The organism is Arthrobacter sp. MYb221 (assembly GCF_002979835.1).
In the GTDB taxonomy this organism is placed as follows: domain Bacteria; phylum Actinomycetota; class Actinomycetes; order Actinomycetales; family Micrococcaceae; genus Glutamicibacter.
This window is the reverse complement of record NZ_PCPW01000002.1, coordinates 336,343-451,685: the sequence shown is the minus strand read 5'-3', so window position 1 is coordinate 451,685 and position 115,343 is coordinate 336,343. Positions and strand designations below refer to the sequence as shown.

At 61.5% G+C, this 115,343-nt stretch carries 96 protein-coding genes and 1 pseudogene (2 of these 97 only partly in view); 66 read left to right on the top strand and 31 right to left on the bottom strand.

Going from position 1 to position 115,343, the window contains the following annotated elements:
* Both glmU and CQ015_RS04485 read left to right on the top strand, forming a co-directional pair.
* On the top strand, positions 1-713 hold the 3' end of the coding sequence (glmU, locus tag CQ015_RS04490; RefSeq protein WP_105649487.1) for a bifunctional UDP-N-acetylglucosamine diphosphorylase/glucosamine-1-phosphate N-acetyltransferase GlmU. Its footprint begins 739 nt before the window's first position; the window shows 713 of its 1,452 coding nt (coding positions 740-1,452); the start codon falls outside the window, past its left edge; its stop codon occupies positions 711-713.
* A gap of 70 nt (positions 714-783) precedes the next feature.
* Entirely contained in the window at positions 784-1,764 is a 981-nt protein-coding gene (locus CQ015_RS04485) for a ribose-phosphate diphosphokinase (RefSeq protein WP_096287589.1), read from the top strand.
* A gap of 83 nt (positions 1,765-1,847) precedes the next feature.
* Here CQ015_RS04485 and CQ015_RS04480 read toward each other — a convergent pair whose 3' ends face one another.
* Positions 1,848-2,291, bottom strand: a complete 444-nt coding sequence (locus tag CQ015_RS04480) for a DUF1801 domain-containing protein (protein ID WP_105649486.1) — start codon at positions 2,289-2,291, stop codon at positions 1,848-1,850.
* Positions 2,292-2,593: 302 nt separating this feature from the next.
* Here CQ015_RS04480 and CQ015_RS04475 point away from each other — a divergent pair, with 302 nt between their 5' ends.
* The 4 genes from CQ015_RS04475 (at position 2,594) to sufU (ending at position 5,458) form a co-directional block, all read left to right on the top strand.
* Positions 2,594-2,878 (top strand): 50S ribosomal protein L25, encoded by a 285-nt coding sequence (locus CQ015_RS04475; protein WP_105553843.1) that lies wholly within the window; start codon positions 2,594-2,596, stop codon positions 2,876-2,878.
* Positions 2,879-2,923: 45 nt separating this feature from the next.
* Positions 2,924-3,505 carry an aminoacyl-tRNA hydrolase gene (pth, locus tag CQ015_RS04470; RefSeq protein ID WP_105649485.1) on the top strand — a complete coding sequence of 194 codons (582 nt, stop codon included), beginning with the start codon at positions 2,924-2,926 and terminating at the stop codon, positions 3,503-3,505.
* Positions 3,506-3,703: 198 nt separating this feature from the next.
* Complete coding sequence (locus tag CQ015_RS04465; protein WP_105649484.1) at positions 3,704-5,005, top strand: SufS family cysteine desulfurase; 1,302 nt, start codon at positions 3,704-3,706, stop codon at positions 5,003-5,005.
* Complete coding sequence (gene sufU, locus CQ015_RS04460) at positions 5,006-5,458, top strand: Fe-S cluster assembly sulfur transfer protein SufU (protein WP_096287579.1); 453 nt, start codon at positions 5,006-5,008, stop codon at positions 5,456-5,458.
* Between the two features lie 97 nt (positions 5,459-5,555).
* On the opposite strand, the gene nhaA is transcribed toward sufU, so the two are convergent.
* On the bottom strand, positions 5,556-6,839 hold the full coding sequence (gene nhaA, locus CQ015_RS04455; RefSeq protein ID WP_308727270.1) for a Na+/H+ antiporter NhaA: 1,284 nt from the start codon (positions 6,837-6,839) through the stop codon (positions 5,556-5,558).
* 228 nt (positions 6,840-7,067) lie between these two features.
* On the bottom strand, positions 7,068-7,562 hold the full coding sequence (locus tag CQ015_RS04450) for a DUF2505 domain-containing protein (RefSeq protein WP_096287575.1): 495 nt from the start codon (positions 7,560-7,562) through the stop codon (positions 7,068-7,070).
* A gap of 226 nt (positions 7,563-7,788) precedes the next feature.
* Here CQ015_RS04450 and mfd point away from each other — a divergent pair, with 226 nt between their 5' ends.
* Positions 7,789-11,415: a transcription-repair coupling factor gene (gene mfd / locus CQ015_RS04445; RefSeq protein ID WP_105649483.1), complete on the top strand. Its 3,627-nt coding sequence runs from the start codon at positions 7,789-7,791 to the stop codon at positions 11,413-11,415.
* Positions 11,416-11,474: 59 nt separating this feature from the next.
* Here the strand turns inward: mfd and CQ015_RS04440 are convergent, their stop codons facing one another.
* The 5 genes from CQ015_RS04440 to CQ015_RS04420 form a co-directional block, all read right to left on the bottom strand.
* Positions 11,475-11,954 carry a tetratricopeptide repeat protein gene (locus CQ015_RS04440; protein ID WP_258137765.1) on the bottom strand — a complete coding sequence of 160 codons (480 nt, stop codon included), beginning with the start codon at positions 11,952-11,954 and terminating at the stop codon, positions 11,475-11,477.
* Between the two features lie 104 nt (positions 11,955-12,058).
* A complete protein-coding gene (locus CQ015_RS04435) occupies positions 12,059-12,310 on the bottom strand; it encodes a hypothetical protein (protein ID WP_105569860.1) in 252 nt (83 codons plus the stop codon).
* A gap of 35 nt (positions 12,311-12,345) precedes the next feature.
* Positions 12,346-13,032: a deoxyribose-phosphate aldolase gene (gene deoC / locus CQ015_RS04430; protein WP_181148502.1), complete on the bottom strand. Its 687-nt coding sequence runs from the start codon at positions 13,030-13,032 to the stop codon at positions 12,346-12,348.
* A gap of 56 nt (positions 13,033-13,088) precedes the next feature.
* Positions 13,089-14,819: a phospho-sugar mutase gene (locus CQ015_RS04425; RefSeq protein ID WP_105649482.1), complete on the bottom strand. Its 1,731-nt coding sequence runs from the start codon at positions 14,817-14,819 to the stop codon at positions 13,089-13,091.
* Positions 14,820-14,856: 37 nt separating this feature from the next.
* Positions 14,857-15,657 carry a purine-nucleoside phosphorylase gene (locus CQ015_RS04420; protein ID WP_105569863.1) on the bottom strand — a complete coding sequence of 267 codons (801 nt, stop codon included), beginning with the start codon at positions 15,655-15,657 and terminating at the stop codon, positions 14,857-14,859.
* 114 nt (positions 15,658-15,771) lie between these two features.
* On the opposite strand from CQ015_RS04420, the gene CQ015_RS04415 reads away from it, so the two are divergent.
* From CQ015_RS04415 to CQ015_RS04405, 3 genes are all read left to right on the top strand, one after another.
* Positions 15,772-17,184, top strand: a complete 1,413-nt coding sequence (locus CQ015_RS04415; protein ID WP_105649481.1) for an NAD(P)H-quinone dehydrogenase — start codon at positions 15,772-15,774, stop codon at positions 17,182-17,184.
* A 377-nt stretch (positions 17,185-17,561) separates the two neighbouring features.
* Positions 17,562-18,950, top strand: coding sequence for an MFS transporter (locus tag CQ015_RS04410; RefSeq protein WP_105569865.1), 1,389 nt, complete (start codon positions 17,562-17,564; stop codon positions 18,948-18,950).
* A 183-nt stretch (positions 18,951-19,133) separates the two neighbouring features.
* Complete coding sequence (locus CQ015_RS04405; RefSeq protein ID WP_105649480.1) at positions 19,134-19,886, top strand: SDR family oxidoreductase; 753 nt, start codon at positions 19,134-19,136, stop codon at positions 19,884-19,886.
* A 78-nt stretch (positions 19,887-19,964) separates the two neighbouring features.
* Here the strand turns inward: CQ015_RS04405 and CQ015_RS04400 are convergent, their stop codons facing one another.
* The 6 genes from CQ015_RS04400 to CQ015_RS04375 are packed head-to-tail and all read right to left on the bottom strand — an operon-like array spanning position 19,965 to position 29,925.
* On the bottom strand, positions 19,965-23,159 hold the full coding sequence (locus tag CQ015_RS04400; RefSeq protein WP_219844261.1) for a type I restriction endonuclease subunit R: 3,195 nt from the start codon (positions 23,157-23,159) through the stop codon (positions 19,965-19,967).
* Positions 23,160-23,181: 22 nt separating this feature from the next.
* Positions 23,182-24,288: a YhcG family protein gene (locus CQ015_RS04395; protein ID WP_105569868.1), complete on the bottom strand. Its 1,107-nt coding sequence runs from the start codon at positions 24,286-24,288 to the stop codon at positions 23,182-23,184.
* Between the two features lie 47 nt (positions 24,289-24,335).
* Positions 24,336-25,049 carry a hypothetical protein gene (locus tag CQ015_RS18700; RefSeq protein WP_146113372.1) on the bottom strand — a complete coding sequence of 238 codons (714 nt, stop codon included), beginning with the start codon at positions 25,047-25,049 and terminating at the stop codon, positions 24,336-24,338.
* 29 nt (positions 25,050-25,078) lie between these two features.
* Entirely contained in the window at positions 25,079-26,338 is a 1,260-nt protein-coding gene (locus CQ015_RS04385) for a restriction endonuclease subunit S (RefSeq protein WP_105569870.1), read from the bottom strand.
* Positions 26,271-27,899, bottom strand: a complete 1,629-nt coding sequence (locus tag CQ015_RS04380) for a class I SAM-dependent DNA methyltransferase (protein ID WP_105569871.1) — start codon at positions 27,897-27,899, stop codon at positions 26,271-26,273. Before CQ015_RS04380 ends, CQ015_RS04385 begins: the two co-directional genes overlap by 68 nt.
* Positions 27,886-29,925: a hypothetical protein gene (locus CQ015_RS04375; protein WP_105649479.1), complete on the bottom strand. Its 2,040-nt coding sequence runs from the start codon at positions 29,923-29,925 to the stop codon at positions 27,886-27,888. The genes CQ015_RS04380 and CQ015_RS04375 overlap by 14 nt, the downstream gene beginning before the upstream one ends.
* Positions 29,926-30,157: 232 nt before the next feature.
* On the opposite strand from CQ015_RS04375, the gene CQ015_RS04370 reads away from it, so the two are divergent.
* From CQ015_RS04370 to CQ015_RS04355, 4 genes are read left to right on the top strand one after another with little or no spacing between them, the layout of a single operon-like run.
* Positions 30,158-30,628 carry a hypothetical protein gene (locus CQ015_RS04370; protein WP_105649478.1) on the top strand — a complete coding sequence of 157 codons (471 nt, stop codon included), beginning with the start codon at positions 30,158-30,160 and terminating at the stop codon, positions 30,626-30,628.
* 2 nt (positions 30,629-30,630) lie between these two features.
* On the top strand, positions 30,631-31,278 hold the full coding sequence (locus tag CQ015_RS04365) for an Rnase Y domain-containing protein (RefSeq protein WP_105649477.1): 648 nt from the start codon (positions 30,631-30,633) through the stop codon (positions 31,276-31,278).
* A 52-nt stretch (positions 31,279-31,330) separates the two neighbouring features.
* The gene (locus tag CQ015_RS04360) at positions 31,331-32,110 is read left to right on the top strand and encodes a TM2 domain-containing protein (RefSeq protein WP_258137757.1); all 780 of its coding nucleotides are present in this window, start codon (positions 31,331-31,333) and stop codon (positions 32,108-32,110) included.
* A gap of 12 nt (positions 32,111-32,122) precedes the next feature.
* Positions 32,123-32,401 (top strand): hypothetical protein, encoded by a 279-nt coding sequence (locus tag CQ015_RS04355; RefSeq protein ID WP_105649475.1) that lies wholly within the window; start codon positions 32,123-32,125, stop codon positions 32,399-32,401.
* Positions 32,402-32,509: 108 nt separating this feature from the next.
* On the opposite strand, the gene CQ015_RS04350 is transcribed toward CQ015_RS04355, so the two are convergent.
* From CQ015_RS04350 to CQ015_RS04330, 5 genes are all read right to left on the bottom strand, one after another.
* Positions 32,510-34,285: a biotin carboxylase N-terminal domain-containing protein gene (locus CQ015_RS04350; protein WP_105649474.1), complete on the bottom strand. Its 1,776-nt coding sequence runs from the start codon at positions 34,283-34,285 to the stop codon at positions 32,510-32,512.
* A 319-nt stretch (positions 34,286-34,604) separates the two neighbouring features.
* On the bottom strand, positions 34,605-35,243 hold the full coding sequence (locus tag CQ015_RS04345; RefSeq protein WP_105649473.1) for a nucleoside triphosphate pyrophosphatase: 639 nt from the start codon (positions 35,241-35,243) through the stop codon (positions 34,605-34,607).
* Positions 35,240-38,680 (bottom strand): MMPL family transporter, encoded by a 3,441-nt coding sequence (locus tag CQ015_RS04340; protein WP_105649472.1) that lies wholly within the window; start codon positions 38,678-38,680, stop codon positions 35,240-35,242. The genes CQ015_RS04345 and CQ015_RS04340 overlap by 4 nt, the downstream gene beginning before the upstream one ends.
* Before the next feature lie 3 nt (positions 38,681-38,683).
* Positions 38,684-39,355, bottom strand: coding sequence for a TetR family transcriptional regulator (locus CQ015_RS04335; RefSeq protein ID WP_105649471.1), 672 nt, complete (start codon positions 39,353-39,355; stop codon positions 38,684-38,686).
* Positions 39,356-39,494: 139 nt separating this feature from the next.
* Positions 39,495-40,877: a dicarboxylate/amino acid:cation symporter gene (locus tag CQ015_RS04330; protein ID WP_105649496.1), complete on the bottom strand. Its 1,383-nt coding sequence runs from the start codon at positions 40,875-40,877 to the stop codon at positions 39,495-39,497.
* Between the two features lie 508 nt (positions 40,878-41,385).
* On the opposite strand from CQ015_RS04330, the gene CQ015_RS04325 reads away from it, so the two are divergent.
* The gene (locus CQ015_RS04325) at positions 41,386-41,775 is read left to right on the top strand and encodes a VOC family protein (protein ID WP_105649470.1); all 390 of its coding nucleotides are present in this window, start codon (positions 41,386-41,388) and stop codon (positions 41,773-41,775) included.
* A 61-nt stretch (positions 41,776-41,836) separates the two neighbouring features.
* Here the strand turns inward: CQ015_RS04325 and CQ015_RS04320 are convergent, their stop codons facing one another.
* On the bottom strand, positions 41,837-43,504 hold the full coding sequence (locus tag CQ015_RS04320; RefSeq protein WP_105649469.1) for a DUF885 domain-containing protein: 1,668 nt from the start codon (positions 43,502-43,504) through the stop codon (positions 41,837-41,839).
* A gap of 373 nt (positions 43,505-43,877) precedes the next feature.
* On the opposite strand from CQ015_RS04320, the gene CQ015_RS04315 reads away from it, so the two are divergent.
* Genes CQ015_RS04315 through CQ015_RS04275 form a run of 9 tightly spaced genes read left to right on the top strand, consistent with a single transcriptional unit; the run spans position 43,878 to position 60,698 of the window.
* Positions 43,878-50,060 (top strand): Ig-like domain-containing protein, encoded by a 6,183-nt coding sequence (locus CQ015_RS04315; protein ID WP_105649468.1) that lies wholly within the window; start codon positions 43,878-43,880, stop codon positions 50,058-50,060.
* 51 nt (positions 50,061-50,111) lie between these two features.
* Entirely contained in the window at positions 50,112-51,110 is a 999-nt protein-coding gene (locus tag CQ015_RS04310) for a MoxR family ATPase (RefSeq protein WP_105649467.1), read from the top strand.
* Positions 51,107-52,435, top strand: coding sequence for a DUF58 domain-containing protein (locus CQ015_RS04305; RefSeq protein WP_105649466.1), 1,329 nt, complete (start codon positions 51,107-51,109; stop codon positions 52,433-52,435). Before CQ015_RS04310 ends, CQ015_RS04305 begins: the two co-directional genes overlap by 4 nt.
* Positions 52,432-54,807, top strand: a complete 2,376-nt coding sequence (locus CQ015_RS04300) for a transglutaminase family protein (RefSeq protein WP_105649465.1) — start codon at positions 52,432-52,434, stop codon at positions 54,805-54,807. Before CQ015_RS04305 ends, CQ015_RS04300 begins: the two co-directional genes overlap by 4 nt.
* Positions 54,808-54,810: 3 nt before the next feature.
* Complete coding sequence (locus CQ015_RS04295) at positions 54,811-56,067, top strand: RDD family protein (RefSeq protein WP_105649464.1); 1,257 nt, start codon at positions 54,811-54,813, stop codon at positions 56,065-56,067.
* Complete coding sequence (locus CQ015_RS04290) at positions 56,064-56,870, top strand: PP2C family serine/threonine-protein phosphatase (RefSeq protein ID WP_105649463.1); 807 nt, start codon at positions 56,064-56,066, stop codon at positions 56,868-56,870. Before CQ015_RS04295 ends, CQ015_RS04290 begins: the two co-directional genes overlap by 4 nt.
* Entirely contained in the window at positions 56,867-58,429 is a 1,563-nt protein-coding gene (locus CQ015_RS04285; protein ID WP_105649462.1) for an FHA domain-containing protein, read from the top strand. The genes CQ015_RS04290 and CQ015_RS04285 overlap by 4 nt, the downstream gene beginning before the upstream one ends.
* On the top strand, positions 58,426-59,997 hold the full coding sequence (locus tag CQ015_RS04280) for a serine/threonine-protein kinase (protein WP_105649461.1): 1,572 nt from the start codon (positions 58,426-58,428) through the stop codon (positions 59,995-59,997). The genes CQ015_RS04285 and CQ015_RS04280 overlap by 4 nt, the downstream gene beginning before the upstream one ends.
* A complete protein-coding gene (locus CQ015_RS04275; RefSeq protein ID WP_105649460.1) occupies positions 59,994-60,698 on the top strand; it encodes a hypothetical protein in 705 nt (234 codons plus the stop codon). The genes CQ015_RS04280 and CQ015_RS04275 overlap by 4 nt, the downstream gene beginning before the upstream one ends.
* Before the next feature lie 80 nt (positions 60,699-60,778).
* On the opposite strand, the gene CQ015_RS04270 is transcribed toward CQ015_RS04275, so the two are convergent.
* Positions 60,779-60,997, bottom strand: a complete 219-nt coding sequence (locus CQ015_RS04270; RefSeq protein ID WP_105553821.1) for an acyl-CoA carboxylase subunit epsilon — start codon at positions 60,995-60,997, stop codon at positions 60,779-60,781.
* 46 nt (positions 60,998-61,043) lie between these two features.
* Positions 61,044-62,654 carry an acyl-CoA carboxylase subunit beta gene (locus tag CQ015_RS04265; RefSeq protein WP_105649459.1) on the bottom strand — a complete coding sequence of 537 codons (1,611 nt, stop codon included), beginning with the start codon at positions 62,652-62,654 and terminating at the stop codon, positions 61,044-61,046.
* A gap of 195 nt (positions 62,655-62,849) precedes the next feature.
* Between CQ015_RS04265 and CQ015_RS04260 the strand changes: the two genes are divergently transcribed.
* The 7 genes from CQ015_RS04260 to CQ015_RS04230 all read left to right on the top strand — a co-directional run bounded on the left by CQ015_RS04260 (position 62,850) and on the right by CQ015_RS04230 (position 70,518).
* Complete coding sequence (locus tag CQ015_RS04260) at positions 62,850-63,707, top strand: NAD(P)-dependent oxidoreductase (RefSeq protein ID WP_105649458.1); 858 nt, start codon at positions 62,850-62,852, stop codon at positions 63,705-63,707.
* 39 nt (positions 63,708-63,746) lie between these two features.
* Complete coding sequence (locus CQ015_RS04255) at positions 63,747-64,613, top strand: biotin--[acetyl-CoA-carboxylase] ligase (protein ID WP_105649457.1); 867 nt, start codon at positions 63,747-63,749, stop codon at positions 64,611-64,613.
* Positions 64,614-64,699: 86 nt separating this feature from the next.
* Positions 64,700-65,251: a hypothetical protein gene (locus tag CQ015_RS04250; RefSeq protein WP_105553817.1), complete on the top strand. Its 552-nt coding sequence runs from the start codon at positions 64,700-64,702 to the stop codon at positions 65,249-65,251.
* Positions 65,248-66,459, top strand: a complete 1,212-nt coding sequence (locus tag CQ015_RS04245; RefSeq protein ID WP_105553816.1) for an adenylate/guanylate cyclase domain-containing protein — start codon at positions 65,248-65,250, stop codon at positions 66,457-66,459. Before CQ015_RS04250 ends, CQ015_RS04245 begins: the two co-directional genes overlap by 4 nt.
* Entirely contained in the window at positions 66,460-67,389 is a 930-nt protein-coding gene (locus tag CQ015_RS04240) for a PP2C family serine/threonine-protein phosphatase (protein ID WP_105553815.1), read from the top strand. It abuts the gene before it with no gap.
* An 87-nt stretch (positions 67,390-67,476) separates the two neighbouring features.
* Positions 67,477-69,720, top strand: a complete 2,244-nt coding sequence (gene ligA, locus CQ015_RS04235) for an NAD-dependent DNA ligase LigA (protein WP_105649456.1) — start codon at positions 67,477-67,479, stop codon at positions 69,718-69,720.
* Positions 69,721-70,518 (top strand): inositol monophosphatase family protein, encoded by a 798-nt coding sequence (locus CQ015_RS04230; protein WP_105649455.1) that lies wholly within the window; start codon positions 69,721-69,723, stop codon positions 70,516-70,518. It begins immediately after the preceding gene.
* A 106-nt stretch (positions 70,519-70,624) separates the two neighbouring features.
* Here the strand turns inward: CQ015_RS04230 and CQ015_RS04225 are convergent, their stop codons facing one another.
* Positions 70,625-71,131: a hypothetical protein gene (locus tag CQ015_RS04225; protein ID WP_146114018.1), complete on the bottom strand. Its 507-nt coding sequence runs from the start codon at positions 71,129-71,131 to the stop codon at positions 70,625-70,627.
* A 289-nt stretch (positions 71,132-71,420) separates the two neighbouring features.
* Between CQ015_RS04225 and CQ015_RS19515 the strand changes: the two genes are divergently transcribed.
* On the top strand, positions 71,421-71,879 hold the full coding sequence (locus CQ015_RS19515) for a hypothetical protein (RefSeq protein ID WP_181150350.1): 459 nt from the start codon (positions 71,421-71,423) through the stop codon (positions 71,877-71,879).
* Positions 71,880-71,905: 26 nt separating this feature from the next.
* On the opposite strand, the gene CQ015_RS04215 is transcribed toward CQ015_RS19515, so the two are convergent.
* Positions 71,906-72,712, bottom strand: a complete 807-nt coding sequence (locus CQ015_RS04215; RefSeq protein WP_105553931.1) for a glucosamine-6-phosphate deaminase — start codon at positions 72,710-72,712, stop codon at positions 71,906-71,908.
* Positions 72,713-73,278: 566 nt separating this feature from the next.
* Between CQ015_RS04215 and CQ015_RS04210 the strand changes: the two genes are divergently transcribed.
* Both CQ015_RS04210 and CQ015_RS04205 read left to right on the top strand, forming a co-directional pair.
* Positions 73,279-73,815: a GNAT family N-acetyltransferase gene (locus tag CQ015_RS04210; protein ID WP_105569885.1), complete on the top strand. Its 537-nt coding sequence runs from the start codon at positions 73,279-73,281 to the stop codon at positions 73,813-73,815.
* A 72-nt stretch (positions 73,816-73,887) separates the two neighbouring features.
* Positions 73,888-75,807: a penicillin-binding transpeptidase domain-containing protein gene (locus CQ015_RS04205; protein ID WP_105649453.1), complete on the top strand. Its 1,920-nt coding sequence runs from the start codon at positions 73,888-73,890 to the stop codon at positions 75,805-75,807.
* A gap of 13 nt (positions 75,808-75,820) precedes the next feature.
* Here the strand turns inward: CQ015_RS04205 and CQ015_RS04200 are convergent, their stop codons facing one another.
* Positions 75,821-76,423, bottom strand: coding sequence for a GNAT family N-acetyltransferase (locus CQ015_RS04200; protein WP_181148482.1), 603 nt, complete (start codon positions 76,421-76,423; stop codon positions 75,821-75,823).
* A gap of 54 nt (positions 76,424-76,477) precedes the next feature.
* Between CQ015_RS04200 and CQ015_RS04195 the strand changes: the two genes are divergently transcribed.
* The 5 genes from CQ015_RS04195 to CQ015_RS18695 all read left to right on the top strand — a co-directional run bounded on the left by CQ015_RS04195 (position 76,478) and on the right by CQ015_RS18695 (position 81,245).
* Positions 76,478-77,104, top strand: a complete 627-nt coding sequence (locus CQ015_RS04195; protein ID WP_105649452.1) for a 1,4-alpha-glucan branching protein — start codon at positions 76,478-76,480, stop codon at positions 77,102-77,104.
* 86 nt (positions 77,105-77,190) lie between these two features.
* Positions 77,191-77,487, top strand: a complete 297-nt coding sequence (gatC, locus tag CQ015_RS04190; RefSeq protein ID WP_096287501.1) for an Asp-tRNA(Asn)/Glu-tRNA(Gln) amidotransferase subunit GatC — start codon at positions 77,191-77,193, stop codon at positions 77,485-77,487.
* Between the two features lie 4 nt (positions 77,488-77,491).
* The gene (gene gatA, locus CQ015_RS04185) at positions 77,492-79,030 is read left to right on the top strand and encodes an Asp-tRNA(Asn)/Glu-tRNA(Gln) amidotransferase subunit GatA (protein WP_374955676.1); all 1,539 of its coding nucleotides are present in this window, start codon (positions 77,492-77,494) and stop codon (positions 79,028-79,030) included.
* 9 nt (positions 79,031-79,039) lie between these two features.
* On the top strand, positions 79,040-80,548 hold the full coding sequence (gatB, locus tag CQ015_RS04180) for an Asp-tRNA(Asn)/Glu-tRNA(Gln) amidotransferase subunit GatB (RefSeq protein WP_105649451.1): 1,509 nt from the start codon (positions 79,040-79,042) through the stop codon (positions 80,546-80,548).
* A 427-nt stretch (positions 80,549-80,975) separates the two neighbouring features.
* On the top strand, positions 80,976-81,245 hold the full coding sequence (locus CQ015_RS18695; RefSeq protein WP_146114017.1) for a hypothetical protein: 270 nt from the start codon (positions 80,976-80,978) through the stop codon (positions 81,243-81,245).
* Between the two features lie 121 nt (positions 81,246-81,366).
* On the opposite strand, the gene CQ015_RS04165 is transcribed toward CQ015_RS18695, so the two are convergent.
* Positions 81,367-81,834, bottom strand: coding sequence for a DUF664 domain-containing protein (locus CQ015_RS04165; protein ID WP_105649448.1), 468 nt, complete (start codon positions 81,832-81,834; stop codon positions 81,367-81,369).
* A 137-nt stretch (positions 81,835-81,971) separates the two neighbouring features.
* Between CQ015_RS04165 and CQ015_RS18690 the strand changes: the two genes are divergently transcribed.
* Together CQ015_RS18690 and CQ015_RS04160 are read left to right on the top strand one after the other, a co-directional pair.
* The gene (locus CQ015_RS18690) at positions 81,972-82,151 is read left to right on the top strand and encodes a hypothetical protein (RefSeq protein WP_146112475.1); all 180 of its coding nucleotides are present in this window, start codon (positions 81,972-81,974) and stop codon (positions 82,149-82,151) included.
* 387 nt (positions 82,152-82,538) lie between these two features.
* On the top strand, positions 82,539-82,754 hold the full coding sequence (locus tag CQ015_RS04160; protein WP_105649447.1) for a hypothetical protein: 216 nt from the start codon (positions 82,539-82,541) through the stop codon (positions 82,752-82,754).
* Here the strand turns inward: CQ015_RS04160 and CQ015_RS04155 are convergent.
* Complete coding sequence (locus CQ015_RS04155) at positions 82,751-82,990, bottom strand: hypothetical protein (protein ID WP_181150348.1); 240 nt, start codon at positions 82,988-82,990, stop codon at positions 82,751-82,753. The genes CQ015_RS04160 and CQ015_RS04155 overlap by 4 nt on opposite strands.
* A gap of 115 nt (positions 82,991-83,105) precedes the next feature.
* On the opposite strand from CQ015_RS04155, the gene CQ015_RS04150 reads away from it, so the two are divergent.
* The 11 genes and pseudogenes from CQ015_RS04150 (at position 83,106) to CQ015_RS04095 (ending at position 94,554) form a co-directional block, all read left to right on the top strand.
* On the top strand, positions 83,106-84,014 hold the full coding sequence (locus tag CQ015_RS04150) for an aminoglycoside phosphotransferase family protein (RefSeq protein WP_105649446.1): 909 nt from the start codon (positions 83,106-83,108) through the stop codon (positions 84,012-84,014).
* A gap of 101 nt (positions 84,015-84,115) precedes the next feature.
* A complete protein-coding gene (locus tag CQ015_RS04145; RefSeq protein ID WP_105553800.1) occupies positions 84,116-85,303 on the top strand; it encodes an ROK family protein in 1,188 nt (395 codons plus the stop codon).
* A gap of 126 nt (positions 85,304-85,429) precedes the next feature.
* Positions 85,430-87,025, top strand: coding sequence for an ABC transporter substrate-binding protein (locus CQ015_RS04140; RefSeq protein WP_105649445.1), 1,596 nt, complete (start codon positions 85,430-85,432; stop codon positions 87,023-87,025).
* Positions 87,026-87,104: 79 nt separating this feature from the next.
* Complete coding sequence (locus CQ015_RS04135) at positions 87,105-88,028, top strand: ABC transporter permease (RefSeq protein WP_105553798.1); 924 nt, start codon at positions 87,105-87,107, stop codon at positions 88,026-88,028.
* Positions 88,025-88,933, top strand: a complete 909-nt coding sequence (locus CQ015_RS04130; RefSeq protein WP_105553797.1) for an ABC transporter permease — start codon at positions 88,025-88,027, stop codon at positions 88,931-88,933. Before CQ015_RS04135 ends, CQ015_RS04130 begins: the two co-directional genes overlap by 4 nt.
* Positions 88,933-89,949 carry an ABC transporter ATP-binding protein gene (locus CQ015_RS04125; RefSeq protein WP_105553796.1) on the top strand — a complete coding sequence of 339 codons (1,017 nt, stop codon included), beginning with the start codon at positions 88,933-88,935 and terminating at the stop codon, positions 89,947-89,949. The genes CQ015_RS04130 and CQ015_RS04125 overlap by 1 nt, the downstream gene beginning before the upstream one ends.
* Positions 89,930-90,967, top strand: coding sequence for an ABC transporter ATP-binding protein (locus CQ015_RS04120; RefSeq protein ID WP_105553795.1), 1,038 nt, complete (start codon positions 89,930-89,932; stop codon positions 90,965-90,967). Before CQ015_RS04125 ends, CQ015_RS04120 begins: the two co-directional genes overlap by 20 nt.
* A gap of 71 nt (positions 90,968-91,038) precedes the next feature.
* The gene (locus CQ015_RS04115) at positions 91,039-92,220 is read left to right on the top strand and encodes a Gfo/Idh/MocA family protein (protein WP_105649444.1); all 1,182 of its coding nucleotides are present in this window, start codon (positions 91,039-91,041) and stop codon (positions 92,218-92,220) included.
* Between the two features lie 67 nt (positions 92,221-92,287).
* Positions 92,288-92,482 carry a hypothetical protein gene (locus tag CQ015_RS18890; protein WP_181150347.1) on the top strand — a complete coding sequence of 65 codons (195 nt, stop codon included), beginning with the start codon at positions 92,288-92,290 and terminating at the stop codon, positions 92,480-92,482.
* 54 nt (positions 92,483-92,536) lie between these two features.
* Positions 92,537-93,181, top strand: coding sequence for an isochorismatase family protein (locus CQ015_RS04105; RefSeq protein WP_105649442.1), 645 nt, complete (start codon positions 92,537-92,539; stop codon positions 93,179-93,181).
* Positions 93,182-93,198: 17 nt separating this feature from the next.
* Positions 93,199-94,554: pseudogene (locus CQ015_RS04095) on the top strand (low temperature requirement protein A).
* Between the two features lie 77 nt (positions 94,555-94,631).
* Here the strand turns inward: CQ015_RS04095 and CQ015_RS04090 are convergent.
* Together CQ015_RS04090 and CQ015_RS04085 are read right to left on the bottom strand one after the other, a co-directional pair.
* Positions 94,632-95,306, bottom strand: a complete 675-nt coding sequence (locus CQ015_RS04090) for an HAD family phosphatase (RefSeq protein WP_258137736.1) — start codon at positions 95,304-95,306, stop codon at positions 94,632-94,634.
* A 34-nt stretch (positions 95,307-95,340) separates the two neighbouring features.
* Positions 95,341-95,787, bottom strand: a complete 447-nt coding sequence (locus tag CQ015_RS04085) for a MarR family winged helix-turn-helix transcriptional regulator (RefSeq protein ID WP_105649439.1) — start codon at positions 95,785-95,787, stop codon at positions 95,341-95,343.
* 113 nt (positions 95,788-95,900) lie between these two features.
* Between CQ015_RS04085 and CQ015_RS04080 the strand changes: the two genes are divergently transcribed.
* Both CQ015_RS04080 and CQ015_RS04075 read left to right on the top strand, forming a co-directional pair.
* On the top strand, positions 95,901-97,085 hold the full coding sequence (locus CQ015_RS04080; RefSeq protein ID WP_105553789.1) for an MFS transporter: 1,185 nt from the start codon (positions 95,901-95,903) through the stop codon (positions 97,083-97,085).
* Positions 97,086-97,164: 79 nt separating this feature from the next.
* A complete protein-coding gene (locus CQ015_RS04075) occupies positions 97,165-97,995 on the top strand; it encodes an aldo/keto reductase (RefSeq protein ID WP_105553788.1) in 831 nt (276 codons plus the stop codon).
* Between the two features lie 196 nt (positions 97,996-98,191).
* Here the strand turns inward: CQ015_RS04075 and CQ015_RS04070 are convergent, their stop codons facing one another.
* A complete protein-coding gene (locus CQ015_RS04070) occupies positions 98,192-99,097 on the bottom strand; it encodes a LysR family transcriptional regulator (protein WP_105649438.1) in 906 nt (301 codons plus the stop codon).
* Between the two features lie 136 nt (positions 99,098-99,233).
* On the opposite strand from CQ015_RS04070, the gene tdh reads away from it, so the two are divergent.
* The 5 genes from tdh to hutI all read left to right on the top strand — a co-directional run bounded on the left by tdh (position 99,234) and on the right by hutI (position 107,490).
* On the top strand, positions 99,234-100,280 hold the full coding sequence (tdh, locus tag CQ015_RS04065) for an L-threonine 3-dehydrogenase (RefSeq protein WP_105553786.1): 1,047 nt from the start codon (positions 99,234-99,236) through the stop codon (positions 100,278-100,280).
* Between the two features lie 10 nt (positions 100,281-100,290).
* The gene (locus CQ015_RS04060; protein WP_105649437.1) at positions 100,291-101,490 is read left to right on the top strand and encodes a glycine C-acetyltransferase; all 1,200 of its coding nucleotides are present in this window, start codon (positions 100,291-100,293) and stop codon (positions 101,488-101,490) included.
* A 134-nt stretch (positions 101,491-101,624) separates the two neighbouring features.
* Positions 101,625-104,588 (top strand): AAA family ATPase, encoded by a 2,964-nt coding sequence (locus tag CQ015_RS04055; protein ID WP_181150345.1) that lies wholly within the window; start codon positions 101,625-101,627, stop codon positions 104,586-104,588.
* 90 nt (positions 104,589-104,678) lie between these two features.
* Complete coding sequence (locus CQ015_RS04050; RefSeq protein WP_105649435.1) at positions 104,679-106,094, top strand: FAD-binding oxidoreductase; 1,416 nt, start codon at positions 104,679-104,681, stop codon at positions 106,092-106,094.
* A 196-nt stretch (positions 106,095-106,290) separates the two neighbouring features.
* A complete protein-coding gene (hutI, locus tag CQ015_RS04045; RefSeq protein ID WP_105649434.1) occupies positions 106,291-107,490 on the top strand; it encodes an imidazolonepropionase in 1,200 nt (399 codons plus the stop codon).
* Here the strand turns inward: hutI and CQ015_RS04040 are convergent.
* Positions 107,474-108,106 (bottom strand): bifunctional 2-polyprenyl-6-hydroxyphenol methylase/3-demethylubiquinol 3-O-methyltransferase UbiG, encoded by a 633-nt coding sequence (locus CQ015_RS04040; protein WP_105553781.1) that lies wholly within the window; start codon positions 108,104-108,106, stop codon positions 107,474-107,476. The genes hutI and CQ015_RS04040 overlap by 17 nt on opposite strands.
* 132 nt (positions 108,107-108,238) lie before the next feature.
* On the opposite strand from CQ015_RS04040, the gene tpx reads away from it, so the two are divergent.
* From tpx to CQ015_RS04005, 7 genes are all read left to right on the top strand, one after another.
* A complete protein-coding gene (gene tpx / locus CQ015_RS04035; protein ID WP_105649433.1) occupies positions 108,239-108,739 on the top strand; it encodes a thiol peroxidase in 501 nt (166 codons plus the stop codon).
* A 275-nt stretch (positions 108,740-109,014) separates the two neighbouring features.
* Complete coding sequence (locus CQ015_RS04030; protein ID WP_374955680.1) at positions 109,015-109,887, top strand: SIS domain-containing protein; 873 nt, start codon at positions 109,015-109,017, stop codon at positions 109,885-109,887.
* 9 nt (positions 109,888-109,896) lie between these two features.
* Positions 109,897-110,835 carry an ROK family protein gene (locus CQ015_RS04025; RefSeq protein ID WP_105649431.1) on the top strand — a complete coding sequence of 313 codons (939 nt, stop codon included), beginning with the start codon at positions 109,897-109,899 and terminating at the stop codon, positions 110,833-110,835.
* On the top strand, positions 110,832-111,764 hold the full coding sequence (locus tag CQ015_RS04020; RefSeq protein WP_105649430.1) for a 1-phosphofructokinase family hexose kinase: 933 nt from the start codon (positions 110,832-110,834) through the stop codon (positions 111,762-111,764). Before CQ015_RS04025 ends, CQ015_RS04020 begins: the two co-directional genes overlap by 4 nt.
* A gap of 12 nt (positions 111,765-111,776) precedes the next feature.
* The gene (locus CQ015_RS04015; protein ID WP_105649429.1) at positions 111,777-112,613 is read left to right on the top strand and encodes a class II fructose-bisphosphate aldolase; all 837 of its coding nucleotides are present in this window, start codon (positions 111,777-111,779) and stop codon (positions 112,611-112,613) included.
* Positions 112,614-113,123: 510 nt separating this feature from the next.
* Complete coding sequence (locus tag CQ015_RS04010; protein WP_105553775.1) at positions 113,124-114,383, top strand: extracellular solute-binding protein; 1,260 nt, start codon at positions 113,124-113,126, stop codon at positions 114,381-114,383.
* 136 nt (positions 114,384-114,519) lie between these two features.
* On the top strand, positions 114,520-115,343 hold the 5' portion of the coding sequence (locus CQ015_RS04005) for a carbohydrate ABC transporter permease (RefSeq protein ID WP_105569895.1). The gene runs 106 nt beyond the window's last position; 824 of the gene's 930 nt are visible here — the first part of the coding sequence; its start codon is at positions 114,520-114,522; the stop codon falls past the right edge of the window.

Here is a 115,343-nt window from a genome sequence, read left to right as displayed (position 1 = left end):
GCATCTACAACGAGCGCAAGGCCGAATTCTGGATGCGCCAGGGCGTGACCATCGTTGACCCGGCCACCACCTGGATCGACGCGACGGTCTTCATCGGCCAGGACGTCACCCTGAAGCCGGGCACCCAGCTGCACGGCGAGACCCTCATCGGCACCAACGCGGTAGTTGGCCCAGACACCACCTTGACCAACGTGGTGGTCGGCCAGAACGCCACGGTGAAGCGCACCGACGCTACCGACTCGCGCATCTCCGAGGGAGCCAGCGTGGGCCCATTCGCTTACCTGCGCCCGGGGACCGAGCTCGGCCCGGACGGCAAGATCGGCGCGTTCTACGAAACCAAGAACGTCACCATCGGCCGCGGCTCCAAGCTCTCGCACCTCGGCTACGCCGGGGATGCCGAAATCGGCGAATTCACCAATATCGGCTGCGGCAACATCACCGCCAACTACGATGGCGAGAAGAAGCACCGCACCAAGATCGGTTCGCATGTGCGCACCAGCTCGAACACCGTGTTCATCGCCCCGGTAGAACTCGGGGACGGCGCCTACACCGGCGCCGGCGCGATCGTACGCAAAAACGTCCCGGCCGGTGCGCTTGCGCTGTCCGTGGCCCCGCAGCGCAACACCGAGGGCTGGACGCTGGAGAAGCGCCCCGGCACCCCTTCGGCCGACGCCGCATTCAAGTCCTCATTGAATGGCTCGGATTCCGAGTAATTCATGCGAGGAAGTCATTTCCTCAGACCACCTCATACGTGATAGCGAAGCGAGCGAGAAAGCAAACCCCATGAGTGAAATCAGCCATAATGTCGATAAAAAGCTGGTCCTGGCCACCGGCCGGGCACACCCGGAACTGGCAGCGGAAGTCGCCAAGGAACTGGACACCGAACTGCTCCCGTTGAACGCCTACGACTTCGCTAACGGCGAGATCTACGTTCGGTCGGATGAGTCGGTCCGCGGCAAGGAAGTCTTCCTGCTGCAGTCCTACCCGGCCCCACTGAACAACTGGCTGATGGAACAGCTGATCATGATCGATTCGATGAAGCGTGCCTCGGCGCGGCGCATCACCGTGGTCGCACCGTTCTACCCGTACGCCCGCCAGGACAAGAAGGGCCGTGGCCGCGAGCCGATCTCGGCTCGTCTGGTCGCCGACCTGTTCAAGACCGCAGGCGCGGACCGGGTGATCTCTTGCGATCTGCACACCGCGCAGATCCAGGGCTTCTTCGACGGCCCGGTGGACCACCTGTTTGCTTTCCCGCTGCTGGCCGACTACATCCGCACGAAGGTGGATGTGGAGCAGGTTACCGTGGTCTCCCCGGACACCGGCCGCGTGCGCGTTGCCGAGCAGTGGGCCGAACGCCTCGGCGGTGCCCCGCTGGCGTTCGTCCACAAGTCCCGCGATCTGACCATGCCTAACCAGGCCGAGTCAAAAACCGTGGTGGGCCAGGTTGAAGGCCGCACCGCGGTGCTGATCGACGACATGATCGACACCGGTGGAACCATCGCCGGAGCGGTGCGCGTGCTGAAGGAAGCCGGAGCCAAGGACGTTATCATCGCCGCGACCCACGCGGTGTTCTCCGAGCCTGCCGCGCAGCGTCTGGCCGAGTCCGGTGCCACCGAAGTGGTTGTCACCAACACCTTGCCGATCCCTGAAGAGAAGCGCTTCGAGAACCTCACCGTGCTTTCGATCGCACCGATGCTGGCTCGCGCCATCTCCGAGGTCTTCCACGAAGGTTCGGTGACGAACCTCTTCGACGGACGTGCCTAGCAGTCCTCGTTTCGCAAGCTTCTGGCCGGCACCTTCGGGTGCCGGCCAGAAGCCGTTAAAAGCTATTTACCAGCGCATGAAGCTCAGCCGTCGGAAGCCGGGCCCGGCTCGGCCTCGGTGCGCGCCAAGGTGTGAGAGGCTTCGAGCAGCTCACGAAGCACGCCCAGATCGATCTTGGACAGCCGTCCCAGATAGAGGCAGGCCTTGCTGGCCCGGTGCGGGCCGAGCGCCGCGAGCAGTTCGGGCCACTTTTCGGCGAAATCGCTTTGGAGATAGAGGGTGTGCTTTGCGGATCCCGGGGCAAAGGCCATGAGCGGAGCCCGTGCGCTGCGCCCGTTGGCGTGGAAGTATTCGTATTCACCGAACCCGATGATTTTTCCGGCCCAGACCACCGGTGTCTCTGCAGTGATTTCCTGATAGAGGCCCAGCAGCTCCTCGGCCTCGGCCCGCCGTGTCCCGGGGGCACGGTCCAAGACTTCTGAAACCGGCATCTCGGACGGTGACATCGCTGGTTGTTTCGTAGCCACAAGTGCTCCTTGGTTTAGGCGGATTCTCACCGTTGATCTATTGGATTGTTGCCACGCTACCGGGGGAGCGGAACTAAGCCAAAAGGTATCATCTCTTGGTGATGTGGGATGGGCTACATGTTTTTTCTCCGGGGTCAGTAACTGGTAGAATTACTCATTGTGCCCAGGCGAGGGAAACATCTTTTTTGATGTAGCCGTTATCGACAAGGCCGGAAAAGCTCTTTCATCTCCAGATGATGGATGCTTCCCAGGTCCACGCAGGGCGTAAGAAGAAGCATTCATTTACTCTAAGGAGATTCATCATGGCATCTGTCAACCTTGACGCCGTAGTCCGTTCCGATTTCGGCAAGGGCGCAGCCCGTCAGGCCCGCCGCGACGGCATGATCCCAGCAGTCATCTACGGTGCAGGCTCCGAGCCACAGCACATCCTGCTGCCAATCCACGAGACCACCCTGGCCATCCGTGACCGCAGCGTTCAGCTGGTTCTGAACATCGAGGGCAAGGAAGTTACCACCTCGATCAAGGATGTTCAGGTCCACGCCATCAACCGCACCGTTGATCACATGGACCTGCTGATCGCTGCGTAATTGTAGTCTTCGGAACTGCAATACAGCTTTTAGTAGCTAAGACTCATGAGCAATGACACTTGGCTGGTAGCCGGGCTCGGGAATCCCGGGCCCGGCTACGCTGGCAATAGGCACAATATCGGGCACATGGTGCTCGACGAGTTGGCGCAACGATTCGGCTCGAAATTCAAAACCCATACCTCGCGCGCCCAGATTATCCAGGGCCGGCTAGGCATCGGCGGGCCCCGCATCGTCTTGGCCAAACCCCTGACCTACATGAACCTCTCCGGGGGGCCGGTCGCGAACCTCGCTAAGTTCTTTGGCATCGGGATCGAAAAATTGATCGTCGTCCACGACGAGATCGACATTCCCTTCGACACGGTCAAGCTCAAGCGCGGCGGGGGAGAAGGCGGCCACAACGGGCTGCGCGATATCTCCAAGGCCATGGGCTCCAAGGACTATCTTCGCGTGCGTGCCGGCGTGGGGCGTCCCGCCGGGCGCATGGATACCGCGGACTGGGTGCTGCAGGACTTCTCGAAAACCGAAAAGCAAGCGCTGCCGTTTCTCATCGACAATTCGGCGGACGCAGTCGAACTGTTGATGTCCTCCGGGTTGGAAGCGGCGCAGGAGAAGTTTCACACTTCCTGATCGTATTGCGATCAAAGCGGTCAGAATTTTTGCCACTGCGGCAGGGGTTCTGGCCGTTTTGCCTTTGCTGAGGGGTTGCTAACTAAGGACTTACTTAGATGTGTTCTGCGTTCTAGAGTGGAATAATTAGCTAATGTACCCTTTGCCTAATCAGCTTAAGCGATCTGGCAAACCACATCCATTACCTCGGAGGACCACGTGCAGACGGTTACCGGTCACCCAGAAACCACCGAAGCGCTCTCTCAAGCAGAGGTCGCACGGATCAAAGCAGACTTTGAAATCCTGGAGCACCAGGTCAACGGCACCGAGCTCATCTATTTGGACTCCGGAGCGACCAGCCAGAAGCCACGCTGCGTCTACGAAGCCGAGCAGCATTACTACGAGAACGCCAACTCGGCAGTGCACCGCGGTGCACATACCCTCGCCGTTGAAGCCACCGATATTTTCGAGCAGGCACGCGAGACCGTGACCAAGTTCATCGGCGCGCGCAGCAACGAACTGGTGTGGACCTCGAATGCCACCGAAGCGTTGAACCTCATCTCCTACTCGCTTTCCAACGCCTCGCTCGGCCGCGGCGGCGAGTCTTCCGCACGCTTCCGGATCGGTGCCGGCGATGAGATCCTGGTGACCGAGATCGAGCACCACGCAAACCTGATCCCTTGGCAGGAATTGGCGTTCCGCACCGGCGCGACCTTGCGTTACGTGCCGGTCGACGAGCACGGGGCACTGCGCTATGAGTTGCTCGACGAGCTGATCAACGAGAAGACCAAATTGGTGGCCTTCACCCATGTGTCCAACGTCCTGGGCACCATCACGGACGTCGCGCGTTTTGTCACCGCCGCGCGGAAGGTCGGAGCACTGACGGTGCTGGACGGATGCCAGTCGGTCCCGCATATGCCCGTTGACGTGAAGGCCCTGGACGTGGACTTCATGGCCTTCTCCGGACATAAGATGCTCGGCCCAACAGGCATCGGCGGCCTCTACGGCCGTGCCGAGCTGCTGGACGCCATGCCGCCGTTCCTGACCGGCGGATCGATGATCACCGTGGTCGATATGGAACATGCCGAATTTCTTCCGTCGCCGCAGCGCTTCGAAGCCGGGACACAGCGCATCGCGCAGGTCCACGGGCTGGCTACCGCCGCCAGCTACTTGGACGAGATCGGCATGGATCGCATTGCCGCTTGGGAGGAACACCTCGGGGCCATGCTCTTTGAGGGACTGTCCAAGCTGGAAGGCGTGCGCGTTTTCGGTCCCTCCGGCATCAAGCGCATCGGCACCGTGCCTTTCGAGGTCATCGGGGTCCACCCGCATGATGTGGGCCAGTACCTGGACTCGCGAGGCATCGCCGTGCGTGTCGGGCACCATTGCGCCCAGCCGTTGCACCGTGCCCTCGGGGTATCTGCCACGACCCGTGCAAGCACCTACCTTTACAACACCGAGCAGGACGTTACCGCGCTGATCGAGGCCGTTGCCTCCGTGCGTGAATACTTTGGAGTTTAAATGAACGAGCTAGATCAGCTGTACCAACAGGTCATCCTCGACCATGCCAAGCGTCGCTTCGGCTCGCCCTTGGTCGACCCGGCAGACGGCGAACTGCATGGGGAATCGCACCAGCACAATCCCATCTGCGGGGATCAGATCCGTGTCCGCGTGGCCCTGGATGGCGATGCCCACTTCACCGCGATGAGCTGGGAGGGAGATGGCTGTTCCATCTCCATGGCCTCCGCCTCGGTGCTCAGCGAGATGCTCCCGGAGATGACCAAGGATGAATTCCTGGACAAGCTGGAAGTCTTCCGTGAAATGATGCGCTCGCGGGGCACCATGGTTCCGGACGAGGACGTGCTGGAAGACGCTGCGGCATTCGTTGGTGTCTCCAAGTTCCCGGCACGCGTTAAGTGCGCCATGCTCGCCTGGGTGGCAGCCGAAGCCGCCATGCTGGGTGCCAGCGCCTGAGCGGATCTCAGGGCAGCGCCAGAACAGCTAGATATAAAGAAACCCTTGCTCCGCACATTGAAAATGTGCCGAGCAAGGGTTTCTTCGTCAAGCAGAGCTAGTCTTTGTCGCCGGGCTGGTAAACATCCGGGATGCCGTCTTTGTTGTCATCGCGTGTTTCGCGGGCGGCAATGATCTTGTACCCACGGTTGCGCGGGATCAGCCACAAGGCGCCGAGGATCGCGGCAATGAAGGAGCCGGCCAGGATTGCGACCTTTGCATGCTCGTAGTGCACCGATTCCAGACCGAAGGACAGCTCGGAGACCAGCAAGGAGACGGTGAAGCCGATACCCGCCAGCAGCGTCACGCCGAACAGGTCAGCCCATTTGGCGTCCTTATCCAAGGACGCCTTGGTGAACTTGGTGAGCAACCAGGTGAAGCCCATGATGCCGATCGGCTTGCCGAGCACCAAGCCAAGCACGATGCCCCAGAGCACCGGGTCGGTGAACAGCCCGCCGCCGCCGGATTCGGAGGAAACCACCGTGACACCCGCGGCGAAGAAGGCAAAGATCGGGATGCAGAAACCGGAAGAGAGCGGACGGAAGCGGTGCTCGAAGAGTTCGGACAAACCATATCCTTCGCGGCCGTCGGTGCGTTTGACCGGTATGCAGAAGCCCAGAACCACGCCCGCGATGGTTGCGTGAATTCCCGAACCGAAGATGAAGATCCAGGTGATGACGCCCAGCGGCAACAGGATCGCCCACGCCGCCCAGGCGCGCTTGGCGAAGAATTTGCCCAGGGAACGGGCCAGCACGGTGAACAGGATGATCGGAATCAGGGCCAGCCCGAGGTAGGCCAGCTTGAGCTCGTCGGTGAAGACGAAGGCGATGATGACGATGGCGATCAGGTCATCAACCACCGCGAGGGTCAGCAGGAAGATGCGCAGCGCGGCCGGCAGAGCCGAACCGATGACGGCAAGCACCGCGACGGCGAAAGCGATATCGGTCGCCGTGGGGATCGCCCAGCCGCGGAGCAGCTCGGTGCCGCCCCCGGAACCGGCGGCGATAGCCACGAAGACCAATGCCGGAACCAGCACGCCACCGAAGGCAGCGGCAACCGGGACCGCCGCGGTTTTGACGTTGCGCAGATCGCCAATGACGAATTCTTTCTTCAATTCCAGACCGGTCAGGAAGAAGAACACCGCCAGCAAGGCGTCGGCTGCCCAGTGGCCGATGGAAAGATTCAGGTCGACACCGAAGAGGGTGGGCCCGAAATGAAAATCACGCAGCGCAAAATAGGAATCGCGCATCGGCGTGTTGGCCCAAATGAGCGCGAGGATCGCGCCAGCGATGAGGACCATGCCGCCGACGGTTTCCTTGCGCAGGATATCTCCAATGCGCACCGACTCTTTGTAGCTTGGGCGCGAAAACAGGTTCCTTGGCGAACCTGAAGAGGGCGTTGGAGTCATTGTTGAACTCGCTTACTTCGATAAATGAAAATTTGTTCGCCGACCAGACTTCCCGGCACACCTGACTTTAACACTAGCGCGAAACGTGGCTCGAACCACAAAATCCCGGGTGAGCGCATCTTCACACCGACCCGGGATCTTGCCGCTGGTTCTTGACGGCGGTTAGCGCGAAAGCCACTCATTGACCTGAGCGGCCTGCATGTTCAGCGCCTTGCCCAGGTACGGCTCCGCAGCGGAAGCAAGCTTGCCGCCGATGAACGGAATCGACGAGGAAACCTTCGCATCGATAGCGAATTCGCTCTGCTCACCGGCTGGGCTCAACGATTCGGTGCCGGAGACCGACACCGGAACGCCTGCCACGTTGATCTTCACCGAAGCCGAACGATTGCCTGCTGCATCCGGTGCGCTCCACTGCTCCACCTGCGTGACATCAATGGAAGCGCCCACGAATTTACGGGCGAAGTCCGGCACGCGGTCGGTGGGCAGCGCGCGGACGGTGGTCAGGGTGAAGGCGCTATTGGTGTCGCCCTCAACGGTGAAACTCGTCAACGTGCCCTTGGCGAGCGAGGTCAGATGCTCGGCGAAACCGCGATCGGCTAAGGTCGCGATGACCTTGTCTGCAGGGTGCGCGATCTGCGTGCTTGCGTTCAATGCCATGAATACGAATCCCATTCTTGAAAGGTTCGGCGGTGCTGCAGAACAAACTTGTGTTCCGTGCCGGTTCTGGTCGTTATTAACCCTATCGGTTCCCTCAGGTTAGGTAGGCTAGGAAGGCAGCATAAAACAACATATTGGCATTGCGCCGACCGCGGAAACATTTTGCGGTCGTTGTTTGTGGTGCGCTACCGGATATTTTGCCTTCAGGAGAGGAACTTTAAGCAACATGAGCCTGAGCGGACTTCATGATTTCCTGCGCGAGGAACCGTCATTTAGGCGAATCCAGCAAGGCGCCTCGTTGGCGTTCAACGCCCGCAGCGAAGAGCTAGAGATCGCCGCCCCACCAGGGATGCGCGCAATTCTCGGCGCCCACGTCGCCGAGGGGCTTTTCTCCGGGCAAGACCAGTCGGTCATGCTGATCGTGACCGCCACCGGTCGCGAGGCCGAGGACGTCTCGGCGTCCCTGACCGCATACATGCCCGCAGAGCAGATCGCGGAGTTCCCTTCCTGGGAGACCCTGCCCCATGAGCGGCTCTCCCCGCGCAGCGATACCGTGGGCCGTCGCTTGGAAGTCCTGCGGCGGCTGCACGATGGAGACCCGAAGCTGAAGGTCATCATCGCGCCGATCCGCGCGGTGCTCCAGCCGCTGGTCTCCGGGTTGGGCAAGCTGCGCCCGGTGGAGCTCGAACTCGACGCGGAGCCGGGCTTCGAAAGAGTCATCAGGGATCTGGCCGCGGCGGCTTATGCCCGGGTGGACATGGTCACTCATCGCGGCGAATTTGCCGTCCGCGGCGGCATCATCGACGTCTTCCCGCCAACTCTCGAGCATCCGGTGCGCATCGACTTCTTTGGCGAGCAAATCGATTCGATGCGCTACTTCTCGATCGCCGATCAGCGTTCCTTGGAGGGCGAGGCCCCAGCCAAGATCGTGGCCACTCCCTGCCGCGAAATGCTCATTACCCCGCAGGTGATGAGCCGGGCCGCCAACCTCAAGGCGAACTTCCCCGCGGCGACGGAAATGCTGACCAAAATTGCCGGCGGCATTGCCGTGGAAGGCATGGAATCCCTGGCGCCGCTGTTGGTCGATGAGATGGTGCCGTTGCTCTCGCTGCTTCCGGCCTCGTCCATCGCGCTGGTGATGGAACCCGAGCGAGTCCGCTCGCGCGCCCACGACCTGAATGCGACCAACGCTGAATTCCTGGCCGCGGCGTGGGCTTCGGCCTCCGACGGCGCGGCGGCGCCATTGGATCTGAGCACCGCGGAGTCCGGACGCAAGCTCGCCTCCGGCGACTTCGCCTCACTGGCCGAAACCGTTGAGCATGCCAAAGACGCCAAGGTCTCTTGGTGGTCGCTGACCTCGCTGGGTGCGGATGAAGATCTTGGCCTAGGCGCGGCGACCATCCGGGTCGAGGCCCGCGAACCACGCGGCTACCAAGGCGACATCGAAGCGATGATGGAATTCCTCTCCGGCCGGGTCAAGGACGGGTGGCGCTTGGTGGTGGCCACCGAAGGCCCGGGCCCGGCGGCGCGGCTGTCTGAACTTTTCCAGGAATACCAGATCCCGGCGCACCGTGTCCCGGAGCTCAGCGAGCTGCCCACGGCGGGACTCATCGAAATCACGCAGGCCACCGCCGGGCGCGGCTTCGTTTTTGACGAGCTGAAATTCGGGTTGCTGACCGAAGCCGACCTGCTGGGGCGTTCGAGCGCCTATGGCAGCCGCAAGACGCGCAAGCTCAGTGCCAAGCGCAAGCGCAATGCGGTGGATCCGCTGTCCCTGCAAACCGGCGACTACATCGTGCACGAGCAGCACGGCATCGGCAAATTCGTGGAATTGGTGGCACGCAAGGTGTCCGGGTCCTCGAAGGATGCCAAACGCGAATACCTCGTGGTGGAATATTCCGCTTCGAAGCGCGGGGCACCGGGGGACCGGCTCTTCGTTCCGATGGAGCAGCTGGACCTGGTCACCCGCTATGTGGGAGGCGAAGCGCCAAGCCTGTCCAAGATGGGCGGCTCGGATTGGGCCAGTACCAAATCGAAGGCCCGCAAGGCGGTCAAGGAGATCGCCGGGGACCTGATCAAGCTGTACTCGGCGCGGATGGCCAGCCGCGGCCACTCCTTCGGCCCGGACACCCCGTGGCAGAACGAGCTCGAAGAGGCCTTCGCCTATATCGAGACCCCGGATCAGCTCACCGCCATCAACGAGGTCAAGCAGGACATGGAGCGCGAGATCCCCATGGACCGGCTGATCTCCGGTGACGTGGGCTTCGGCAAGACCGAGATAGCGGTCCGTGCCGCGTTCAAGGCGGTCCAGGATTCCAAGCAAGTGGCCATCTTGGTGCCAACCACGCTGCTTGCCTCCCAGCACCACCAGACCTTCACCGAACGCTATTCGGGATTCCCGCTGCGGGTGAAGTCGCTTTCCCGTTTCCAGACGGCCAAGGAATCCAAGGAAATCCTTGCCGGGCTCAAGGACGGCTCGATCGATATCGTGATCGGCACCCACCGGCTGCTGTCCAAGACGGTCCAGTTCAAGAACCTCGGGTTGGTGGTCATCGACGAGGAACAGCGCTTCGGTGTGGAACACAAGGAAGAGCTGAAGAAGATGCGCACCAACGTGGATGTGCTGGCGATGAGCGCCACGCCAATCCCGCGCACCTTGGAAATGAGCCTGACCGGCATCCGCGAGACCTCGACGCTGGCCACGCCTCCGGAGGAGCGCCATCCGGTGCTGACCTTCGTCGGACCGCGCAGCGATAAGCAGATCTCCGCCGCGATCCGCCGCGAGCTGATGCGCGACGGCCAGGTGTTCTTCGTGCACAACCGGGTCTCCTCCATCGACCGGGTCGCCGCGGAGCTGCGCGAACTGGTTCCCGAGGCGCGCGTCGAGGTGGCGCACGGCAAGATGAGCGAATCGCGGCTGGAACGAATCATCCAGGACTTCTGGGAGAAGAAGTTCGATGTGCTGGTCTCCACCACCATCATCGAAACCGGCCTGGATATCTCGAACGCCAACACGCTGATCGTGGACCGGGCGAACAACTACGGGCTCTCCCAGCTTCACCAGCTTCGCGGGCGTGTGGGACGTGCCCGCGAGCGCGCCTACGCCTACTTCCTCTGGGATGTGGAGAAGCCGCTCGGCGAGGTGGCGCTGGAGCGGCTGAAGGCTGTGGCAGCGCATAACGAGCTCGGCTCGGGCTACCAGTTGGCGATGAAGGATCTTGAATTGCGCGGAGCGGGCAACCTGCTCGGCGGGGAGCAATCCGGACATATCGCCGGGGTCGGCTTCGACCTCTACCTGCGCCTGGTCGGCGAGGCGGTAGCGGACTTCAAGGGCGAAGGCGAAGAAGAAGCCACCGAAATGAAAATTGATCTTCCGGTCAATGCGCACCTGCCCCACGAATACGTGCCGGGTGAACGGCTGCGCTTGGAGGCCTACCGCAATATCGCCGGAGCCGAAACCGCCGAAGCGCTCGCCGAGGTCCGCGAGGAGCTCGAGGACCGCTATGGCAAGCTGCCGCAGCCGGTGGAGAACCTGATGCGTGTCGCGGCGCTGCGCGTGAGGGCACGCGCGGTGGGGCTGCGTGACATCCAGCAGATCGGGAACCACATCAAGGTGTCTCCGGCGAAGATCGAAGACCTGCCGGCCTCGCGTCAGGTCCGTTTGGAACGCCTCTACCCAGGGGCCGCGAACAAGCCGGCCTTGAACGCGATCTTCATCCCGAAGCCGCGGACTTCGCCGGTGGGCGGCAAGGACCTTGCCGACGAGGCGATCCTTGAATGGGCCGAGCGCATGCTCTATGGAATCTTCGAGCCGACGGCGGCGGCACCAGCGGCGGCCGAAGCGAAAAAGTAGGCCTCGAGCAAACCGATGGCCGGGATCCCAGAACTGGATTCTGGGATCCCGGCCATCGGTCATTCAGCGTGTAATTCGGCCGCGTAGTCGTGCACCGGCCTGGCATAGAGTTCCAGGCTCGGAGCCAATGCCTGCAAGGCGACCTGAAGGGCCGCGGAGCCTTCACCGGCATCATGCAAGGCCAAGGCGAGAAACGCTTGGGCATCACGGTGCAAGGAAGAATCCGGGCCGACCATACGGAGCAATTCGATGGCTTCCCGGACCTCTCCCAAATTGCGCAGGGTGCTGGCCAGCTGGATTCGCGCTTCGCTCAGTTTCTGCTCGCTCAACCTCCCGGCAATCGCCGCGCGGTAGGGGCCGACGGCCAGGGCCTCCTCGCCCAGATAATCGTGCAGCGAGGCTCGTTCAAAAAGGGCCTCAGCATCATCGGCTGGCTTTTGCGCAAGTAGTTGCGCCAGCTCATTGCGCAGGGCATCTGGATTTTTAGTCCCTGCGGTGTTCCAGAATAATTCGATACGTTCTTGCCAGCTGCCGGTCATGGCTTGAGACTAGTCTGGCAATCCAAGCCCAAACAAGCAGCCTTGGCCGGACGGGGCGCGAAAAAGGGGGAGGCCCGAAGACCTCCCCCTAGCTCAAGCTTTACTTACTTGGCGGTGCTAGCTGCGGCAGCCACGGCGATGGAGTCCGAGCGGCCCATCAGGTGCATCGGAATTGCGAAGGCGCCGAACGACAGCACGAAGCATGCGATGGTCGGCCACCAAGCGGTCTCCAAGGTCCAGTAGGACAAGGCGTAGATGCCGGCCGAGAACAGCACCAGGAAGATCACGGTATTAACGATGTTGCCAACGAGGCGACCTTCACCAGAGTGGGCGGTGTTCTTGCCGTTCGAGTACACTTTTTCTCCTTGAGGAAACGAATGGGTGCGGTGCCCTAGTAGCTGGACCCGCTTTGCTCTCCCTCTAGGATAGCAACTCCGGAGCTGGAACCGAGACGTGTTGCGCCGGCGGCAATCATGGCCCGGGCGGTTTCCACGCTGCGCACGCCGCCCGAAGCCTTGACCCCTAGATCGGGGCCCACGGTTTTGCGCATCAAGGCGACATCTTCCACGGTGGCTCCACCGGTGGAGAAACCGGTGGAAGTCTTCACGAAATCGGCTCCCGCGGCCTTGGCGGCCTCGCAAGCCAGAACCTTGGCCTCTTCGGTAAGCAGGCAGGTTTCGATGATGACCTTCAAGATAGCGCCACCTTCGTGGGCTGCCTGGGCAATGGCGAAGATCTCGTTGACCAGCGCGTCGCCATCGCCACGCAGCGCCGCGGACACGTCGATCACCATGTCGATCTCGTTGGCGCCGTCGGCGACCGCGGTGCGGGTTTCAAAGACCTTGGTATCGGTGGTGGAGGTGCCCAGCGGGAAGCCAATCACCGAACAGGTCAAGACGTTGGAGCCGGACAGCTCGCGGGAGACCGTGGAAACCCACAGCGGGTTCACGCAGACGGACTTGAACTCATACTGCTTGGCTTCTTCGCAGATCGTCACGATCTGTTCGCGCGAAGCGTTCGGTGCCAGCAGGGTGTGGTCGATATAGCCGGCAATTTCGCGGGCGCTCAGTTCACTCATCATGATCCTCTGTTCGTTCTCTTACATAGTTTTTGAGCAGGTCCTGTACGAAGAAATTATTCGTTCAGGAACGCTTCGAGTTCGCGCTTTATGGCTAGGCACTGTTCGGTGGCACGCGCCCGGGCGGCTGGCACGCCGGCCAAGTCATCTGCGTGCTCCACGGTTTCGAGGTAGCACTTGAGCTTGGGTTCGGTGCCCGAGGGGCGGACTATGACGCGTGCCCCGGTAAAGGTGTGCAGCACCATTGCATTGGTGGCCGGCAGCTTTTCGGTGCCGCGGGACAGGTCTGTGACCTCGGTGACCGCCGCTCCGGCCAGTTCTGCCGGGGCGTTGGTGCGGATCTTGTCCATCAATACCGGAATCTGCGACAGGTCGGTGAAGCGCAGGGAAAGCTGGTCGGTGACGTGCACGCCGTGCTTGGCCGCCAGCTCGTCCAGGCGGCCCTGGATGCTGTTGCCGCTGGCCTTGAGCTCCGCCGCCAGGTCGGCGAGTACCAACGCCGCGGACATTCCGTCCTTGTCGCGCACGAGCCCTGGGGCCACGCAGTAGCCCAGTGCTTCTTCGTAGCCGAAGCCGAGGTTCTCCACCCGCGAGATCCACTTGAAACCGGTGAGGGTTTCCTCGTGTTCGCGCCCGCTGTCCTTGGCAATCGCCGCGAGCATGCGCGAGGAGACGATGGAATTGGCCAGCTTCTGTTCTGCCGGGAGGCTGCGCGAAAGCTGATCTCCGAGCAGCCAGCCCACTTCGTCGCCGCGCAGCATGCGCCACGCGGTGCCGTCATGGATGGCGCCGGCGCAACGATCCGCGTCGGGGTCATTGGCGATAACCAGATCTGCGCCGACCTTGCGCGCCAGGGCCAGGGATAAATCGATGGCCCCCGGCTCTTCGGGATTGGGGAACTTCACCGTCGGGAAGTCCGGATCCGGGTGCTCCTGCTCGGGGACCATATGCACATCGGTGAACCCCGCGTTGCGCAAGGCTTGGCGCATGGTGTGGCCGCCGACGCCGTGCATGGCGCTGACCACTACCTTCAGCTGCTTGCGGTGCAGCGCGCGGGCTTCATCCGCCGCGTCAATCACCTTGCCGATCGAATCCAGGTAGGCTGCCTCGACATCTCCGTCCTGGCCGGCACCCGGAAGCACCGTCCACCCGGAGGGCAGACGCTCAATCTGCGCCACCGGCTGGTTCGGGTCGATGAGCTCCGCGATCTGCTCATCGATGGGGGAGACGATCTGCGCGCCGCGGCCCACCTCGTCGGCCACCCTGCCGCCGACATAAACCTTGTAGCCGTTATCTCGGGGCGGGTTGTGGCTCGCGGTGACCATGACTCCGGCCTCGGCGGAGAAGGTGCGCACCGCCCAGGCCAGCACCGGGGTGGGCAGTGCCGAAGGCATGAGCAAGACCTCGAAGCCGGCGGCGGTGAAAACTGCCGCCGAATCCACGGCGAACACCTCGGAGTTGTAGCGCGCGTCGAAACCGATCACTACCTTGGGCGCATAGGCGCCCGCGGCCCGTTCGCTGAGGAACCGGGCGATCCCGGCGGCGGTGCGCATGACCACGACGCGGTTCATCCGCATCGGGCCGGCGCCAAGTTCGGCACGCAACCCGGCGGTTCCGAATTCGAGCACGCCAGAAAAGCGCTCGGCAAGATCGTCCATGGCGATCGCATCCCCGGATTCGACCCGGGCGATCAGCTGCTGGAGTTCTTCGGCGGTAGCCGCATCCGGGTCCTGCGCTGCCCAATGGGCCGCCCGCGCCAGGAGCTGGATTTTCTCGGTGTGGTTCATCGTTTTCCTAGCCTCGAAAAGTGAAGTTGATTCTCGCCTAGAGCCGGGCGATGATCTGCGCCAGAAGTTTCGAGATGCGCGGGCCGGCAGCCTGGCCGGCTTCGATGACCTCTTCGTGACTCAATGGAATCGGGCTGATGCCGGCGGCCAGGTTGGTCACCAGCGAGATGCCGAAGATTTCCATTCCCGCATGGCGGGCGGCGATGGCTTCCAGCGCGGTGGACATGCCCACCAGATCGGCGCCGATGGTTTTGGCGTACCTCACCTCGGCCGGGGTCTCATAGTGCGGGCCGGTGAACTGAGCGTACACGCCTTCGTCCAGGGTCGGGTCGACCTCACGGGCCACCTCGCGCAGGCGCGAGGAGTAGAGGTCCGTCAGATCCACGAAGGTGGCCCCTTCCAATGGGGACGTGGCGGTGAGGTTGAGGTGATCCGAGATCAGCACCGGGGTGCCCGGAGTCCATGCTGGATTCAGCCCGCCGCAGCCATTGGTCAGCACCACCTGGGTGCAGCCGGCGGCGGCTGCGGTGCGGATGGGGTGCACTACCGAACGGACTCCGCGTCCCTCGTAATAGTGGGTACGCGCGCCAAGGACCAGCACGCGCTTGCCGGTTTCGGTCAGGATCGAGGAAATGCTGCCACGGTGGCCGGGTACGGCCGGGGCATGGAACCCGGGGATGTTGGCGGCATCCAGGGTGTGGGTGGTCTCGCCGATCAGTTCGGCGGCCTGGCCCCAACCGGAGCCTAGGACAAGAGCAATGTCGTGCTTTTCGACGTTAGTCTGCTCGGCAATTACCTGGGCGGCCTGTGCCGCCAACGCCTGTGGGTCGTTTTGCATATCATTCACTTGAAATACGCTACCGGTAGGTAGCCCCTTTGTCAGGTGGCAACCGTGGCAACAGGGCGAAATTCACTCGATCGTGATGTGCGCAAATCCGGTGCATGGTGAACAATGGGAAAGGTGAGCGCAGATCGTAGGAATAAAGCAACCCGTTTAGTAATCCTTGGTGGCGGACCAGGTGGCTATGAAGCTGCCATGGGAGCCGCCCAGCTAGGTGCCAATGTCACCGTCGTAGAGCGTGCCGGGATGGGTGGTTCGGCGGTCCTCACGGACGTCGTGCCGTCCAAAACCCTCATCGCTACCGCTGACGCGGTACGTCGGGTGCAGCACGCAGAAACCTTCGGTGTCCACATCGAGGGCATCAACGATGCGCAGACCGACTTCTCGGTGGTCAACCACCGTTTGCTGGCCCTGGCGAAGGAGCAGTCCGGGGATATCCGCACCGGTCTGGAGCGCGCCGGGGTGCGTATCGTGATCGGCGAAGGCCGCCTGGTGGACCGCAAGACGGTGGCGGTAAGCCACCCGGACGGTTCCGAGCAGTCGATCGAAGCAGACGCCATATTGCTTGCCGTCGGCGCCCATCCGCGCGAACTTCCTACCGCCAAGCCAGATGGCGAGCGCATCTTCAACTGGACCCAGATTTATAACATGAATGAGGTGCCAGAGCACCTGATCGTTGTCGGCTCCGGTGTCACCGGTGCCGAGTTCGCTTCCGCCTATAATTTGCTTGGCGCCAAGGTGAGCTTGGTCTCCTCGCGTGACCGTGTGCTTCCGGGCGAGGACGCGGACGCCGCGGCCGTGCTTGAGGACGCCTTCAAGGAAAACGGCGTCAATGTCGTTTCCCAGGCTCGCGCCGAAGGGGTGGAGCGCAAGGGGGACAAGGTGTTCGTCACCTTGGCCGATGGCCGAGTGCTCGAAGGCAGCCATTGCCTGGTTGCGGTCGGCGGCATCCCGAATACCGAAGGCCTCGGTCTGGAGGAAGCCGGCGTTCAGCTCAGCGATTCGGGCCACATCAAGGTGGATGGCGTTTCGCGCACCACCGTCACCAACGTCTACGCGGCTGGCGACTGCACCGGTGTCTTCGCGCTGGCTTCGGTGGCCGCGATGCAGGGCCGCATCGCGGTTGCTCACCTGCTTGGCGACTCGGTGAAGCCGATCGATCTGGATTTGGTCTCCTCGAACGTCTTCACCTCCCCGGAAATCGCCACCGTCGGTGTCTCGCAGCGTGCGGTCGCCGAGGGCAAGTACCAAGCGAACATCATCAAGATTGATCTGAACACGAACGCTCGGGCAAAAATGATGAACGTCGAACAGGGCTTCGTGAAGATCGTTGCGCGCAAGGGCTCGGGCACCGTTATCGGTGGCGTCGTCGTCGCACCGCGGGCCAGTGAATTGATCTTCTCCTTGGCGCTTGCGGTGCAGAACAACCTGCACGTGGATGATGTAGCCGAAACCTTCTCGGTCTACCCATCGCTCTCCGGTTCGTTGGCCGAAGCCGCCCGCCGTTTGCACCGTCACATCTAGTTCTATCGCTGCATAAGCCGGGCGTTCCTGAGCAATATTCGGGAATGCCCGGCTTTTTCGCGCTGCCACGGCGAGTCGAAGCCAGCGCCAGTCGGTGCGCACGGCCACTGCCGCGAAGTTGCGCAGAAATATATTCTCGTGCGGCACTTCACAACCGGATTGCCTTTTGGTAAATGGCATGAGCTGCGTCCACCTGCCGCGTCTCACTATTCGGGAGCGCATTTCGCGCAAGTCAGGGGCCAATAATGGTACAGATGGGTGTTGAATAATAAATGTGTCCAAATATTGGACACAAATATCCACATACTGGTCGTTTCGGCTTACCATTATGAAGTCATAAACGAGCCTTTACTCGCACTTCAGAAGGAGCCGCCGCCATGTCGCAGGCTAACCAGACAGTAGCGCCAAAGGAAAACACCCGTGGGCGTGTGCTGTTCGCCAGCATGATTGGCACCACGGTCGAGTTCTTCGACTTCTATGCCTACGCCACCGCGTCGGTATTGGTTTTCCCAACGCTGTTCTTCCCCAACGCCACGGCGATCAACGCCATCCTGTCCTCTTTCGCCATTTTTGGTGTCGCATTCATCGCGCGCCCGCTCGGTTCGATCGTCTTCGGCCACTACGGCGACAAGCTAGGACGCAAGGGAACTCTGGTTGCCTCGTTGCTGCTGATGGGTATTGCGACCTTCCTGATGGGCTTCCTACCCGCCGCGCAAGGCCACTGGACGGTGCTTGCGCCCACTGCGCTGGTGATCCTGCGCTTCGCACAGGGCCTGGCCTTGGGCGGCGAGTGGTCCGGTGCCGCATTGCTTGCCACCGAAAACGCTCCGAAGAACAAGCGCGCCATCTACGGAACCTTCCCGCAGCTCGGCGCACCGGTTGGCTTCATCCTGGCTAACCTGATGTTCGTGGTCCTGCAGACCACGCTGACCGCCGAGCAGTTCTTGGCCTGGGGTTGGCGCGTTCCGTTCTACTTCTCCGCGGTGATGGTCATCATTGGCCTGTGGGTGCGCCTGAAGCTCGTGGAATCGTTGTCCTTCCAGAAGGTGCTCAACGAGAAGAAAGTGGTGAAGTCCCCATTCTCGGTGACCATGAAGAACCACTGGCGACCAACCTTGGCCGGTACCTTCATCATGCTTGCCACCTATGTGCTCTTCTACCTGATGACCTCGTTCACGCTGACCTACGGCACCACCGCGGCAACGATTGAACAGGGACAGGCCGCCGCCGATGCCGCAGGAAAGACCTTTAGCGCCGAAGGGTTCGTCCCGGGTCTGGGTATCGAACGCCCAACCTTCTTGACCATGCTCATCATCGGCGTCGTATTCTTCGGTATCTTCACCGTGGTCTCCGGGCCACTGGCCGAGAAGTTCGGCCGCCGCAAGTTCCTGATCTGGGTTACCAGCGGAATCTTGGTCTTCGGCTTGGCCTGGACCCTGTTCTTCGGTCCGGGGCAGGGCGCGGCGATGGCCGGTCTGGTCATCGGTTTCACGCTCATGGGCCTGACCTTCGGTCCGATGGCTTCTTTCCTGCCTGAGCTGTTCCCTTCAAACGTGCGCTACACCGGTTCGGCAGTTGCCTACAACATGTCTTCGGTGATCGGTGCGGCTCCGGCTTCGTTCGTGGCCATCGCATTGTGGAGCGCCGGCAAGGGCAACACGATGGGCGTCGGAATCTACCTGGCCATCGCCGCGGTGCTGACGCTCTTTGCGCTCTTCCTGACCCGCGAGACCAAGGACGTGGACATGGAGGAATTCGTCGAGTAGCCTCGGTCGCCGAATGTTTTCGAAGGTGCGCAGGGAATTCCGCCAGGAAATTCCCTGCGCACCTTCTTTTGCTTTTGGCGGTTCAAAACGGCTGAGCTTGTCGTAGAGTCGGAATGGAAAGAGACGAGCTAGTGCTCATGGTGAGCCTGCTGACGTGGCAGGCATCCGAGATAGGGAAAGCCCATGAAGATTGCTATTGCAGGTGGAACCGGAACTATCGGCCGTCACGTGGTGGCCGCGGTTGAAATGGCCGGTCACCAGCCGCTGATCCTGACCCGAAAAACGGGCATGGACCTGCTGACCGGCCGCGGCCTGGCCCAAGCCCTGGCAGGGGTGGGCGCGGTTATCGACGTTACGAGCACCACAAGCATGCGCACCAGCACGGCGGTGGAATTCTTCACAAAGGTCACCGAAAACCTGCTGGCCGCCGGTCGGGCGGTGGGCAGCGCCAATCATGTGGCCCTGTCGATCATTGGCGCTTTGGCGGTGGACGCCCAATATTATGCGGGCAAGGCAGCTCAGGAGCGTTTGCTGATGGCGCAGCCCGGCGGATATACCCTGCTGCGCACCTCCCAATTCCACGAGTTCGCCGGTCAAATGCAAGGCCGTTTGGGCCTTGGCCCGGCGCAATTTGCTCCGGCTATGCGTTCGCAGCCGATCGCGGCGGCCGAGGTCGCCGCCGAATTGGTGAAGCTTGCGGTGGCCCAGCCGCAAGGCGTGGTGGCAGATCTCGCCGGTCCGCGCGAAGAGCGGATGGTGGATCTGGTTCGCGCCTATCTCAAACACGCCACCGGAAGGGCCAAGCGCGTGATGGAAATACCCATTCCCGGGCCAATGGGCCGTGCCATGCGCGATGGCACATTGCTGCCCGGAACCGGCGCGCGGCTGGGCTCCCAGACCTTTGCCGATTGGCTGCAGGAACAGCAAAGGCAGTAAGAGCCCGTTTGCGGTTTCGCGGAGCCGGCAAGCAGCCGGGAATGCAGGGAAGCAACGCAGGAAGGCCAGCAAGAGGTATCAGTGCACCCTGGCGCGGACGTTCTCGCGCAGGGCCATGGTTTCCATCTGCTCGATCACGAGCTTGATGGCCTCGGGCTGCTGGTCTGGCGGGTAGCCGTTGATCACCAGCAGCCGTTTGACTTGGGAACGCAATTTGGCGCGTACATCTTCGCGTACGGTCCAATCGGTTTTCGCATCCCTTTTCATCATGGCGACGAGCTGGCGGGCGATCTCGGCAAGGATTCCCGGACCTTGCAGATCGACCGCGGACTCATTCTGGCTGATGGCATCGTAGAACGCCAGTTCCTTGTAGTCCAACGGCGGCTCGAAGCGTTCGCCACGGCTGGCCTCATCGGTGATTTCGTCGGCCATCTCCAGCAGCTCTGCGATGATTTCCGCGCTGGTGAGTTGCTGATTCGTGTATTTGCGCATCAGTTCGGTGATGCGCTGCGAAAAGGCGCGCTGGCGAATCATGTTGTGCGCGGTGACGTTGATGGATTCCTCGGCTACCAATTTACGCAGTGCCTCGATGGCCAGATGCTGGTTCTTGGCCTTCTTCGCCTTCGCAACAAATTCCGGGGTGAGCTGGCCTAAGCTGGGCTTGGGCATCCCGGCGGCTTCGTAGATGTCTAAGACCTCACCGGTGACATCGGTGGACCGGGCAATGAGGTTCCCCAGCAGCGTCTGGATCTCGCTTGGAATCGGGCGTCCGTTGGCGCGGCGCTCCTGCGCATCGAATTTCGCCATCCAGACACGTACTTCCTCGAAGAACTGCACATCTGCGCGCAGCTCATCCACCGCGCCGGAGGCGGAGCACAGCGACCAGGCGCGCGCCAAGGCCGAGGATGCGATGCGATAGGTTGCCCCGAGGCTGGCTTCGCCTTCGGCTGGCTGATTGCCTGGAGTCAGCGGATCGCGCAGGTAGTTCACCGTGCTGTGCACCGCGCCGAGCCAGGAACGGGCCGAAGGCCCGCTGCGCAGCAACCGCCAGTCGATACCGGCGAGCATCTTTTCGATCTGGGCGATCAGCTGCTTGGTGAGGACCGCCAGTTCCTCGACGTTGCGGCCCACGGGTTTGCGTTTCTGGTCAGTGGAGGAGTATTCCTGCAAAGCCGCCGCCAGATTATCGGCCAACGGGGCGAAGGCCACCAGCAACCCGTCTTGTTTGCCGCGGAAGGTGCGGTTCACGCGGGCCAGGGTCTGCATAAGCAGGGCGCCCTTGAGCGGGCGGTCCAGGTACAGGGTATGCAAGGCCGGGGCATCAAAGCCGGTGAGCATCATGTCCTTGACGATGACCAATTCCAGTTCGTCCTCGGGGTTCTTCACCCGGGCCTTGACGATATTGTTCAGCGAGTCGCGGCGGACATGCGTGGACACCGGCGGCACATCCGTGGCATCCCCGGAATAAACCACCTTGATTTTGCCGGCGGTCAACTCATCGCTATGCCAGTCCGGGCGCAGCCTGATGACCGCGGCGTAGAGGTTTGCGCAGATTTCCCGGGTTCCGCCAACGATCATGGCCTTGCCATAGGTGGGTTTTCCCTCCGGCTCGGCGATGAACCCGGACATGGTTGCCCGACGCTCCTCCCAGTGATCCACGATTTCCTTGGCGAGCATCTCGATGCGCTCCGGGGCTCCGTAGACCGCATTGACCACGGCCACCGATTGCTCGATCTTGACTCGTTCGGTGTCGTCCAGACCGACGGTGGCCTCATCCGCCGCATTGTCGATGTCCTCTTCGCTCAATTCCTCCGAGCGCTGCACCTTGATCAGCCGCGGCTCGAAGTACACCGGAACGGTAGCCCCGTCGTCCACGGCCCGGGACAGGTCGTAGATGTCGATGTAGTCGCCGAACACGTCGCGGGTGTTGCGGTCTTCAAAGGAAATCGGGGTGCCGGTGAAGGCAATGAGCGTGGCACCGGGCAGCGCATCGCGCAGGTGGCGGGCATAACCATCCAGATCGTCGTAGTGGCTGCGGTGGGCCTCATCCACCATGACGATGATGTTCTTGCGGTCCGACAGCAATGGATGGCTTTGGCCGGTTTCGCGTTCGCGCTTGGTCTTGCCGAATTTCTGCAAGGTGGTGAAATAGATGCCCCCGGTCACCCGATTGGACAGTTCTGCGCGCAGGTCGCTGCGCCGTTGGATCTGCATGGGAGTGTCCGGGAGCAGCAGCGAGCGCTCGAACCCGGCGAAGAGCTGGCCGTCCAATTCGTTCCGGTCGGTGATCACCACGATGGTCGGATTCTTCAGCTGAGCGTGCCGCATCACCCGGTTGGCGTAGAGCTCCATTTCCATGGACTTGCCCGAGCCCTGGGTATGCCAGACCACCCCGGCCTTGCCGGTGGACTTCACCGCTGTGATGGTCGAGCCTACGGCCTTGGCCACGGCAAAGTACTGGTGCGGCTTGGCGATGCGCTTTTGCAGCTCCTCGCCGCCGTCGAAGGCGGTGTACCAGAAGAGCAGCTGGAGGAAGCGGGACGGATTGTAAAGCCCGGACAGGGCAGTTTCCAGTGGCAGCGGCGCTTCACCGCTAAGGTCATGGCCGGTTTCCACCGGCACCCCGTCATCATCGACCTTCCATGGAGAAAAATGGTTCAGCGGGGTAAATGGGGTGCCGTACCGTGCATCCAGTCCGTCGGAGGCGAGCGTGAACACGCAGAAGCGGAAAGCCAACGGGAACTCGCGCAGATAGGTTTGCAGCTGGGCGTGGGCAGTGGCCACGGTGGCGGAGACCGCACCGGCCTTCTTCAGCTCGACGATGCTCACGGGCATGCCGTTGCAGTAGAGCACTACGTCGAAGCGGCGCTCGTATTCGCCCTGCACGAGGCGGACCTGGTTGACGGCCAACCAATGGTTGTCCGTTTCCTCCATGCCCATCAGGCGCAGGGTCGGGTTTTGTTCGGTCCCGTCCGTATCGTAGTAGGACAGCCGATAGCCTTCGGTGAACATCCGGTGGACCCGGTAGTTCTCCGCAATGGCATCTTGGGATTTGGGAGCGATGATTTCAGCCAAGGCTTGCTGCAGATATTGGTCCGGCACTCCAGGATTCAACCGACGCAAGGCGGCGAGCAGGCGCGGCTTGATCAGCAGTTCATCCCAGGAGTCGCGCTCGCCGGTGCCAGGGGCAATGTACTTGCCGTGTTTGGGTTCCCAGCCTTCTTCGCCGAGCCGTTCGAGAGTGATACCTTCCCAGACATCCTCGTTGTTCATCGAATTCATGAGGGATCCTTTCCTAGGACTGCTGATCTAGCTGATGGGCATCTTCGAGTTCTGATTCGAGCTCTTCGATGGTTGGAAGTCCTGTGGCGAGCTCCGCCGGCAGGGAGTCCTTGATTTCGGTGGCCCACTCGGCGACGCCGATGGGGGATTTGAACCCACGCAACGCGTATTCGGCCACGACTTCGTTTTTCGTCTTGCACAAGAGCAGTCCGATGGTGGGTTCATCGTCTGGCTGGGCGAGAAGGTCGTCTACCGCGCTCATGTACATGCCCAATTGCCCGAGGTGGCCCGGTTCGAATTTGGTGACTTTCAATTCGATGACGACGAAGCGGCGGAGCTTGAAGTTGTAGAAAAGCAGGTCCGGGAAGAACTCGTCTCCGGCGATATTCAGTCTCATTTGCCGGCCGACAAAGGCGAATCCACGGCCAAGTTCGAGCAGGAAATGCTCGACATGCTTGATGAGCTGGTTCTCGAGGTCCCGCTCGTTGCGTTGGTTGCCCAGCGACAGAAAATCAAAGATATATGGGTCTTTGATGGACTCTTGGGCCAGAGTGGCAGCCGATTCGGGAAGCCTGTCGTGGAAATTGGTTACTGCTTTACCGGAACGTTCATGCAGGTGAGTCGCGATCTCGTGGACGAGGGAGTTACGGGACCAGCCCTCTTCGATAGCTCGCGATGCATACCAGAGCCGAGCCTCGGAATTATCAAGCTTCTCTAGCAAAGCGATGTGGTGGTACCAAGGTAATGTTGCAAGCGGCGCTTGCAACATTACTGAGCCCGGCCATGCCTCGGCTAGCGATTTCATGTACCGGAGATTTCGCGGAGAGTACCCTCGCGCGTCAGGAAACCGTTCCTTCAAGTCAGAAGATAAGCGCGTCACTACACGTGCGCCCCAGCCTTCCTCGGTTTCTCGGGCGAGGAGCTCGGCGCCAATTCCCCAGTAGGTGTGGATTAATCCCTGATTTACGGCGGAAATAGTACGAGCTTGACCAGTCTCGATACGCGTGGAGACAGCCGTCAGGAGGTCGATGTACCATTGCGGAACGGAGGATCGTGCTGGGGCATTCGAGAACCCGATTTTACTCAGTCTGCTGGAATCCCTGGGCTGAGATTCATGCATGATAGAACTCCGTTCAACAAGTTGGGGCGGGTTACTGTCTCGTTTTGCTATCCTGCTTCTTCAATGAGGATTGGGCGGGCCAAAATGATGCGCCGTTCATTAACGTCTGCAGTATCCAATACGGCCGCAGTTAGCCGAGCGGAAGGGAGACGGATTTGCCGATCCCAAGTGCGGCGTGAACGTTCAGTCTCCTGCATGGCAAAAACTGCACGATCACCGCTTTCGATCCATACAGCCATCATTGCGGAGACATCGGCAGCAACTTCTGGTGAGTTGAGCTCAAGTTCCGTCCGCACTATTTCGGCAAGGATTGATGGATCAGAAGGGTATCCGCGTGTTGTGCGTAGCTGCTCCTTGGTCCAACCCCGAACCCAGCCACCATGGGCGACATTGTCAGGCGAACCCACAAGAATTAGATCCGTTTCTTGCTCTCGGAACGGTTGTTGTGGAGGTGTATTCGAATGTCCCCACATGACGCTTGCCTCGCCATAAGTACTGTTCCCGAATAATCCAAATGGCATAACGCCGATGCATAGATTGGTAACGTAAGTATCTAGTAATGAGCCTTCGAATACTTCCCAAGGGTCTTTTCGAATTTGGCGATTCTTTCGTCGTGCCACTTTGAGAGCCATATCGACGCGTTCAGCCGACGAGAGTACTTCGCTATGTTCGATGTTTCGTTCGGCGCTGAAAAATCGCGATAAACCAACTTTCCATCCGCGAGTGCGAGACAGTATATGCCCATCGTGCACGTGATCCATGAGCGCTCGCTCCGAGAAATAGTGCATGGCTAAGCGCCTGCCTGCTGAGCGATATGTTCAGCATCTCTGACACTAAGTTTTCCGGACATGAGCTGCGGGAGGAGCGTATCCCGTGTTAGCTGCAGGAGCTCGTTTTCGGCCAAGAATCCAGCGATGGTATTTTCAATTGCGCCGACCTTTGATTCAATTTCTGATGCAATATCTTCACGCACCGTAGGGACTAGAATCCCATGCAACTGAGACTTGTTTATGGAACCAAAAACGGTCCCTTCTGCTTCGTACGGTGCCCAAACCGAACTTTCATGTCGAAGCAGGTGGAACAAGGTAGCCTGACGGCCAAATTTGTGTCTAACCGCTGAAAGTCCGCGACCTATGCAAACCTCATCTTGAGAGAAATTCACTTCCCCAACAGGGGCACGTACGCTCAACAGTATGTCGCCCTTTTGCGCAAGTCGTAATGCGTTAGTTGTGCTAACGCGACGCGATGGGAAACGCATGCCGAAATCGCGGACCCCTTGGAAAAACGCTATGCCCTCGCTATTTTCATTCAGGTCTGATCCTTTAGGAGAGGTACCCATGACAATGTTCGCGGCTTCATCGAGTCGTTGAGTCAATGACGTGACTGTCATTCGAACCATAGTTTTGGCTAAGTCGTCTGCAGTATCAGCGAGTTTTGTATTTGCCGCGATCTTGTCGTCGAGCGCGCCGAGAACTTCAGCGATGGCTTGTTGAGTGCCGATTAAAGGTAGAGGCACTAAATGCGAAGCGGCAAAATCGGTGTATTGGAATCGAGCAACGCCAGTATGCTGAACTTGGTACTGCTCAATTTCACCGGAGAGATACATCGACTGTAGATACCAGTAGAGGTATCTAGGGTCAACGATTTCACTATTCGCACGCATAAATCGGGCGAAGCTGGCGCATGTGACTGGACTGCTGAACCCTGCTTGAACTCGTTCCGAAAAGATCATGGTGCGCCCGGTTGGCCGACCAGGTGAGCCCCCTGCTGTTTCTATTAGAATGTCACCTGGCTCCAAGGTTCTACGCTGTACGTTTTTCTGATTCAAGAAGCGGACAGGGACTTTTCGCGTATCTCCAACGGAGACATCATGGAAATCAGTAGCACGAATTACTTGGTACTTTTCATAGCCATCCTGCTCCTCTGCTTTCCCCCAATCGCCATCCTTTGTTGTTATCAGGAGGTCTTTGAGGAGAATTCTACTAGTCTTGTGCATTCTGAACTCTTCCCAACTGCTGGCGAACAATTTGATCCAGTCGCGACGACTCATCCAACTGATCGAAGAGTCCCTTCTTCAACCGTTCTATCTTCTCTTCGATTGGTTCACCGTCGTCTTCGACTTCAGCGGCCCCGACGTAGCGTCCCGGGGTAAGGGCGTATCCCGCATCCTTAATTTCCTGAACTGTGGCCGAGTAGCAGAATCCCGGAACGTCTTCGTAGGCCCCTTCGGCAGATTCCTTGCCACGCCACGTATGGAAGGTATTGGCAATCGTTGAAATATCTTCATCGCTGAGTGCTCGTTCGGCGCGGTCAACCATGTGCCCCATACTGCGGGCGTCGATGAACAGCGTTTGCCCCGAGCGGTCCGTGGAGCCACCTACGCTGGCAGTTTTGTCTTTCGCGAAGAACCAGATGCAAACGGGGATGCCGGTGGAGCGGAAGAGCTGGGTTGGCAGGGCCACCATGCAGGAGACCACATCGTTCTCCACCAGCTTGGCGCGGATGTCTCCCTCGCCACCGGAGTTCGAGGACATGGAGCCATTGGCCATAACCACGCCGGCGGATCCGCCGGGTGCAAGTTTGGACAGGATGTGCTGGATCCACGCATAGTTGGCGTTGCCGGTGGGCGGAACACCGTAGGCCCAGCGGGGGTCTTCCTCGTTCCTCGCCCAGTCCTTGATATTGAATGGTGGATTGGCCATGATGTAGTCGGCTTTCATCTCCGGGTGGAGATCGCGGCCGAAGGTGTCTCCCCAACGGGGGCCCAAATTCGCATTTAGGCCGTGAATGGCCAGGTTCATCTTGGCCATGCGCCAGGTGCGCTCATTGAGCTCCTGGCCGTAGACGGAGATCGCCGTGCGATCCTCATTGTGGGATTCAAGGAATTTCTCAGTCTGGACGAACATGCCGCCCGAGCCGCACGCTGGGTCGTAGACGCGGCCGCTCTGGGGTTCAAGCACTTCAACCAGGACTCGCACCACGCCTGCTGGCGTGTAGAACTCGCCGCCTCGTTTGCCTTCGGCACGGGCGAACTTCTCCAGGAAGTATTCGTAGACTTCGCCGAGCAGGTCGCGGGCACGCGTTGACCCTTCACCAGTGAACCGCGCACTGTTAAACATGTCGATCAGTTCACCCAAGCGGCGTTGGTCTACGCTGTCGCGGTTGAAAATGCGCGGTAGGGTGCCGGCCAGCGTTGGATTGGCCGTCATCAATTCATCCATGGCGGTGTCCACAAGCTCACCGATGTTCTTCGGAGCATTTCCGTCAACCGCGGACAGGCCCTTGGCATTCACAGCCAGGTGGGACCAGCGAGCGGCATCTGGAACAAAGAATGCGCCATGTCCGGTGTACTCGTCCGGATCATCGATCAGCAGGGCGATCTGGGCCTCGGCCAGGCCGCTGTCCGTCAATTCGGCGCGGATCTGTTGACGCCGCTCTTCGAAGGCATCCGAGACGTATTTCAGGAAGACCAGACCAAGGATGACGTCCTTGTACTGCGAGGCATCCATGGATCCGCGAAGCTTATCCGCAGCTTTCCACAAGGTGTCTTTGAGTTCCTTCATAGTTGAAGGAAGCGCGGCTTGGGCCGCTGACTTTTTACGGGGTGGCATTGCTGCCTTCCTTTCGCTGGGTCCTGCGATCAATCATGTCAATTTTTTGGTCAATAACCATATTGGTTAATGAGTTTTCAAGCGCGTTAATCGTTTCTATTCTTTTTTGCGCGATCTTTTGCTCATTTTTCAGAAACTCCAAAGCTCGAACCAGCAGGTCTTTTTTGTCTTCGGGACAGATCCGGATATGCGTTCTCGGCCATTGCTTCAGCTGCTGGCGGTTAAGCGCTTCGACTATGAGGTCAGGGATCAGCCCACTGGAATTGTCCGCGGTAATTCGCAATGCCTTTGCCGGGAATCGCACCACTCGTGAGCCTTCGCGATCTACGACCGCCCGGACTTCGCCGGTTGTGCTGAAGACAATGTCGCCGGGTTCGGTCAGTTGGCTGTTCCCATAGCCGTTGGCCAATGCGAAGTGGGAAATAGTTGCATCCGTTTTGGCACTGGGTAGCAAGCTTGCCTCCCAGATGCCGATGCCAGAACGTACTGAGTCGTCGACATCACCTGGAGCAAATCTGGTGCCCGGCAGATGCTTCAAAGCACCGGACTCAAGCAGCTCACCGATGGTTGGTTCATGTCCGCGCTTGAAGTCCAGTCGAGTTTCCAATGCAGAAAATTCGAAAGGAAAACCGGGGCGGGCTTCGTTGGTTTCCTGCACTACATCGGCAAGAGCCTCCAACTCGGTGACGGCTCGGGCGGACGTTGCGTAGTCGGTGTAGATCTCCCGCTCCATGCGTGGTGCGGGAATCAGTCCTCCGGATGCAGCGACCAACGTGGGAAGTGGCATCCAGCGTGAGTGGATTACGGCCACTGGTCTCTTGCTGGTCATATTCCGTAGACCAAACGCCACCTGCGCGCCAAAATCCGCATTGAGCAGCTGCGTCAAAGTCCGTAGGCTCAGATCCGAGACGAGCATGCGTGCCGGACTCTCTCCGGTGCTTGGCAGTTCCGGCCCAAGAATCCACAAGGCCATGCGCTGCCGTGGCCTCGCGGCCCTTACGCCAGATGGGAGGGAAGCGATCACGTGAACACGCCGACTGCGCAGGATCGTTGAGCGGATCGAGTCCAGCTCCTTGTCCTCCAGCGGTTCGCTGAGAATCGATGCTGGTCCAACGATCAGTCCTCTGTCCTGACGGTCGAGGCTGAGTGCAAGCTCATCGATTTGGGAAAGCAAGGCACTTGCCTGGGCATCCGGGACCTCGGAGGACGGCAGTTGGGCCAGATAGGTTGCCTGTCCGTCCGTATGGACTGAGTCCAAGATGACATTGTCCTTACCGGCGGCAACGGCTACCACTCGACGCATGGCCATTCGCGCCAGTGCCGACCGCGCGGCCGTGTTCGGTTGCTGCAAGCCAACGGTGAGCGATTCTGTTTCCGGGAGTCGAGCCAGTGTGCTGAGCAGCAGGTCGCTTCCGCCGCGGGTGGCCTCAACTATCGCGCCTTGACCGCGCAGGGCCAAGGCCACGTCCGCGAGGAACAAGAGCGCGTCTTCGCTGAGAGCCGTTTGGTGCAGCTCCTTCAAGCCCTCGGTGAACCGCGCCGAATAGATGGCTTCCAAAGCGTGAGCCGCCGTATATGCGGCGTCAGCGCACATGTCCGCCTTCTTTGCCAGATGCTGCAGGTTCCGTGATTCATGGATTTCCTTGAAAAGGAACTCATCATCCGGATCTTCTTCGTCGGCCAGGTCCACGAGGTCATCGACTGCGTAGGTGCCCAAAGGCTCTCCGACCAGGGTCCTCAAGGCCAACAGCGCGGTCAATGGCTCGATGTCCTGCGGATCAATCTGGATATTTATTCCAGCGTCGGTCCGGACATGTGGGTTGTTCCCTTTGCCAGTCTCTTCCAGCCACGACACCACGTCATGCGAGAAGAAATAGCGCTGTTCGCCGCGAACCACGGCAGGTTCTGGAAATGGTGTGGAGCCGGCGGCATGCCGCTTGATCCACATATTCACGACGGGACGCCTGACCTGAGCCAGGCTCGCAATATCGGACATGCTCATGAGGTCACCGTGTTGATTTTCCATGAACACCTCCTGGAATTGTGGCGCCGATTGTTCCTTTCTCCATCATGTCAGAGTTCCAAGCAATACTCTCATTTTCTTTGATAACCCCCATTATCAGTTTATTTAATGACTCAGAGTGAATGTTCTCCGTAGCGTGGACTCGTCAGCACAAGCTGGCATCCAGTTCGGCCGGGCCAAGTTTGGGGACGCGGTCCGGCCCAGCAGATCTCATCACTTTCCAGGAGGTAGCGACATGTCGGAGACAGCCGACCAACCGCCAACTGAAACCAGCGAATTGGAGCAAGCAACGCGCTTGCCGCGACGGTGGATGCTCCCGGCAGCAATTGGGGGAGTTGCCGGTTGCCTCATCGGTGCGCTGGCGGTTGCCGGCATGTCGAACCCTGGACTGTTTGCCGGCGGGCCCGATTTTGCCCAGGTTGCCGAGGAATGCGAAGTTTCCGCGGAAGGCTTTCTCGTGCTGGATGACGGCGAGGCGCTGCAGCTGGACAGCAAAGGCAGTGACGTCTGGGATTCCGGAACGGAGGATTTCGCGCAGATTGCCTGCGTGCTGGCTGGGCTGGAGGTCCCCGGATCGGTGATCAGCAAGATCGACAGCACCCGGGCGCTGGATGGCCGCCAAGACGACAACTGGGATGGCGTGGCGATTTCCTGGTCCTACCACCCCGACTCCGGGGTGGACATTCTTCTAGAAAAGGAGCGGTAACCATGAATTCCACCGAGCAATCCTCCGCAGTTGGTTCTTCGGACGTCAACGGAAAGCGCCGCGGATGGTTCAAACCGTTGCTGGTGCTCGTGATCCTGCTGGGAACGCTGGCCGTCGGTTTCCTTGTCGGAACCGACAGCGTGGATCCGACCCAGAGCGAGGAATACGCTGCTCTGGAGGCCGAGAAGTCCGCAGTGGAAGGCGAACGGGATGCCTTCGAGGAGGCGCGCGACGAGGTGCGGCAGGAACTCGACGAGTACCAGGGTGAAACCGAAACCCGGGAAGCCGAGCTGGCTGAGCGCAGCGACGAGCTGGATTCCAGATCCAAGGGGCTCGACGAGCGCAAGGAGGAGCTGGATGAAACCGACGTTGCGCTGGCCGAACGCGAGAAAGCCGTCGGCAAGGCCGAGGACGAGAAAGAAGCCAACACCGTCAGCAACGGCGTGTGGACCATTGGCGTGGATCTCAAGGCCGGAACCTACAGGTCTGACGCGCCAGTCTCCAGCGACTGCTATTGGGCAGTGCTCAAAACGGGGACCAATGGGGACATCATCGACAATGACATCCCTGGCGGCGGCCGTCCTTCGGTCACCGTGGGCAAGGGCCAGGACCTCGAGCTGAGCCGTTGCGGTACCTGGACCAAGCAATAACTGATCATCACTACCTATGAGGCAGCTTCTAGCTGCAAGATTGAGGAATATCATGTCCAACCATATTCAGCAGGCTTATGGCGCTCCGGGGTATCCCGGTGACCAGGCGCCAGCAAAATCATTTGTCGCCACCTGGCTTTTGTCCTTGTTCTTCGGGTTCCTCGGGGTGGACCGTTTCTATCTCGGCAAGATCGGTACCGGTGTGCTGAAGCTCTTGACCTTCGGTGGTCTGGGAGTGTGGGTGCTGATCGACTGGATCATCATCCTGACCGGATCGATGCGCGACAAGTCCGGCAGGTTGTTGGACGGTTACGCTAAGCACCGGCTCGTCGCGTGGATTGTCACCGCCGCGTTGCTGGTCGTGGGGATGGTGTCAGGCGGTAGCAGTGCCGCAATGCTTGCCAAGACGGCCGCAGACGTGCCGGCGGTGTCGCAGCAGGCAGATCCCAGCTCTGCGGCAGCAGCCCCGGCTGAAGCCGAAGAGGAAGTTGTCGAGGCCCCGGTCGGCGAAGCCGTCGAAGAGGCTGCAACCTGGCAAGAAGTGGTCACGTTGGAGGGCGGAACCGATAAGTCCAGCTCCACCTTCGACCTAACTGGCGCGGAAGCCCGCATGACGTACTCGTTCGCCGGCGGCGAGGATTTCGCCATCGGTGCCATCTACGTCTTGGAAGAAGGGATCGTGCTACTCGAAGACGGCGGCATTCCCGAGGTCATGCTCGACGGCCCTGCCGAAGATGAAACTGCACTCCATAAGAGCGCGGGCACATACTACCTAGACGTCAACGCGGCGAACTTCAGCGGGTGGACCGTTACCATCGAAGAGCTGCGGTAGGGGCGGGGGACGATGAAATATCTGCTGTCCAAAAAGGCGGAAGTCCTTGTATCTGCCATGTTCCTCACCGGTTGCCTGGCCATAGCCGCCTCCAACATTCTGGACAACGTTGACGAAGCTACACGCGGGGCGGAGCCCAACTACCTGATCACCGGAGTCTGGGTACTGGTCGCATTAGTGCAGATAGTGCTCTTCATCATGCACTTGAGCGCCTTGCGCACCTACAAGCGGTACGTTGCACAAACCGGAAATACGCAGGAAGCCAAAGCGGGACCGGAGAACCCGGAGTAGCCACCTCCAAGATTCTCGCAGGGAAGGCCGGGCCAGAAAGCAAAAACCGGGCTTGTTTGACCTTGGAATCCAAGGTCAAACAAGCCCGGCTTTGTGCTGCCTGTTAGATTAGTCGGCGTCGACGATCGAGGCGATCACGGCGCCGGAGGACAAGGATTCACCGGGGCTGACTTCCAAACCCTCGATCTTGCCAGCGCGGTGCGCGGTGATTGGCTGCTCCATCTTCATCGCTTCGAGCACCACAACCAAGTCTCCTTCGGCTACGGTGTCACCGCTTTCCACGGCTACCTTCACGATGGTTCCCTGCATGGGCGAGCGCAGCTCGGCGCTGTTTCCAGCGGCGGCGGCCCCGGCCTTGCGGCCCGGCTTGCGCTTCTTCTTGGCGGCCTTGTCATTCGCGGCGGCAGAGGCCGCGCCCAGCGAGGAGGGCAAGGTGACTTCCAAGCGCTTGCCGGCAACCTCAACGGTGACCGAGGTGCGTTCGGCAGCCTCTTCCGCCTCGACCTGCGGCATCGGGTGCGGCTCGATGACGGTGGCGAATTCGGTTTCGATCCACCGGGTATGCACCGTAAACGGCCCCGATTCGGGCACGAAGGCCGCATCGCTCATCACCGCGCGGTGGAATGGCAGCACCGTGGCCATGCCTTCGAGCTGGAACTCTTCCAGCGCGCGGCGGGAGCGGGCCGCGGCGATCTCACGGGTAGAACCGGTGACTATCAGCTTCGAGATCATCGAGTCGAAGTTGCCCGAGACGCTCTCGCCGGCTTCGACGCCGGAATCCACGCGCACGCCGGGGCCGGTGGGCAGAGTCATCTTGGTGATGGTGCCAGGGGTGGGGACGAATCCGCGTCCGGCGTCTTCGCCGTTGATGCGGAACTCGAAGGAGTGGCCGCGGACCTCGGGGTCCGTGTAGCCGAGCTCTTCCCCGCGGGCGATGCGGAACTGCTCGCGGACCAGATCCAGCCCGGTGACCTCTTCGGAGACGGTGTGCTCCACCTGAAGTCGGGTGTTGACCTCGAGGAAGGAAATGACGCCATCCTGTCCCACGAGGAACTCGCAGGTGCCGGCACCGGTGTACTTCGCCTCGCGCAGGATCGCCTTGGAGGATTCGTAGAGCCGGGTGATCTGCGCTTCGCTCAGGAACGGCGCCGGGGCCTCCTCGACAAGCTTCTGGTTGCGGCGCTGCAAGGAGCAGTCGCGGGTGGAGACCACCACGACGTTGCCCTGGACATCGGCCAGGCACTGGGTTTCCACGTGGCGCGGCGCATCCAGGAAGCGCTCGACGAAGCATTCGCCACGGCCGAAGGCCGCGATGGCTTCACGGACTGCGGACTCGTAGAGCTCGCCGATGTCTTCGCGGTTGCGCACCACCTTGATGCCGCGTCCGCCGCCGCCGTAGGCGGCCTTGATGGCCAGCGGCAGGCCGAACTCGTCGGCGAATGCGTAGACCTCTTCGGCCGAAGCGACCGGATCCTTGGTACCCGGAACCAGTGGAGCGCCCACCTTCTCGGCGATGTGGCGCGCCTTGACCTTGTCGCCCAGCTGGTCGATGGAATCCGGGCTGGGGCCGATCCAGGTCAGGCCCGCGTCGATGACGGCCTGGGCGAAATCGGCGTTCTCGGCCAGGAAGCCGTAACCGGGGTGGATCGCGTCGGCGCCGGAACGCTGCGCGATATCCAGAATCTTCTCGATACGAAGGTAGGATTCGGCGGCGGTGGTGCCGCCCAGTGCGTAGGCTTCATCTGCCAGGCGCACGTGCAGCGCATCGCGGTCCGAGTCGGAGTAAATCGCAACCGACTCGATTCCTTCATCGCGTGCTGCACGGATAATTCGCACTGCAATCTCGCCGCGGTTGGCGATTAGCACCTTCGTCAATGGATTCATGGGTGAACCTTGTCTATAAAAAATTAGGGTTTCTCACCTAGGAGCCTATCGGCTTTGTGGGAAGTATATGTACTTATCCGGAAAATCTGGGGTGTTAGGCCGATATTTTTAGAGGGTTCCTACAAAATGTGCTGCCATTTGAGCCAAAGGCAAAACTCCTGATGTCCAGCGGCCTAACAGGCGCCGTATTCCGCGCTTCGGTTTACCCTGTTTCGCGCGGCGCGCCGGTGAACCGGCGGCCAACGGATTCGAGGGGGATCGTTAAACACCGCGTCCCTGCCCGAGAATAAATCTTGGACAGGGAGCGGGCGGCGCATGGTTACTTCCAGAGGCTCACAATCGGGATTCCGGCTTCCGCCAGCAGTTCGCGCAGCACGAAGATATCCAGGCCCACCACGTTTTGGAAGTTCCCTTCGATGGACTCGATGAAGGCCGAGGCCAACCCGTCGATGGTGAATGCGCCGGCACAGGGCAGCGGTTCACCGCTGGCCACGTAGGCCTCGATTTCTTCGTCGCTGACCTCGGCGAAGTGCACCGTGGTCGAGGAGACGCGTCCCCTCGCGCCTTGCGGGTCGGCGGTGTCGACCAGCCAGTGCCCGGAATGCAGGATGCCGGTGGCGCCACTGAGCTGCTGCCAGCGTTCGCGGGCCACCTCGGCGGTATAGGGCTTGCCGTAGGCCACGCCATCGAGCTCGAAGACGGAGTCGCACCCCAGCACCACCGTGCCCTCGGGGTGCTCAGCTGCGGCGACGTTCTCGGCCTTGGCGCGGGCCAGGAGCAGCGCGGTTGCTTCCGGGCTTTGCGGACCGCAGGCGCTCACGGCGGCTGCCAGCACGGCATCCTCGTCAACGCGCGACACCTGGGTTCCGAAGGCCAGCCCGGCATCGGCCAATAGCTTTTGCCGCCCCGCGGAGGCGGAGGCCAGCAGCAGCCGGGCGCTTTCATTACTTAAGGTCATACGGTTACCTCTTCCTTGGCCGAGGCTTCGCCGAGCGGCCGCTCGGCCTTGCGGTCCAGCATCTCATTGAGCTTTGCGCCCTCGACATCCACGTCTGGAAGGATCTTATCCAGCCATTTCGGCAGGTACCAAGCCTTGTCGCCCAGCAGGTGCATAATCGCTGGAATCAACGTCATGCGTACCACGAAGGCATCAAAGAGCACCCCGGTGGCCAAGGCGAAGCCCAACGGACGAATCATTGACAGGTGGGAGAAGATGAATCCGGCAAACACCGCGATCATAATCAGCGCGGCCGCGGTCACCACCGGTGCGGCCATGGAGAAGCCCGAGCGCACCGCGTCCCTGGCCGACAATCCGTGGGCGTAGTGCTCACGCATCGCCGAGACCAGGAAAACCTGATAGTCCATGGCCAGGCCGAAGAGGATGCCGGTGAGCAGGATCGGCAGGAAGCTCAGCAGCGGGCCGGGGACATTGACGTCGAAGACCGAACCCATCCAGCCGAACTGGTAGACCATGACGCTGGCCCCGAAGGCCGCAGCCAGCGAAAGCAGGAAGCCGCCGGTTGCCAACAGCGGAACCACTACCGAGCGGAAGACCAGCAAGAGCAGGACCAGCGAGAGCCCCACCACGATGGCCAGATACGGTGGCAAGGCTGAGGTCACCTTCTCCGAGACATCGATCTGCGCTGCGACCTGGCCGGTCACCGCGATCTTGGCGCCCGTGGCGTCGTTGATCGTCTGCGCGTCGTCGCGCAGCTCGTGCACCAGCGCTTCGGTGGCGGCGGAGGCGGGGCCATCTGCCGGGATCACCTGGATCGCGGACAGCGACCTGTCTTCGGTCGTGGTCACCGGGATGGCGGCGACCACGCCGTCGTATTCGCGGAGCATATCTGCGATATCCAATGACTTGGATTCGGCCTGCCGTTCCGACAAGCCTTCGGGAAGGTCCGCGAGGACCAGCAGCGGGCCGTTGTAGCCGGCGCCGAACTTGTCGCTGGTCTGCTGATAAGCCTGGAAGGCCTGCGAGTCGGCGGCTTCGGCGCTGCCGTCGGGCAAGGCGGTACGCATCTGCGATACCGGGATCGAAATGGCGCCGAGCACCACGACCACCAGCAGCGACACGGGAATCGCGATCTTGGTGACCAGGCGGACCCAGCGAGCCGAGACAGGTTCCTTGGCCACCGGCTTGTCCGCCTTCTTCCGGGCACGCTGGGACACCAGCTTGGGCCCGGCCATGGCCAGCAGGGCGGGAAGCAGCGTGATGTTCAGCAGCACCGAGCAGAGCACGGTGAAGGCCGCGGAGAGTCCGAGCACCGTCAGGAACGGCAGGCCCGGGACCGCGAGGGCGGACAGCGCGATGATGACCGTCAGCCCGGCGAAGACCACGGCATTGCCGCTGGTACCCACCGCGCGGGCGATCGATTCACCGACCTCCATGCCGGAGAGCAACTGCGTGCGGTGGCGGTGAATGATGAACAGCGCATAGTCGATACCCACCGCGAGTCCCAGCATCAAAGCCAGCGCGGGGGTAATCGAGGCCATGGTGAACATCGAGGAGAAGGCAAGCGTGGTGCCCACCCCGGCGCCAACACCCAGCAGGGCGAGCAAGAGGGGCAGTCCGGCGGCGATCAGCGTGCCGAGCATAACCAGCAGGACAACGGCGGCGATCACTACGCCGATGATTTCGGCGGTGCCGAAGACCTCCGAGATGTCCTGCAGGATCTCCTTGGAAAAGAGCACCTCGACACCGGTGGACTGCGGCCCGCTGGCGATCGCGGTGATGGCTTCACGATCCGAGGCGGTCAATGCGTCGGTAGCGATGCGGAAGCTGACTTGGGAGACGGCGGTGGAGCCATCTTCGGAAACGAAACGCATGTCCCCGCTGGCGCCTACCTGGCGGGAGGCGAACTCAAGTTCGGCTCGTCCGCTCTCGAGGTCCTTTTCTCCCTGGGCGATTTCCTTTTCGCCGTCTTCGAGCTCTTTGGTCTTTTCCTTGATAGTAGTTTCGGACTCGCGCAGTTGTTTCTCTGCGTCCGCCAGTTGCGCTTTGCCCGCTACGAAGGCGGCCTTTTGCTTGTCGAATTCTGCCTGCCCCGCGTTGAGCTCGGCGCGGCCGGATTCAAGCTCGGCACGCGCCTGCGCCAGCTTTGACTTGTTCGCATCGATTTCTTGCTTGCCCGAGGCAAGTTGCGACTTGGCCTGATCAAGCTGCTTTTTGGCGGAGGCCAGTTCGCCGCGGTTAGCTTCGAGCTCCTGGCGGCCTTCCGTGGCCTGGGTGGCCCCGGCATCCAATTCCTTGCGCGCGGTATCCAGTTGCTTCAGGCCCGCCTCGGCCTGGCCGATCTGCTTCAGCGCGGCGTTGGCCTGGGCCTTGCCCTCGGTGGCCTGCAGCTTGGCGGCATTCAGTTCGGCGAGGCCGCCCTGCAGCGCCGTCAGCTTTTCGGTGTACTCGCGAATCAGGGCTTCGTCGCCCTCGGCTTCGGCCTGTTTGAGTGCCTGCTCGACCGCTGGGATCTGGGCATTCAGTTCCGAGATTTGCGGTTCAACGGCCTGCAGGCCCTCTTCGGCCTTCGCCAGGCCCTCGGTGGCCTGCTTTTTGCCGGCAACTAGTTCCTTGTCAAACTGGCTGCGGGACTTTCCGTCCAAAATCTTGTCCAGGCCAGCTTGATATTCTTTCTCGCCTGCGTTCAGCTGCGCGTCTGCCTGGTCGAGCTTCTGTTCTCCGGCTTCGAACTGGCTCCGCCCGGACTGGTACTTTTCGAGTCCCGCATTGTATTCGGCGAGGCCCGCTTGGTATTTCCTCTCACCGGCGCTCAGCTGCGCCTGCCCGCTGTGCAGCTGGGCTTCGCCGGCGCGTAGCTCGTCCCAACCGGTGGCCAGCTTCTTTTCGGCCGCGGCGATCCGCGGCTCGGCGTCCTCTATTTCCTTGGTGCCATCGAAAAGTTCGGACCAGCCTTCGGTGATCCTCTTTTGGCCGTCCGCGAGCTGAACCTTGCCGTCGGCTACCTGTTCCTTGGCATCGTCGAGTTCCTTTTGCCCATCCACCAGTTCTTGCTGGGCCTGGTCCAGCTCGGGCTTGGCATCGTCAAGCTGCTTCTGCAGTTCGAAGGGGCTCATGGCCTCGACAACCTGCGGATGCAAGGCCAGTTGATCCAGGGAGTCCTGAATGGCCGATTTCTGGTCCGCATTCAACGCGCGGTTTGAACCTTCGCGGAAGACGATGGTGCCCTGGCCGCCGGCAAGATCGGGGAGTTCTTCCTTCATCCGGTCCATGGTGCGCTGGGTTTCGGTGCCCGGCAGGGTGAAGGTGTTCGACAGCTGCCCCATGAAGAGGCTGGCGCAGACACCGATGGCGATAAACGCCGCAATCCACATGGAGAGCATGCGGAAACGGTGCCTATGGGCCCACGAGGCGAGGCGGTAAAGGAACGTAGCCATGGCTTAGTCTTCCTTGAGCGAGTTTGGTGCGGTCAGTGGCAGCGAGTTAAAACCCGCATCGAGTGTTTCCATGGCCCGGGTGATGAGCTGATGGAAGGAAGAGATGAGTTCATCGGAAACGTGCAGTCCGGTCGCATCCGGTTCCGGCAGTTGGTCGATCCACGTATCGAAGGCCGCTTGCCCCGCCCCGAGGATGGCATGCGTGAACACGCGGATGGAATAGGCATCGGCCTGCGGGTACCTGGAGGCAATTTTGGCGATGACGTCACCGGTGGCGCTTTGCCAGGCAATGAAATTCGGCGGGTAGCAAGTGCCGTTTTCTTGCCGGCGCAGATAGGCGCCGAATTGCGCGACCTGTCCCAAAAGCTCGGTGGCCCGCTCGGATTCCAATGCGCGGACCACTGCTTGCATCAGTGGCAGCTGGTCGGTCAGGGGAGTTAATGTCTCGACCATGTGCTCGAGCACCGCGTGCAGGGGATAGGACAAGATTGCATCTACGGAGGGGAAATAGTTGAACAGGGTGCGCCGGGAAATACCGGCTATTTCGGCGATTTGGGTGGCGGTGATCGCCGTGCCGTGCCCCTCGCGCAGCAGTCGAAGGGCGGCGTCGACGATCGCCTGATGCGTCGCCTGCCTATTGAGTTCGCGGCGCGTGCCGGTGCCATGAGAAGTCACGTAATTACACTACGTGCAAACTTGCACGCTGTGCAAAGTGGGGGGTTGTGTTCTGCCCCACGAAAAAGCGGTCGGCATCCTCCTGATGGGAGGATGCCGACCGCTGGGTGCTGCTCAGGCCGCTCGGACCTACGGGAAACTAGGCGTTTGCCGAAGTTGCCGCCGACGGATCCTGGTTGGCCGCGATGCTGTCGTCCGCGAAGGGATTGCCGTTGCGTGGGGCGTTGTACAGCTCCACATCCAGGATGCCTTCGCGCTTGGCGACAATCGTTGGAACCAAGGCCTGGCCGGCCACGTTGACCGCGGTGCGGCCCATGTCAACAATCGGATCAACCGCGAGCAGCAGGCCAACGCCGGCCAGCGGGAGTCCAAGGGTGGATAGGGTCAGCGTCAGCATCACTACCGCCCCGGTCGTTCCGGCGGTAGCAGCCGAGCCCAGAACCGAAACCAGGGCAATCAACAGGTAGTCGGTCAGGCCGAGGTCAATTCCGAAGAACTGGGCCACGAAGGTGGCGGCGATCGCCGGATAGATCGCTGCGCAACCGTCCATCTTGGTGGTTGCGCCCAAGGGGACGGCGAAGGATGCGTAGCCCGAGGGCACGCCGAGGTTGCGTTCGGTCACGCGCTGCGTCAGCGGCAGCGTGCCGATGGAGGAGCGGGAGACGAAACCGAGCTGCACGGCCGGCCACACCCCGGAGAAGTACTGCTTGATGGAGAGGCCGTGGGTGCGAATCAGGACGGGGTAGAGGGCGAAGAGCACCAGCGCCAGGCCGATGTAGATGGCGAGGGTGAACTTGCCCAGCGCTCCAATGGTGTCCCAGCCGTAGCTTGCGACGGCGTTGCCGATCAGGCCAACGGTGCCGAGCGGGGCGATGCGGATAATCCACCACAGCACCTTCTGGATGATCGCGAGGATCGAGGCGGAGAACGCCAGGAATGGTTCGGCCGCCTTGCCGACCTTCAGCGCGGCAATGCCCACGGCGATGGCGATCACCAGGATCTGCAGCACGTTGAAGCTGATCGAGGTGGTGGCCGCATCCTCGGCGAGCTTGGTGCTTGCGCCCAGGCCCAGGAAGTTCGAAGGGATCAGTCCGGTCAGGAATCCGAGCCAGTCGCCGGTCTTGCCGTCGTACTCGGCCGGTGCGCTTTGGCCGGTATTGGCGCCAGGCTGCATCAGCACGCCCAGTCCCATGCCGATGGTCACTGAGATCAGCGCCGTGATGCCGAACCACAGCAGGGTCTGCCAGGCCAGGCGTGCAGCGTTTGTCACCTGTGCCAGGTTGGCAATGGAAGCAACCACTGCGAAGAAAATGAGCGGGATGACGGCCGTGCGCAACAGGGCAACGTAGCTGGAGCCGATGATCTGCAGGGCTTCACCGAGCGCGTTGGGTTCCTCGGAAGTGCTGCCGGTGTACTTGGCGACCAGGCCGAGGATCAGACCGACGATCAACGCAGCGATAATCTGCGGACCGAAACTGGTCATCCAACGAGGCAGTCGGGATGAAGGTGCGGTGTTAGACATGACTAAAACGGTATGCCGGAAAACGCCAACCACCGCAGTTAAAGTTACGCAACGTTACGATTCTGGATTATTCCGTTATTGACGCCTCAATTACTGTGCGACCGGTCACCGACCTGGGTCGAAAACCAGAGGTATTTTGCGGATTGCTCCGCGTGCCCCGGCATTCGGACGGGCGCTGCCTGGTCTACCGGAGGTTGCTGCCGGGGATTTCCGGATGGATTTTCGTTGGCAATTATGCTTCCAAGGATTTGGTTATTGCCGGTGAAATACACGATGGCCGTACGACCGGTCGGCGCCAGGCGAAAACGCGCAACGAACGGTCTCAGCAGTCCTTGAGCTCCGGGCTGCAAGCAATGGATTGGCACCGCGTCCTGGCCAACCGCACCGCCTGCGCAGGGATCGGTCCGCCGCCGGCTGTTGATGATGACCAGTTGGCTTTGAAAGTCTGTAGATTGGATGCCGCTAGGGGATTCGCCTTAGGCGTGCGACGACGAACATCGGAGAAATCATGCGGGTATATATCACTAGCGTCATGGTTGATGACCAGGCCAAAGCCGAAAAGTTCTACACCGAGATTCTCGGATTTGTGAAGAAGCACGATGTGCCGGTGGGTGAATTCAAATGGCTGACACTTGTCTCGCCAGAAGATGAGGCAGGCGTCGAGGTCCTGCTGGAACCTGCCGAGCATCCGGCGGCGCGACCATTCCAGGCGGCTCTTTTCGCCGATGGCATTCCGCTGACCTCATTCGCGGTTGACGATGTCCAGTCCGAGTATGAGCGTTTGCGCGCCCTGGGCGTGCGGTTCACCCAGGAACCCACAGAGATGGGTCCGGTGACCACTGCCGTATTGGATGACACCTGCGGAAACCTGATCCAGCTGTCCAACTACCGCGCTTAGTGATGCGGTAGGAGCCGTTGGCTGCCGGGAAACCCCGGCAGCCAACGGCTTGGCTAGCTGCCTAGCTCAGCAGGGCGCGGTTGAGCGTGTCAAGGCCCACCGAGCCGAGTTTCAGCGCCTTGGTGTGGAAGTCCTTGAGCTCGAATTGCTCGCCATCGCGGGCGGCAACCTCGTCGCGGGCCTGCTCCCAGAGCCGCTGGCCGATTTTGTAGCTGGGGGCCTGGCCCGGCCAACCGAGGTAGCGGTTGTATTCGAAGTCCAATTGGCCCTCGGTGAGATCCAGGTTCTTCTGCAAGAACTCGTACCCGTTTTCGGCGTCCCAGGTTCCGGTGCCCCACTGGGGAGGAACCGCTAGGCCCAGATGCACGCCGATGTCGAAGACCACGCGGGCCGCACGAATGCGCTGGGCATCAAGCATGCCCAGATAGTCACCCGGATCATCGAGGTAACCCAGCTTGTGCATCAGCCGCTCGGAATATAGCGCCCACCCCTCGCCGTGTCCGGAAACCCAGCAGAGCAGCCGGCGCCAGCTGTTGAGCGTGTTCGCCTGCATCTGCGCGGTTCCTATCTGCAGGTGATGGCCCGGTACCCCTTCGTGGTACACGGTGGTCAGCTCCGACCAGGTGGAGAACTGGTCTTCGCCCGGAGGCACCGACCACCACATGCGTCCGGGGCGGGTGAAATCTTCCGAGGGCCCGGTGTAGTAGATTCCCCCGTCTTCTGTCGGGGCGATCAGGCACTCGATTCGATCCATCGGGGCTGGGATATCGAAGTGCCTATCGCGCAGCTCGGCAATCGCCTTGTCGGCTTTGTCCTGCATCCAGTTCTTCAGGGCCTCGGTGCCGTCCAGCTTGCGCGCCGCATCTGCGTTGAGGATCGCTTTGGCTTCCTCGATGGAGGCGCCGGGCTTGATCAGTTCGGCCACGCGCTGCTGCTCCGCGATGATCGCATCTAGCTCGCCGACTCCCCAGGCGTAGGTCTCGTCCAAATCAACCGATGCACCCAGAAAGCGGCGGGACATCAACGCATAGTATTCACGGCCTGCCGCATCCGCCTCGGGGGCCTGCGCCAGCAGTTCTTCCCTAAGCATTTGCGCAAGCTTCAGGTAGGCGTTCTTCGCCAGGGACGCTCCGGCGTTCAGCGACTCGGCGAGCTCGGGGTCTTTCTCGGCACCGGAGGTGGCTAGCCGATCGAAGAACCCACCGTCTTTTGCATAATCCCGGCACTGGCCGGCGACGATATTCACCTGACGCTTAGCCGACACCAACCCCTTGGAGGCCGAATCGCGCAATGAGGCGATGTAGCCGTCGATTGCCTGCGGGACGTTGGCCAGCCGGGCGGCGACAAATGCGAAGTCCGCTGCGCTCTGTTGCGGCATGAGGTCGAAGACCGAACGGATTTCCTGCGCCGGGCAGGCGATATTGTTCAGCTCGGTGCGTCCGGTCAGCTGGATTTCCAGATCCAGGCCGAGCCGCTCCTGCATCGCGTCGAGGGTGACCTCATCGATGTCATCTTGTGGCTTCGCCGCCTCAAGTTCCGCGAGAGTCTCCCGCAGTAGCTCGATCTGCTGATCGGTGCCCTTGGGGGAGTAGTCGGAATAGGCCGACTCGTAACCGGGGAGCCCGAAAGAAACGCCGTACTCCGGAACTAATTCGAGAGTCTTGGCAAAGAAATTTTCCGCGATGGCGTCGATGCCCGTCGGCACGCGCTGCGTAACAGTGGATGTCATGAAGCTAACACTAATAGATATGAAAGATTTGTTGAAGACCTGCGTTGGCCTTAGTTTCCAGATTTCTGCCGCTATCCACCGCAAGCCGTAGATCCGCATTGATCATGAGGTCGGCTCGGCCTTTACGGTGTCATGCCGGTCACCGGCGGAATTCTGCCGAGGCCGAAGTTTCGGCAAGTAACCCACGGAAGCGACTTCCGCGGCGGCGCGTGAAAAGCCGAATCCGCTGTTCGCCAAGGGGCATGGGGAGAACTCACCATGGTGATGTTTTTGCCTTTTCTTTAGAATTGGGCGGGGAACGGATTGGGCTGGCCCTGGAAGGCAAGCCGATGCACGCAGGCACGGGAACAAAAAGAGCAAGGAATTACGGCATATGGCGAAGTCATCAGGTAACGGCTGGCCAGCGTTGCTCAAAAGTACTGGATTCAAAGTCACCGCGATCCCGCTCGTGGCAGCCCTTGCCGTTGCCGGTGCCATAATCTACCCGGGTTTTGAAACCGCGGACGTGGAACTGAACGACGGCGGCGTCTGGGTGGTCAACCAGTCAGAAGGCAAGATCGGGCACGTCAACTACCAGTCCCGCACCCTCGACGGTGGCGTAGTCACTCCACTGGCCAATTACAACCTGGTGCAAAATGAGGACCGCGTATTCGTGCGCAACCTCGAACAAGCCTCGCTGACCACCATCGATCCATCCATGGTTCAATTTGCCGGAGACAATAGCCTGCCGGCCAACACGTCATTCTCCTACGGTGCCAACGTTGTAGCGGTGACCGATGAAGAACATGGCACCGTGCAGGCCACCAGCCTCGAAGCCATCTCGGAATTCTCCAGCACCGAACCGCTGATCGAATCAAAAGGCAAGGTTGCCGCGGTGGTCGGCACCGACGACACCGTATGGACCGTCGACTACGAAGCGGGCAGCTTCTCCAGCTTCACCATCGATGCCGAAGGCACCGCGCTGCCCGGCGAGTCAATTGAAATCCACGAACTAACCGAGTTCACCGAACCCCAGCTCAGCGCCGTGGGCGATACCGCGGTGGTCTTCGACTCCGCCAGCGGACAGGTCATGACCTCGGCCGGGAAACAGGCAAGCGTCGAAAATCCTGCCAATGCGCGCATCCAGGTCCCCGGCCCGCAGGCCGACGCGGTGAAGATTGCCCTGGACAACTCCCTGGCCTCGGTGAGCCTGAACGGCTCCGCGGTCAACTACGAACAGGTCGAAACCGCCGGGACCCCCATCGCGCCGGTCCACGTGGGCCAGTGCACCTATGCCGCCTGGCAGACCAGCGGACAATACCTGCGCCACTGCGCCGACCCGACGCAAAATCAGCACATGCTGATCCCCGAGATGCTCGTAGGCGCCGAACTGATCTTCCGGGTCAACCGAGACGTAGTAGTGCTGAACGACGTGAACTCCGGGCAGGTCTGGCTGACGAACGAAGGCATGGAAATCGTTAGCAACTGGAGCGATCTGGAACCACCTACCGGTGAGGGCGAATCCACCGAAGAGGAAACCAAGGAAATCACCGACGCGATCGAGCTGCCCAATCGCACGGAAGAAAACAAGAAGCCCATCGCCGAGGACGACACATATAGTATCCGTCCGGGGCGCACCACGATGCTGCCGGTGCTCTACAACGACGTAGACCCCGATGGCGACCTGCTCACCGCCAAGATCGAAGGATCCGATCCCACGCTGGGGACCCTGCAACCGGTGCACCAGGGCACTGGTTTCCAAATCTCGGTGCCGCAAGACGCCAGCGGATCCGCGAACTTCAGCTACACCACCAGCGACGGACGCGGCGGTTCGGACACCGCCAGCGTGCGGCTGAACGTGGCGGACGAAGAATCGAATAAGGCGCCGGAACAAGAACGCACCACCGTGCTGCGCGTGCAGCAAGGCGAGTCGGTGAGCAAAAATGTCCTCACCGACTGGTCCGATCCCGAGGGCGATGACCTGCAGCTCTTGGGCGGCACCAGCGAAGACGAGGACGTCATTCGGGTGCGCCCCGACGGCACCCTGACCTTCCAGGACGATGGGAAGCGGATCGGCCAGAAGGAAATCGCGATCCAGGTTTCGGATCGCCGCGAAAGCACCAAGGGACGCATCCTTGTTGAGGTGCTGGCCGACTCGACGGTGGAGCCGGTCACCGCAACCGACCATGTCACCGCGCGGGTGGGTGAAGCCAAGCTCTTCGAGCCACTGGAAAATGACACCGACCCTTCGGGCGATGGCCTGCGTTTGGCGGGAATCGACGACGTGGCCGGATTGCAGCTGGAAGCCAATATGCATACCGGCGCGATCACCGTGACCGGTGAACGTGCCGGAACCTTTTATGCCGAATATATGACCACCAACGGTCCGGGCAGTGCCCCGGGGCTGGTGCGTATCGATGTTCGCCAACCGGACGATGCCGCCAAGGCGCCCGTCGCGGTGCGCGACGTGGCGCTGCTGCCGGCCGGCCAAGACGTGCTGGTGGATGTACTGGGCAACGACACCGACCCGGCCGGCGGAGTATTGGTGGTGACCGGCGCGCAAAATGAGCTGGACGTTCCCTTCTCGACCAGCGTGGAACGCAACTCCCTGGTGCGCATCACCGACGTGCGCGGACTGAGCGAACCGCGCACCATCAGCTACACGGTGGCCAACGGGACCGGGGAATCAACCGGATCCATCCGTGTCATCCCGATCCCGGCCCCGCCGCGGATGGATCCGCCGCACGCAAACCCGGATACCGTCACCGTCCGCGAGGGCGACGTGGCGACGGTGAAGGTGCTGGAAAATGACATTCACCCCAATGGGGGCGAGCTCACCCTGCTTCCACAGCTCAAAGAGACCGAAGATCTTGGCGAGGGGTCGCTGATTTCGGTGGCGGACGAGACCATTCGCTTCCGGGCAGCCGACTTTGACGGCAAGCCACGCCAGGTCTCCGCCGTCTATACCATCGCGGGCCCGGACGGCCAGGAGACCAGCGCCCGGGTGACCTTCAACGTCAGGCCCGCCGCCGGGGAAAATGACCTCGAATCAAACAGCCCGCCAAACCCCGAGCCGATCGTGGGACGCGTTTTCGCCGGCAGCAGCACCAACGTGCTGGTGCCCTTGGATGCCATTGATCCGGACGGGGATTCGGTGTCGCTGGTGCAATTCGGTTCTGCACCCCGGCAAGGCACCGCAAAAATCCGTGGTGCTTCCATTGACTACTCCGCCAATAAAGACGCGTCCGGAACCGACGAATTCAGCTATGTAGTTGAAGACCGGCTCGGCGCCCGGGCGACCGGCACCATCAAGATCGGTATCGCCGCACTAGCGGAGTCGAATAACTCGCCGGTGGCGGTGAATGACTTCATCACCGTGCGTCCGGACCGGCCGGTGGCTATCGACGTGATGAGCAACGACACCGACCCCGATGGCGACCCGCTGGCGCTGATGCCAGAGGTGAGCACCGAATCAAGTGCCGAGGCCGAGGTGCAAGATGGACGCGTGGTGCTGACCTCGCCACCCAAAACGGGCACGGTATCGGTGCGCTACACCATCAGCGACGGCCGTGGTGGCACCGCGGCGGCCACGCTGACGGTTAAATCCGATCCAGAAGCCAAGCTCTTGGCCCCGATCGCTCGTGACGACCGGGTTTCACTGGAAGAGATCATAGAAAACAATGAGATCACCGTCGATATCCTGCGCAACGACGAAGATCCGGACGGCAGCGCGGACGCGCTCACGGTGAGCTTGCCAGATAACCCGCGCAGCGCCCGAGTCACCGAAGAGGGGTTGCAGGTCACCGTGGGCGAATCCCCGCAGATCATCGCCTATACCCTGAGAGATGCGGACGAGCTGACCTCGACGGCATTTGTCCATGTTCCGGGCACCGGGGACGCGCGCCCGATCCTACGCAGCGGACTGAACCTGCAGGTTCAGGCTGGTGAAACCCTGCCGCTGAACCTCGCGGACCTGGTGCTCGTCCGCGAGGGGCGTTCCCCGCGGCTGGCTACCGAAGAGTCCGTCAGCTCGATGCCGCAGAACGATGGACAACTCGTCGAGTCGGCGACCGAACTTTCATTCCGCGCACCGGTGGACTTTGCCGGTTCCGCCTCCGTGAGCTTCGAGGTGACCGACGGCGGCGGGCCCGATGACCCGCGGGGTTTGAGCTCCAAGCTGACGGTCCCGATTAACGTCACCCCGGCTCCGGGCAACACGCCCGAACAGCGCCGGGACGGCGAAGGCCAACCCGAGGAAGTGGAACCCACGCCGGAAGAGGAAGAAGAGGAACAGCCAGATCCGGAGAACTTCGCACCGACCCTGCAAAGCAATTCGCTCACCGTCGGCCAGGGCGAAGAGCCCGTGGTGATGGATCTGCGCCTGGCCGCCAATGACCAGAACAGCGAAGATATTCCGGATCTGAAATTCGGGCTCGGCGCGGTCGACATCCAAGGGGTCGACGCGCAGATCGTTGACGGGCACAACCTGCAACTCACGGCCAGCGCGCAGACCCCGAAGGGGACCAGCGGCACCGTCGCGGTCACGGTCAGCGACGGGGTGAATCCTCCGGTGAGTGCCGCGATGCGGGTGACGGTCTCCGGCTCCACCCGGGAACTTCCGGTGGCCGTGGCGGACAACGTGGCAAACGCCGCCCAGGGAGAGACCGAGGTTGTTGACGTGCTGGCCAACGACCACAACCCCTACGCCGACAAGGGGCCGCTGCGGCTGCTCAACGCCCGCGCGCTGCAAGCGGTCGGGGCAGTCGAGGTACGCGGCGACAAGGTCGCGATCACGCCGAAAGACGACTTTGTCGGCACCATGCGGGTGGAATACACCATTGGGGACGTCACCGAGGACGTCTCGCGCAACGTGATCGGTACCGTGAGCCTGAACGTGAAGGGCGCCCCCGCGGCGCCGAGCCTGCCACGGATTGAATCCACCGGCGACCGCAAGGCGGTGCTCAGCTGGGAACCACCGGCAAATAACGGTTCGGCGATCACGCACTACACGGTGCGCACCACCGGGCACACCCAGGAATGCTCCACCACCACGTGCACCATCACCGGGCTGGCCAATGACACCGTGTACACCTTCACGGTCTCGGCCACGAACGCGATGGGCGAATCGCCGCGCTCGGCCCAGTCCGCCGAGGCACGCCCGGACGTGGAACCCGAACGGCCCGCGGCCCCGACCGGCAAGGACGGGGACCAGCAGGCGACCTTCAGCTGGAAGGCCCCGATTAGCCGCGGCTCGGCGATCCAGAGCTACACCCTGGAGATCTCGCCGGCCCCGGGCAACGGGGTCACCCAGGTCAACGGGATCACCGGAACCTCGTACAACTGGAAGGGGCTGCGCAACGGCACCTCCTATCAGGTGCGTGTGCGTGCGGTGAACAAGGCCTCGAAGCCTTCCCAATTCAGCCCGTACTCGGCGCAGGTCACCCCGGCTGGCGTGCCGTTCAAGGCATCCGCGCCGACGGCGGCGCGCAAGGACTCGGCGGTTAACGGTGGCGTGGTCAACGTGGCGTGGAAGGCCCCGGGGGCCAACGGCGCGGCCATCACCCACTACACCGTGCGCGCCTTCAACGGCTCCACCGTGGTGAAGACCGTTGACAATATCCCGGCGAACCAGCTGAGCCAGACCATCACCGGGCTGAACACCAGCACCTCCTACCGGTTCACCGTCACCGCGCATAACCGTGTGGGCAGCTCCGGACAGAGCGCCAAATCGGCGGCGGTGACCCCCTATGGTCGCCCGAAAACCATCGGGAACGTCAGCGCCACGGCCACCGGTGCCAACCGGATGATCCGCCTTGATTTCAAGGCCCCTGGCGCCAACGGTTCGGCGATCACCGGGTACCAGTACTCCACCGACGGCGGAGCCTGGAACTCCTTCGGCGGGCCGGGCGCTCGGATCGACACGGGCTCCAACGGCAAGGCGCATACCTGGCGGGTTCGTGCGCTGAATGCCGCCGGAGCCGGTGCTGCAAGCGCGCCGAGCAACAAGGAAAGCGCCTACGGTCCGCTGCGCAACAACGCGCAACTGGCCGCTTCGCATGGGGATCATTGGATCAAGTTCACCTGGAACAAGAACGCCGGAGAATCCAACGGACGCGCGGTCACCCAGACGGTGACCATCAATGGCAAGAAGACCGCCAACGATGGTGCGCAGCGCATTGAGAGTCTGGGATATTCCACCTCGCGCACCATCAAGATCGTCGCCAAAGATACCGCGGGGCAGCAGAAGTCCTGGTCCAAGACCGAGAAAACGAACCCCAAGCCGGCCCGCTCAGTCACCTTGAGCCGCGGACCGAATTACAACGGGTACTCGAACTCGACCTGTGATCCAAACTGCTACAAATACCACGTGGAGTTGTACAACTTCAGCCCCGGCACCCACAGCTACACGGCCAAGTGCTATCACTCGGGCGGAAACTTCTCGTCAAACCCGGTGACCTTCACGGTCGGCGGCAACGGGCGGGCCTCCAAGGATCTGCCATGCGTGGTGGAACCGGGCTACAAGGAGCCGTACTACGCCACGGTGGACGGCGTAAAGTCCAACACCACCAAATTTTGAGGCAGACCGAACGGTTCCGGCCGCTAATGAACGTAGAAATGGAGTCACCAGATGACGATGAGCAATGAGCAGGCCACCTGGTTCCACGAGGCCTTCACCAAAATCGTGGAAAACATCGGCAAATCGGTGCTGGGCAAAACACAGCCGGTCTCGCTGGTGCTCACCGCACTGATCGCCGAGGGGCATGTGCTGCTCGAAGATGCCCCGGGCACCGGCAAGACGATGCTCGCCCGCTCGTTGGCGGCCACGGTGAAGGGCACGAACTCGCGCATCCAGTTCACCCCCGACCTGCTGCCCTCGGACGTCACCGGCATCACCATTTATGACCAGAAAACTCAGCAGTTTGAATTCCACCGCGGCCCCATTTTCGCCAACCTGGTGCTGGCAGATGAGATCAACCGCGCCTCGCCCAAGACGCAGTCTGCCCTCTTGGAGGTGATGGAGGAAGGCCGGGTCACCGTGGACGGCGTAACGTATCCGCAGCAGCGCCCCTTCATGGTGATCGCCACGCAAAACCCGATCGAGCAGGCCGGAACCTACCGGCTGCCCGAGGCGCAGCTCGACCGTTTTCTGATCAAGACCTCCATCGGCTACCCGGATCGTGCGGCCACCGTCGCCCTCTTGGCCGGCAGCGCGACCAAAGACCGATCGGCCTCGCTGAGCCCGGTGATCACCACCGAAGCCGTGGCGGATATGGCGGACTTGGCCTCTGGTACGCATGTGGATGAGGCGGTCCTGGAATACGTAGCGGCGCTATGCGAGGCGACCCGCGAAGCGTCTGAAACGCGGCTAGGCGTCTCCGTGCGCGGGGCTCTGGGCATGGTGCGTGCCGCGAAAGTCTGGGCGGCGTCTCAGGGGCGAAATTACGTATTGCCCGATGACATCAAGGAGCTGGCACCATACGTCTGGCCACACCGACTCGTGCTGGATCCGGAGGCCGAATTCACCGGAACCACGGCGGCACAGATTATCTCCAACGCACTGCGCAGCGTACCTGCCCCGACGCGCCGTGGATCCGAGGCCAAAGAGCCAGTAGCGGAGCAAGCATGAGCCTTCGGACGAAACGCCGCACACCGGACCGCACGACCGGCCCGGTGTTGAAGCGTACCGTCAACCGGTCGGCGAGCCTGATCAGCGAGTCGTGGCTCATCGCCAAGCAGACTCTTGCACCAAGCGCCCAAGCGGCGCGTCGTTGGGTCACTCGTTTTATTGCGCCGGCATCCAGAATCATCTCGCCCTTGGGCTTTGTCATTTTAGCTACCGCAGTGTTGCTCTGGCTGCTCGGAGCACTCTTTGGCTGGCAGGAAGCATGGCTGGGCGCCCTGATGGCGGCGGTGCTGCTGGCTGCCGCGGTGTTTTTCATCCTGGGACGCAGCGACTTTTTGGTGTCGCTTGACCTGAACCGCACCAGGGTTGCGGTCGGCGACCGGGCCGTCGGCGCGCTCCAGGTCAAAAACACCGCTGGCAAAACCTCGCACGGCTCCACCATGGAACTTCCGGTGGGTTCCGGCACCGCCCAGTTCCGCATCCCTCGGCTCGCAGCCGGGGAAAGCCACGAAGATCTCTTCACCATCCCCACCCGCCGCCGTGCGGTCCTGTCGGTGGGGCCAATTCTCTCGGTACGCCAAGACCCCTTCGGACTGTTGCGCCGGCAGGTGAAATGGACGGACGAATACGAACTATTCATCCATCCGAAAACAACTCCGCTTGCGGGCTCCACCGCGGGATTCATTCGCGACCTCGAAGGCATGAGCACCAAGGATCTGTCATCCTCTGACGTTTCCTTCCATGCCCTGCGCGACTACGCGCCGGGAGACGACCGCAGGCATATTCATTGGAAGTCCTCGGCACGCACCGGTGAGCTGATGGTGCGCCAGTTCGAAGAGACCAGGCGTTCGCATCTGGCGGTGGCGCTTTCGCTGAACCTCGACGAGTACGGCGCAGATGAGCTCGAAGATCTTGAACTTGCGGTCAGCGTGGCCGCTTCCATCGGCTGGCAGGCAATTTCCGAACAGCGGAACCTTTCAACTTTCACTCAGGATGGGCCGATTCGTACCGAAAACGGCCGGAACCTGTTGGACGGGCTCACCCGAGTCCAGGGGCAAAGCATGCTGCGGGACACCTTCGTGGAACTGACCCGGCACACCGCAGACAAGGTTCCCAACGCCTCGGTGGTTTTCATCCTCACCGGGGCCTCTGCCACCGCTGCGGAGCTGCGCAAGGCAGCAATGCATGTGCCATTGGGCGTGCGCGCCATCGCCATTCGATGCGGGCTCGGGCTGGATGCTTCCAGAGCCAATATTGGTGAACTGACCGTACTGACCCTAGGCAATTTAGATGAGCTCGGGTTGCTCCTGAAGCGGGCGACGTCATGAGCCAAAAACTTTCACTGGCCCGCTACGGCATAGACGCGGCATGCATCGGCGTAGCGCTGCTGCTCGGAGCACTGGGGCTATGGGACGCCTACGGCGGCAGCATGCATTTCATGCTCGCCTGCCTGAGCGGCATCATCGCCGGGCTCGCCTTAGCCTGGGCGAATGTCTGGTTTCGCTTGGGAACCTGGCAGACGCTGGCTTGGCTTGCGGGGATCTACCTCATCTTGGGCACCGTGATGGCAACTCCGCGCGAGGCGCTCTTCGGCATGATCCCCACCCTCGAATCGGTGCGCATCTTGCTGGCCGGCGTGGTGCTGTCTTGGAAAGACATGCTCACCGTGGCACCACCGGTTGGCGAATTTGGCGGCATGCTGATCGTTGCCTTCCTGACGACGCTGCTGACCGCACTGCTCGCGGGTTTGGCGGCTTGGCATCTGCGTTCGCCGTTTTACACGCTGCTGCCGGTACTTGCCATGTTCGTGATCGGCATTGTCTTCGGCACACGCGAGGTGCCGGTGCCCGTTTTGCGCGGCAGCGCCTTCATCGCGTTGCTGGTCGGCTGGCTGGCCTGGCGCCGCTATATGGGGACCAAGCTGAAGGACGGATTCCGTTCGCTGAACCACGGCGAGGAGGAAACCCACTCTGCACAGCTAGCATTGCTGCGCCGAGTCGCGCTGGGCGTGGTGGTCCTCCTTGGCGCGGCAGCGGTCACCGCGGCGGCGGCCCCTTTGCTCAGCCCGCAGACGCCCCGACAGGTATTGCGCGATGCGCTGGAACCACCGGTGGATCTCTATGACTTCCCAAGCCCTTTGACTCGTTTCCGCAAGTACGTGAAAACCATGGCCGATGACACCATGCTCACGGTCAAGGGACTTCCGGAAGGCGAACGAATCCGCTTGGCAGCCCTTGATTCCTATAACGGGATGGTTTTCAATGTTGACCCTAAATCCGGTGGAAACTTTTCTCCCGTGGGTGATTCCTCCGATATTCGCGCGACCGGTTCTCTGGACGGGCGCGCGAATGGTGTGCTGGACATCGAGATCAACGATTACAACGGAGTGTGGTTGCCGGCCGGGGGCCGGCTGACGGGGATCGAGCTCACCGGCGAACGCAAGGACGAACTCGCTCGTACATTGTTCTACAGCGAGCAGGCCGAGACCGCGTTGAGCTCTATTGGGCTCCATGAAGGAGATGCCTACACGGCCCATGTGCAATTTCCCGGGCACCCAAGCGATGAGCAGTTGGCGCAACTGGATTTTGCCGAATTGCGGATGCCCGATCTGGCCAACGTACCGGCCTTGGCCGCAGCAAGATCTGCGGACTTCGTAGGCTCGGGAACCGGGGATGCGAACCGAGCACGAAGCCTGGAAACGTCGCTGAACAACAGCGGTTTCTTTTCCAACGGCGCCGAAGGCCAAGTGCCCTCGCTCTCTGGGCACGGCGCCGGACGAATCACCAATTTGCTTGACGCGGAGCAGATGATCGGCGATGACGAACAGTATGCGGCAGCCATGGCGCTGATGGCCCGCGAGCAGGGAATTCCTGCCCGCGTGGTGATGGGTTTTTACCCGGAGGAATACGATGAGGCGCAAGCCATCAAGTTGACCGGTTCGGATGTCCACGCCTGGGTCGAAATCGCTTTTGAAGGCGTTGGCTGGGTTCCTTTCAACCCGACACCGGACGAAGATGAGCAACCCACACCACCGGAGCAAGAACCCAAAGCTGTCCCGCAGCCACAGGTTTTGCAACCGCCTCCGCCGGGACAAGATGAAGCAAAGCTTCCACCGGAAACCGCGCCGGAGCCGCAAGAGGTCGAGGAGGAACTGGAGACTTTCTGGGAACGCTTCGGAACGCTCATTATTATTACCGCGGTGTCCCTCGGCTCGCTGTTGGTACTGCTCTCCCCATTGCTGCTGATCCTTGCCCTGAAGATTCGCCGCCGCAAGCGCCGTGCAAACCAAGGAAACTTGGGCGAGCGAGTCTCAGGTGGTTGGCAAGAAGTGCTCAGCCACGCGACCGATCTGCGGGTACTCACCGCCGCCGGCGCAACCCGCAAGGAAAACGCGAAGATCTTGGCCGAGGGGTTCCCGAAGTTGCGCAGGCAAAGTTTGGCACTGGCCGAGAAAGCGGACCGGGCCACCTTCTCCAGGGAAGTTCCGAACGCGCAAGAAGTCACCGATTATTGGCTGGCCGTTGACGAGCAGACCGAAGCGATGAGGTCCACCGCGACTTATTGGCAGCAACTACGCGCTAAATTCTCTCCCCGTTCGCTAATCCATGAACTGGTGGGTACGCTAGCCCGCTCGGGCATGCGCTCTGAACGCAAGAATCAAACTGTCGGTATTGTAAATCCGCACCAATCTAAGGAGTAACCTATGGCTGCCACTTTGAATTTAGTTGATGCCTCTGCCGTCAAACGATTGGGTGCGTGGTTGGTGGACAACGTGCCCCTTGCGGTGCTTGCCACGATTTTCCTTCCATGGCTTGGAGCTAAAACCGAGCAAGCTGCGCTGAGCGGCGATGGGGCGGGCCAAATCGCTGGGATCTGGTTGTTGTTCGTCTTGCTTTCGGTCGCATACACCGCCTTCTTGTGGTGGTGGGAAGCAACTCAGGGCAAGACCTTGGGCAATATTGCGCTCGGGATCCGCACCACCGATATGCAGGGACATGTTCCCGGCTGGGGACCGGTCATCGTGCGCCGGTTGCTGATTGCCTTGGCGGGCATTGTTCCGTTGGCCGGGCCGGTGCTCATGGTCGTATCGAATCTCTTTGATTCAAATGGCAAGCGCCAAGGCTGGCATGACCAGGTCGCTAACTCGCTAGTCATGGACGTGAAGGCGGGCCGGGACCCGCTGTCCAGCGGTGGCGTGCACGGACCGCAGTCCTTTGCGCCGGAAGAGCAGAGCGTAGAGCAACCGGCTCCAGGCCAAGGGGCGCAGCCGCAGGACCGCCACGATGATTCGCACGCGGTGATCGATTCGGTGCCAGGCGCGGCACGTACACGCGAGGGCCAAGATCAAGCACCCGAGACGAACCTGGTACCGGCCAAGGCTCGGCCGTCGGCCGATGCACCGTCGCCAGCGAATGCTGCGGGGCCGCTGGAGGAGGACCAGCCGGCCGCGCAAACACCTGCAGGCAACCTCGCAGAGGAGGAATCCGGGCACACCCGGCTGCGTTCCGAAGTGCCCTCGCCGGCAAACTCCGCAGGGCAGCCGGAGGAAGGCCAGCCAGCCGAGGAGCCGGCTGCCGGCCAACATGCCGATGAGGAATCCGGGCATACCCAGCTTCGCTCCGAAGCATCACCCGAAGTCCGGCTGGTGCTCGATGACGGGGAAGCCTACGTCCTTGGCGAAAGTGCGTTGCTTGGCCGCAACCCCGCCGCCGACGACGGCGAAGCGGTACAGGAACTCATCGTATTGATCGATCCGGATCGTTCGGTTTCGAAAACCCATCTGCTGGTCCAGCGTGGGACCAGCGGAGTATGGGTCACCGATCGCAATTCGAGCAACGGCTCGTTGGTGCAAAGCGCCGACGGCAGCACTCAGCAGGTGGCCCCCGGACAGCCGGTGCAAGTGAAAATTGGTGAGACGGTAGTCATCGGTGATCGTTCCTTCAAGGTGGAAGGCGCGTGAGCGAGCCGCCCGTCGCGTTGTCGCTGAGTATCCGCCACGGTCAGGCCACCGACCGCGGCCTGCGCCGCGCGGTTAATGAGGACAGCATCCTGGCTACCGAATCGCTGTTCGCGGTGGCCGACGGAATGGGTGGGCACGAAGCAGGGGAAATCGCCAGTTCGCTCTGCGTGCAAACATTGGAAGCTGGATACCAACTCGCCGGCGGCGTCCTTGCCGCCGAGCAGATCCAGTCGTTGGTGCTTGAAGCTGATCAGGTGGTCACCCAGATCGCTGCGGGTCGTGGCGGCACCACCCTCACCGGTGCCGCGGTGGTCTATGAACAGAACCAAGCGCACTGGCTGATTTTCAATGTGGGGGACTCGCGGACCTATCGGCTATCCCGCGAGGGCTTGGAGCAGGTCACCGTGGACCATTCCGAAGTCCAAGAACTGGTGCAGCGCGGACAGCTCGAAGAGAGCTTGGCCGCACAGCATCCACGCCGACACGTGATCACCAGAGCCTTGGGGATGGGTAGCGACAACAGGGCGGACTATTGGCTGTTGCCGGTCCGATCCGAAGAACGGCTGCTGATATGTTCGGACGGGCTCAGCAGCGAACTCGCGGATCCGGAGATCCAGCAGATCCTGACGCGACTGCAAGACCCGCAGCAAGCCGCCGAGGAATTGATCCAGGCGGCCCTGCGGGCCGGCGGGCGAGACAATGTGAGCGTGATTGTTGCTGACGTGCACTCCGGGCAAAACTACGATATAGACGACACCATGCCGCGTCAGCTGATCGCGGTCGATGAAGAGGAGAGCTCATGAGCAGCCTGCATTACGTACCAGGAGACCAGTACGCACTGGTTGGCCGAGAGCATGTGATCTTACTGCCCGCAGATACATCCCATGAGCAAGTCCTGGCATTGTGGGGCCAGATGAACGGCTCGTCGTCGGTTGAATCGCTGCTCGGTGAGTTTCTTGCGCTGGCCGAGATGAAGATCAGCTCCATGCCGCCCTTCGCGATCGTCTCGCGTGCCGCCTCACCGCATGTGGTGGTGCGTGGCGAGATGAGTTTTACGGTCGGCAGCCCTCGGGGCGAACAGCAAGCCAGCGGAACCGACGTCGCCACCTGGCAGGAGCGCCGCTTCGCCGCGGCTGAAACCTGGACCGTGAGCGGCTCGCAGCCAACTGGCGCAGCAGGACAGCTCCCGCTCAACGAAGGAATTGTGCGCGCAGCGCAAGTCTCCTTTGGCCAGCTGCACGCCGCGGAGACTACGGAATCCCAGTCCGTGGGTGAACCAGCGGATCGCGCCTCGCACGAAGCACAGCCGTCCGCGGCGGCCAAGGAAAAGGCCGCGCCGGCAAACAGCCAAGCTGCCAGCGAAACCGAGGCCGCACCGGAAGCCGCACAGAAGCCGGACGAAGCCCTGCCGGATTCGAAGGCTGATGTGCTGTCCGAACCTGTCGCGCAGGTAGAAGCCGAAGCCACGCCGGAAGCCGCCAGCGCCGCGCTGCGGCCGTCGGCTATCGAAGAGAAAGCACAAGCCGAGCCGAATGCGGGCAATAAGCCCGCGCAGGTCGCGCCGCTGGACCTGGAGACGACGCAGGACCCCGAAAACTTTGCAGAGGTTGATCATGCCTCCGAGGTGTCCTTGGCCGGTGATCTCTTGGGCCGTCGTGGTGAAAGCAGCACCCAGTACACCCAATGGGACCTCGATATCGATGACGGGGACACCATCATTAAATCCAGCCCCGCGGCCCGGGCAAAACCGGCGCCGGCCACCGCGGCTCCTTCGGCCGGGGACCACGACGGGCAGACTATCATGCGCGCTGACCTGCCCGAACGCGCCAAGGCTCCGGAAACAGCGGTGGTTCCAGAGGTTCCCGATGCCGAAGACGGGACGCAGCACAACGAATTCACCCTGGCCCGGGTCTGCCTCAAAGGCCATGCCAATCCGCCAACGGCGTCGACCTGCAGTGCCTGCGCGGCGATGCTGACCGGCGAAGCCCGCCAGGTGAGACGACCGGCCTTAGGCAAGATGTTTGTCACGGACACCGCCGGTGCCCGTGAATCCGCGCATGAGCTCACCCGTTCGGTGATCGTGGGACGTCAGCCGAGCTCCCACGGTTCCCAAGATGCCAAGCAGCCAAAGCTGATCCGGGTGGACAGCCCCAGCGGAGATATTTCGCGTTCGCACTTGCAGGTGCGCTTGGAAGGTTGGCACGTGGAACTGGTGGATTTGGGCGCCACGAATGGGACGGTGCTTTTGCGCGAGGGACAGGCTCCGCGACGCTTGGGGAAATCCGAGTCGGTGCTTCTGCTCAGTGGAGATGTGGCCGATTTAGGCGACGGCGTAAGCCTGCGCTTTGAGGATCTTCCATGAGTTCCAAGCGTCCTCCGGCGCAGGCCCCGGATATCCCGGGGTTCACCTACCTCAGCCCATTGGGCACCGGCGGGTTCTCAGACGTTTTTCTCTATGAGCAGCACCGTCCGCACCGCAAGGTAGCGGTCAAGGTGCTGTTGGCCGACGTCTCCGGCCCCGAAGCGCGCCGTCGCTTCGAGGATGAGGCAAATCTAATGGCCCAGTTGTCCACCCACCCCTATATCGTCACCATATATCAAGCCGAGATTACCGCTGATTCCCGCTCCTACCTGGCTATGGAGTATTGCTCGCGTCCGGGCTTGGACACCCGCTACCGGCGCAGCCCACTGCGGGTGGACGAGGCTCTGGCCCTAGGCATCCAAATTTGCTCCGCGGTGGAAACTGCCCACCGTGCAGGGATCATTCACCGCGATATCAAACCGGCCAACGTGCTCACCACCGATTACAACCGTCCGGCACTGACCGACTTTGGCATATCCGGGACCTCGGACACCAACGTCACCGGGTTGTCGATTCCGTGGTCCGCACCCGAAGCTTTCGAGACTAGCGCCCCGCCCGGGGTGCATATGGATGTGTATTCGCTCGGCGCGACGATTTACACGGTATTGGCCGGGCATTCTCCTTTCGTACGTCCCGGCGGAGACAATGCTCAGACCGCGTTGATCGAGCGGATTACCAATTCGCCGCTCACCGGGTTGCAGCGTCCGGACGTGCCGGCTTCGCTGAATCAGGTGCTCGCGGCGGCCATGGCGAAAAACCCGCGCTCGCGCTTCGGCTCGGCGGCCGAACTGGCCCGCGCCCTGCAGCGCATTCAAGTTGAGTTGGGCTTGTCCGTGACTTCCTTTGAGGTTTTGGACGACTCGCTGCACGAGCCGACGCATGACCAAGAATCCGAGGCCACGCGGGTACGCAGCGTGCAGTCCATCGACGACGCGCAACGTCCGGCTGCCAGCCCGCTGATCTCCGGCGTCCCCGGCCAGCGTGCCGGGCGCGGCGACGCAGCGGGCCGCCCCAGGGCATTCGCGCCGGGCAAAGCCACCCCGAGATTCGAATCCGTGCGTGCAGCGCAGCCGGTTCCGGCCCCCGAAGTGATTGGGCCGCAGGACGTTGCCCCGGGCGAACCGGCTCCCAATAAGTTTCCGCGAGCGCTGATCCTCGCCGCGGTCCTCTCGGTGCTCTTGGTGGCTGCGGTATTGGGCTTGAATCAGCTGACCCAGGATCGTGATGACCCACGTCTTGTCGGCCCCACATTGGGCGGCAATGAACAACCCGCCGACGCGTTGCCCGGCGGCACCGTCCCGCAGGTGACAAACTTCGAATACTCGACGGTGGGGGAGACAATCACCTTTAAATGGCAGAACCCGGAGCCGAATAACGGTGATTTCTACCGTTGGTCGCCGGTCACCGCAACGAGTACCGGGGCGGTGAAGCAGACCAACTCGGCCAGCGCCACGCTGCCACGCTCTGCGCAAGAAACCTGCCTGCAGGTCAAGCTCGTGCGCGATGACGGCCGGGTTTCGGAACCTGCCCGGTTCTGCACCTCGGCAGCGAGCGAGGGAACCTCATGAGCGAAGAAGCCCACGTCGAATACTGCGGCCAGTGGTTTGGCATCAACGCGGACCAAGTGTTCACTATCGGACGCGAGGGGGACCTGGCGGTGGATGACAACCCGTATCTGCATCGAAATTTCCTGACCGTGAGCAAATATGAAGGCATGTGGTGGCTGTCCAACGTCGGGAGCCGGCTGACCGCGACGGTGGCCGATAAAACCGGCGGGCTGCAGGCCTGGTTGTCTCCTGGATCCCGGCTGCCACTGGTCTTCAACCGGACCTCGGTGGTATTCACCGCGGGGCCAACCACCTACGAGCTCGGGGTGCATGTCGCGCGCCCGGCCTTCCGGCAGGAAGCGAATGCTGCGGATCCGGATGGGGCGACCACCATCGGACCGGTGACCTTGACCGAATCCCAGCGTGCGCTGGTCATCGCGTTGGCCGAGCCGATGCTGCGCCGCGATGGAACCGGGCTCAGCTCCATACCTTCGAGCAATAAGGCGGCCGAACGCCTGGGTTGGGCGATCACCAAATTCAATCGAAAGCTCGATAACGTCTGCGACAAACTGGATAAGGCCGGGATAGCGGGGCTGCGTGGCGGGCCCGGAAAATTGGCCAGCAATCGAAAGGCCCGGCTGGTGGAGCATGCGGTGAGCTCCCGGCTGGTCACTCGTGCAGATTTGGCCATGCTGGACCGGGCGCTGCCCGACGAGGACTGAGCGAGGAACAAAAAGCAAAAGGTTCTCGGGACAAAACCAAGGGTTTTGTCCCGAGAACCATTAACGCTGGTGACGTGCCGCTAGCGTCGGCCTAAGCTCCAGCCGAGGCGGGGAGTCAGCGCGCGGCGTTTGCGAATGCGTGCCACGCGCTGTGGTTCGACTGGCATATCGTTTTCTGCCGGTGCGGCGGTGCCCATCGCCGTGAGCAGCGCGGTAACCGCCGCGAGTTCCTCGGCGCTGGGCTTGCCCTTGGTCACGGTGATGAGGGCGGCCGCATTGGCGGTGCTTTGCTCGGGCACAGGCTACTCCTTGAGAAAATTAGTTGCTGGTCAATGAGTCCGCCGCTTACAGCGGGATATTGCCGTGCTTCTTCGGGGGCAGGGTCACATGCTTTTCACGCAGCGCGCGCAGCCCGCGCACTAGCTGCAGGCGGGTCTCGCTCGGGGCGATCACCGCGTCGATGTAGCCAAGCTCGGCGGCCTGGTACGGGTTGAGCAGCTCCGCCTCGTAGTCCTCGATAATTTGCTTGCGGCGCGCCTCGACGTCTCCGCCTTCGGCTTCTACCGCGGCCAGATCGCGGCGGTAGAGAATATTCACCGCGCCCTGTGCTCCCATGACGCCGATCTGCGCCGTCGGCCATGCCAGGTTGAGGTCTGCGCCAAGCTTCTTGGAGCCCATCACGATGTACGCTCCGCCGTAGGCCTTGCGGGTGATCACGGTCAGCTTCGGCACGGTCGCCTCGGCGTAGGCATAGAGCAGCTTCGCGCCGCGGCGGATGATGCCCTGGAATTCCTGGTCCTTGCCGGGCAGGAAGCCCGGGACGTCCACGAAGGTCAGGATCGGGATATTAAAGGCATCGCAATTGCGCACGAAGCGGGCTGCCTTCTCCGAGGCGGCGATATCCAAGGTGCCGGCAAACTGCATCGGCTGGTTGGCGACCACGCCTACGGTGCGCCCCTCGACGCGGGCGTAGCCGATCATGACGTTCGGCGCGTAGAGCGCCTGCATCTCGAAGAAGTGAGCGTCATCGACAACCGACTCGATCACCTTGCGCATGTCATATGGCTGGTTCGCGGAATCGGGAATTAATGTGTCCAGGGACAGGTCATCGTCGTTGAGTTCCAGGTCCTCGTCGAATTCGGCGATAATCCCGTCGGCGAGGTTCGAGGAAGGCAGGAAGTCCAGCAGTTCCTTGCAGAACTCCACGGCGTCTTCCTCGTCGGTGGCCAGATAGGTGGAGGTGCCGGTGTTCGCGTTGTGCTGGCGTGCGCCGCCCAGGGACTCCATGTCGATCTCTTCGCCGGTGACGGTCTTGATGACGTCGGGGCCGGTGATGAACATGTGGCTGGTCTTGTCGACCATGATCACGTAGTCGGTCAGCGCGGGGGAGTACGCCGCGCCGCCGGCGCTCGGGCCCATGATCAGTGAAATCTGCGGGACGACGCCGGAGGCGTGGACGTTGTTGCGGAAGATGTCCGCGAACATGGCCAGCGAGGCGACGCCTTCCTGGATGCGTGCTCCGCCGCCGTCGAGGATGCCGACGACCGGGCAGCCATTGCGCAGCGCAAATTCCTGGACCTTGACGATTTTCTCGCCATTGACCTTGGAGAGGGAACCGCCGTAGACGGTGAAGTCCTGCGAGTACACGGCGACAAGGCGGCCATCCACGGTGCCGTAACCGGAAACGAGCCCATCGCCCAGGGGCTTCTTCTTTTCCATGCCGAAGGCGGTGGAGCGGTGCACTGCAAGGGCATCAAATTCGACGAAGGAGTCTTCGTCCATCAGCATCTCGATGCGTTCGCGTGCGGTGTGCTTGCCGCGGGCGTGCTGCTTTTCGATGGCGGCTTCACCCGAAGGCGCCTGTGCCAGATTCTGGCGGCGGCGGAATTCGGCAAGCTTGCCGGCGGTGGTGGACAGATCGATTGATTCTTCCGTCTCGGTACGGCCCTGCGTCATGCCTTCGACTCCCTCGGGTTATGTCTTATGTGTAGGAATGGCACAAGAAAAATGCCAACTAAGTCAGTCTAACCGGGAAAATTTCGGTTTTTGTTGTAGGAAACTTACAAATTGGCCCCGAGGAGAACGTGAAGCACGCCAGAATAAGTTACTCACGAGTAGCTTAGTGTGGCGACATCGCGTAATCTAGGTCACATGATTAATGAATCGCGAGCCGACATCGCCCCTGACATTTCACAACTTAGCGGCCGAACCATCGTGATGAGCGGTGGAAGCCGCGGCATCGGATTGGCCATCGCCGAAGCTGCGGCAAAAGCCGGAGCAAATATTGTCTTGCTGTCAAAGACAGACACGCCACACCCCACTCTGGAAGGCACCATTCATTCTGCGGTAGCGAAGATCAACGCCGCCGGAGGCCAGGGGCTGGCGGTAGTCGGAGACGTGCGCGAAGATGCGGACGTCCGGCGCGTGGTCGATGCGGCGGTCGAAAAATTCGGCGGCATCGACATCGTCATCAACAACGCCTCCGCCATCAACCTGGCCAAAACGGATGACCTGGACATGAAGCGCTACGACCTGATGCAGGACATCAACGTGCGCGGCACCTTCCTGCTGTCCAAAACCGCGCTTCCCTACCTGCGCCAATCGACGCACGCGCATATTCTCACCTTGTCGCCGCCGCTGAACCTCGACCCGCACTGGGCGGGCCTGCACCTGGGCTACACGATGGCCAAATATGGCATGTCATTGACCACCCTCGGGCTGGCCGAAGAGCTCAAGGGCGAGGGCGTCGGGGTGAATTCCCTGTGGCCGGCAACTCTCATCGATACCGCAGCCATCCGGAGCTTGCCAGAGGGAATGAAAATGATTCAGGCAGCACGCACCACGGACATCGTTGCGGACGCGGCGATGTGCATCCTGGCCAGCACTCCGTCTTCGGTGAGCGGGAATTTCTTCACCGACACCCAGGTGCTGGAGCTTTCCGGGGTAACCGACCTGGAAAAGTACTCGGTGAATCCCCAGGCCCAACTCATCGAGGACATTTTCCTTTAGAACCGAAGTTCGGTGCCGTGCGTGTCATAGAGTTGAAGGATGAATCCTGAAACATCCCCGGCACGCGCGGCACTGGACCCGTTGCCGCTTCATGAATTGGCCGCGCAACTGCGGCTGGGATTTATCAAGGTGCTCGCTACCTCGGGTTCCACCAACACCGAGCTTGCCCAGCTGGCAAGCTCCGGCGCCGCCGGGCACCTGAGCGTCCTATTCAGCGAGCATCAGCAGCAGGGCAAGGGGCGGTTGGGCCGCGAATGGGTAACGCCGGCCGGGTCGGCCATCACGGTCAGCGTCCTCGCTTCGCCGGGCACTGCCATGGAGCCAGAGTCCTTGTCCTGGTACACCATGCTGGCGGCACTGGCCTGGTCGCAGGCCGTAGAGGAACTAGCGCCGGTGAAGCCGCGCATCAAATGGCCCAATGATCTGCTTGCCGGAGACCGGAAAATCTGTGGAATTCTTGCCCAGCTGGTGCAGACGCCGCAAGGATTCGCTGTAGTCGTTGGAACCGGGATCAATGTAGATCAAGAAGCCTCGGAGCTTCCCGTTGCCACGGCAACCTCGCTGCGACTAGCCAGCGGCACCCGGGTCGACCGCGGTGAGCTCCTAGCCGAATATCTGCGTCGCTTCACCGCATTGGATGCCGCGTTTCGTGCGGTGGGCGGGCAGAGCACCGCGTCGCTCGGAGAATATTCCGGCCACTCCTTGCGCGACCTCGTCGCGGCTCGTCTGGCCACCCTGGAGCAGGACGTCCGCGTCGAATTCCCCGATGGATCGCAGCTGCTCGGACGTGCGGTGCAGCTGGCCGAGGACGGAGCGCTGGTGGTGGAAAACGCTTCGGGGCAGCGCCGACGAATCTTGGCAGGCGACGTGCACCACGTGCGGCGCGCCGACGGCAAATACGCGTAACAGGCGAAGCACAGAATACGCGGACTAGTATTAGTGGAGAAGACTGTACAGAAGAACCTACGGTAGGAGGGGCGAGGAACTAGACGATGAAGGTGCCGTTACATGACAGGGAGCGCGTGGTCATCAAGACCCGAGAACATTCCCGAGTGTTACGCCAACCTTTTGCCGTCTTTTTATTCCTCACCGCCGGGTGCGCGTTCTTGCTGGGCTACCTTTCACGCCATGACCTCTCGGACTGGCTCGCGAGCGAATCCGATCTATGGATGGTTCTCAGCCTGGTGCTCTGGTTCATTCTGGTGCTGATTTGGTGCGTGACACCGTGGGTGCGTTGGCTTCGCAGCTGCATCATCTTGACCACCGAGAGAATCTTGTTCCGGACCTCTTTTGGGCGCGCGGACCTTGAATCTGTCGGACTTTATTCCGTGCGCGACGTAATTGCGCACACCAAACAACAAGCTGCGATCACGAAACCAGGGGCCTTGGACGTTGTCTTAAGCCATGGACATGTGCGTATTATGCATGTGCCCGCAGTATCTTATTTCCGCACGTTGGCTATCGAAATGATGAGCAACTTGCATAATCAGCAGTCATCGAACTCCCAGGTAGATGCATCGAACAGTGAGGGCATTGGACAATGAGCACCGACAACTCCAATCCATCACGCCCAGATACCCCCTTGGCGGCCTCCGAAGCCGTACGCGAGGCACGCGGGCACACGGCAAACCATGAGATCCCGGCGGAGCTAGACCCGATTGCGGAACTTGCACAGGCAATGGAGAGCCCCCTGCAGGTACCTGACCATGCTTCCGACGCGGTCAAGGACCACATGGCCGAATTGGAAAAACGGCTGATCGGTGGACAGCGCGAATTCAAGCGGCGAGAAGTCGCCGCCGATGCGGGGGTCTCGCTACTTTCGGCGCGCAAACTTTGGCGCGCCATGGGCTTTCCCGAGCTCGGCGACGATGAGGTCTTCTTCAGCGGACGCGACACCGAAGCCCTGAAGACCATGGTCGACCTGGTCCGCGAGGGCAAGCTCACCGACGAAACGGCGATCTCGCTGATGCGCTCGGTCGGCCAGATGACCGATCGGATGGTCGTATGGCAGGTCGAGGCGATCGTCGAGGACATGGTTGCCAACCAGAATATGAGCGACCGGCAAGCCCGCCGCCAACTACTCGAGAGCCTGCCCGAACTTATCGGCCCTCTGGAAGAACTGCTGGTTTATTCCTGGCGCCGCCAGCTCAATGCCGGCATCCACCGGCTGGCGCTGCGCGCCGAGGCCGGGGTGGCTGCCTACAATCAGGACTCCAGCGATAGCGATGACACGCCGTTGCCGCTTGCCCGCGCGGTAGGTTTCGCCGATTTGGTTTCCTACACCTCACTCTCGCGCCGGATGAATGAGCGCACCTTGGCGCAAATGGTCCAGCGCTTTGAGTCCAAGAGCGCCGAAATAATTTCGGTCGGCGGCGGTCGCTTGGTGAAAACCATTGGCGACGAAGTCCTATACGTTGCCGAAACCCCGCAGGCAGGTGCCCAGATCTCCTTGGCCCTTTCCCGTGAGTTCGAAGCGGATGAGCTCTTGCCACGCACTCGTGTGGCCGTGGTGTGGGGGCGATTGCTTTCCCGCCTGGGCGACATCTACGGCCCGACGGTGAACCTCGCCGCTCGTCTGACTTCCCTTGCCGAGCCTGGGATGGTGCTGACCGATGCGGTGACCGCCAATACCTTGAAACAAGACGCCCGATTCATCCTGACCGCGCAAGAGGTGACCTCGGTGCGTGGTTTTGGTGATATTCAACCCTATGAACTCTCCGCTGGCGAGGGTGGCAGGCTGGTGCTGGACTAAATGGAAACCGAACAGCACTCAGAAAGCTTCCGCCTTGCGGTGAGCGGACAGACCCACGTGGGTCTGAAGCGTCAAGACAATCAGGACCGTATCCTGATCACCGACGTGATCCAGGCGGTAGCCGACGGCATGGGCGGGCACGAGGCCGGCGAGGTCGCAAGCCAGCTGGCGGTGGAGACCCTCGAAGAGCTCAATACCTTCAGCTTCAAGACCGTGGTGCCGCGTCTGCCCACCGTGGAGCAGATCCAACGCCAGATCCAACTGATCGATGACCGCATTCGTGATGCCCTGGAGTCCCGTGGCGGCACGACCCTCTGCGCCTTGGCGCTGGTCCGCAGCGCCGGCCCGGGGCAAGACCAGATCAGCCAGCCAATGGTGGTTCCCCCGTGGACCGGCAGTTTTAAGATGAGCCAGAACACCGATGTGCTCAGCAAGATTACCCCCGAGATGCTGGCCGAACACCGCGCCCGGACCGAGAAGGTCAGTGCGGAAACCCAGAGCACCGGCGAATATACGAGCCTGCTATTGGTGAATGTCGGAGACTCGCGAGGGTATCGTTTGCGCGGGCAGGAACTGCGCCAGCTCACCCGGGATCATTCGGCCGTACAGGAAATGGTTGATGCCGGACAGATCACCGAAGCCGAGGCTCGCAGCCATCCGCATCGGAATCTCATCACCCGGGCGCTGGGTGCCGGTGCCGACAGCCAGCCCGATCTCACGGTGCTCCAGCCACGCATCGGCGACCGCTACCTGTTGTGCAGCGATGGGCTGAGCGGGGAGCTGACGGAGATGAATATCCAAGAACTCCTGATCAACCACCCCGACCGCCAAGAGGCTACCCAGGTTCTGACCCAAGCGGCATTGGAGGCCGGGGGGCGTGACAACATCGCGGTGGTAGTCATCGATGTGTTGCCTGACACCGGTTCCTAATTACCGGGCGCGCTAGAAGCCAAAGCGTCGGCCGGGTGGGGCACAATTGGATACGTGAGTGAAAATCCAGTAACACCAGCAGACTCAATGATGACCCCACCGGATAGCGTTCGGGAACGCTATGAGACTCTGGTGGAACAGATACGCGCACATCGCGAGGCTTACTACCAGCAGGACGCTCCGCTGGTCCCCGACGCGGACTACGACGCGCTATTCCACGAACTGCAGCTGGTGGAGAGCCAATACCCAATACTCATGGGGCAGGATTCACCCACACTTGAGGTGGGCGGCGAAGTCAGCAGCGCCTTTGCGCCGGTCAAGCATGCAAGCCGCATGTACTCGCTGGAAGATGTTTTCACGCTTGAAGAGCTGGATGTCTGGCTCGAACGAGCCCAAGCGAATGCCACGAAGCTACGTCCTGAATCTCCGCTTAGCTGGCTGTGCGAAGTCAAAATAGATGGATTGGCGCTGAACCTGACCTATCGGGACGGCAAGCTCGTGCGCGCGGTGACCCGCGGGGATGGAACCACCGGGGAAGACGTCACGCACAACGCGCTGACCATCTCCGATATCCCGCAAGAACTCTCCGGGTCCGGCTACCCGCAAGAATTCGAGGTGCGCGGTGAGGTTTACATTGCCACCAAGGACTTCAACGCCTACAACGAGATGCTGATCGCCGAAGGAAAAGCACCGTTGGCGAATCCACGCAATGCCGCCGCGGGCTCGCTTCGGCAAAAAGACCCGCAGCAGACCGCCAAGCGTCCGTTGCGGATGTTTGTGCATGGGCTCGGACGCAGTCGGGACTTCTCGATGACCCATCAGTCCGAGGCCTATGAACTGATGCGCGGTTGGGGCCTTCCGGTCTCGCCTTATGGCCGCGTTGTTACCTCGCGTGCCGAGGTTACGGACTACATCGCCGAGAATGGCGAAAAGCGCCATGAGCTGATCCACGATATCGACGGCATTGTCATCAAGGTCGATGACCTGGCCACCCAGGAACAGCTCGGTTATACCTCCCGCGTCCCACGCTGGGCTGTGGCCTATAAATACCCGCCCGAGGAGGTCCACACCAAACTGCTCGACATCCAGGTGCAGGTAGGACGCACCGGACGGGTGACCCCCTTCGGCGTCATGGAACCGGTACTCGTGGCCGGATCCACTGTTGCCCGGGCAACCTTGCATAACCAGGAAGTGGTCAAGGCAAAAAATGTGCAGATCGGTGACACGGTCATCTTGCGCAAAGCCGGAGACGTGATCCCGGAGATCGTCGGCCCGGTCCTCGCCTTGCGCGAAGGCAACGAGGGCTTGCGGGACTTCGTGATGCCCACCGAATGCCCATCCTGTGGCCAGCCGCTGGCTCCGGCCAAGGAAGGCGACGTGGATATCCGTTGCCTCAACGCCGAATCGTGCCCGGCTCAGCTCACCGAACGCGTTGCCTACCTAGGCGGGCGCAGCGCCCTGGACATCGAGGCACTGGGCTACGAGGCAGCCGCGGCCTTGACCAGCGGCCCCGGAGAAGACCCAGCCACCCAGGGCGGTGTCATCCTCCCGGCGGGCCCCGGCCCGCTGCGCAATGAGGCCGAGCTTTTTGACCTGAAGGACAAGCTTGAACAGCTTTCCGAGGTCAAGGTATGGCGGGAGAAGCGCGCCAAGGGAGAAGGCACCGGGGAATTTGAACTGGTGCCGTACTTCTTCACCAAGCCCACCGCCAAAAAGCCGTCGGTTGCCACCAAAGGCACCGAGAAGCTCTTTGACGAGCTGGAAAAAGCCAAGAGCAACCCGCTCTGGCGCGTACTGGTCGCTTTGTCGATCCGTCATGTGGGTCCCAATGCTTCGCGTGCGATCGCTACCCGCTATGGATCCATGGACGCGGTGCTAGCGGCCCTCGATTCAGCTAACGCGGTGGAGGAACTGAGCCAGATTGACTCGGTGGGTTCGATTATCGCCGAGGCGCTGGTGGACTGGTTCAAGGTTGACTGGCACCGTGACATCGTCGCCAGTTGGCAGGCCGCCGGGGTGAAGATGCATGACGAACAAGATGAAAACGTCATCAAGCACCTAGAAGGCCTGGCCATTGTGGTCACCGGTACTCTGGAGAATTTCTCCCGGGACACCGCTAAGGAAGGCATTATCATCCGCGGCGGCAAGGCCACCGGAAGCGTGTCCAAAAAGACCGACTTCCTCGTAGCCGGCGAAGCCGCCGGGTCAAAGCTGGATAAGGCGCAGTCGCTCGGGGTGCCGGTATTGGACGAAGCAGGGTTTGTAGTACTGCTTGAGCAGGGCCCCGACGCGGCACGCGAAGTTGCATTGACAGCAAATCAAGGAGTCTAAGTGGAAAACAACAAGGCCGCACACGACCCGCTGGTGCTCGTAGCACGCCGCGCCGCGGCGGCCGGCGCCGAGGTGCTCTCCAAGCGTGACGTGGAAAAGTTCAACGTTGACGAGAAATCTGCGGCGGGAGACTGGGTCACCGACTTTGACCGGGCCGCCGAGGAAGCCATTCGTGCCACGATCATCACCACTCGACCTAATGACGAACTGACCGGCGAAGAGTATCCGAGTCGGAAGCCGAGCAATCCCAGCGGCTACCGCTGGAGCATCGACCCGCTCGATGGCACCACGAACTTTGTTCGCAACATCGCCTACTACTGCTCATCGGTGGGCGTGTGCCAGAAGCAGGAGGACGGAACCGATTTGTGGTTGGCGGCGGCCATTGTCGCCCCGGCCTTGCAAGTCGAATACTTCGCCGGCCGTGGACTGGGAGCTTGGAAGCATGATTTGCGTACCAAGAAGATCACCAAGCTCGCCGGGCCGGTTGAATCCGACGCCAAGTTGTTGGGCACCGGTTTCGGCTATGACGCGCAACGCCGCGGCTTCCAACTCGGGGTCTTGGAGGAGCTTCTGCCTGATTTTGTGAATATCCGTCGAATCGGCTCGGCAGCACTGGATCTGTGTTTGGTCGCCGAAGGCTCACTCGACGCGTACGCCGAATTTGGCACTCAGGAATACGATTGGGCGGCCGGCGCTTTGATTGCCGAGGAAACGGGCACCCCGGTGGGTCGTCCCGTGGGATATCCGGGATGGCAGTACGCCGGACTTGTAGATACCGAGAAGCTGGTCAACCCCTAGCGCATCGCCTTGCAACGCAATGCTCTCGACCACCCAAGCTCAACCTGGCTCGGTCCGCCGCCCACAAAATGGATGGCGGACCGAGCCAGAAGTGTTTTGCGGACTATTATCCGAGCAGAGCTAGCTGGCTACTGAAATAACTGATCAATACGCCGACCATGACTCCACCACACACCTGGGAGGCGGTGTGCTGGCTGCTACGGATGCGCGACCAGGATAGCAAAGCAATGAACATTATTGCCGGGGCGAGGAAGGCATCTCCTGCGGAGACGTGAAGTACCACGTAGCAGCCCACGGCTAGATGTACCGAGACTTTCCACCATAAGTTGATCAAAGCCACCGTGAGTAGCCCCGCCAAGATGGACAGCACCTCGACAAACATTGTGGCGCTTGCCCCGAGCCAGCCGAGCAAGGCCAGTCCACAGAGGATCGACACCGCAGTCAGGGCAAAGATCTTATGGCGTTGGCTGCGTTGGGTGACGTGCAGATCGCTCACGCCGCCGCGGAACTTCGCTAGCACCAAAAATAGCCAAGGAATAATTATGGTGAACGTCGTGGCGGCTACCGCCTCAACCCAGGAGATCCCGTTGTGCCGCAAGGGCGTACCGATCAACAGCAAACCGACCAGCAGGACAGGCGAGAGGACATGCGAGACTACGAGCGCAATTTTGCCCGCCAGCGAATGGCTGGTCGCTGGGGGTTGAGTTTGTGTGGTGATAGGGAAGATCCTTGATCAGTGCGTCAGGCAAAACGGCTGCAGTTGTTCGGTCTTTTCAGACCACTTTAAGCTTAACGAGTAGTGGACTTAAAGTCTGCCCGGACCGGCAGTGCGTCAATTTCCAACGGACTAGTGGCTGCGAATTAACCATCCATTGAGGATCCGCGCCAGCTGAGAACTATCCATGCAGGAGAAAATCATTGCGCTGCCGGATAAGCCGGGGCAGGTACCAACCCAGGACCAATCTTTCGGCCAGCCATCCCAGGGGACCGAAAGGTGCGGCGAAACGTATCCGGTCAACCATCAGCGTCTCTCCGTGGAGTTCATGGAACTCGTGGACGTGATGGAAAGACTTAAACGGTCCGCGGAGCTGTTCATCGACGAACATTTCTGCGGATTTCATCTCGGTGATTTTCGTCGTGAGGCTAAACGGGAGCCCGAAATGTCGAGCCTTCCAGGTAACTTGTTCGCCGAGCGAGATGAGTCCACTTCTCACCCCGGCTATGGCTTGTTCTTGGGTGTTAGCCATGGAACCGCGGTGCAAATCGATGCTCCTCGAACGGTCAAAAAGTTCGGTTCGATCCATTGGAGTGCGAGTGACACATTCGAAGTAGACAGCCATACGCCCCAGTATTGCAGCTAGGTTTCGCAGGGCTGTGTTGAACCGGCTTAGTGCACTCGGAGATTTTCCAAGCTGATTCCCTCGGCTGCATCGTCATAGTAGGCACGCTTCTTCAAGCCCGCCGCGGCTGCCTCGTCGAGCACCACCACAGCATCCTGATGCAGCTGCAGTACGGACCCGGGGCACGAAGCCGACAACGGTCCTTCCACCGCCAACGCGATCGCCTCTGCTTTCGACTCACCGGTAGCCAGCAGCACCAGCCGCCCGGCCTCCAGCACCGTGCCAAGACCCTGGGTGACGCAATGGGTTGGAACATGCTCGATTCCGTCGAAGAACCGTGCATTGTCGATTCGAGTCTGCGCAGCCAAACGCTTGATCCGGGTCCGGCTACGCAAGGCGCTGCCTGGTTCATTGAAGCCGATATGGCCGTTGCTGCCGATTCCAAGGATCTGAACCTGGACGCCGCCGGAATCCTTGATCGATTGGTCATAGGCGCGTGCGTTGGCTTCGATTTCCTCTAAGGAATCGGCCATACCCTGAGGCGTGTGCAGCCCGCTGACCGGCATGCCGAAGGTGTTGCAAACCTCGGCGATGAGTGTCTGGCGGTAGGACAGTTCATGAGTGTCCGGAATGCCGATGTATTCGTCCAGCGCGAAGCCCTGGGCCTTGGAAAAATCTGCGCGTCCCTCGGCTACTGCCGCACTGAGCTCGCGATACAAACCAAGCGGCGAAGAGCCAGTGGCAACACCGAGCACGGGGTCTTTCCCTTTGCCGTGGTGAGCTAGTCCAGCGAGGACGTTATCTGCGGCGATACGGGCAACATGCTCCGCGGAAGAACCAATGAGAACGCGCAAGTCGTTCACTCTCCGATCTGTTAGTGGAAAATACTTCTAGTTGGGCAGGCCGCGAGCCGTAGGCCTAATCGTTGGATGTGAACCATCACGATGCCCTTTGCAGCACAAAAATCAATAAGTAAGTGGCCGATTCCTTGAGCGGAGTCCAAAATGCCGGCCGTGGCCGAAAATCATCCTAAAAACAACTGATTGGGCGCCGAATGGATTGCTCGGCCGAGTCCTCGGGCTGGGCGTTCACCACAGTGTGAATATCGAGGATTGCCGCGTGAACTGCGGCAACGCTAGTAAGTTTACTGGTTGCCGGCCCGAGATGGCAGCTGAACTAACTATTGTTGCTTCGAAAATCGGCTTGTTTCCCGTGCCGGCTTGGGAGAATTACCTTGTCGACTTCAACCGGCATATGACTCGTCATTTACGATCAGAAGCATCGGTACGGCCTCACGCTGCAGAGCGAACTCTTCACGATTCGTTTATTGCCGGGCGGCCGAGCGGTGCAGGCCCAATAGTCGGCGAAGTGCCCTGCCGCAGCACCGCGAGCCGGATATCAATGGCAAACTAGAGGCACCATGTCTGAAGTTGATGATTGCAAAGCAGCCAAGGGCCAGTTGCGCATCGAATTGGCCAGCGCAGCCGATTACGAGCGCATCGGCGACCTCACCGTTGATGCGTACCTGCAGGCCGGGCATTTTGACGATCCGCAGCATGAGTACCTGCACTTTGTTCGCCAGGTTGCCCAGCGCGGTGCCCACTGCGATATTTTCGTGGCACGCAAAGACGGCCGGATCATTGCCTCGATGACCCTGATCCAAGCGGGCAACGAATACGCTGACGTTGCCCTCGAAGGTGAACTCGAAATCAGGATGCTCAGCGTGGATCCAACCGTGCAACGCGCTGGCGCCGGACGAGCCATGGTGCTGGCGGCGATCGAGCATGCCCGCCAGCTACCGGGGGTGCACGCCGTGTCTCTGACCACCGGTGGCCACTGGAGTGCGGCCCGGCGGCTGTATGAATCCCTAGGCTTCACCCACCGCCCGGAACGAGACTGGGTGGTTCCGGATACCGACATTCGCCTCGTGGTGTATGCGCTAGTGCTGGAAAGCTAAAGAATGTGCCTAATGCTGACTTGTGGCGAGCCTTTCTGGCTTGGCGCTCTCGCATTTGCATAGACTGGCGCCATGCGTCGTTTCCCCCGAAGTGCAGTCGCCCTGTCCATTGCAGCCCTCGTTGCTGGCTCTTTTACCGCCTGCAGCGCGGCGACACCGGATCCGAAGCCCGCGGCCGAGGCGCTTGCCGCCGCGCTTGGCTCCGGCGACTTCTCCGCGGTGCCACTGGCCGGAAGCGACGCCAGTGCGGCGGCGAAGAGCCTGGAAACCGCGTATGGCCCGATGGGGGACATCAAACGCAGCCACACGGTGCTCGGTGCCGCCGAAGACGAAGAGTCCCAAGATGGGGTGAAGACCGCCACCGCGACGCTGCAAACCACCTGGGACGTTGACTCCAGCGATACCGATCTGACCTATGACACCCAAGCGGTCATGGAATTTGATGAAGAGTCCGAGCAGTGGAAGCTGCGCTTTGATCCGAAGATTCTCGCACCAGAACTGGAAGCCGGCCAATACCTCGATGCGCGCTTCAGCGAAGCCGCACGCGGGCAGATCCTTGGCGGCAACGGCAACGGCAACGCGCTGGTGAAGAACCGTCCGGTGGTGCGCGTGGGGATCGATAAGACCCGAGCAGAATCCGGCGAGTGGGAAGCCTCCTCACGCAACCTGGCAAAACTCGTGGGCATTGACGAAGATTCCTTCGCGAACCGTGTGGAAAAAACCGGTGCCAAGGCGTGGGTCCAGGCAATCGTATTGCGCGATGATGCGGACCGCGAAGTGACCGACGAACAGATTGCAGAGATTCCCGGAGCCCTCGGGCAACCCGATGAGATGCCGTTGGCGCCCACACGAGCCTTCGCCCGCCCGATCCTTGGAAGCGTCGGCCAGGCGACCGCCGAAATCATTGAAAAGTCCGAAGGGAAGATACAGGCAGGTGACCAAGTTGGTCTTTCCGGCCTGCAAGCCACCTATAACGAGTCCCTGGCGGGCACCGCCGGGGTAACGGTTTCGCGGTACAACGCGGAGCACGAACCGATGGCCGAACTGCTGGGCACCGAGCCGGTGGCTGGCGAGGATCTCCAGCTTTCGCTGAATGAAAAGCTGCAGACCGTCGCAGAGTCCCTGGTTTCCGAATCCGATTCTGCTTCATCCATCGTGGCGATCCGGCCATCCGATGGCCAGGTGCTGGCGGCGGCTTCCGGGCCAGAGTCCAATGGGCTGAATACCGCGCTGAAGGGGCGGTACGCTCCAGGATCCGTCTTCAAAGTCATCAGCGCCTTAGCGATGCTCCGCGAGGGCGAAACCCCGCAGAGCCAGGTGCAATGCCCGGCGAGCACCGAGGTAGATGGCAAGAGCTTCAAGAACTATGACGGCTACCCCTCGGGTGCCGAGGGCACGATTCCGCTGGCCGAGGCCATTGCCGAATCCTGCAATACGGTATTCGTCAATGCAGGCAGCGAACTAGGTGCTGAATCCGTAGCCTCGGCCGCCAGCTCGCTGGGGCTTGTCGCCGAGGATGGCACCGGAGCCGAAGCATTTATCGGCTCCGTTCCCGATGCCTCGGAAGGAACCGAACTGGCTGCCAACATGATCGGACAGGGTGTGGTCGAAGCTTCCCCGCTGGGCATGGCCACAGTCATGGCATCAATCGCCCAGGGCAGCACCGTGCAACCACGGCTGGTGCTGGACCCCGAGCCGAAGGAACCTGCGCAGGCGAAGACCGAATTGACCGAATCCGAAGCCGGACAGCTGCAGGAAATGATGGCTGGGGTCGTGGACCATGGCACGCTGAGCGACCTGAAGTCGGTGCCGGGAGCAAAGATCATTGGCAAGAGCGGCACCGCGGAATACGATGCGGAACGCAACGCGCACGCCTGGGTGATCGCCGCCCAGGGCGACCTCGCGGTGGCGGCCTTCGTCGAAGACGGAGACGGGGGAGCGCAGACCGCCGGTCCGCTGGTCGCCGATTTCCTCACCGGCGCCGGCAAGTAAGCCCGCCCGGGGTTCAGGGGCGCGCGGTGGCGAAGTAATCGCGGGCAAGGAGGCCCATGATGAGCTGGTCATGAAACTTGCCTTGGTGGAAATACACCTCTCGTTCGCGGCCTTCGAGGCTGAAGCCGGCTTTTTCATAGGCCCGCAGCGCACGGGTGTTGAACGCCGCGACCTTTAAGCCAATGCGGTTCAGCCCCATCTCGTTGAAGCCGTAACCGGTCATCAGCCGGACCGCACGGGTGCCGTAGCCACGGTCCACGTGCTCCCCGCCAAGCATGATGGCAAATTCCGCTGCGCGGTGCGGCAGCGCGCCACCGGCGAGCGTGGCATGCCCAATGAGGTTGCCCTGCGGCTTTTCGAAGATGCTGAATCCGGCGTCCCCGCTGTTCGGCTTGTTCTCGCTCCACACGGCCAACATATCCATTACCCGCTGCGATGGCCTGGGCTTGGCGATCCTCTGTTGGAGCACCGCCCACTGCGGGTCATTCCACCACGCCGCCAGCTGGGCCAAGTCTTCTGGCTCCACCTCGCGCAGGCACACCCGTTCATCCTGTAACAGGGCTGCGCCGTAACTTTGGGCTTGGCTGGCCTGGTTCCACTGAGCATCGGTTGTCATGGATCCCATGCTATCGATATCCTCTGGCGGCACGGGCTCTGCAGGAAAATTAACATGCGCCTTGAGAGCCGCGGGCAACACGAGGGTCAAGCTCTTGTGCGCACGTCGCTGACTTGGCAGACTGAGCCCATGGGCATCGTCTACAACACCTCAATGTCGCCAACCAAAAATGAGTTGGTGTCCGCTTGGCTGGTCAAGCAGGACTTCTATTCTGGTCAGGGCGTCCCGAAACTTGAACATATCGGCGGATTCCGGCTCGAAGACCCCCAGGGGAAGGTCGGGGTGGAGCTGCGCATTTATGCGGATCATGCCGACACCTCCGAGGTGATTTACCATGTGCCCTTGAGCTATCGAGAAGCACCCCTCGAAGGCGGCGAGCCGTACCTGATAGGCATCGGCGAGCACGCCATCCTGGGGCCGCGCTATGTCTATGACGCGGCCGGGGACCCGGTCTTCAACGACCAGGCGCGCGGACTGCTCGCGGGCAAATCCATCCCGCAGCACCACACCGAATCATTTACCGACGATGCACGGATCACGCTCACCGGCGAGACCAGCGGGAAGCGCGCCGTCATTATCCGCAAGCCGGTGGCCGGCAAGGCCAGCGCCCCGGGAGTCATCGGCTTCTGGGAGAATGCGCTCGGCCAGGAGCTGAGCGGTTTGGTATTGCGCACAGCATAACCTCCGAAGGACTTTTGCGACCTAGTTGAGGGCGGGCAAGGGATAGACTTGTCTGTGAAACCCATCCGCCCACTTTAGGGAGATATATGTCTGCCATCAGCCGTGAGGACCTCGTGCACTTGTCACGATTGGCCCACATCGAGATGAGCGGCGCAGAGCTGGACAAGATGACCGGTGAGCTCGGCGTGATCGTCGATGCCATCGCATCCGTCAGCGAAGTCGCCTCCTCCGATATCCCAGCCACCAGCCACCCAATCCCGTTGACCAACGTATTGCGTGAAGACGTGGTGGGGCAGACGCTGAGCATCGATGAAGTTCTGCTCAACGCGCCTGACTCGGACTCGAACCGCTTCAAGGTCCCGGCAATTCTGGATGGTGAATAACCTAGTGTCAGATCTGATTCGTCTTTCCGCCACCGAGCTGGCAGCAAAGCTGCGCGCTGGCGATGTGACTTCCGTAGTCGCCGTCCAGGCTCACCTGGATCGCATCGCCGAAGTTGATGGTGCACTGAACGCCTTCCTGCATGTGAACGCCGAGGAAGCGCTCGCCGTCGCCGCCGAGGTGGACGCGATCCGCGCCGCCGGCGGAGCCGAAGCCGAAGCGCTGCACCCACTGGCCGGCGTGCCTATCGCCATCAAGGACCTGATCGTCACCAAGGGCCAGCCGACCACCGCGGCATCGAAGATGCTCGAAGGATGGATGAGCCCCTATGACGCCACCGTCATCGAGAAGATCCGCGCAGCGAAGCTTCCGATGCTGGGCAAGACCAACCTGGACGAGTTCGCCATGGGCTCCTCCACCGAGCACTCCGCCTACGGGGTGACGCGCAACCCGTGGAACCTGGATCGTATTCCCGGCGGTTCCGGCGGCGGCTCGGCCGCGGCCGTAGCCTCCTTCGAGGCGCCGCTGGCTCTGGGCACCGACACCGGTGGTTCGATCCGCCAGCCCGGCGCCGTCACCGGCACCGTGGGCGTGAAGCCGACCTACGGCGGGGTCTCGCGCTACGGCGCGATCGCCATGGCCTCCTCGCTGGACCAGATCGGCCCGGTCTCCCGTACCGTGCTCGACTCGGCACACCTGCAGGAACTGATCGGCGGGCACGATCCGAAGGATTCCACCTCGCTGCCAAAAACCCTCGAGGGCCTGGTGGCCGCCGCAGAATCCGGCGCCACCGGGGATCTCAAGGGTCTGCGCATCGGTGTGATCACCGAGCTGCAGGGCGAGGGCTACCAAGCCGGCGTGCAGGCACGCTTCGAGGAGTCCCTCGACCTGCTCAAGGGCGCGGGCGCGGAAATCGTCGAGGTTTCCTGCCCTAACCTGAAGTACGCACTGGGTGCCTACTACCTGATCATGCCCTCGGAAGTCTCTTCCAACCTGGCGAAGTTCGACGGAGTCCGCTTTGGGCACCGGGTGCTTCCCGAAGACGGCGCGCTGACCATCGAACGCGTGATGGGAGCCACCCGTGCCGCCGGTTTCGGCGACGAAGTCAAGCGCCGCATCATCCTGGGCACCTACGCGTTGAGCGCCGGCTACTACGACGCCTACTACGGTTCGGCGCAGAAGGTCCGCACGCTGATCCAGCGCGACTTCGACGCCGCGTTCGCGCAGGCCGACGTGCTGGTTTCGCCGACCGCTCCGACCGTCGCCTTCGAGCTGGGCGCCAACGACAACGACCCGCTGGCCATGTACCTCAACGACGTGGCCACCATCCCGGCAAACCTCGCCGGCATCCCGGGCATCACCGTGCCCGGCGGGCTGTCCGAGGACCTGCCGGTGGGCATCCAGTTCCTGGCTCCTGCCTTCGAGGACGCTCGCGTCTATCGTGCAGGTGCGGCACTGGAAGCACTGCTGGAAAAGAGCTGGGGGCACACCCTGATCTCGCAGGCACCTGCCATTGATTCCGCGTCGATCGCGCCAAAGGCCTAAGGGGAGCACATGTCTAACTACACCGATGAACTCGTCGACTTTGATGTGGCACTGGAGAAATATGATCCGGTGCTCGGCTTCGAGGTCCACGTAGAGCTGAACACCAAGACCAAGATGTTCTCGGACGCCCCGAATGCCTTCGGCGACGACCCGAACACCAACGTCACCCCGGTTGACCTGGGTCTGCCTGGCGTACTGCCGGTGGTCAACAAGACCGCCGTGGAGTACTCCATCCTGATCGGCCTGGCGCTGAACTGCCAGATCGCCGAGCGTTGCGGATTCGCGCGGAAGAACTACTTCTACCCGGACACCCCGAAGAACTTCCAGACCTCGCAGTACGATGATCCGATCGCCTTTGACGGCTGGCTGGATGTCGAACTGGAGGACGGGGAGATCTTCCGCGTGGAGATCGAACGCGCCCACATGGAGGAAGACGCCGGAAAGCTGACCCACATGGGCGGTGCCTCCGGACGCATCCAGGGCGCGGACTACTCGCTGGTGGACTACAACCGTGCCGGAGTGCCGCTGGTTGAAATCGTCACCAAGACCATCGAGGGCGCCGGCAAGCGGGCGCCGGAGCTGGCGAAGGCCTATGTGGCTGCGGTGCGCGAAATCGTGAAGAACCTCGGGGTTTCGGACGCGAAGATGGAGCGCGGCAACGTGCGCTGCGACGCGAACGTTTCGCTGATGCTCAAGGGTGCGGACAAGTTCGGTACGCGTACCGAAACCAAGAACGTGAACTCGTTGCGCGCCGTGGAGCACGCCGTGCACTTCGAAATCGAACGCCACGCGGCGGTGCTGGATTCCGGGGCGGAGATCGTGCAGGAGACCCGCCACTGGCACGAGGACACCCGCAGCACCACCTCGGGCCGTCCGAAGTCGGATGCCGATGACTACCGCTACTTCCCGGAGCCGGATCTGGTGCCGATCGTGACCACCGCCGAATGGGTTGAGGAACTGCGTTCGCGTCTTCCCGAGCCGCCGGCAGATCGCCGCAAGCGGCTGAAGGCCGACTGGGGTTATGCGGATAAGGAATTCCGTGACGTGGTCAACGCCGGGGTGCTCGATGAGATCGAAGCGACCATCGCCGCCGGTACTTCCGCCGCGGTAGCCCGCAAGTGGTGGATGGGCGAGATTGCCCGTCTGGCCAAGGCGGCGGACAAGGAGATCGCGGATCTGGGTGTTACCCCGGAGACCATCGTTGAGCTGAACTCGCTGATCGCCGAGAAGAAGATCAATGACAAGATCGCCCGCCAGGTGCTCGAGTACGTGGTTGACGGTGAAGGCAAGCCAACCGAGATCGTTGCCAAGCGCTCCCTCGCCGTGGTCAACGACGACGATGCGTTGGGCAAGGCCGTGGATGATGCCATGGCCGCCATGCCGGACGTGGTCGAGAAGATCAAGGGCGGCAAGATGCAGGCCATCGGCGCCCTGATGGGACCGGTTATGAAGGCAACCCGCGGACAGGCAGATGCCGGCCGCGTACGCGAAATCGTGATCGAGAAGCTGGGTCTGTAAGACTCATCCTTCGTTACCCGAACGTCGAACCCCGAATTCCTTCCGAAGGAATTCGGGGTTCGACGTTTTTCCCGCAATCCACTCAGTGCGGATGCTCGCCCACCAGAGGGTGCCGTTCTTTGGAATGGCGAATCCTATAGCGTGGGCAGGAGCGGCGGGATAGTGGAGGAGAGCTTCGAAATTCAACCCGCCGGCACCCGCGTTGCCGGAGCCGGCTCCGACAGCCATTTGGCCTCAGGATGCAGCCAACGCGCGGGACGCGCGATTGAGGTTATGGGATTTAGTTCTTGCGCGAGTGGGGGTCCGGGGAATGGCCTTCGCCGCGGGCTAGGGAGTGTTCGGAAATGAGCGAACCAATGAGAAGGGTGCCTGCGGCGCATATTCCGGGCACATAGGATGCAAAGCCTAAAGCGCCGCCAAGTAGCCAATGAGCCACGGCAAAAACCGCAAATGCCAAAGCGAGGCAGAGGAGCAGGGACCCCCATTTAGTTTTTTCGCTCACGCCATCGCCTGGTGGTTCCGATTCGTTTTTGGCTTTTCCGTCCAAGCCAAACCAAGCAAGCATGCGACTCACGAAGCCCTTCTGTGCATGTCAGGTAGTTCAATCCAAGTTCAAACTGACTGGTTCCTATTAGAACTACCATCTTCACAATACGTTGCTTTGGCGGCCATGGCTATCGTCAATTTGGATGATTAAAATCCCTCTGAACGTGCGGTGAAAGGCTATATTCCATGGAATTATGCAGTCGGTGGAGTTAAAGTCCAGTGTTCGAACGCGCGGGGCAAGGGCGTGAAGGAGACTTGCCGGAGGCTCAGCGTCAACCGGCGAGCAGCAGGTCCCGGGTGATCTCGAGGTGTCCTAGATGCTGGCAGAACTCTTCCAATACGTGCAGCAGAACCCCCTGGCAGGTTTGTGCGAAGTATTCGTCCTCGCGGCCAGCTGGCAACGAAGCCGGACTGGCTTGCATCTCGGTCTGCGCCAAGTCGGCGGCGAATTCTGCACGCACTGCGGCAGCATGGGCCAGTGCTTGCACGGTGGGGAGGGTCGCGGTGAATTCGGCCGCTCGATCGCGGGGAATTGCTACCCCTAGATTCACCGTTGAAGACCAGCGGCGCATCATCCCGCAGCAGTGCACCAAGAGCTGGATGGGTGAGTTGCCGCCGGGAATCCCCGGGCGGGTATTGGACAGTTCCTCCGGCAGCTGGGCGATAATTTCGATAATCTGATCGAACTTTTCCAGGAGCAGCTGGACGAGGATCTGTTCGCTTGGTGAGTGGCTGGGCATGCAGTGATTCTAGCCTGCCCGAGGTCAGCAACTTGATGCTCTAGCGCCGATATCTACTGCCCGCGATGCATCGAAGGTAGACTGCCTCGAATAACGACTTCAATGACCCTGGGTGTTTTCTAGAGAGTGGGCGAATCATGAGTGCTTGGCCGCGAATCGCTGCGTTGGCGATGCTCCTCCTGGCGATGGTGCTGTTGATCATCTGGCAGTGGTTGCCCGCATTGCTCCTGCTTCCCTCGGCCGGCGGACTCGTAGCCTGGGAGTCCCAGGATGCACGTACCCGCAGCAGCCGGAACAGCAACGGTGGATTAAAGTAAAACAACGTCTCGCCGAGCTTTCGGCCGGCCAAACATTTGGGTGCCCACTCGGACTCAGCAACCTCATAATTGCCGGTGGGTTCTAAGCATTGAGCCTCCGCCTTCGTTTCCAATAATGCTTCATTTCATGAGTGCTTTTGATGAATCAACGCGCTTGGTCGATGGCAAAGGCTTTGGCGCGTTGCCCTCTTACTAAAGTATGAGAGTGTTGGCGTTGACTGCGTTTGCTACTCCTTAGTAAGGTTGCTGATTGTAGTTAGAATTGAATTAATTCGATCAAGTGAACCACCTTTAGTTTTGTGCTATATATCTTCGCGAAGAAAGCGGTGATTATCGAATAGCCAAAACTGATCAACGAAACAACGAGATGTTCACAGGGGACAGGCAATGCGTTCGACCAACAAAGCGTCTTTATTCGGGATGCTTCTCGGCTTTGCGCTGGGCACCGCAGCAGAAGCGATCCGCTACAACATCGGCGACCAGCGATCCTTCGGAGAAATGGCATTTTTTGTTATCTCAATGATGCTCATCGGTGCCATCGCCCCGCTGTGCAAGATGAAGAGCAAGAAGCGGAAAAGCAACGAAGGTAATGAAGGAAACTAGGCGCATTGCGCCCAGGCGATCAATTCTGTGATGGAGCGGTTCGCAATGGCCGCAGCAAACAAGAAATGCGAGAGCAGACGTTTACCGTCCGACTCGAAATAAGCGTCGGATTTGGCACCGGCTGAGGTTTCCGGAGCAATGAACACCTCGGCCAGTTTCACCGCCGATTTCATATCGGTGACGAAGGACAGCGGGTTCCACCACCAGGAGGGTCCTTCGCCGAGGATGCCTTGCACGTCGTATACCCAGGCGGTGCCCACACGGGTGCGGGGGCTACCTCACTGCTCGGGGATGGCCGTCCCAAGCGGAATGGGAACGGTCGCTTTGGCGGGATTGATTTAGCATGGAGCAATGACCTTCCAAGAAATGCCGGTTTCGGCTATGCCGGCGGCCGAAGTGTCTATTGACCGGGACCTGGTGCGCGAATTGATCCTCGCGCAGGCACGCCAGTGGGCCGGGAAGCCCCTGACGTATCTGGCCACCGGCTGGGATAATGAGGTTTACCGTTTGGGTGAAGACCTGTTGGTGCGATTGCCTCGACGTGCGCTGGCCGAAAAGATCGGGCACAAGGAGCGCAGATGGTTGCCTCGCCTGTCGTCCGACAGCGGTTTGGAGGTGGGGGCTGCGGTATTCATCGGCGAGCCGTCCGCGAACTACCCGTTCACCTTTTCGATCTGCCGGTACGTGCCTGGCATCAGCGCCGCGACGCTGGGGCGAACGCAACGTGATGCCTACGCACCGGCTTTTATCGACTACCTGCTGGCGTTGCATGGCCCGGCTCCGGAGGATGCGCCACGCAGTGAATTCAGGGGCTGCGAATTGCAAGCCGTGGACCGGCGCACCAGGGAGCAAATCTCCCAGCTTCCAGCGACGTACCGGCGTGGTGCGCAACGCATCTGGGAGCAGTCGCTGGAGGCCGAAGCCTATGGAGGGCCGCCACGCTGGCTCCACGGTGATCCGCATCCACACAATTCGATTGTGACCACCGTTGCGGGCAGGGCCGAGCTGTCCGCCCTGGTGGATTTCGGAGATCTCTGCGCCGGAGATCCAGCTTCGGATTTGGGGATGCTGTGGATGCATTTTACCGAGGAGCCGCGGGAGCAAGCGTTGCAGAGGTACAGCGTCGATCGCGGCATGTCAATGAGGTTGCGTGCCCGTGGTTGGGCGCTGCGCTACGCCATGCTCACCGCGCCACTGGGCGCAGCCGATCCCTTGGGAAAAATCGGCCGGGATACCCTGAAGGTGCTGCTGGAGGCGTGAGCCTGCCAGGCCGGCAGATGCGCAAGTCTGCTGTACAGATGAAAGAATGATGAAAGCATTCCTAGACAAAAGGAATATTCTGGAAGAAAGGTGCCCCTGCCATGAGCCGTAGGACCGATCCGGCCCGCGCTCGGAATTTTGCGTCGGTGCTGCGCGAAACCTTCGCTTCTCCCGGGCGCTCACGCAAGGAAATTGCCGACGCAATCGGCATTAGCGCCGCCTCGGTCACGAGCATTGCCGCCAGCTTGCTGGATCACCAGCTGATTGCCGAGGCCGATGCGGTGGCCGCGGGCCAGGGCAGGCCCCGCGTTCCGCTGAGCGTGGACAGCGAATCGAACCTGGTCATGGGCATCCACCTCGGCCCGCGGGTTACCGGCGTGGTGTTGACCGGATTGGACGGAATCTCCAAGGCGTCGGTCCTCGTTCCGCACGCGGGACTGGATGCCGAAGCCTCGTTTGCGCTGATCATCGAACAGGCGAACCTGCTCATAGCCGAGCACGCCAAGGGGCGTCAGATCCTCGGGACGGGAGTCGCGACCGGTGGCATTGTCGACCGGATCAATGGCCGAATCGTCGAGAACCAGGGCGCAGGATGGAGTGAGGTTCCGGCGGTCAGCATGCTAGCTGACCTGCCCCAGCCGCTGATCTTGGATAACAATGCCAGAGCTGCGGCGCAATCCGAACTCTTTTACGGACATGGAGCCAGGGAATCAGATTTCCTGCTCATGGTGATTACCTCCGATCTCGGGGCGGTGCTGGTCAGCAATGGACAGATCCGTGCCGGATGGTCGCAGCATGCCGGGAACATTGCTCATCTGCAGGTCAGCGACGCAGGATATCCCTGTGCCTGCGGACGCCGCGGGTGCCTGCAGGTGATGGCCACGGATGAAGCGACGGTGCGTCGCGCCCACGAGGCGGGGAGGCTGGACGTCAAGGACTATGGGGATATCGACCGGCTTTATGATGCCGGAGATGAGCAGATCCGCTCGCTGGTCACCGAACGGAACGGTTTTGTGGCGCACGCCGCCGCTACCGTATTCGACCTGCTTGACCCCGGGCTGCTGGTGATTGCCGGTACGCCAGCCGAGCGTCCCGAAACCCTGGCCGGGGTGCAGTCTGTCGTGGCCAGCCGGTCGTTGCAAGGACCGCTGGCCGCCCAGCGGGTGGTCTACTCCAGCGATCATGAACTATCGCTGTCCATTTTTGCCGCCAGCATCATGGTTAACGAAGTGCTGAGCAACCCGCTGAGCTTCATCGAGCGGATGCACGCCGAGGCAATCCGCAAGTAATTTCATGCACAACTGTTGACATCATCCTCCTATCGTGTTTACTTTATTTCATAAAATAAATAAATGTGACGGCAGCCACTGCCTTGGCGCTCGTGCCCGGAATGCCGTAAATCAGGGAGGAAAAGGATGAAACAATCCAAGAAAATCGCGTTCGTTGCGGGGGTGGCCTCATTGGCGCTCCTCGCCACGGGATGCTCATCGTCGAGCACGGCCGCAACCGGCGCCGAAGGATCAGACGCGACCTTGACATTCATGTCGACGGAACCAAAAAGCATCACTCCGCAGAAGGAACCCGGAAGCCAGATCGGCATGGCGCTCTGCGCGAACCTGATGGAGGTCAACTCCCAGAGCCAGAAACTGGAGCCATTGGCCGCCAAGTCCGTCACCAGCCAGGACGCCAAGGTCTGGGACATCGAACTGCAGGACGGATGGACCTTCCACGATGGCACGCCGGTCACCGCACACTCCTTCGCCGAGGCCTGGAACGCGACAGCCACCGGCTCCAACGCCTGGCAAGGCAACGGTACCTTCGTCTCCTTCAAGGGCTACGAAGAACTGAACCCGACCGATGGCAGCAAGGCTTCGACCGAAAAGCTCTCCGGGGTGGAGGTTGTCGACGAAACCCGACTGAGGGTCACCCTGAATGCGCCGAACGCCGACTTCCCGAAGCTGTTGAGCACCAATCCGACCTGCCCCATGCCGAAATCCGCCTTCGAAGACCTGGACGCCTACGAGCAGTCCCCGGTCTCCAACGGCCCCTACAAGTTCATCTCCTGGGACCATAACCAACAGGTCGTCCTGGAGAAATGGGACGGCTTCAAGGGCGCCGAAGGATTCTCCGGCGGTGCGGACAAGCTGGTCGGCAAGATCTACACCGCGGTGGATGCCGCCTACACCGACATGACCGCCGGAAACCTCGACATGATCCGCAATGTGCCGGCGACCATGGTCGACAAAGCGAAGAACCAGCTGGGCGAACAGGCCCTCTACGAGGTGGAAACCGCCTCCAAGCAGCAGACGCTGCAGATCCCCGAATACGTCGAGGAACTGAAGTCCCCGGCATTGCGCCGGGCCATCTCGCTGTCCATCGACCGCGAAGCCATTGCCGCCTCGCTGCTCAAGGGCCATGCGCAAACCTCGGATTCGCTGGTGCCTCCGTCGCTGGGTTCCTATGTGTCCGGCTCCTGCGCCGACTGCGTCTTCGACCCGGAGCGGGCCAAGAAGATCCTGGCCGAGGACGGCGGGTTTGACGGCACGCTGATCATCGAGAGCAACTCCGCCTCGGACCAGCAGCTGGTCCAAGCGCTGACCAAGCAGATCCAGGACAACCTGGGCATCAAGGTGCAGCTGAAGCCCACCCTGGGCACCGAGCTTTCCGAACGCCGCAACAGCCAGAAGCTCGATGGAGCCGTGTTCGGCCTGTGGGGCTGGTCCTACATGTCGCCGGACCAGTACCTGAGCCAGTACGAGACCGGGGGAGACGGCAACACGGTGACCGGCTACTCGAACGACAAGGTCGACACGCTGCTGCGTGCGGCCCGCGCGGAAATGGACGAAGCCAAGGCCGCGAAGCTCTACACCGAAGCCGAGGCGATCATCGTCGAGGATCTGCCGGCGATCCCGCTGTTCATCCCCACCGACTACGGACTCCAATCGCAGTGCGCGCAGCTGAACGACGTCCAGGGAGACCTGCAGTACTACCGCGCCGGCTACGGCTGCTAGCAACGGTTCCGTTTGGCTGGTGCGGCCGCGCGAAGATCTTGCGGCCGCGCCAGCCACCTATTGTGATGAGGGAGTACCCATGCTGGGCTATACCGTTCGGCGTATCGGGCAGATGATCCCGGTGCTGCTCGGCGCCACATTCATCATCTACGCGTTGACCTTCCTGATGCCCGGTGACCCGATTTCGGCATTGACCGGGGAGCGTCCCTTGCCGGAAGCCACCGTGGCGCAGATCCGCCAGGCCTACCATCTGGATGATCCCTTTTTCGTCCAGTACGGAAACTACATCCTCGGCGTCTTCCGCGGCGATTTCGGCATCGACTTCTTCGGCCGCCCGGTGCTGGGACTGATCCTGGAACGCCTGCCAACCACGCTGGCCCTCGCCCTGACCGCATGGGTGCTCAAGCTTTTCATCGGCCTGCTCATCGGGGTCTACGGCGGGTTGCGTGCCGGGAAAACCGGGGACCACTTCGCACTGGTCTTCACGGTCCTGTTCATGGGGGTGCCGGGGTTCGTCATCGCGCTGGGCGCCCAAACCTACTTCGGCGTGCACCTGGGCTGGGTCGATCCGGCCGGCATCCGCGCCGGATGGCCGATGGCCTTCATCCTGCCCGCCCTGGTGATGGCGCTGGAGGCCGCCGCCGGCCTGGCCAGGCTGACCCGCACCTCGCTGGTGGACGTCCTGCGCGCCGAGTACCTGCGAACCGCGAAGGCCAAGGGCCTTACTCCGCGGCGCATCATCTGGGGCCACGCGCTGCGCAACGCCATGATCCCGGTGGTCACCTACCTGGGCCTGAGCCTGGCCGGGATGCTCGGCGGGGCAGTGATCATCGAGGCCATCTTCAATCTGCCGGGCATCGGCGGGCTGATGGTCTCCTCCATCAACAACAAGGAAGGCACCGTGGTGGTGGGCATCGCCACCCTGCTGGTGCTGGTCTACCTGGTCTTCAACCTCCTGGTTGACCTGACCTACGGCCTAATCGATCCACGGGTGAGAATATGAGCGCGACAAGCACAACAATCGGCCCCGGCGACGGCGCCCAGGCGGTGGACCGGGCCCCGGCTCCGAGCCGCGGCGCCCACCGGCGCTGGTGGCTGCGCCCCCGGCTGGCCATCTCCGGCACGATCGTGCTGCTGATGATCATCATGGCGGCCTTTCCGCAGCTGTTCACCGGATTCGGCGCCGGACCGACCGAGAACTGCGACATCATGCTCTCCAACCAGGCCCCGAGCGCCGCGCATCTCTTCGGCATCGACATCCAGGGCTGCGACTACTACACGAACGTGATCTACGGGGCCAGGGCCTCCATCCTGGTGGGCATCGTGGTCTCGGCCATCGCCTTCGCCATTGCCGCCCTGGTGGGCGCGATCGCCGGCTACTTCGGAGGCTGGGTGGACGCGGTCATTTCCCGCATCTGCGATATGGCCTTCGGCCTGCCGTTCATCCTGGCGGCGATCGTGGTGCTGCAGCTGTTCGGCCAGCGCAATATCTGGACCGTGATCTTCGCGCTGGCACTGTTCAGCTGGCCCGGCGGGGTGCGCTTCATGCGCTCCTCGGTGCTCGAGATCCGGCACCGCGAATATGTGCAGGCCGCCCGGCTGCTCGGCGCCGGCAACCGGCGCATTATCGCCAAGCACATCGTGCCCAACGCCGTCACCCCGCTGCTGGTGCTGCAGACCCTCGGGGTGGGCGGCATGATCTCCGCGGAAGCCGGGCTGACCTTCATCGGCATCGGGCTGACCCCGCCGGCGGTCTCCTGGGGATTGCAGCTGGCGGCCGCCCGCGACTACATCGACGCCGCACCGCACCTGCTGCTCTTCCCCGCGATCTTCCTGACCATAACGGTGCTCGGCTTCGTGCTCTTCGGCGAAGCGCTGCGCGACGAATTCGACCCGAAAGGAAAGTAATGAGGCAACCGCACCACGCCCCGCGGCCACTGCTGGAAATCCGCGACCTGCGCGTCCAGTTCGCCACGCCTCAGGGCACCGCGACCGCCATCAACGGCGTCGACCTGCAGCTTGCCGCCGGCCAGTGCCTGGGCATCCTGGGCGAGTCGGGATCCGGCAAGTCGGTGACCGCCCGGACCATCATGGGGTTGCTCGACACCCCTCCGGCCAGGGTCGCCGGCGGCGAAATCCTGCTCAACGGCGAAGACCTGCTGTCCATCGGCGCCAAACGCCGCCGGCAGCTGACCGGCCCGTGCATGTCCATGGTGTTCCAGGACGCGCTCAGCGCCCTGAACCCGGTGCATCCGGTGGGCCGGCAGATCGGCGAGCTGTTCCGGGTGCACCGCGGCTACAGCCGCAAGGCCGCGAAGGCCGCGGCCATCGAGATGATGGACCGGGTGCGCATCCCGGCCGCGGCCAGCCGGGTGAACGACTACCCGCACCAATTCTCCGGCGGCATGCGCCAGCGCATTGTCATTGCCATGGCGCTGGCCTTGGGACCCGAACTGCTGATCGCCGACGAACCGACCACCGCCCTGGATGTGACCGTGCAGGCCCAGATTCTGGAGCTGCTCAAGGAGCAGCAGGCGGAGAACAATATGGGCCTGATCCTGATCACCCACGATATTTCGGTGGTGCGCGAGGTCACCGACCAGGTAGCGGTCATGTATGCCGGACGGATCATCGAGCAGGGGCCGACCGCCCAGGTGCTTTCCGCGCCGCGCCACCCCTATACCCGGGGGCTCGCCGAATCCGTGGCCAGTGAAGCGCTCAAGGGTCACCGGCTTCCGGCGATTCCCGGCAGCCCGCCGGACCTGTTGAACATTCCCGTGGGCTGCTCGTTCGCCAACCGGTGTTTCCTGGCCGACGAAGCCTGCACCGCCGCCGTGCCCGCGCTGGAGGCCATCTCGGCCGGACGCCAATCGGCCTGTTTCCATTCCCAGGAGGTACCGAGTCATGCCGCATACAGCCACTGAGCCGCGGACCGGCAAGACAGCATCCGGACCGATTATGGAACTGCGCGATATCAGGATGCACTATCCGGTAGCCCGGCCGCTGCCCTTCGGAGCGAAGAAGGTGCTCAAGGCGCTGGACGGGGTGGACCTGCAGGTGCCCGCCGGGCAGACGCTGGGGATCATCGGTGAGAGCGGCTGCGGGAAGTCCACACTTGCCCGCATCCTCTCCGGGCTGGAAAAGCCCAGCGAAGGCCAGGTGCTCTTTGACGGGGTGGACATCAACGAGCTGCAGCGTGCCGAGCGTGCCCTGATGCGCCGGAACATCCAGCTCATCTTCCAGGATCCCTACGCTTCGCTCGATCCGCGGATGACCATCGAGCAGATCCTGCTCGAACCCTTCGAAATCCATCCCGATCTGGTGCCCCGTGCCCGGCGGCGGGCGAAGATCGCGGAGCTGATGGAATTGGTGGGGCTGAACCCGGATCATTTGAGCCGCTATCCGCATAACTTCTCCGGCGGCCAGCAGCAGCGCATCGGCATTGCCCGCGGCATTGCGCTGAATCCCCGGGTGCTGATCTGCGATGAGGCGGTCTCGGCCCTGGATGTGTCGGTGCGCGCCCAGGTGGTCAACCTGCTTCAGGATCTGCAGCAGGAACTCGGGTTGACCTTCGTGTTCATCGCCCACGACCTGCAGATTGTCCGGCATATCTCGGACAGCGTCGCGACGATGTATCTGGGCAAGGTGGTCGAATCCGGAAGCTACGACAGGGTCTATGAGCACAGCGCCCACCCCTACACCCAGGCGCTGCTCTCCGCGGCGCCCGAACTCCGGCAGGGTTCGAGCACACCGCGTGAATTGATCCTGCTGCAGGGGGATCCGCCCTCGCCCATCGACCCGCCGACGGGGTGCCGATTCCATACCCGCTGTCCCATCGCGCAACCCAGCTGCGCCGCCTCCGAGCCGCGGCTGGACCCGCTGCAGGGTGATCATGCGGCCCGCTGCTTCTTCCCCGGCCCGCTGAACCTCGGCTCAGGCTAGCCGCGCCGGCTTCATCCGGTCATCAAATATTTGCTGCGCGCCGCAAGGGCGCCAATCAAAAGGAGAACTACATGGACCTCAAGGTCGGAATCGTCGGCTTCGGACTTCGGGCTTCGCTGCACCGCTACCTGCAACGTCCGGAGGAAGGCAGCGTGGTCCGGATCGTCTGCGATACCAGCGAGCGCGGCCGCGAGGATGCCCGGGCGGCCTTGCCCGAGGCGGAAGTCACCGCGGACCTGCAGGTATTGCTGGACGCCGGCCTCGACGCGGTCCTGGTCCTCACCCCGGATTTCACGCACCGCGACGTCGTGCTCCGCACGCTGGAAGCGGGCATCCCCACCTTTGTCGAAAAGCCCCTGGACATCACCCTGGAGCGCGCCGACGAGATCCTGGCCGCCGCCCAGCGCACCGGCACCAGATTGTACGTCGGGCACAATATGCGCCATATGCCGGTGATCTGGCAGATGAAGCAGCTGATCGAACAGGGCGCCATCGGCGAGGTGAAGGCCGTGTGGTGCCGGCACTTCGTGGGCAACGGCGGAGATTACTATTTCAAGGACTGGCACGCCGAACGCCAATACAGCAATAGCTTGCTCTTGCAGAAAGGGGCCCACGATATCGATGTCATCCACTGGCTGGCCAACGGCTACAGCACCCAGGTCTCCGGCGTCGGATCGCTGGCGGTCTACGGCCAGGTGGAGGACCGGCGGAACAATGCGGACCTGCGCCTGCGCGACTGGTTCTCCCTGGAGAACTGGCCGCCGTCCGCGCAGCGCGGCCTGAACCCGAAGCTTGATGTGGAGGATCTGTCGATGGTTCAGATGAAGCTGGATAACGGGGTGCTGGCCTCCTATCAGCAGTGCCATTTCACCCCCGACTACTGGCGCAATTACACGGTCATCGGCAGCGCCGGAAGGTTGGAGAACTTCGGTGACGGCCCCGGGGACTTCATCCACGTGTGGAACACCCGCACCACGCATGGTTTCGCCGAACCGGATCTGAAGGTTGAGATCAAGGGTGATGATGCGGGCCACGGCGGCGCCGACCCGAATCTGATCGCCGAATTCCTGCGTTTCGCCCGTGATGGGGGAGCGACCGAAACCTCGCCGCTGGCTGCCCGGGCTGCCGTCGCCGTGGGTGATTTGGGTGCCCGTTCGCTGCGCTCGTCGGGGCAGACGCTGCAGATTCCCGGTCTGGAGGAAGGCCTGGTCAGCTACTTCGAAGCGGACCAGCAGGCGCAGAACGTCAACTAGGGAGCCGTCATTTGGCCAGGTGGCTTCCGAACGCTCGGCGGAACCGCGGCCGGGCGGGATTCGATGGGTGATCCGTCTGGTCCCGGCGCGCAAGAGTGTGCCACCTGGCGCAATGGTGCAACTGGAGCCGGAGGAGAACCCCGCATTGGCGGTGCAGCCGCGCCTTGCCGCCCAGGCGCCTGCCTTGGGCCGGTCCAATGGGCCGAAGGCATTCGCGCGCGCCTCGCTCTGGCCTCTGGTTCCGCCGCACCGCGTAGGATAACGTGTTTTCCACGTACCCCTTTTCGTTGGTGCATAGGCCCTGAAGGAGAAGCAGATGTCCAAGAAGACCTCGCCGGAACCGATCCGCGATCAAGCGCACGATCACTTGCTGACACCGCAGAACTGCGTCTTGGCGCTGATCGATTACCAGCCCGAGCAGTACGGCACCGTCACCTCGGCCACCCGTGAGCGGATCGACTTGAACGTCGTGGCGCTGTGCCGCCTGGCCATGAAATACGAGATTCCGGTGGTGCTCTCCACGGTCGGCGTGGACATGGGCGTGAACGAGGGCACCGCGCAGCACATCAAGGACGAGCTGCCCGGAGTGCCGGAGATTGACCGCAGCGGTGTCAACGCGTGGGAGGACGCCGAATTTCGTGGGGCCATCGAGGGCAGCGGCCGCCGCAAGGTGGTGATGGCCGGGCTGTGGACCGAAGTCTGCCTGACCTTCCCGACCTTGGACATGCTGGCCGAAGGATACGAGGTCTACCCGGTAGCCGATGCCGTGGGAGGAATTTCGCAGGTGGCCCACGATCGGGCCTTCGACCGGATGATCTCGGCCGGCGCACAGCCGGTGACCGCGATTTCTTTCGGCGGGGAGCTGATGCGTAATTGGGCACGCGGTGACTCGGATAAATTGCGCGAGATCATGCGCTGGTACTTCCCGCTGAAGCACGAGCTTGACGCTGCCGGGAAGTAGCAAAGAAGCGGTGGTCGATGGCGGTTGCTTGCGTATTTCAGTGTTCGGTCCAATATTCTATTGCTGTTCGCAAGTTGCCGTTCGAAAAGGCTGTATCGATGACCGTAAGCACGGGAGATAATTTCTACCAGCATGGCCTGCGGCGCATGCGCGGCCGGGATCCGCAGGAGAAAAACAGGTCCGCCAGCACCCTGGAGTTATTCTTCGACCTGACCTTCGTCACCGCCTTCGGCGTGGCCGGTAGCGAGCTGGCCCACGGCATCGAGGTAGGCCATTATCTGCCGGCCATCGTTTCCTTTGTCATCGCCTGCTTGGCGATCGTCTGGGCCTAGGCCAACTATGCCTGGTTGGCCTCGGCCTTCGATAATGACGATTGGCTGTTCAGGAGCCTGACGCTGGTGCAGATGGCGGGCGTCATCGTGCTGGCGGTCGGCATCCCGATGATGTTCCAATCCATAGATCATGGGGCGGTGCTGGATGCCAATGTGATGGTAGTCGGCTACATAGTCATGCGCATCGCGCTGATCGGGCAATGGCTGCGAGTCGCCCGGCAGGACCCGCAGCACCGAGTGGTGGCCCGCGGAAACGCTATCGGCGTGGGCATCGCGCAGATCGGCTGGACCTCGTTCCTTTTCCTTCCGCTGTCGCTGGTTCCGGCCTTGGTCTGCCTGGCGATTTTCTGGGTCATCGATTTCAGTGCGCCATTGATTGCCGAGAAGGAGGCCCGTCGGCGCGGCGAATCAGGCATTCCCTGGCATGCCCACCACATTGCCGAACGCTATGGCTTGATGGCCATCATCGCTCTCGGCGAATGCATCGTGGGAACGCTGGCGGCGGCCCGCGCGATCTCGGCGGGCTCTAATTGGAGCTTTGAGAGCGTGGTGGTGGTCTCGGTAGGCGTGCTGATCTCTTTCAGCCTGTGGTGGGCATACTTTCAGCTGCCCTCCGGGCCGGTCCTGCATCAGCGGCGCGACAAGGCTTCCGCGTGGATTTACGGTCATATTGCCCTGTTCACATGCATCGCCGCGATTGGTGCCGGGCTGCATACGGTCGGCTACGCCTATGACCCGCAGGCCGCCACGGATCCGGTCGTGGTGATCCTCGCCTTGGCGATTCCGGTATTCATCTTCATGCTGATCATCGCCTCGTTGCTGACCTGGTTGCTGGACGCTGCGATGTTTACCCTGGCGCATCTACCGACGTTTCTGATGCCGCTGGCTGCGGTCCTGCTGAGCCAATGGGGCCTTCCGGTCTGGGCTTGCCTGCTGGTGCTGCTGTGCTCGCCGCTCACCGTGATTGTCGTGTATGAACTAGGTTATTGGCGAAAGCTGGCGGTGACCCTCGACCGTGCGCTGCAGCATCCGGCGCGGTAGTTGAGCACTTTCGGAAACACGGTGACGCACGCCGCCGGCGGCGTCGGCTGCGTAATCCCGGCCAGAGACCCGGGACGCTAATCCTTGATGGTCAGCGCGTGCAGTTGGTCCATGCTGCTGAAAATCCGGCTTGCCCCGGCCGCCAGCAGGTCCTCGGCCGCGGTGCTGCTGGGACCGCCATTGGCGAAGCCGAACACCGTGGCGCCGGCTGCCACCCCGGCGGTGACTCCGGTGACGGTATCCTCGATGACCAGCGCCTGAAGCGGGTCAATTTGCAGAGCCGCGGCGGCTGCCAGATACACATCCGGTGCTGGCTTGCTGCGCGGATACTCCATGCCGCTGAATACGCGATCTCCAAACCAGGGGGCCAGGCCGGTAACCGAAAGCTGCATTTCCACTTTGCCTCGATCCGCGCCGGTGGCGCAGGCGATCTTTGACCCGTAGGTCTTGGCGATCGCGGCTACCGCGTGGGCCGCGCCGTCGATCGGGGCCAGCGCGCTGCGCAGCGCATCATCTCGGCGTGCGCGGAATCTGGTGAGCCACGCACCGTCGATGCGGAATCCGGTGTGCGCGAAAATCGGTTCCCATTGGTCCTTCAGTGCCTTGCCGATAAAAATCTCTAGGCAATCCTGCACGCCGATCTCCCAGCCCAGCTCGAGCAGCATAGTGCGGAGGACCGAATTGGTGATCAGTTCGGAGTCTACGAGGACGCCGTCGCAGTCGAAAAGCACGGCGGAGAAGCGGGGTATCACGATGGTTGTGGCCTTTCGCGGAAGTGGCAGAGGGCTAGGCGGAAGGGAACTGAGGCAGGATCCGGGCTAGCGGTGCGAGTTCGGGCTGCTGCTCGGCCTCCTTGAGCACGCGTTCCAGGGTTGCGTCGTGAATTGGCTTCGCCTTGCGGTAAAGCTGCTGGCCGGCGTGCGTCAGCTCGGTGTAGATGCCGCGTCGGTCATCGGCGCAGAGCACCCGGGAGAGCAGGGCGCGATCTTCCAAACGGGTCACCAGGCGTGTGGTGGCGCTGGGGCTCAGCGCGGTCGCCCGGGCCAGTTGCGCCATGCGCATATGCCAGCCGTCCTGCCGGTTCAGCGCGTCCAGAAGTGTGTACTCCACCACAGACAAGCCGACTTCTGCGCTGAGGTCTTTTTCCAGTGCGGACTCGATAATTCCGTGCAAGGCCGCCAATGTACGCCACCCGTGGGCACGGATTTCGACCGCGTCGTCTGCGATTCCCACTTCATCCTCCAAAATGATTGCTTGCGCGCATTAGTTGCGTGTGCAACTATTTAACCCATCGGCGCAATAACAAGCGTCTGCAACTATTGTTCAAGTTTATCAGGAGTAAGCAAATGCCACTGGGACTCATCGCGCTGGCCCTAGGTGCCTTCGGCATCGGGCTCACCGAATTTGTGATCATGGGCCTGCTGCCCGAGGTGGCGGCGGACTTCGGCGTCAGCGAAGCGGCCGCAGGATGGCTGATCTCCGGCTACGCGCTGAGCGTGGTGGTCGGCGCTCTCGGGCTGACCGCCGCCACCGTGCGCCTGCCGCGCAAACCGGTATTGGTGGGGCTGCTGGTGCTGTTCATCATCGGCAATACGCTCACCGCCATCGCCCCGGACTATATGGGGGCCATGATCGGGCGGGTGATCGCCGCACTATGCCACGGCGCCTTCTTCGGCATCGGCACCGTCGTCGCCGCGGATCTGGTGCCCGGGGCCAAGAAGGCGCGGGCCATCGCCATCATGTTCACCGGACTGACCGCCGCCAATGTCCTTGGCGTTCCCTTCGGAACCTTCCTGGGCCAGCAGGCGGGGTGGCGTTCCACCTTCTGGGCCATCTCCGGCATCGGGGTGCTCGCACTGATCGGCATCCTGCTTCTGGTGCCGGTGCTCCGGCATGCCGCCGAAGCGGTATCCCTGCGCAGGGAGCTGAGCGCCTTCGCCTCCCTGCAGGTGTGGCTCTCGCTGGGTGTCACGGTGCTTGCCTATGGCGGGATGTTCGGTGCCTTCACCTACATCGCCTACACGCTGACCGAAGTATCCGGCTTTGCCTCCGGAGCCGTCCCATGGCTGCTGGTGCTCTTCGGCGTGGGGCTATTCGTTGGCAATTGGTTCGGCGGACGCATGGCCGACCGGAACATCGACCGCACGCTGCTGATCTTCATCGCCTCCCTGGTTGTTGTCCTGGTGGGCTTCGGTGCTCTGGCGGCAAGCCCGATAGCCACCGTCGTGGCCCTGCTGCTCATGGGTGGATTCGGCTTCGGCACCGTTCCCGGCCTGCAAAGCCGCATCATGCGCTACGCCGGGACTGCCCCGACGCTGGCTTCCGGAGCAAATATCGGCGCCTTTAATGTCGGCAATGCCCTCGGCGCTTGGGCCGGCGGGGTGGGCATCGCCGTGGGGCTTGGCTACACCTCGCCGATCTGGATTGGCGCCGCCATCACCCTCGCCGCGCTGCTGTTGATGCTGCTGGCCGCCTCGTTGGCCAAGCGGGAGCCGTCGACTGCGCGAACCGCGGTTATGGCAGCAAACTAGGCCGCAGGCTTTCACCGACCGGGCTTTCACCGCTCAACTAACCACTGAATGACCAGAAAAAATTCTCAAAGGGAGTCCCATGACCAATTCAATCCCAAACCTCACGCTCAACAACGGCATCGAAATGCCGCAGCTGGGCTTCGGAGTCTTCCAAGTGCCAAATGAGCAGACCACGGCAGCCGTCGCCGCCGCGCTGGACGCTGGCTACCGCAGCATTGACACCGCCGCGATCTACGGCAACGAAGAAGGCGTGGGAAAGGCCCTGGCCGAGTCCGGCATAGCCCGTGATCAACTGTTCATCACCTCCAAGCTCTGGATCGCCGATATGGGCTACGAGCAGACCCTCGAAGCCTTTGGGGCGAGCCTTGAACGCCTGGGCCTGGACTACTTGGATCTATTCCTGATCCACTGGCCGGCGCCCGCGAAAGATCTCTACGTCGACTCGTGGAAAGCGCTCGAAAAGCTCTATTCCGAGGGGAAAGTCCGTGCCATTGGCGTATCGAACTTCCAGCCGGGGCATCTGGAAAAGCTGGTCGAGGCGGCGGACATCGTTCCGGCGGTCAATCAAGTCGAGCTGCACCCGGCACTGCAGAATCGCGAAGTGATCGCCGCGAACGCCGAGCACGGCATCGCCACGGAAGCCTGGAGCCCACTGGCGCAGGGAGCGCTGCTGAGCGAGGAATCGATTCTGGCGATTGCCGCAATGCACAATGTCACCGCCGCGCAGGTGATCCTGCGCTGGCACCTGCAGGAAGGAAGGATCATTATCCCGAAGTCGGTCACCCCCGCGCGGATCGCCGCCAACCTAGACCTGTTCGGCTTTGAGCTCTCCGCTGACCAGATGTCCGCGATTGAGGCGCTGGACCGGGATGGCCGCACCGGTCCAGATCCGGACGCCTTCAACGGCTGATAATGAACTGCTTATAAACGCCCGTCCCTTTCGAGGGGCGGGCGTTTTCCGTACCCGGAGCCATTCCGCGGCCACCATAAAAGGCGGCGGCGGTGCGTAGAAAGCCATCGGGCATGCTCGCGGGACAGTGACCGACATGCAAAAGAGGGTTTTGCCTTGCGGTTTCGTGCCTAGGGGGTGATTGCGTATTGCTGCCTCAGCTGATTACCAGCCGCTGCACCGTACTGCGGATGGCGTTGATGACATCGTTTACCGTGCCGCGGTGCAAATGCTCCGCCCGCAGTAGAAGGTCGATTTGTCGACCTGAGTTCAAGCCTTTGATTGGTCGTAAAATCACCGTTTCATCCAGGGTGTTGCGCGCCGTGTACCGCGGCAAGATTCCTAGGCATTTGCTGGCTTCAATCAATGCCCCGGCGGTGGCGTAGTCATTGACTCGGTGCTCCACCATCGGTGCCCGGCCGGCGAGGGCGGCGATGGTCTCCAGGACGTCGGCCGGCGAAAAGCCAGAACGCGAGACCACCCACCGCTCGTCGATCACTTGTTCCGGGGAAAGCTCGGAGTACGCTGCCAACGGGTGATCGCGGTGAATTGCGATATCCAAGGGTTCAAAGGCCAGCGGGATCACGGCAATGCGTTCTTCCGGCCAAGGCGCGGTATGCGGCATGCGGTGGGCCAGCACCAAATCGTAGCCGGAGGTCAGTGCCGGGAAGTCCTGTTGCGAGACATCCTCATCGGAGAAGCGCAGCGGGGGTAGCTCCCCTTCCGGGTAGGTCAGCAGCGGAGCGAAGATCGTCTGCCCGATGGAGTGGAACCCCGCGATATGTATTGGCACCTCTAGGTCTTGGTCCTGTGTGCGGATCTTCGCCTCGACCTCGGCCAAGGTCGAGGCAACCGAGGCGGCGGCCGAAGCCAGCAACTTTCCCTCGGCCGTTAGCACCAGCCGGCGTCCGTCCTTCTGAGTCAGCGCAGCTGGGAAGCCGCGCTGCAACTGCGCGAGGTGTTGGGACACAGCCGACGGTGAGACGTACAGGGCCTTCGCGACCGCGTTGACGCTGCCTAAATCCGCTAGCTCGCGAAGAATCCGCAACTGATGTAATTCCATGAAGTAAATACTAAATCGTTAGATCAGGAAATCGAAGTTCGTCTAAGGTTTCTTCCCATGCTGTTGGGTGCGACACTTGAAACAACCCCAAGTCTGTCGTGCACGCACCCCGATGCCCGATCCCAAAGGAACCAGCATGAAAGCACTGTACAAGTCCGGACCACATGCCGGACTGGAACTCGTCGACCGGCCAGAGCCGGAGGTCGGCGTCCACGATGTCAAAATCCGTGTGATGACCGCCGGAATCTGCGGCACCGATCTGCACATCGAAGCCTTTGACGATGCAGCGAAGGCCATGATCAACACCCCGCTGGTCCCCGGCCACGAATTCTACGGCGAGGTCGTCGAGGTCGGCTCGTTCGTGCAAGGCGTTAAGATCGGTGACCGGGTTTCCGGCGAAGGCCACGTGGTCTGCGGCCTGTGCCGCAACTGCCGGGCCGGACGCCCCCATATGTGCATCAATGTCAACTCCGTCGGCGTGCAGCGCGATGGCGCGTTCGCCGAATACGTAGCGATCCCCGAAAGCAACGTATATGTTCACCGCGACGAGCGCATCACCCCGCTGCTCGGCGCTATCTTCGACCCATTCGGCAACGCCGTGCACACCGCGCTGCAGTTCCCCATGGTCGGCGAAGACGTGCTCATCACCGGAGCCGGCCCCATAGGCCTGATGGCCGCCGCGGTGGCCCGCCATGCCGGCGCCCGCAATATCGCCATCACCGACGTGTCCGAGCAGCGCCTGGAGCTGGCCCGCACCATGGGCGTGGACCTGGCGATCAACGTGGCCCAACAGCGAATCGCCGAAGCCCAGAAGGAATTGGGAATGCGCGAGGGCTTCGACTTCGGCATGGAAATGTCTGGCCACAAGACCGCGTTGCCCGAAATGATCGAAAACATGAACCACGGCGGCAAGATCAGCATGCTCGGCCTGCCCAGTGAATCGATCGATATCAACTGGGGCAAGGTCGTCACCCACATGCTCACCCTGAAGGGCATCTACGGGCGCGAAATGTTCGAGACCTGGTACGCCATGAGCGCCATGCTCACCACCTCTGATATTTTGCGTGAACGCGTCGCCTCGGTGGTCACCGACTTCCTGCCGGCTACCGAATGGCAAGCAGGCTTCACCGCCGCTCGTGGGGGACACGGCGGCAAAGTTGTTTTGGACTGGACAGTTTTCTAGGAGATATGACATGTATACAGATATGAAAGACCAGCTGTCCGCGGAACTGGAGCAGCTTAAGGATTCGGGCCTCTTCAAGGCCGAACGCCACATCGACTCGGCGCAGTCCGCATCGATCATGGCCGGCTCGCTGGGCAGCGAATCCCGCCGGGTATTGAACTTCTGCGCGAATAATTACCTAGGTCTGGCCGACGACCAGCGCATCATCGACGCGGCCAAGAACGCCATGGATGATCGCGGCTTCGGCATGGCCTCGGTCCGCTTCATCTGCGGAACCCAGGACCTGCACCTGGAACTTGAAGCCAAGCTCTCGGCATTCCTCGGAACCGAAGACACCATCCTGTTCTCCAGCTGCTTCGATGCCAACGGCGGTGTCTTCGAATCCCTGTTCGGCGCCGAAGACGCGATCATCTCCGACGCGCTGAACCACGCATCGATCATCGACGGAATTCGCCTGTCGAAGGCGGCACGCTTCCGCTACAAGAACCAGGACATGGAAGACCTGGAAACCCAGCTGCAGGCGGCCGCCGCCATGAACGACGGCGCCGGTGCCCGGCGCACCATCGTCGTCACCGATGGCGTGTTCTCCATGGACGGATTCTTGGCCCCGCTGGAAGCGATCTGCGACCTGGCGGACAAGTACAGCGCACTGGTAATGGTCGATGATTCCCACGCGGTAGGCTTCATGGGCTCCAACGGTGCCGGAACCCCGGAGCACGCCGGCGTCTCGGACCGGGTTGATATCTACACCGGAACCTTCGGCAAGGCGTTGGGCGGTGCCTCGGGCGGCTACGTTGCCGGCCGCGGGGAGATCGTGGCGATGCTCCGCCAGAAGGCACGCCCATACCTGTTCTCCAACTCGCTGGCCCCGTCCATCGTGGCAGCCACGCTGACCGCCCTTGACCTGGTGGCAGGATCCGGAGATTTGCGCGAAAAGCTCTTCGAAAACGCGGCGCACTTCCGCCGCCGGATGACCGAGGAGGGCTTCGACCTCCTCGACGGCGAGCACGCGATCATCCCGGTCATGTTCGGGGACGCGGTCAAGGCCGCTGAAGTCGCCGGCAAAATGCTGGAGCATGGCGTCTTCGTCACCGCGTTCAGTTTCCCTGTCGTGCCGAAGGGGGCCGCGCGCATCCGTGTGCAGCTCTCCGCCGCGCATTCGGCCGAGGACATCGAGGCCTGTGTGCAGGCTTTCGTCGCCAGCCGCTAAGCAGCAACACCAAACCGCCCGTGCTTCCGTTCCCGGAAGCGCGGGCGGTTTTGCGTTCCGCGTCGTCTGGGCATTGTGGCACCAGTTAGGTGGTGCCACAATGATATGTGGGGCCAACTCGGGGAAGGCCAATAGTGCTATATCTGAATTTGTTTGGGGAACAGCGGCTCACCGCGTGGGGCGCTGATGTTCTCTCGGGCCGATCGCGGGCACTTGAATTGTTGGCCTATCTGGTGTTGCATCCCGGAGTCCAAATACCACGGCTGCTTTTAGCGGGAACCTTCTGGCCGGAATCCAGCGACTCCCAAGCACAAACGAATCTGCGCCGCGAACTTCATAACCTGCGCATCGGGCTCGGCGCGGTCGACTGCCTGGGCACTGCCGATGGGGCCATTTCCTGGTTGGGCAGTGCCGGGATTCGCGTAGACGCCCAAATTTTCGCCGAACAGCGGGCCCAAGCAGAGGATGCCACCGCGCGCGGAGATGATCAGCGATTCTTGGATCATGCCGAACTAGCGGTAGCCGAATACCTGGGTGAGCTGATGCCCGGTAGCTACGCCGACTGGGTGTTGCATTCGCGTGAACGGCTCGCGGGGCAGTGCGCGCAGTTGTGCGCCCAGGCCACCGATGGATGGCTGAACAGGGGCCAGGGCCATCGAGCCCTAGCCATGGCGCAGAGACGCTTGGATGTCCAACCCTTGGAGGAGGCCGGGTATCGGGACCTGATGCGCGTGCAGATGTCGCTGGGCGAAGATACGGCGGCCATGTACACCTTCCATAAGTGCGCTGAGGTTCTGGACAACGAACTGGGCGTCGCTCCGGGCCGCGATACCCAGTCGCTGATTCAAAAAATGCTGCCTCGGATGCAACCCGGTGCCCAACGCACGTCAAGTCCACGAAGCGAATCGGCCGATGGCGGACCGGAAAGCACTGGGCGTGAAACCGAGACGAACACCCTGAAACAGCTCTGGGCCGAGACGGTGCGCGGAAAACGATCAATGGTAGTGCTCCAAGGCGGGCCGGGAGTAGGCAAGACCCACCTGGCCCGACAGCTCGAAATCCATGCCCGCGCTACCGGCGCCTTGATTGCCCGAGCACGCTGCGTGGACTCCGGTGGGCTCATCCCGCTTGCGCCGGTGGCCGGTTGGTTGCGTGATCGAGCCTTCGCCCCGCTGCTGGCTGGATTGCCAGTGGAGCTCAAGCGCGAGGTGGGCAGGTTGCTGCCCGGGCTGCTGGGCGAGCCGCAACGCGCCGAAGCCCACGCGGGAAACCGGGCTATGGTCGATGCCTGGCAACGCTACAGGTTTTTCGAAGGGCTGGCCCGCGCGATGGGTACCGCGGGCCGTCCGATACTTTTGATCCTCGATGACCTGCACTGGTGTGATGCCGACACCGCGGCCTGGATATCTTTCCTGTTTTCCGGACCTCATGCCAGCCAACTCCTGCTCGTGGCCACCATGCGCACCCCAGACGCCGCTTGCAGCCCCGCCGTGGCGGGAATGCTAACCACGCTGCGAAACGCCGGCGCGCTGGGCGAACTGAGCCTCGAACCGCTGGGGGTCGAGCAGAGCGCCGAACTTGCTGCACGAGTTCGCGGCCAGGCGCTGACCGGCTCCCAAGGTAAGCTCTTGCACGCCGCGACGGGCGGATACCCGCTGTTCATTCTCGAAGCGGCCCGAGCTGCCTCATCATCCGGGGATCTGCAGGGCACTGGATTCCATGCGGTGCTTGATCATCGATTCGAACAGCTCTCACCCGCGGCCAAGCACTTGGCGGAGCTTGCCTCCGCGTACGGCCGCGAAATCACCCTTGACCTGCTCAGCGAGGCAGCAGATCTGGAGAATCATGACCTGGTCGGTGCGGTGGATGAACTGTGGCGATTGGGAATTCTGCTACCGGCAGGAAATGGTTATGACTTCGTGCATCATCTGGTGCGCCGGGCAGCCTACGAGAAGGTTACTCCGGCCAACCGTTGGCTGCTTCACCGCAGGCTGGCCCAATCCCTGGAATTACTGCACTCCGCAAATCTCGACCCGGTAGCCGCGGTGCTCGCCGAACAATACGCGCTGGGTTCAAACCCCGGTCGGGCCCTGGATTTTGCGCTCAGCGCCGGAGCGGCGGCTTCAAGGATCTATGCAAATTCAACCGCACTGGTCAACTTCCGTACCGCTTTGGAACTGATCTCCGCCCAGCCTGCCGGGCGCGAACGCGACGAACGGGAGCTTTCCACCCGGACGGCCATGTCCTCACCGCTGACCGCGTTGCGCGGCTACTCGGCACCCGAACTACTGGACAATCTCGAACGCACGGCGCAGTTGGCCCAAGAATTGGGCCACCCGAAGGCTCTCGCCGCAAGCCTGATCGGGCTGTTCGCCGGGCGCTACGTCGAAGGCAAGAACCCGTTGTGCCACAGCATTGGGGTGCGCGCCCTGGAACTGTCGCAAGGAGATGCCGACCTGACTGGCCAATCGCATTTCGCGGTGGCGGGTGGTGCGTTGGCTCTGGGCCGGCATCAGGAAGCCATCGAGCATTTTGCCGCCTGCTACGAGAGCGGACAGAACGGCTATTCGTTCATCCTGGGCACACGGCTTGAAATCCATGCGCGAGCGTGGGCCTCGCACGCGCATTGGCTTGCCGGCCACACGGACCAGGCCCTGCGCTTAGGCTCAGAAGCGCTGACCAGGGCGGCCGCCTCCGGGCATCCCTATACCAGGGCGGTGGCTCTGGGGTATGTGTGCCTGCTGCATCAGCTTGCCGGGGACCGGGCGGAACTGAGCCTGCGGATCGCTGAACTACTTAAAATATGCCGCCGCTACGAGATCGCCTACTACGGGCAGTGGGCCGAGATCTTCGCCGGGTGGTATGCCGGCGGCAGCGCAGGAATCACCCGGATCCACGAAGGCATCAGTGCCCTCGAGGCACAAGGTGCGCTGGCGAGGATGCCCTACTGGCGCATGCTGCTGTCGGATGCGCTCGCCGACCACGGCCAGTTGGATCTGGCCCGCACCGAATTGGATGCAGCACTGCGGCAGGCCGAAGAACTTGGGGAGAGCTGCTGGAGCCCGGCCCTGCTGCGGCTACGCGAACGGTTGGGGTAGCACGGCTGCGAACGCTGCGAACGCCAGACGAACGCGCGGGCTCCTAGGGTGGGTAAAACCCAGCAAGAGAACCGAACGAAGGAGTTGGTCATGGGTAGCAAGACAGAAATTCTTGCGGACCTCGCGGCAGCGCTGCGCGGGCCGCTGACCTTGCCCGAGGACCCCGACTATGACAAGGTCCGCGCCGTATACAACGCGATGATCGACAAATATCCGGCAGCCATTGCCCGCGTGGCGGACTCCGCGGACGTGATCACCTGCGTGAACTTCGCGCGCGAGCACGAGCTTCTCCTCGCGGTACGCGGCGCCGGGCACAACGCCGGAGGCCTGGGCATCGCCGACGACGCGCTGGTCATCGACTTGGGGGCGCTGCGTAGCACCACCGTGGACCCTGCGGCGCACACCGTGCGGGTCGACGGCGGCGCCACGTGGGCCGATGTGGACCATGCAACGGTGGCCTTCGGCCAGGCAACCCCGAGCGGCTTCATTGCCTCCACCGGCGTGGGAGGCTTGGCCTTGGGCGGCGGCATCGGCTACCTGACCCGGCGCTTCGGACTGACGGTGGATAACCTGCTCTCCGCCGATGTGGTGCTCGCCGACGGCACCCTGGTCACCGCCGATGAGAACCGCCACCCGGACTTGTACTGGGCCTTGCGCGGGGGAGGCGGAAACTTCGGGGTCGTCACCTCCTTCACCTTCCGCACCCACGACATCGGCGAGAACGGGATCATTATCGGCGGGCCGGTGCTCTACGACATCTCCGACACCACCGAGGTCATGCGCTGGTACCGGGAAATACAGCCTTCGCTGCCGGAGGAACTTTCGGGCTGGATCGGGTTGCTGACCATCCCGGGTGCCGCGCCGTTCCCGGAGGAGCTGTGGGGCCGGCAGGCCTGCGGGATCCTCTGGTGCTACACCGGAGCCCATGAGCTGGCCGAGCAGGTGATGGCCCCGGTGAAGGAATTCGGCAACCCGCTCTTGGTGGGGCCGCACGAGATGCCGTTCAACATCCTGCAGCAGGCCTTCGATGCGCTCTACCCGGCGGGGATGCAGTGGTACTGGAGGGCGGACTTCGTCACCGAGCTGACCGACACCGCGATCGAGGTCCACAACTACTTCGGTGCGCAGCTTCCCACGGGCCACTCCACCATGCACCTGTATCCCATCGACGGGGCGGCAGCACGTGTTCCGATCGAGGACACGGCCTTCGCCTACCGCCAGGGCGGCTGGGCCGGAGTCATCGTCGGGGTGGATCCAGATCCGGCCAAGGCCAAGCTGATCACCGATTGGACGCAAGCCTATTCCGAGGCCCTGCATCCGACCACCGCGGGAGGCGCATACGTCAACTTCCTGATGGACGAGGGCGAGGATCGGGTGAAGAGCGCTTACCGGGAAAACTATGAGCGGCTGAGCCACATTAAGGCCGTCTATGACCCGGGGAACTTGTTCCGGGTGAACCAGAACATCGTTCCGGCGCAGGGCCGCAGGGAGCGCCAATACCGCTAGACGGCTACGCCACACTGGATAGTGAGCCACCTCAGCGCATTGCTGGGGCGGCTCACTTTGTCCGAAATACCGGATTCAATTTGGCCGCGGAACTTCACTGGCCAGGTTCTATTGAATAGTCTCTGAGGAGGCCCTCAGGGCACACCTCAGAGGCAGGGGTGCCCTCACACGCAGTGAACCCAAGGAATCAAGGTAGATGAACACCCACTTACTGACCAACATCTCCCAGCTGTGCACCGTAGACCGCGAGGGCACCGTGCTCAGCAACGCGGCGGTGCTGATCCGCGATGGAATCATCGATTGGGTGGGTGCAGCGCAGCAGGCACCGTCGGCAGAGAAGGTCACGGATCTGGACGGACGCGCGGTCCTGCCCGGTTGGGTGGATTCGCACAGCCACCTGATCTTCGCCGGAGATCGCGCGGATGAATTCGTGGCCCGGATGGCCGGGGAAGACTATGCGGCGGGCGGAATAGCCGTGACTACCACGGCTACCCGGGCCACCGATGACCAAGCGCTGCGTGAGCTGGTATCCGCACGCCGGGCGGAAGCCTTGGCCATGGGCACCACCTGGATGGAAACCAAAACCGGCTACGGGCTGACCCTCGATGAAGAGGTCCGCCACGCACGGTTGGCCCGGGAGCTGGTCGATCAGGTGACCTTTCTCGGCGCACACCTCGTCCCTGCCGGACGGGACGCGGACGAGTACACCGCGGAGGTGGCCGGACCGATGCTTGACGCCGTGGCCGGAACCGTAGATTTCGTGGACGTGTTCTGCGAGCGCGGAGCCTTCAGCGAAGCGCAATCGCGCAAGGTGCTGCAAGCGGCAAAGGATCGGGGATTGGCCACCAAGATCCACGGAAACCAGTTAGGCCCGGGCGCCGGCACTCGACTGGCGGTCGAATTCGGCAGCCTCTCGGTGGACCACGTGAACTATCTGGAGCTCGGCGACATCGATGCGCTCGCCGGAACCTGGTCCGCGTGGAATGCCCGGCAGCGCACGGGCGACCGCGGAGTGGTCGCCACCTGCCTTCCGGCCTGCGACTTGTCCACCCGCCAGCCGCTGGCTCCGGGGCGTGAACTGCTGGACGCCGGAGTGGTGATCGCCTTGGCCAGCAACTGCAATCCCGGCACCAGCTACACCAGCAACATGAATTTCTGTGTGGCGACGGCGGTGCTGCAAATGAATCTCAGCCTCGCCGAAGCGATTGAGGCAGCCACCATGGGCGGCGCGATGGCGCTCGGAGTGGCAGATAAAGTCGGCTCGATCGAGGTCGGGAAGCGCGCGGACCTGCACGTACTTCAAGCTCCCACGGCGGCTCACCTTGCCTATCGTCCGGGAATGCCTCTGACCCACAGCGTGTATCGGGCCGGGGAACTGGTCAGCGGCCGAGGATGAACTTTCCGTCCGGAGTTTGCGGGAACTCGCGTGTTTCGGTGCGGGCGAAGACGCTTACGGACCAGGGGGAATCATCCGAAAAAGGGTTCAGATGCCAATCCGCGTAACGGTGAGTGAGCAGCAGCTCGGTCGTCTTCGAAGCTTCATCTTGATCTTTTGGGCCGCCGCGCAACGCGCTGGTAGTTCCGAGAATGAGTGCACCTTGGGGTCTAAGCAGTTCGCCAAGCAGTGCAAAGCAGGTGCTGAACTCGGCCGGGCTCAGGAACGCAGGAACATTTCCCGACAGCAGTATTGCATCGTAGGCAACGGGAAGCTCGGCACGGACTAAATTATCAACGGAAATCTCGGTGGCACTGATGGGGCGGAACCATGCCGGGTCGTGGAGTTCCGCGGCGACCTGCAGCACTGCTTCGGTGGGATCGATCCCGTAGGCGTTGTGGCCGCGGAACCTTAACCCGTGGACGGCGTTTCCAATGCCGCAACCGATGTCCAAGATCGTTGCGGCACGCGAACAAAGCATATCCACGAAGCGAACGTCGACCTCAAGATCAGTACCTTCTTCGGTTAACGCACGCATTTTTGCTGCATATGCGTTGAGGTCGGTGGCCGTATCCATGCACTGAGTCTGTCATGGGAAGGTACGCTTGTGCTGCGAAAAATCGGGGCGAAGGGTGAAATATGGCTTTGCTTCGTTGCGCTCTGGCCGAAATATGGCTGGGATCTGGCCATTCGTGATAGACAATGAAGTATGGCTATTACTGCATTCAAAGATACCCCTGTCCAGACTATTGGCGAGCTGCCTGCCGTTGGCGCGCAGGCACCTTCCTTCACCTTGACCGATACCAACCTCGCAGAGGTCACCAGTGAATCACTGGCCGGCCGTCGCGTGGTGCTGAACATCTTCCCATCGGTTGATACCGGCGTATGCGCTGCCAGCGTCCGTAAGTTCAACGAGCTGGCTGCCGGCCTGGAAAACACCACCGTGGTGTGCGCCTCCGCCGACCTGCCATTCGCCTTGGGCCGCTTCTGTGGCGCCGAAGGCATCGCGAACGTTGTGGCAGCTTCCGTCTTCCGCTCGAACTTCGGTGCTGACTTCGGCCTAACCCAGATCGACGGCCCGCTGGCAGGCCTGCTGGCCCGCGCTGTGGTCGTTTTGGATGAAACCGGCAAGGTTGTTTACAGCCAGATCGTTCCAGAGATCACCACCGAGCCAGATTACGATGCCGCTATCGCTGCTCTGAATAGCTAATCTCCGTTCTGCGCCTTCGGACCTGAAAAGGTGACGGTGCAAAAGTCGTGGCGATGCGCCGCTCCCTTAAATAGGGGGCGGCGCATTTATTTTTCCCCGAGGCATTCTCAAGAGCGGGTTCTAACCCTATACTCGTTTAAAGATCGTTTGTGATTGTTAGTATCTTGAAAAGATCACAAAACATCAAAATGTAGATTCTGTTCGACTAGATATTGAGAATTTGATCCCGGAAGGGGAGAGCTGCCGTGAGCGAACAAGTCGTGCTGGGTGCACATATGGAGCAGGAGCTGGTTTCACAGCCAGAGATGTGGCGGCGAGCAGTGGCGCAGCAAAAAACTGAGAACCTGCTGCCTGCACCGGGTCTTAAAGTCGCGGTCATTGGCTGCGGCACTTCATGGTTCATGGCCGAGGCATATGCCGCGGCGCGCGAAGCGGCAGGCCAGGGGATCACCGACGCCTTCGCCGCCTCGGAAGCCCGAATCACCACCCGCGACTATGACGTACTGGTTGCCATAACCCGTTCAGGCACGACCTCCGAGGTGCTTCAGGTCCTTGATGACCTCCGAGGTTCCCTGCGCACGGTCGGAATTATTGGCGATGTCAACTCGCCGATCATGGAAAAGCTCGACGCGGTAGTCGAACTTTCCTATGCAGACGAGCGTTCGGTGGTTCAAACTCGCTTCGCGACCACCGCCTTGGCTTATCTGCTCTCCAGCGTGGGCATCGATTTGGACGAGGCAATTGTGCAGGCCGGGGAACTGGTCAACGCGCAGACGCCCCAGCAACTCATCGAAGCCGAACAATTCACCTTCCTTGGCCGCGGTTTCAGCGTGGGGCTGGCCCATGAAGCTGCCCTCAAAATGCGCGAAGCGGTCCAAGGGTGGACCGAGGCGTACCCGGCGATGGACTACCGCCACGGGCCAATTGCCATTGCCGCACCAAACCGGGTGACCTGGATGTTCGGTGAAGAACCGGAAGGTCTGGGCGCGCAGGTTCAGCGCACGGGGGCCATCTACGTCAATAATGATCGGCACCCGCTGGCGGAACTGGCCTACGTTCACCGCGTCACTTTAGACCGTGCGCGAGCTCGCGGTATGGACCCGGATAGTCCACGTAACCTCACTCGTTCGGTGATCTTGGAAGACTGAGCTAGCCACATGAGTGAGCATTTCCTACTTTTTGATGTCGGTGGAACAGACATCAAGGCAGCCCTTGCCGATGAGCATGGCCATTTCCTGCACGTTCTGCGCGAGCCGACCATCGTGGCTGTTGCCGAGCTGGCAGCCGCCACGCTGATGAGGCAGTTGGTTGAACTTGCGGCGAGGCTTCGCAAGCTTTCCGGGCAGACGCCGCTAGCCGCAGGGCTGGTGGTATGCGGACTAGTTGATGCCGAGCACGGCATCGGGATCTTTTCCGCCAACCTTGGCTGGCGTCGGGCGCCACTGCGCCAAATGGCAGAGCAAGCCTTGGGCCTGCCCGTCGGCTTCGGGCATGACGTCACGCTGGCGGCCCGGGCCGAACTGGAGTTTGGAAGTGGCGCTGCCGATCCGGACCTGAAACGCAGCACGGTCGTGATGATCATCGGAACCGGAATCAGTTCCGCGCTGCTTGTTGACGGGCGGATAGTCAGTTCCGGTGGATATGCGGGCGAACTGGGCCATGCGCAAGTTCCCGGAGGGCTCGATTGCAAATGTGGCAACACCGGATGTTTGGAAACTCTGGGTTCTGCGGGCGCCATCGCCAGCAGATACGAGCAGCGCACCGGCCGCCGCGGCGGGGCCAAGGAGGTCTTCGAGGCCCGCAAGGCGGGAGACAGCGCAGCGGCACAAGTCATTGCCGACGCCATTGAGGCGCTGAGCTTCACGCTCGCCCAACAATGCGCATCAATTGCGCCCGAAGGCATTGTGATCGGTGGCGGACTAGCGCAAGCCGGAGACCGGTTCTTCGAGGAGTTACAAGTTGCGTTGTATGCCAGGCTTTCATTTCATCGTAAACCTCGCTTGGTTCCAGCACAGCTCGGGGCCAACGCCGGACTGCGCGGTTCATTGATCTTGGCTCAAGAAGCATCCGAGAAAAATCAGGGGAAAACTCCATGATTCTCAGCTTCACCCCGAACCCTGCCATCGATGAGAGCTACACGGTGGAAAATCTCACGCTTGATTCGAGCCATCGAGTTCCGTTACCGACCTCCCAAGCCGGTGGCAAGGGAATCAACGTGGCCCGGGTCCTGCACTCTCAGCATCACCCGGTGCTTGCGCTCAGCCCCACCGGCGGTAACAGCGGGATTGAATTTACCGAGAATCTGCTGGGCAGCGGCCTGCCCTTCAGAAGCATCCCGGTGACCGCGTCCACCCGGCGTTCTATGGCCTTTCACGATCCGCAGGCGAATACCACGACGTTATTCAATCAGGCCGGACAGGCGCTGGACTACCGGCAATGGAAAAACATTCTTGCCGCCTATGCGGAAGCACTCGGTGCTGCCAACGCGGTCAACATTTCCGGTTCGTGGCCTCCGGGAACCGAACCGGGACTAATCGGAGAGTTCATCAACCTCGCAACCGCGCGTGGATGCCCGGTGCTCGTCGATGCCACCGGCCCATGGCTCCTGCAAGCTGCCCGGCATCATGCGGTGCTCAAGCCCAACGAATACGAATTACGCGAGGCAACAGGCTGCCAGGACCTGGCCTTGGGCGCACGCAAGCTGATCGACCTCGGAGCTACGGAGGTATTCCTGAGCGCCGGTGCGCGCGGCATCTTCCGTTTCTCCTCGGCTACCCCGGCCATAGGCCATGCGGTGTTGCCAAGGTCCCTCAGCGGAAACCCGACTGGCGCCGGAGACTCGGCCGTGGCAGCAATCATGACCGGCTACTTGCGTGAGCAAGAACCTGAATTTACCTTGCGGCTCGCCGTTGCCTGGTCTGCGTCCACGGTGCTCATGCCCACCGCAGGTGCCCTTGCGCCTGCTCATCAAGAGCTCTTCGACGAAGTCGAGTATCAAATTCTGCCGGCAAACGCCGAAATCTAAGGAGAAACGCCCATGCCATTGGTGCCCACCCGAGAAATAATGGACCTCGCACAGGCAGGGGCCTTTGGACAAGGCGCCTTTAATGTCATTCATCTAGAAACGGCGCAAGCCCTCATTCAAGGGGCCGAACTGGCGAATACCGCGTTGATCTTGCAGATTAGCGAGAACTGCGTGAAATACCACGGGGGACTAGCGCCCATTGCCGCGGCCAGCAAGGCGCTGGCCGAACTGGCCAGCGTGCCAGTGGCCCTGCACCTGGACCATGCAGAAGACGAACAGTTGGTCTATCAAGCGCTAGAGCTTGGCTTCGGATCCGTGATGTTCGACGGGGCGAAGCTGGGCTTTGAAGATAATGTCGCAGCCACCCGCCGTGTAGTTGCGGCCGCGAAACTCACCGGAACCTATGTTGAAGCCGAGCTCGGGGAGATCGGCGGAAAAGACGGGGCTCATGCTCCCGGAGTCCGGACCGACCCAGGCGAGGCAGCCCATTTCTCCTCGCTGACCGGCATAGATGCATTGGCCGTTGCTGTCGGTTCGTCGCACGCGATGTTGCACCGCGGTGCGACACTGGATCTGGAGCTCATTGGGCGGCTTAAGGAAAGTCTGGGCATTCCGCTGGTGCTCCATGGGTCCTCGGGAGTGCCCGACGAAACACTGGTTGACGGAATCCGGGCCGGGATGCGCAAGATCAATGTCTCTACGCATCTGAACGGGTACTTTACTCGGGCGGTACGGCAATGGCTCGCGGAGCATCCCGAAGCGGTGGATTCGCGCAAATACATGGCTGCCGGGCGAACCCAGATGGCAATCGAGGCAGCGCGACTGCTCAAGCTCTTTGCCTCTGCCTAAAAGCCATGAGCCGTTGTCGCGGATCGGTGGCAATCCGCCGAAGGGACAGTTCTCCGCTCCTGCCCAACCGCGTCGGACTTCAAGGCCAATTTTTGGCTCTTGCGGTTGGGCCTGCGCGTGTATTCTTCGTTGATTGCTTCTAGGGCACGCAAAATCCCACCCTGCCCAGAATCCGTAATTCTCTTCGCGGATCTCTACCCGACAGGGCTGGAACGGAACCGAGCCGGCATGAATCGTTGCACTGCCGCGCGAATGAGTACGTCCAAGGCATGCGGTGATGCCTATCCGTCACCTTACGTCCCGAACGTAGAAAAATTCATCCAGAAGTGATTGTTTATGATCTTTTAGCGCCTAGTTAGCTCTAAAAATATCATCATGAAGCCTTGACCAGTGAGCTCTATCACTACATAATCGGTGTAGGCTGATTTTTTCTGACTATAAGTCGCCAAAAAAATCAGAATCGTTCACACCGAGTAGGGTGCCGCAATGGCGCGACAATGAGGAGCAGAGATGAAACGAACTACACGTACCGCGGTGGTGGCCCTGTCTGCAACGGCAGCGCTGCTGTTGAGCAGCTGCGGTTTTTCTGGCGGTGAAAGCGATGCCTCCACAGATGCGGCGGGCGGCGAAAACACCACTTTGGAAATGCTCGTTCCTACCTACTCCACAGGCACCAAGGCCCTGTGGGAAGGTGTGATCGAAGACTTCGAAGCCGAACACAGCAACATCAGCATCAACCTCGAGGTGCAATCGTGGGAAAATCTTGAAGGCGTACTGAAGACCAAACTTCAGGGTAACCAGGCACCCGATATTTACAACGGTGGCGCCTTTGCCGAGTTCGCCGCAGAAGGACTGCTTGCTCCGGTCTCAGATGTCGCTTCACCCGAAACCATTGAGGACTTCCAGCCCGCCTTCGCAGATGCCGAAAAATTTGAAGGCACCCAGTACGGACTGCCACTGATTGCCTCGGCCCGCGCGCTGTTCTACAACGAGACGCTGATGGACGAAGCCGGAGTCCAGGACGTCCCAAAGACCTGGGATGAACTCTACGAAGCATCAAAGCTGATCAGCGAAAAGACCAAGGCGGACGGCTACGGCATGCCTCTGGGCAGCGAAGAAGCCCAAGGCGAGTCACTGATCTGGTTTGCGGGAAACGGAGGCAACTTCGGTGATGCAGATTCGATCTCCGTGGACACCCCGGAAAACCTCGAAGCCGCCGAATTCATGAAGAAAATGATCGATGACGGCGTCACGCAAAACGATCCGGGCGCTACCCAGCGCACCCCTATGCTGAACACCTTCATCCAGGGCCAGCTAGGTTTCGCCTATGCACTGCCACAGACCGTGGGGCAGATTGAAAAGGAAAACCCCGATCTGAAATACGGGGTTACCACGGTCGCCACCAAGACCGGGGAACCTGCAACCTTAGGCGTCGCGGATCGGCTGATGTCTTTCAAGAATGACGGAAGCAAATCGGCAGCCGTCAAGGAATTCATGGACTACTTCTACTCGGCCGATGTCTACACCGACTGGGTCAGCACCGAAGGATTCCTTCCAACTACCCAGTCCGGTTCCGAGAAGCTCGCCGGGGACGAAGTCCTCAAGCCATTCTTGGACATGTTGCCGAACGCGGTTTTCTACCCCACGACCAACCCCGCATGGAATGCGACCGACGGTGCTTTCAAATCGCTGATGGGCGAACTGGGTACCGGTAAGTCCGCCGAGGACGTGCTCAAGGGCATCCAAGCCAAGGCTGACGCGGCCAGCTAGCAGCCTGGGCGAATCCAAGTAACCACGCAATAAGAGGCCCGACGAACGTTTCGCCGGGCCTCTGTTGCCGAACCAAACGATACGGCCGGCCCTCGTAGTTTTCCCGTGGCGCCGAAAGAATAAAGGAGAGCAGAGCGTGAGTACCTCGTTACAGGTCACCCCGGCACCTGCCAAGAGACGCAAACGCGGTAATGACTCGCAGTCATTGCTGTCCTCAGTGCCCTGGATAGGGCCGGCTTTGCTCTTGATTTTGGCCATGGTGGTGTATCCGGCCGGTTACATGATCTACAACTCGACCCGTAAGATTTCATCGGTTGGCACCGACCTTCATTCTGTCGGATTGGACAACTTCGTCACGGTCTTCCAAGATCCGGCACTGCCTCGGATCATGATCAACACCGTGGTTTGGGTCCTCTCCGTTGTCGTGATCACGGTGCTTCTTTCATTGGCTCTCGCCCAATTCTTGAACAAGCCGTTCCCCGGGCGCACTTTTGTGCGAATGGCCGTCATCGTTCCCTGGGCCGCCTCGGTAGTCATGACCACGACAGTGTTCTACTACGGCTTGGATCCCAACTACGGAATCTTCAACAAGTTCTTCATCGACATAGGGCTCATGGACGAAGGGTTCGGTTGGACTAAAAATGCGGTCCCAGCGATGCTGGTTTCGATCGTCGTTGCCATTTTCGTTTCGATACCCTTTACCACCTATACGCTGCTCGCCGGGATGCAGGCCATCCCGGAAGAAACCCTAGAGGCAGCTCGGGTGGACGGGGCAGGTAAATGGAAAACCTACATCTTCGTGATCCTCCCGCAGCTGCGCTCGGCGCTCGCCGTCGCGGCTCTGATCAACATCATCAACGTTTTTAATAATCTCCCTATTCTGAAGGTGATGACCGGTTCGATTCCGGGAAACAGCGCCGACACGCTCATGACCTACATATTCAAGGTTCTGCAATTTGA

Bases quoted from the DNA above. Each gene is read 5' to 3' on its own strand.
- CQ015_RS04485 (WP_096287589.1), top strand. From the start codon at position 784: ATGAGTGAAATCAGCCATAATGTCGATAAAAAGCTGGTCCTGGCCACC.
- CQ015_RS04475 (WP_105553843.1), top strand. From the start codon at position 2,594: ATGGCATCTGTCAACCTTGACGCCGTAGTCCGTTCCGATTTCGGCAAG.
- pth (WP_105649485.1), top strand. From the start codon at position 2,924: ATGAGCAATGACACTTGGCTGGTAGCCGGGCTCGGGAATCCCGGGCCC.
- sufU (WP_096287579.1), top strand. From the start codon at position 5,006: ATGAACGAGCTAGATCAGCTGTACCAACAGGTCATCCTCGACCATGCC.
- CQ015_RS04450 (WP_096287575.1), bottom strand. From the start codon at position 7,562: ATGGCATTGAACGCAAGCACGCAGATCGCGCACCCTGCAGACAAGGTC.
- mfd (WP_105649483.1), top strand. From the start codon at position 7,789: ATGAGCCTGAGCGGACTTCATGATTTCCTGCGCGAGGAACCGTCATTT.
- CQ015_RS04440 (WP_258137765.1), bottom strand. From the start codon at position 11,954: ATGACCGGCAGCTGGCAAGAACGTATCGAATTATTCTGGAACACCGCA.
- deoC (WP_181148502.1), bottom strand. From the start codon at position 13,032: ATGAGTGAACTGAGCGCCCGCGAAATTGCCGGCTATATCGACCACACC.
- CQ015_RS04425 (WP_105649482.1), bottom strand. From the start codon at position 14,819: ATGAACCACACCGAGAAAATCCAGCTCCTGGCGCGGGCGGCCCATTGG.
- CQ015_RS04420 (WP_105569863.1), bottom strand. From the start codon at position 15,657: ATGCAAAACGACCCACAGGCGTTGGCGGCACAGGCCGCCCAGGTAATT.
- CQ015_RS04415 (WP_105649481.1), top strand. From the start codon at position 15,772: ATGGGAAAGGTGAGCGCAGATCGTAGGAATAAAGCAACCCGTTTAGTA.
- CQ015_RS04410 (WP_105569865.1), top strand. From the start codon at position 17,562: ATGTCGCAGGCTAACCAGACAGTAGCGCCAAAGGAAAACACCCGTGGG.
- CQ015_RS04405 (WP_105649480.1), top strand. From the start codon at position 19,134: ATGAAGATTGCTATTGCAGGTGGAACCGGAACTATCGGCCGTCACGTG.
- CQ015_RS04400 (WP_219844261.1), bottom strand. From the start codon at position 23,159: ATGAACAACGAGGATGTCTGGGAAGGTATCACTCTCGAACGGCTCGGC.
- CQ015_RS04395 (WP_105569868.1), bottom strand. From the start codon at position 24,288: ATGCATGAATCTCAGCCCAGGGATTCCAGCAGACTGAGTAAAATCGGG.
- CQ015_RS18700 (WP_146113372.1), bottom strand. From the start codon at position 25,049: ATGGATCACGTGCACGATGGGCATATACTGTCTCGCACTCGCGGATGG.
- CQ015_RS04385 (WP_105569870.1), bottom strand. From the start codon at position 26,338: ATGAGTCGTCGCGACTGGATCAAATTGTTCGCCAGCAGTTGGGAAGAG.
- CQ015_RS04380 (WP_105569871.1), bottom strand. From the start codon at position 27,899: ATGCCACCCCGTAAAAAGTCAGCGGCCCAAGCCGCGCTTCCTTCAACT.
- CQ015_RS04375 (WP_105649479.1), bottom strand. From the start codon at position 29,925: ATGGAAAATCAACACGGTGACCTCATGAGCATGTCCGATATTGCGAGC.
- CQ015_RS04370 (WP_105649478.1), top strand. From the start codon at position 30,158: ATGTCGGAGACAGCCGACCAACCGCCAACTGAAACCAGCGAATTGGAG.
- CQ015_RS04365 (WP_105649477.1), top strand. From the start codon at position 30,631: ATGAATTCCACCGAGCAATCCTCCGCAGTTGGTTCTTCGGACGTCAAC.
- CQ015_RS04360 (WP_258137757.1), top strand. From the start codon at position 31,331: ATGTCCAACCATATTCAGCAGGCTTATGGCGCTCCGGGGTATCCCGGT.
- CQ015_RS04355 (WP_105649475.1), top strand. From the start codon at position 32,123: ATGAAATATCTGCTGTCCAAAAAGGCGGAAGTCCTTGTATCTGCCATG.
- CQ015_RS04350 (WP_105649474.1), bottom strand. From the start codon at position 34,285: ATGAATCCATTGACGAAGGTGCTAATCGCCAACCGCGGCGAGATTGCA.
- CQ015_RS04345 (WP_105649473.1), bottom strand. From the start codon at position 35,243: ATGACCTTAAGTAATGAAAGCGCCCGGCTGCTGCTGGCCTCCGCCTCC.
- CQ015_RS04340 (WP_105649472.1), bottom strand. From the start codon at position 38,680: ATGGCTACGTTCCTTTACCGCCTCGCCTCGTGGGCCCATAGGCACCGT.
- CQ015_RS04330 (WP_105649496.1), bottom strand. From the start codon at position 40,877: ATGTCTAACACCGCACCTTCATCCCGACTGCCTCGTTGGATGACCAGT.
- CQ015_RS04325 (WP_105649470.1), top strand. From the start codon at position 41,386: ATGCGGGTATATATCACTAGCGTCATGGTTGATGACCAGGCCAAAGCC.
- CQ015_RS04320 (WP_105649469.1), bottom strand. From the start codon at position 43,504: ATGACATCCACTGTTACGCAGCGCGTGCCGACGGGCATCGACGCCATC.
- CQ015_RS04315 (WP_105649468.1), top strand. From the start codon at position 43,878: ATGGCGAAGTCATCAGGTAACGGCTGGCCAGCGTTGCTCAAAAGTACT.
- CQ015_RS04310 (WP_105649467.1), top strand. From the start codon at position 50,112: ATGACGATGAGCAATGAGCAGGCCACCTGGTTCCACGAGGCCTTCACC.
- CQ015_RS04305 (WP_105649466.1), top strand. From the start codon at position 51,107: ATGAGCCTTCGGACGAAACGCCGCACACCGGACCGCACGACCGGCCCG.
- CQ015_RS04300 (WP_105649465.1), top strand. From the start codon at position 52,432: ATGAGCCAAAAACTTTCACTGGCCCGCTACGGCATAGACGCGGCATGC.
- CQ015_RS04295 (WP_105649464.1), top strand. From the start codon at position 54,811: ATGGCTGCCACTTTGAATTTAGTTGATGCCTCTGCCGTCAAACGATTG.
- CQ015_RS04285 (WP_105649462.1), top strand. From the start codon at position 56,867: ATGAGCAGCCTGCATTACGTACCAGGAGACCAGTACGCACTGGTTGGC.
- CQ015_RS04280 (WP_105649461.1), top strand. From the start codon at position 58,426: ATGAGTTCCAAGCGTCCTCCGGCGCAGGCCCCGGATATCCCGGGGTTC.
- CQ015_RS04275 (WP_105649460.1), top strand. From the start codon at position 59,994: ATGAGCGAAGAAGCCCACGTCGAATACTGCGGCCAGTGGTTTGGCATC.
- CQ015_RS04265 (WP_105649459.1), bottom strand. From the start codon at position 62,654: ATGACGCAGGGCCGTACCGAGACGGAAGAATCAATCGATCTGTCCACC.
- CQ015_RS04260 (WP_105649458.1), top strand. From the start codon at position 62,850: ATGATTAATGAATCGCGAGCCGACATCGCCCCTGACATTTCACAACTT.
- CQ015_RS04255 (WP_105649457.1), top strand. From the start codon at position 63,747: ATGAATCCTGAAACATCCCCGGCACGCGCGGCACTGGACCCGTTGCCG.
- CQ015_RS04250 (WP_105553817.1), top strand. From the start codon at position 64,700: ATGAAGGTGCCGTTACATGACAGGGAGCGCGTGGTCATCAAGACCCGA.
- CQ015_RS04245 (WP_105553816.1), top strand. From the start codon at position 65,248: ATGAGCACCGACAACTCCAATCCATCACGCCCAGATACCCCCTTGGCG.
- CQ015_RS04240 (WP_105553815.1), top strand. From the start codon at position 66,460: ATGGAAACCGAACAGCACTCAGAAAGCTTCCGCCTTGCGGTGAGCGGA.
- ligA (WP_105649456.1), top strand. From the start codon at position 67,477: ATGATGACCCCACCGGATAGCGTTCGGGAACGCTATGAGACTCTGGTG.
- CQ015_RS19515 (WP_181150350.1), top strand. From the start codon at position 71,421: ATGCAGGAGAAAATCATTGCGCTGCCGGATAAGCCGGGGCAGGTACCA.
- CQ015_RS04210 (WP_105569885.1), top strand. From the start codon at position 73,279: ATGTCTGAAGTTGATGATTGCAAAGCAGCCAAGGGCCAGTTGCGCATC.
- CQ015_RS04205 (WP_105649453.1), top strand. From the start codon at position 73,888: ATGCGTCGTTTCCCCCGAAGTGCAGTCGCCCTGTCCATTGCAGCCCTC.
- CQ015_RS04200 (WP_181148482.1), bottom strand. From the start codon at position 76,423: ATGACAACCGATGCTCAGTGGAACCAGGCCAGCCAAGCCCAAAGTTAC.
- CQ015_RS04195 (WP_105649452.1), top strand. From the start codon at position 76,478: ATGCGCCTTGAGAGCCGCGGGCAACACGAGGGTCAAGCTCTTGTGCGC.
- gatC (WP_096287501.1), top strand. From the start codon at position 77,191: ATGTCTGCCATCAGCCGTGAGGACCTCGTGCACTTGTCACGATTGGCC.
- gatB (WP_105649451.1), top strand. From the start codon at position 79,040: ATGTCTAACTACACCGATGAACTCGTCGACTTTGATGTGGCACTGGAG.
- CQ015_RS18695 (WP_146114017.1), top strand. From the start codon at position 80,976: ATGAGCCACGGCAAAAACCGCAAATGCCAAAGCGAGGCAGAGGAGCAG.
- CQ015_RS04165 (WP_105649448.1), bottom strand. From the start codon at position 81,834: ATGCCCAGCCACTCACCAAGCGAACAGATCCTCGTCCAGCTGCTCCTG.
- CQ015_RS18690 (WP_146112475.1), top strand. From the start codon at position 81,972: ATGAGTGCTTGGCCGCGAATCGCTGCGTTGGCGATGCTCCTCCTGGCG.
- CQ015_RS04160 (WP_105649447.1), top strand. From the start codon at position 82,539: ATGCGTTCGACCAACAAAGCGTCTTTATTCGGGATGCTTCTCGGCTTT.
- CQ015_RS04150 (WP_105649446.1), top strand. From the start codon at position 83,106: ATGACCTTCCAAGAAATGCCGGTTTCGGCTATGCCGGCGGCCGAAGTG.
- CQ015_RS04145 (WP_105553800.1), top strand. From the start codon at position 84,116: ATGAGCCGTAGGACCGATCCGGCCCGCGCTCGGAATTTTGCGTCGGTG.
- CQ015_RS04140 (WP_105649445.1), top strand. From the start codon at position 85,430: ATGAAACAATCCAAGAAAATCGCGTTCGTTGCGGGGGTGGCCTCATTG.
- CQ015_RS04135 (WP_105553798.1), top strand. From the start codon at position 87,105: ATGCTGGGCTATACCGTTCGGCGTATCGGGCAGATGATCCCGGTGCTG.
- CQ015_RS04130 (WP_105553797.1), top strand. From the start codon at position 88,025: ATGAGCGCGACAAGCACAACAATCGGCCCCGGCGACGGCGCCCAGGCG.
- CQ015_RS04125 (WP_105553796.1), top strand. From the start codon at position 88,933: ATGAGGCAACCGCACCACGCCCCGCGGCCACTGCTGGAAATCCGCGAC.
- CQ015_RS04120 (WP_105553795.1), top strand. From the start codon at position 89,930: ATGCCGCATACAGCCACTGAGCCGCGGACCGGCAAGACAGCATCCGGA.
- CQ015_RS04115 (WP_105649444.1), top strand. From the start codon at position 91,039: ATGGACCTCAAGGTCGGAATCGTCGGCTTCGGACTTCGGGCTTCGCTG.
- CQ015_RS04105 (WP_105649442.1), top strand. From the start codon at position 92,537: ATGTCCAAGAAGACCTCGCCGGAACCGATCCGCGATCAAGCGCACGAT.
- CQ015_RS04080 (WP_105553789.1), top strand. From the start codon at position 95,901: ATGCCACTGGGACTCATCGCGCTGGCCCTAGGTGCCTTCGGCATCGGG.
- CQ015_RS04075 (WP_105553788.1), top strand. From the start codon at position 97,165: ATGACCAATTCAATCCCAAACCTCACGCTCAACAACGGCATCGAAATG.
- CQ015_RS04070 (WP_105649438.1), bottom strand. From the start codon at position 99,097: ATGGAATTACATCAGTTGCGGATTCTTCGCGAGCTAGCGGATTTAGGC.
- tdh (WP_105553786.1), top strand. From the start codon at position 99,234: ATGAAAGCACTGTACAAGTCCGGACCACATGCCGGACTGGAACTCGTC.
- CQ015_RS04060 (WP_105649437.1), top strand. From the start codon at position 100,291: ATGTATACAGATATGAAAGACCAGCTGTCCGCGGAACTGGAGCAGCTT.
- CQ015_RS04050 (WP_105649435.1), top strand. From the start codon at position 104,679: ATGGGTAGCAAGACAGAAATTCTTGCGGACCTCGCGGCAGCGCTGCGC.
- hutI (WP_105649434.1), top strand. From the start codon at position 106,291: ATGAACACCCACTTACTGACCAACATCTCCCAGCTGTGCACCGTAGAC.
- CQ015_RS04040 (WP_105553781.1), bottom strand. From the start codon at position 108,106: ATGGATACGGCCACCGACCTCAACGCATATGCAGCAAAAATGCGTGCG.
- tpx (WP_105649433.1), top strand. From the start codon at position 108,239: ATGGCTATTACTGCATTCAAAGATACCCCTGTCCAGACTATTGGCGAG.
- CQ015_RS04030 (WP_374955680.1), top strand. From the start codon at position 109,015: ATGGAGCAGGAGCTGGTTTCACAGCCAGAGATGTGGCGGCGAGCAGTG.
- CQ015_RS04025 (WP_105649431.1), top strand. From the start codon at position 109,897: ATGAGTGAGCATTTCCTACTTTTTGATGTCGGTGGAACAGACATCAAG.
- CQ015_RS04020 (WP_105649430.1), top strand. From the start codon at position 110,832: ATGATTCTCAGCTTCACCCCGAACCCTGCCATCGATGAGAGCTACACG.
- CQ015_RS04015 (WP_105649429.1), top strand. From the start codon at position 111,777: ATGCCATTGGTGCCCACCCGAGAAATAATGGACCTCGCACAGGCAGGG.
- CQ015_RS04010 (WP_105553775.1), top strand. From the start codon at position 113,124: ATGAAACGAACTACACGTACCGCGGTGGTGGCCCTGTCTGCAACGGCA.